Consider the following 98,184-nt stretch of genomic DNA (forward strand, 5'->3'; position numbering starts at 1 on the left):
GAATTCCCGGAGGAACCCTGCCAACCCGGCGGCCTGTAAGCCGTTGTTCCGTGTCAGTGGAGGCGCATTATAGGGAGTTTCTCCGGGCTGACAAGTATAAAATTCAAAAAACTTATTGTTCGCTCAATTTCCAGCCATTACGCCTGATTTAACGCCGAATCGCGGGTTAAGTGAGCAATATCACGGGCAAAACTGGAGACTTGTGCCCAGTCTGTATAAACCACTTCTTTACTTGTATCCGTTTCACCGTTCGTCATTTTCATAATCAGGCGGATCATAATGCGATCCAACCAGCGGTAGCGCGGATAACGCAGCGCCCCGGCAAACACCGCGCACAGGTCGGGCTGCCAGGGAGAGTTCAGCAGAAACTTACGGGTATAGCTGTTCGTTTGAGGCGAACGCTTCTCCGGTTTACGCGCCACCAGGTTTACCGAGAAGAATGCACCCGGTCGCGCCGCCAGTTCCTGCAAATGCTTTTTCACAAAACGATCGAGTGCCGGATGGAAGTGCCCATAGCGAATCGATGCGCCAATCACCACGCGGTCATAGCTCGCCCAGTTAATCTCTTCCGCGCGATTCAGGTTCACCACATCGGTACCCACAGCCAGCTCGCTGAGTTCGGATGCTATATAAGAGGCGATTTCGCGCGTTTGCCCATCCCGGGTAGAAAATAGAATCAACGTTTTCACAATTTGCTTCCTTAATCACGCCAGAACGTTGGTGTAAACAGCACCAGCAGCGTGAAGACTTCAAGACGACCAAACAACATATTGGCGATGAGGATCCATTTTGCCACCGGATTCATGCTGGCGAAGTTATCGGCCACCACGCCCAGGCCCGGCCCGAGGTTATTCAGCGTAGCGACAACAGACGCGAATGCCGAGAAGTCATCGACCCCGGTGGCGATAATCGCCAGCATACTGACGATGAACACCAGCGCGTAGGCCGAGAAGAATCCCCACACCGCTTCAAGAATACGTTCCGGCAGCGCGCGGTTGCCGAGCTTAATGCTATAAACCGCGTTCGGGTGCACCAGTCGTTTCAGCTCGCGGTTCCCCTGCTTAAACAGCAGCAGGATACGGATCACCTTCAGCCCACCGCCCGTCGACCCCGCACAGCCGCCAATAAAAGCAGAGCACAACAGGAGCACCGGTAAGAACAGCGGCCAGCGCGCAATACTGTCGGTAGTGAATCCGGCCGTGGTTGCCATCGACACCACCTGGAAGAAAGCCTGATTAAGTGTCGTCACTGCTGAGGCGTAAACATTGTGGAACCACAGCACCAGCGTACAAATAACCACCAGCGTTAACTGCACGCCGATAAACATTCTGAATTCCGGATCGCGCCAGTACACCTTCAGATTACGCCCACTCAATAAAGAGAAGTGCAGACCGTAGTTACACCCCGAGATCAGCAGGAAGATAGCGATGATGGTATTAATGGTCGGGCTGTCAAAATACCCGACGCTGGCATCATGGGTAGAAAAGCCCCCGATAGCGATAGTCGAAAAGCTGTGCCCGATGGCATCAAACGCAGGCATACCGGCAAACCACAGCGCCAGCGCGCAGGCCACCGTCAACAGGACATAAATGAGCCACAGGGTTTTTGCGGTTTCGGCGATGCGCGGACGCATCTTATTGTCTTTCAGCGGCCCCGGCATTTCCGCGCGGTACAACTGCATCCCCCCGACGCCCAGAATAGGCAGAATCGCCACCGCTAACACGATGATCCCCATCCCGCCGAACCATTGCAGCATCTGACGATAAAAGAGGATGGCGTGAGGCAGTGAATCCAGCCCCACCAGCGTCGTTGCCCCGGTGGTCGTTAAGCCAGAAAAGGATTCAAAAAAAGCATCCGTCACCGTCAGATTGGGCCGTTCCGAGAAGATAAACGGCAGCGCACCGACGCTGCCCAGCACCGTCCAGAATAAGACGACGATCAGAAAGCCTTCCCGCGATTTCAGCTCGCCCTTCTCGCGGCGGTTGGGCCACCACAGGATTGAGCCAATGGCGAGAGCGACAAAGAAAGTCTGCGTAAATGCACGGCCCGCCCCGTCACGGTAAAGGAGAGCGACCAGTCCTGGGAGGATCATCGTCCCGGAGAAAAGAATGACCAGCAGTCCAACGATTCGGGTAATGGCACGAAAATGCATCTCTGCCGCTTCCTTTGGTATAGATAAATGAGGTGGGGATTATTCTTCAATCGCCAGCAATTGCAATGAACCACGACTAAAATCCGCCAGCTTTGCTGAAAATTCGGCCAGTCTGCTGTGGGGAAGCGCCACGCGCAGTTGCACGGAAGCCTGAAAGTCGCTGGTAATAATTTTGCCTTCGAATTGCGTCAGCAGTGCTTCAATGCCCGCAAGCTGCCCGTAGTCACAACACAAAGTATATTCGGTTAATGGCATTTTGCGGATTGTGGTGAGCTGATTCAGCGCGCGCTGTACGCCGCCGCCGTAGGCTTTCACCAGCCCACCCGTGCCTAATAAAATTCCGCCGTAGTAGCGCACCACCACGGCCGTAATTTCGCCGACGCCGCAGCCCATCAGTTGCGCCAGCATTGGCTTGCCAGCCGTGCCCGCCGGTTCACCGTCGTCTGAGAAACCGAGCTGTTGTGAATCATCCGGCGCGCCCGCTACCCAGGCGACACAATGGTGCCGCGCATCCGGGTGCTCCGCTCTGACCGATTCAACAAAAGCTTTGGCCGCTTCCACGCCGTCGGTATGTGCCAGCAGCGTAATGAAACGGCTCTTTTTGATCTCTTCCACAACGGTGACCGGCGCTGCCGGTATCGGCCAGCTTTCCATTACGCCAGCTTCAGATCCCGCGTCATGTTTTCAACGCCGTTTTCATGGATCACCACATTGTCCTCAATGCGGATGCCGCCAAACGGCTTAAGCGCGTCGATCTTCTGCCAGTTGAAGTGCTTGCTGAATTCGCCGTCACGCCACGGAGCCAGCAGTGACTCAATAAAATAGAGGCCCGGCTCAATCGTCAGCACCATGCGCGGTTGCAGCACGCGGGTACAGCGCAGATACGGGTATTTCGACGGCGCAGCCAGATGTGTCCCGGAATCATCCTGCATAAATCCGGCGACGTCATGCACCTGAAGTCCCAGCGGGTGCCCGATACCGTGCGGCATAAATGGCCCGGTCAGGTCATTTTCCACCATCGCCTCTTCGCTCATATCGGTAACGATCTGATGGCGACGCAGCAGTTTCGCGATGCGTTGATGGAACTGAACGTGATACTCCAGGTAGTTCACGCCCGCTTTCATGGTGCCGATCAGCGCCAGTTGCTCGTCATTCACATCTTTGATCAACTGAGCAAAATCATTGTCGCCGTTGGCAGACCAGGTACGGGTCAGGTCGGCGGCATAACCGTTGTACTCTGCCCCTGCGTCCAGCAGGAAGCTGCGCATTTCAGACGGCGGACGGTGATCGAGTTTGGTGTAATGGAGCACCGAAGCGTGTTCGTTGAGTGCCACAATATTGCTGTACGGCACATCCACATCGCGATGTCCGGTAGCGGTCAGGTAAGCAAGATTAATATCGAACTCGCTCATCCCGGACTGAAACGCCTCATGCGCCGCACGATGACCTATCACCGCCGTTTTCTGCGCTTCACGCATACACGCCAGTTCATAATCGGTCTTATACGCGCGGTAATAGTGCAGATAATCAATCACCCCTTTCGGGTTGATATTGTCCGAGGTGATATCCAGCGCACGGGCACGCTCGGCAACCGGCCCGATGTAGGCCACATTGCCGCGGGCCGCAGGCAGTTCGCTGCCAATGCCGTCCGCTTTCGGCAGCGCGATAATCTCAATTTCATCGGTCCAGAAGGAAGTCGGCAGCGGTTCCACGTTGTGCCAGTAATCCACCGGCAGGTAGAACCACAGTTTCGGCTTGTTCACGCCATCCACCAGCAACCAGCAGTTGGGAACCTGTGTAACGGGCACCCAGGCTTTAAACTGCGGATTAACTTTAAACGGGTACGCATGGTCGTCGAGAAAGACGTTCATCAGCTCACCGGAGTGGATGAGCAGCGCATCCAGCTTAAAGCGAGCCAGTACATCGCGGGTACGTTCCTGTAGCGTAACAATATGATTTTTATAAAGCGCGGCCAGTGATTCCATGTTGATCCCTTCTGTTTTTTGACCTCAATGTTTCGCATCTTAGCACAGGTCTGAAAGGCTGCGTGATTTCCGCTAAGCGTGATCGCCACTGCAACTTTTTAAAGACTTATTTGCATTTTTTTAACATAAAAACCACACTCCGTTTCATCTGGTAAGACCAGTAACTTTGCTGGATTCAGGAGACTGACATGCTTTACAAAGGCGATACCCTGTACCTCGACTGGCTGGAAGATGGCATAGCCGAACTGGTGTTCAGTGCCCCAGGCTCGGTCAACAAGCTCGATACCGCGACGGTCGCAAGCCTCGGCCAGGCGCTGGAAATCATAGAAAAACAAGCAGATTTAAAAGGGCTGCTGCTGCGTTCAGACAAAGCGGCCTTTATTGTCGGTGCCGACATCACCGAATTCCTCTCTCTTTTCGAAGTGCCGCAGGAGCAACTCAGCCAGTGGCTGCACTTCGCGAACAGCGTATTCAATCGCCTGGAAGATTTGCCGGTGCCGACGATTTCAGCGGTGAACGGCTATGCGCTTGGCGGTGGCTGCGAATGCGTGCTGGCAACAGATTATCGCCTCGCCACGCCGGATCTGCGCATTGGCCTGCCGGAAACCAAGCTCGGCATCATGCCGGGCTTTGGCGGCTCTGTGCGTCTGCCGCGCCTGCTGGGTGCCGACAGCGCGCTTGAGATCATCGCCGCCGGGAAAGACGTGAGTGCAGATCAGGCGCTGAAAATCGGCCTGGTTGACGGCATCGTGAGTGCAGAAAAACTCCGCGACGGGGCCATTGCCGTACTGCGTCAGGCCATTGCTGGTGATCTGGACTGGAAAGCCAAACGCCAGCCGAAGCTCGATCCGCTGAAGTTAAGCAAAATCGAAGCTGCCATGAGCTTTACCATCGCCAAAGGCATGGTGATGCAGACGGCAGGCAAGCATTATCCCGCGCCAATCACTGCCGTGAAAACCATTGAAGCCGCCGCCAGACTGGGCCGCGATGAAGCGTTGAAATTAGAAAACCAGAGTTTCGTCCCGCTGGCACACAGCAATGAAGCGCGTGCGCTGGTCGGCATCTTCCTTAACGATCAGTTCGTCAAAGGCAAAGCCAAAAAGCTGACCAAAGACACTGAAACGCCGAAACATGCCGCCGTGCTGGGCGCAGGCATCATGGGTGGCGGTATCGCTTACCAGTCGGCCTGGAAAGGCGTGCCGGTGATCATGAAGGATATCAACGACAAATCCCTGACGCTGGGCATGAACGAAGCCGCCAAACTGCTCAACAAACAGCTTGAGCGCGGCAAAATCGACGGCCTGAAACTGGCAGGCGTGATCGCCACTATCCAGCCGACGCTGGAGTATGCCGGTTTTGATCGCGTTGATGTGGTGGTCGAAGCCGTTGTTGAAAACCCGAAAGTGAAAAAAGCGGTACTGGCGGAAACGGAAGAGAAAGTGCGCCCGGACACCGTGCTGGCGTCCAATACGTCGACCATTCCGATCAGCGAGCTGGCAAGCGTACTCAAACGCCCGGAAAATTTCTGCGGGATGCACTTCTTTAATCCGGTACACCGGATGCCGCTGGTTGAAATCATTCGCGGTGAAAAAACCACAGACGACACCATCGCAAAAGTGGTCGCGTGGGCCAGCAAGATGGGCAAAACCCCGATTGTGGTCAACGACTGCCCTGGTTTCTTCGTCAACCGCGTACTGTTCCCCTACTTCGCCGGATTTAGCCAGTTGCTGCGCGACGGCGCGGACTTCCGCAAAATCGACAAAGTGATGGAAAAACAGTTCGGCTGGCCGATGGGCCCGGCATACCTGCTGGACGTGGTCGGCATCGACACGGCGCACCATGCGCAGGCGGTCATGGCGGCGGGCTTCCCGCAGCGGATGCAAAAAGATTACCGCGACGCCATCGACGCGCTGTTTGACGCCAGCCGCTTCGGACAGAAAAACGGCCTCGGCTTCTGGCGTTATAAAGAAGACAGCAAGGGCAAGCCGAAGAAAGAGGAAGATCCGGCGGTTGATAGCCTGCTGGCAGAGGTTAGCGCGCAAAAACGCGAGTTCAGCGACGACGAGATTATCGCCCGTATGATGATCCCGATGGTCAACGAAGTGGTGCGCTGTCTGGAAGAAGGCATCATCGCCAGCCCGGCAGAAGCGGATATGGCGCTGGTCTACGGCCTCGGCTTCCCGCCGTTCCATGGCGGCGCGTTCCGCTGGCTCGATACGCTGGGCAGCGCCAAATATCTCGACATGGCGCAGCAATTCGCTGCCCTCGGCCCGCTGTATGAGGTGCCGGACGGCCTGCGTGAGAAAGCCCGTCATAACGAAACTTACTATCCGCCGGTTGAGCCTGCTCGTCCGGTCAGCGATCTCAAGACGGCTTAAGGAGTGACGATGGAACAGGTAGTCATTGTTGATGCAATTCGTACCCCGATGGGCCGTTCGAAAGGCGGCGCGTTTCGCCATGTTCGCGCGGAAGATCTCTCCGCCCATTTAATGCGCAGCCTGCTGATGCGCAACCCGGCGCTGGAAGCGACCGCGATTGACGATATTTACTGGGGTTGCGTGCAGCAAACGCTGGAGCAGGGTTTTAACATTGCCCGCAACGCAGCGCTACTGGCGGAAATCCCGCATTCAGTACCGGCCAGTACCGTTAACCGTCTGTGTGGTTCGTCGATGCAGGCGCTGCACGATGCGGCGCGCATGATCATGACCGGCGATGCGCAGGCGTGTCTGATTGGCGGCGTCGAGCACATGGGCCACGTGCCTATGAGTCACGGCGTTGATTTCCACCCCGGTCTTAGCCGCAACGTCGCTAAAGCGGCGGGCATGATGGGGCTGACGGCGGAAATGCTCGCCCGACTGCACGGTATCAGCCGCGAGATGCAGGATCAGTTTGCCGCCCGCTCTCACGCCCGTGCCTGGGCTGCCACGCAATCCGGCGCGTTTAAAAACGAAATTATCCCGACCGGCGGGCACGACGCCAACGGCGTTCTCAAACAGTTTAATTATGATGAAGTGATCCGCCCGGAAACCACGGTTGAGGCGCTGGCAGCGCTGCGCCCGGCTTTCGATCCGGTGAATGGCACGGTGACAGCAGGCACCTCCTCGGCGCTGTCCGATGGTGCGGCGGCGATGCTGGTGATGAGTGAATCCCGCGCCCGCGAATTAGGCTTAACACCTCGCGCGCGTATCCGCTCAATGGCGGTGGTCGGCTGCGATCCGTCGATTATGGGTTACGGCCCGGTGCCCGCCTCACAACTGGCGCTGAAAAAAGCCGGCCTGTCGGCAAGCGACATCGACCTGTTTGAAATGAACGAAGCCTTCGCTGCGCAGATCCTGCCGTGCATTAAAGATCTGGGACTGATGGAGCAGATCGACGAGAAGATTAACCTCAACGGCGGCGCGATCGCCCTGGGACACCCGCTCGGCTGTTCCGGTGCACGTATCAGCACCACGCTGTTAAATCTGATGGAGCGCAAAGATGCCCAGTTTGGTCTGGCAACGATGTGCATTGGATTGGGTCAGGGGATCGCCACGGTGTTTGAGCGTGTCTGACTGAGTAAAAGAGTTTAGTTGCCGTTCTTCCCGCCTGTCAGGGGCGGGTTTTTTTTATGTTTTACCCCTCACCCCGGCCCTCTCCCCTGGGGAGAGGGGGAAGGTCAGTCCGTGCTCGATCTGTCCCCCTGTCCCCAGGGAGAGGGAGAGGGGCAAATCCGTGCTCGATCTGTCCCCTCTCCCTTAGGGAGAGGGTTAGGGTGAGGGGTAAAAAAATCAAATAAACGCGAACGCATCCCCAAACAAACGATCTTCCCGCGCGCCGCGCTCGTTACAGAACAGGTCGCGGGCGATTTTCGCCATCTCAAAACGTCCGGCGATATAAATATCGTGCCCGGCCAGCGTACCGTGATCCTGCAGCACCGCTGTCAGCACTGTGCCGCTGCGACCGCGCCAGTTCTCTTCCGGCTGCTCCACCACCGCTTCAATACGCAGATTAGGATGGTTCACCGACAACGCTTCCAGCTCAGCCAGATCGTAAAGATGCTTCTCTTCGCGACCGCCCCAGTACAGCGTAATGTCGCGGTTCGGGTTACGCGCAAGCGAGGTCAACAGAATGGAACGCACATAAGAGAATCCGGTGCCACCCGCAATCAGGATCATCGGACGCTCTTCATCGTCGCGCAGCCAGGCGTCGCCGTGAGGGATATCGACGAGAATTTCACGCTCTTTAAGGATGCGATCCATCACCGCCATGGCGTACAGATTCAGCTCTGACGCCCCGATATGCAGCTCAATAAAATCCCGATCGTTCGGTGTGGACGCCATCGAAAACGGACGCTTATCGCGCTCGTCCATCACTACCATCAAATATTGACCAGCCCGGAAAGAAAACGCCGCTTCCGGGACTAAACGGACGCGATATACAGTATCGGTGATGGCATCTACCGAGGTCACTTTACAGCTTAAGGTTGTCATGCGCTCTCTCTGTCGGGTCGTTGTCTTACATCAAGTTTTTAAGGCAAACGGCGGTGCGTCAGGCACCTTTACCGTCTTTCATAATGGCCAGTTCATCCCAGATGGCGTCGATACGCGCCGTTACCTCAGGATCTTTCTTGATCGGTCGGCCCCATTCACGTTGGGTCTCGCCGGGCCATTTATTGGTGGCATCCAGTCCCATTTTTGACCCCAGCCCGGAAACAGGCGAGGCAAAATCCAGATAATCAATCGGCGTGTTTTCTACCAGCACCGTATCACGCGCCGGATCCATACGGGTAGTAATCGCCCAGATGACATCATTCCAGTCGCGCGCGTTGACGTCGTCGTCACAGACGATCACAAATTTAGTGTACATAAACTGCCGCAAAAACGACCACACGCCCATCATCACGCGTTTGGCGTGTCCGGCGTACTGCTTCTTCATGGTCACGACGGCCAGGCGATATGAACACCCTTCCGGCGGCAGATAGAAATCCACAATTTCCGGGAACTGCTTTTGCAAAATCGGCACGAAGACTTCATTTAACGCCACGCCAAGTACTGCCGGTTCATCGGGTGGACGACCGGTATAGGTGGAATGGTAAATCGCGTCTTTGCGCTGGGTGATGTGCGTCACCGTGAACACCGGGAAATTATCTATCTCGTTATAGTAACCAGTATGGTCGCCATACGGCCCTTCCGGTGCCATTTCGCCCGGTTCGATATACCCTTCCAGCACAATTTCAGCGCTGGCCGGGACCTCGAGATCGTTTGAAATGCATTTGACCACTTCCGTTTTCGTCCCGCGCAAAAGCCCGGCAAACGCATATTCGGAGAGGGTATCCGGCACGGGCGTGACCGCCCCAAGAATGGTCGCCGGATCGGCACCTAACGCGACGGCCACCGGGAAACGCTCACCGGGATGCGCCGCGCACCATTCCTGAAAATCAAGCGCGCCGCCGCGATGCGACAGCCAGCGCATGATCAATTTGTTCTTTGCAATTAACTGCTGGCGATAAATGCCGAGATTCTGCCGCTCTTTGTGCGGTCCGCGCGTCACCGTCAGGCCCCAGGTGATCAGCGGGGCGGCGTCTTCCGGCCAGCATTGCATGATCGGGATTTGCGTCAGATCGACGGCCTCCCCTTCCACGATCTGCTGCTGACAAGGTGCGCCGCGCAGACGTTTGGTCGGCATGTTGAGCACCTGCTTAAACTGCGGCAGCTTATCGAACAGATCGCGAAAGCCTTTCGGCGGCTCCGGCTCTTTTAAAAAGGCGAGCAATTTACCGACTTCGCGCAGCGCAGCCACATCCTCCTGCCCCATCCCCAACGCCACGCGTTTAGGTGTGCCAAAAAGGTTGCACAGCACGGGCATGGAATAACCTTTAGGATTTTCGAACAGCAACGCAGGCCCGCCCGCGCGCAGCGTGCGGTCGGCAATTTCTGTTATTTCCAGATGGGGGTCTACAGGCAGAGTGATGCGCTTGAGTTCGCCCCGCTGTTCAAGCAGCGTCAGAAAATCGCGTAGGTCGTGGTATTTCATGCTGTTAATCATGGCCTCTTTGTAAGCCCTTCATTATACGGCGATCGCCTGCCTGATGCTGTAATTTTGTTAAATAAGCGTGAAACTCGCCGCCATTGTGCGTTCAGGTTGCGCATAATCACCTTAGCGATCGTAAGACGATTTTGGTATGCTTTCGCCCGAACCTAAGGGATGAGTGATTATGCAAGCCTGGTATTTATTGTATTGCAAACGTGGACAACTTCAGCGCGCGCAGGAGCATCTGCAACGTCAGTCGGTTAACTGCCTGACACCTATGATCACGCTGGAAAAAATAGTGCGCGGTAAGCGCACGACAGTAGAGGAACCTCTTTTTCCTAACTACTTATTTGTTGAGTTTGACCCGGAAGTCATTCATACAACAACCATCAATGCCACACGCGGCGTCAGCCATTTTGTTCGCTTCGGTACCAGCCCGGCCACGGTGCCTGCTACCGTTATTGAACAACTGGCGACCTGGCAGCCGGAAGACATTACCGATCCCGATACGCCTTACGCAGGTGATAACGTGGTGATCACCGAAGGCGCATTCGAAGGAATCCAGGCGATTTTTACCGAGCCAGACGGCGAAGCGCGTTCAATGCTGCTGCTGAATTTCCTTAATAAGCAGGTACTGCAAAGCGTCAAGAACACCGATTTTCGCAAAGTCTGACGCAATCAGAACGTCACGCCAAACAGCCGCTTAACGTTGTTATCTGTCGTTTCGCTTATTTCGTTCGCATCCACATGGCGAAGTTGTGCGATGCGTTCGACGATATGCCCCAGATAAGCCGGTTCGTTGCGGCGTGACGCAGGCTTTGGCGAGAGATCGCGCGGCAGCAGATACGGCGCATCGGTTTCTACCAACAGGCGATCCGCCGGAATACGCGGCACCACTTCGCACAGTTCCTGGCCGCGGCGTTCATCGCATACCCAGCCGGTAATCCCTAAATAAAGCCCGTGCGCAAGGCAGTCGTCGGCTTCAGCCTGCGATCCCGTAAAGCAGTGCAGCACCGCGCCGGGAAGCTTATCAAGCCACGGCGTAAGCAGCGCCAGAAAACGCGAGTGAGCATCACGACAGTGTAAAAACACCGGCATTGATAGCTCTGCGGCAATCGCCAGTTGCGCACTGAATGCCGCTTCCTGCTCCGCAGGCGTCGAAAAATTACGATTGAAATCCAGTCCGCATTCGCCAATCGCTACAACCTCAGGCTGCGCAGCCAGCGTATAAATCGCTTCGGCAGTATCCGCGTGCCAGTGGCTGCTGTCATGGGGATGCACGCCCGCTGTCGCCCAACAGCGATCAAGCCGCTGCGCCAGACGCTGCACCTGCTCGCTTTCATGCAGATTAGTGCCGGTCAACAACATGCCGTTGACGCCAGCGGCCAGCGCTCGCGTTACCACCTCATCCGTGTCTTTCGCAAACTGCGAGCTGGTCAGATTGACCCCGATATCAAACATACGATCTCCCATATGATAACCGCCCTTTCGGGCGGTTATCGTTTACTCTTCGGTGTTCTCTGTCTCGTCTTCGTCACTGCGAAAACGTCGCTTGCCGACGTAGAACCGCGAGAAGAAGACGCCGATTTCAAACAGGCAGTACATCGGAATTGCCAGCAACGTCTGCGAGAAGACATCCGGCGGCGTCAGCAACATGCCTACGACAAACGCGCCGACCAGCACATACGGGCGTTTCTTACGCAGATCGTCCGGTGTTGTCACGCCCATCCAGCAGAGCAGTACAATCGCCACGGGCACTTCAAACGACACGCCGAAGGCCATAAACAGCGCCATCACGAAATCCAGATAGCTGGCGATATCGGTCGAAACCTGCACCCCCACCGGGGCCGTATGCGTCAGGAAGCCAAACGCCAGCGGGAAGACCACGAAATACGCAAACGCCATGCCGATATAAAACAGCAGTGAACTGGATACCAGCAGCGGGATCACCAGCCGACGCTCGTGTTTATACAGTGCTGGTGCGACAAACGCCCAGACCTGATACAGGATGACGGGTGCGGAGAGGATCAGCGACACCATAAAGGTCAGCTTGATCGGCGTGAAGAACGGCGATGCCACATCGGTGGCGATCATCGTCGCGCCTTCCGGCATCTGTTTAATCAGCGGGGCGGACACCAGCTGATAAATATCATTGGCGAAATACACCAGTGCCAGAAAGATAATCAAAACGGCAACAATGCTGTTTAACAGACGCTTGCGCAGCTCAATCAGGTGCGTGATCAGCGGTTGGGTATCTTCTACAGCCATGTTTAAGATTTACCCTGTGTTGAAGGTGAGGAGTCAGAAGCCGGAGAGGCGCTTTCTGCTTTTGATGCACCCGCTGGTGATACAGGTTTCGGCTCAGCAGGGGTTTGCTCCGGTGCGCTGGCCTGATGTTCTGCCGTCGCAGGCGTCACGCCCTGATGCTGCTCTTCGTTACCCTTCACTAACGGGTTATGGATGGTGTGCGCAACGTCGCTCTCTTTTTCAGGATCGTTGGCACTGTAAGTGCGCTTCATCGATTCTGCCGCTTCGCGCAGCTCATCCATCGACGCTTTTAGTTCAGGCGTCAGGCTGTCGAGGCTCGCTTTTTCAACCTTTTTCAGGCTGTCCTGAAACTCCTGAAGTTTGAGTTCCTGCGTCAGTTCATTTTGTACCGTAGTGGCAAGCGATCGCAGCGCCCGAACCCAGCCTGCAATCGTTCTTACCGCCACAGGTAAACGTTGCGGCCCCAAAACAATGAGGCCGACGACGAAAACCACCAGTAACTCGCCAAAACCAATATCGAACACGAATTACACCTGCTCTTTATCGTGACGCTTTGCGTCTTCTTTCTTCACATCGTCCTGCTTGTCAGCAATGGATTTCGCCGTAAAATCCGCGTCTTCCGGGGATTTGTCGTGCTTATCGTCATCGCCCATCGCTTTTTTAAAACCTTTGATCGATGCACCTAAATCAGAACCGATTGAACCGAGTTTTTTGGTGCCAAACAACAGCACCACGATGACTGCAATAATGAGCAACTGCCAGATACTGATACCACCCATACAAAAAACCTCATGACAGATGATGAATAAAATGGGCCACAGTATACGTTACGCAGCCCCTCGGGAGCGACGCTAAATTGCGCGCGTTTTACGCCAGCCGATCAACCAGATCACCAGCCCGCCTGCCATCAGCCATGCCGGAGCCGTTTCCCACTCCGGTCGATTAATCAGGATGAGGGTGCCACTGAGTATCAGCGTAGCCCCAATGCCAAACAGATAACGGGACTGCCCCTGACGGGTATGATTGATATGCAGGTCGCGGGAAATTTGCTCAACGCTGTGCTGTAACTGCTTGTGCTGGCGCAAATTGTTGTACACCAGCTCCGGCAGTTCCGGCATTTTCTCGACCCAGAAAGGCGCTTTCTCTTTCAGTGAGCGGATCAGCGCTGGCAGACCGACCTGATCTTTGATCCAGGATTCAAGGAACGGTTTGGCGGTTTTCCACAAATCGAGCTGCGGATAGAGCTGACGGCCTACGCCTTCGATATAAAGCAGCGTTTTTTGCAGTAAAACGAGCTGCGGCTGCACTTCCATATTGAAACGGCGCGCGGTGTTAAACAGGTTGAGCAGTACATGGCCAAACGAAATTTCCGCCAGCGGCTTTTCAAAGATCGGCTCGCAGACGGTACGAATGGCAAACTCAAACTCTTCAACGTTGGTGTCCGGCGGTACCCAGCCTGAATCCACATGCAGTTCAGCAACTTTGCGGTAATCGCGATTAAAGAAGGCGATAAAGTTCTCCGCCAGATAGCGCTTATCTTCTTTATTCAGCGAACCGACAATGCCGCAGTCGATACCGATGTATTGCGGATCTTCCGGATGCTCATAGCTGACAAAAATGTTGCCGGGATGCATATCGGCATGGAAGAAGCTGTCACGGAAGACCTGGGTGAAAAAGACCTGTACACCGCGCTCAGCCAGCAGTTTCATGTTGGTGCCGTTTTTCTCCAGCGCCACCACGTCATTCACCGGAATACCGTAAATGCGCTCCATGACCAGCATATTCTGGCTACAGTAGTCGGAGTAAATCTCCGGCACGTAGAGCATCGGGCTGTTTTCGAAATTCCGCCGTAACTGGATGGCATTCGCCGCTTCGCGCAGCAAATTCAACTCGTCGATCAGCGTTTTTTCGTACTCGTGAACCACTTCCAGCGGGCGCAGGCGGCGTCCGTCCGGCAGCAGGCGAGGCACCCAGCGAGCCAGGCGATAGATCAGACGCATATCGGCTCTGATGACCGGCAGAATATCAGGGCGGATCACTTTAATGACCACATCTTTGCCGTTCTCTTTCAGCTTCGCCGTGTGCACCTGAGCGATGGACGCCGACGCCAGCGGCTGAATATCGAAGTCGTCAAACCAGGTTTCAACAGGAATATTTCCCATCGCCTTTTCGATCTGTTGTTTAGCCAGCGCACCTTCAAAGGGAGCAACCCGATCCTGAAGCATGGCGAGCTGATCGGCGATCTGTGGCGGGAAGAGATCGCGACGGGTAGAGAGCATCTGCCCGAACTTGATCCACACCGGCCCCAGTTCCTGTAAGGCCAGCCGCAGCCGGTGCCCCAATTCTTTGTCTTTATGGCGATTTGGCATCCAGAAAAGCGTACTGCGCCAGAGCCTGAGCGGCAGGGTAATACGCATTCTGGGGATGAGCTCATCAAGCCCGTAACTCAAAAAAGTCTGGATGATGAAATAAAGGCGTCGAATTTCACCTGGCGTCATTTGCCCTCCAGTTTTTCCAACCTTTTGGTTAACGCATCAACCGACCGCTCAACGGCGGCGGTCTCTTCCGCAAACCACGCAACTTCCAATGCTCCGGGGGCCATACGCCACTCCTCGGTCAGCGCTTGCGCTGCATACTGCTGCTGACGCTGAAAGCCCTGACGCAAAAACGTGGTGCCACCGCGTAAAATCCGGCTTACGCCTTCTGCTGCGATATCGCCGGTATAGGGTGCCAGCAATTCAGCGGCGTCAAACTCGGCAAGATCCATGAGCGCAACAAAGTTCTGCACAACCTGAAGATCGCCCTGCACTTCCAGTTCGCCACTACGGATAAGGGTAGTCAGTTGATTACGATCCCGCAGTTTTGGCAGTACGCGCATTCCGGTGATCACCGAGCAGTCCGCTTCGCCTTCCCAGGCACCGAGCACATCAATCTGTCGCTCGCTGAATGCCAGGATTAACGGGGTTGAAAGCTCTTTTAAGACAACGCGTAAAACTTTGCCCTGTAAGCGCTGGCGTGCAGGTTTGAGGGCCTGAGCGCGATATAAAAACGTGTTCAGCACCCGCTCTATGCTCGCATTCATTAAGGGCTTAAAAGGCATCAGCACACTCCCGTCAGAACTTGTAACCCCGATGCAGCGCAACGATGCCCGCCGTCAGGTTGTAGTAATCCACGTTTTCAAATCCAGCGTCCTGCATCATCGCCTTCAGGGTGTCCTGATCGGGATGCATACGGATGGATTCTGCCAGGTAGCGATAGCTTTCAGCGTCGTTCGCGACCAGCTCGCCAATGCGCGGCAGCACGTGGAAGGAGTAAGCGTCGTAGGCTTTGCTCAGCGGCTCAATAATCGGTTTGGAGAATTCCAGCACCAGCAGGCGACCACCCGGCTTTAACACGCGGTACATGGAGCGCAGCGCTTTTTCTTTATCGGTGACGTTACGCAGGCCAAACGAGATGGTGATGCAGTCAAAGGTGTTGTCCGGGAACGGTAGCGCCTCGGCATTCGCCTGCACATATTCAACGTTGCCAATCACACCAATGTTGCGCAGTTTTTCGCGGCCCATTTTGAGCATTGATTCATTGATATCTGCCAGCACGACTTTGCCGGTTTCGCCGACCAGACGCGAGAATTTCGCCGTCAGATCGCCCGTACCGCCTGCCAGATCCAGTACCGTCTGGCCGCGACGCACGCCGCTGCAATCAATGGTAAAACGCTTCCATAAACGGTGGATGCCCATCGACATCAGATCGTTCATCACATCGTATTTCGCTGCCACAGAATGAAAAACGTGGGCGACCATGTCAGCCTTCTGCGTTTTGGCGACGGTCTGAAAACCAAAGTGCGTCGTGTCCTGTGAAGTTTCTTGTGGATCTTCCGCCATCTCAGTGCCTGCTTATCAAGAAATTGTTCGTGAAGTGTAACAGATTGGGCGCAATTGCCCTATGTTTCAACCACCTTGTGAATAGCGCGACGCGCCTTCATTTGCCGCCGTTTGCGGGCTTAATGCATTGTCTTCACTGGATTCTTCCCTCTCCCTTTCCCCGGCGCGCAAACGAAACTCTTCATCCTGGGCTTTGGCCTGTTCCGCCAAATCCGGATTAATCTCGCGCTTTACTTCGACACCCAGGCCGCGAAACGCCTCAGCCTGAGCGAGCAGGTTCCCGCGTCCCGACGTGAGCTTTTTCATCGCCTGGCGGTAGTTATCCTGGGCTTTATCGAGGCCCTGCCCGACCGACGACATATCATCAACAAACAGGCGCATTTTATCGTACAGGCGACTGGCGCGATCGGCGATGTGCTGGGCGTTGCGGCTCTGGTGCTCATATCGCCAGAGGTTAGCGATCGTACGCAGCGCCACCAGAAGCGTGGTCGGACTTACCAGCATAATGTTATTTTTTAGCGCTTCGGTTATCAGTTCCGGCTGTCGGTCCAGCGCCAGTAAAAAGGCGGGTTCGACCGGGATAAACATCAGCACATAGTCCAGCGATCGCAGGCCTGGTAACTGCTGGTAGTCTTTGCGCCCAAGCAGGCGGATGTGGTTGCGTACCGAAGCGATGTGCTCCTGCAACGCGCTCTCGCGGGTGTATTCGTCTTCCGCATTGAAATAGCGCTCATAGGCAACCAGAGTCATTTTGGCGTCGATGACCACATCTTTACCCTGCGGCAGACGGACGATGACATCAGGCTGCATTCGCGCACGTGTTTCCGTTTCGATGCTCACCTGAGTTTCGTATTCATAACCCTGACGCAACCCGGACGCCTCCAGCACGCGGGTCAGCACCACTTCCCCCCAGTTACCCTGAGCTTTATTGTCGCCTTTCAGCGCGCGGGTCAGGTTAATCGCTTCCTGCGCCATTTGCGCATTCAGTTGCTGAAGATTGCGGATCTCGTGCGCCAGCGTGTGACGTTCACGCGCTTCCTGACCGAAGCTCTCCTGCACCTGGCGGCGAAACCCATCCAGTTGTTCACGCAGCGGCGTAAGCAACCCGCCAAGGCTCTGGCGGTTTTGTTCATCGACCCGGCGATTGCTGTGCTCAAAAATACGGTTGGCGAGGTTTTCAAACTGTTCGCTCAGGCGCTGTTCGCTGTTGAGCATCTGGCGAATTTTGTCTTCAGCATGGTGCTGGCTGGATTCGAGGCGCGTGGTGACTTCGCGCAGATCGGCTTCCAGCGAGCTGTTAATTTCCCGCAGGTTACGCAGTTCGTTATTAAGCTGTTCGCATTCATCCCGCCAGTGCTGATGCTGCACAAGCTGCTGTCTGGCGGCGCTTAATGCGATATCCAGTTCACGGCGATCTTCCAGCAGATCGGCCCGTATCTGGTCCGCCCGTGATTTCATCGCCAACCACCCGATCAGCACCCCAAGCAGCGCTGCCGCCACGCTTATCATCACTGAAATATCCACCACGCCCCCTGCATGAACTTCTGACTCGTGCAAAGTAAGATTGTGCTGTACAGATGTCCAGTTGGAAAGGATTTTCCTGCGAGGCGCTACGCAAATATGAACGTAAAACGCCAGACGGCAGCGCCTGTTGCTGGATATCAGAAAGGGATATGTGCCGCTAATTTAATAATTCTGAAATATACAAACTGAATTTATTATTTATAAAATAAATACAATCATCCTGCTAAATATAAAAAACTTCACACCCTGAGCAGAAATCAATAATTATTTTAATAAAAGGTTGAGATCGCCAATATAGATCGGCACTGTATAACACCGGGTGCTTTTTCTATTTTTATATTTAGAAAAACTCATCAATAAAAAAGAATAGCTTATTTACAGGTGTCGATATCTCTGGCTGAAATGCCAGAGAACCGGTTATCTATCAACGCTATTAGCAGGTATTGCATTCATAAACGACATCATCCAATAAACGGAGAATATTATGGAAATCAGATCCTGGATAAAAAGAAGAATTGAAGGCGAAAACGTTGCGTTAGGTGTCCCCGCAGAACGCCAGAACCTGAACGGGCTTATTTTTGAAGAAGCCATTGCGTTCCATATCGCGTGGCGCGAACGGTGGCTCACCGCTTTACGTGAGCATCGGGGTAATGAATTTGACGTCGCGCAAGTCTCAAGCGATGCCGTTTGTAAGGTCGGCAACTGGATTTATAACGAAGGGGCTGCTCTGTCCCGCCATCCTGAATATGAACATTTTCGTCTCCTTCATGCCAAATTCCATACGTGCGCGGGAAAGATTGTGGATCTGCATCAAAAGGGACGTTTTCTTGATGCCTTTGCGGCAGTTAGTGACGAGCTGATGCCGTTATCCGAAGAGGTCGGGCTGTCACTTGGCGCGTTACTGGAAGCCACTCAACGTTAATTTGAGCGCAAAAAAACGGGGCCTGAATAATAAAGGCCCCGTTTCAGAACGCCCGGTAGCGCGATGCTTGTCCGGGCTTACGCAAATTTGATTACAGCAGGCGGCGCGCCGCTTCAACGACGATTTTCACCGCGTGACTTTCGGTCTGCTTCATGGTTTCCGCGTTAGGAATTTCCTGCTGGGTGCGGTTAACGATGACGCCCGCTACCATCCCGGCGCGCAGGCCCTGGCTTGAACACATGGTCAGCAGCGTGGCGGATTCCATCTCGTAGTTCATCACGCCCATTGACTGCCACTCTTCCATTGAACCTTTATAACGGCTCACCACGCGGCCAGAGAAGGTGTCATAACGCTCCTGGCCTGGGTAGAAGGTGTCGGACGAGGCGGTGACGCCAATGTGGGTGGTCGCGCCAACGGCTTTTGCCGCTTCCACCAGCGCAGTGGTACAGGTGAAATCAGCGACCGCCGGGTATTCCATCGGGGCAAAGTGCAGGCTCGCGCCATCAAGACGCACGGAGGCGGTGGTCACCAGCACGTCACCGACATTGATGTGCGGCTGAATAGCACCGGTGGTGCCAACGCGTAAAAAGGTGCGGATACCCAACTGGGCCAGTTCTTCTACGGCAATAGAGGTAGACGGGCCGCCGATGCCGGTGGAGCACACGATAACCGGTTTACCATCCAGTTCAGCACGCCATGAGGTGAATTCGCGGTGCGATGCCAGCTTAACCGGCTTATCCATCAGCGCGGCGATTTTCTCAACTCGCTCCGGATCGCCCGGGACGATGGCAATCGTAGCCCCTTGTAAATCGTTTTGGGTGAGGCCGAGGTGAAAAACATCAGACTTGGACATAAGTGACTCCTCTGTGGGTCGGTTTGTCGAGAGCAGCAAAACGGTACTTTACAGAAGCCGCACGCTCTGTTTCGTGACAGCCATCACCACACATAAAAATCATTGCAGTGATTTTCCATAAAATAGTGATACACATCACATTAACATATTCACTATCGCGAGCTTTCTCAAAAGATAGCCCTTTTCTCTGACGCTGGAATTTTCACGTCTGACTATAGTTATTTATTGCGCTAATTCTAAAAGGGTACGGAGATTGCCATGACCACTGACAAACAGCCCGGCTTTGCCCCCGCTGCTTCACCTCACGCTTCCACTGCCATCACGACGCCTGAAGACGCCATTATCGCCAGCATTACCTCGATCCCGTCGCAGGGCGAGAATATGCCCGCTTATTTCGCCCGTCCTGAAGGGGTGAGCGACGCGCTGCCTGTGGTGATTGTGATCCAGGAGATTTTTGGGGTGCATGAGCATATTCGCGATCTCTGCCGCCGGCTGGCGCGGGAGGGGTATCTTGCCGTCGCGCCTGAGCTTTATTTCCGTCAGGGCGATCCGAATGAATTTACTGACATTTCCACGCTGTTTAGCGAACTGGTGTCGAAAGTGCCGGACGCGCAGGTGCTCGCCGATCTCGATCATGTCGCAAACTGGGCGGCCCGCAACGGCGGAGACCCGCACCGGCTTCTGGCAACAGGATTCTGCTGGGGCGGGCGCATCGCCTGGCTGTACGCCGCGCATAACCCGCAGCTCAAGGCCGCCGTGGCCTGGTACGGTAAGCTGGTGGGTGATAAGACGCTGAATTCGCCAAAGCACCCGGTGGATATCGCCTCCGAGCTGAACGCCCCGGTTCTGGGACTCTATGGCGCGCAGGATGGCAGCATTCCGCAGGATACCGTCGAAACCATGCGCCAGGCGCTACGGGCGGGTAATGCTCACGCTGAAATCGTGGTTTACCCGGATGCCGGTCATGCATTTAATGCCGATTACCGTCCGAGCTACCATGAGGAATCCGCCAAAGATGGCTGGCAGCGGATGCTGAAGTGGTTTGCGGACAATAGTTCGAAAAAGAGTTAACACCAACGCCCACGCTGCCGTGGGCGAAGGATTAATGGCTTCCGCAACATTTCTTATATTTTTTGCCGCTGCCGCACGGGCAGGGATCGTTGCGTCCCACGGTTTCAACCGCAGCCGGGCGAGGCTGCGGCTGGGCCAGCGCCTGCATGATGCTTCCCGCCGGGTAACCGCGTTCCAGTATGTTCTGCCACAGATTCATCGTCGGCGTAATATGGCGGAAAAAGTGCTTATAGCCTGCGCATAAATAGTTATGCCCCGGATGACCGGTAGGCGAAACGGCAAAGCGGTGTTTCGGGCAGCCGCCGTGGCATACCGGGCGGAATTCACAGCGTCGGCAGTCGGGCGTCAGGGTATCGTTCTTGGCCTGACCGAAAGCAATCGCCTGCTCGCTATTATTTAACTCGCTGATGCTGTGCTGATGAATATTGCCCAGTAAATGCTCCGGGTAGACATAGTGATCGCAGTTATAGAGATCGCCGTTGGCTTCCAGCGCAAAAGCGTGGCCGCAGGTCTGGGAATGGACGCACAGCACCGGCGGTTGGCCCGTCCAGGCAGCCAGCGCCACATCAAACATCTGCACGCTGACAAGTTCGACATCCCGACGCACCCAGATATCAAAAATCTGGTTGAGGAATTCGCCGTACTGCCAGGCCGGCACCGTCCACGGGGCCAGCGTTGCCGCGCTTTCACCGGGCATCACCAGGTTCAGCACCGTGGAGTCTTCCGTACTCATCCGCTCCACCAGCGGGATAAACTGGATATGGCGGGAGCCTGCCGCCAGCAGAAACTCATACACCTCACGCGCGTGCCCGACATTGTGTTTGCCGACCACGGTGAGGGTATTAAAGGCCACGTTATGCGCTTTCAGCAGCGCCATCGCCGCCACGACCTTTTCGTGCGTCCCTTTCCCGGCGCGGTTCACGCGGTACTGATTATGCAACTCAGCCGGGCCATCAATCGACAGCCCGATCAGAAAATGGTTTTCAGCGAAAAAGCGCGCCCACTCATCGTTTAACAGGATGCCGTTGGTTTGCAGGGCATGATCGATCTGCTTGCCGCCCGCGTGTTTTTCACACAGCTCCACCACCCGGCGGAAAAAGGACAGCCCCATCATGGTGGGTTCGCCGCCCTGCCAGGCGAAAGTCACCTGTGAACCCTGTTGCGCCGCGATATGCTGTTTGACGAAGGCTTCAAGCGTTTCATCCGTCATGCGCCAGTTGGTATTACGCTCGGGGTACAGCGCCTCTTTTTCGAGGTAAAAACAGTAGGTGCAATCGATATTGCACACCGACCCGGTCGGTTTAGCCATCACATGGCAGCCCATTACGGCCATATTTATAATTCCTGTGTCATCGGCTGTTCTCAACGATGTACTGGTAACAACTGGCCAGATGTTTGGCCACGCCGAACTCCGTCAGTTCGCCGCGATCGTTATAGCCTTTGCGGGTTTTTACCAGCAGCGGTTCAGCGGGTGAGATATTCAGAATGTCGCAATCATCCGGGCCAGGCAGCTCTGAGGTGATCACATCCTGATAGCGTTCGATATTTTCATTACGCTGCTCAAGCATGGCGTACAGCCCGTTCTCCAGCGCGTCCAGGGTGAGATCGCCCAGCCGGGCCGTAAGCCAGATGTAGTTGACCTGCGCCGGGGATTCGTTCTGACGGAAAATCGTGCGGGTGAGCAGGAAAAGCGGCGTCGCATCATCCACGCCAAAGGCCGTGGCAATCGCCGCCGGAGGAAGAAGGCACTCCAGCTTAAGGTTATTACGCCGGATAGGTTGCTGCTGTTGACCATCGATCAGACAGACTTTGGTTTTCACGCCCTGTTTTTCAGAGGTGCTGATAACCATCGTGCCGATGCCCGCCTGACGCTTCACCAGTCCTTTCGCCGCCAGTTCTGCCAGCGCACGCCGCGCGGTGATCCGGCTTACGCCAAACAGCTCTTCAAATTCCGCTTCGGTCGGCAGGACATCATTTTTCTTCCACGCGCCGTTTTTCAGCCGGGTGAGCAGGATGTCGTAAAGCTGGGCATAGAGGGGCTTTGCGCCGCGAGAAAAATCCAGTTCTTCTTTCATTAACGTTAACTTCACACTCCTTTACCCCCGGCAGGCGGTTTGCCGTGCCGGGGATACCATACAACCTAATCAAGCCGCATTTCTAATGCCATCTTATAATACACGCTCTGCTGTTGCTCCTCTGGTAAAGCGTTCTGGACGAAAGCCCACAAATTTTCTTCATTCCAGCCCGGATGGCAGGCACTGGTGAGGTGTTCTGCTAACGCCGCTTGTTCGGTGGTTTCCAGGTGCTGAAGTAAAGCCGCCAGCCCATAACGGACGCGCGGCGCGTAATCTGCCAGTTCCGGTAACAGATGCGGATCGTGTCCGAGCAGCGGCGATTGCGCCTCATCCAGCCCGTAACGGGGATAAAGTTCCTCCGGGGCGTCGGAATCCAGCATTAAGCCGACTATCCCCTGACACAAGCGCCGTGCGGCCTGCTCGTCACGACTCTGGGTACGCTGCCGGGGATCGCACTCCAGGTCATACAGCCGATGCCCAAACCGATCCGCATGGCGCGTCATCACCGATTCCGCCGGCACTTTCAGCACCGGGCACCCTTTGGTGAAGGTAAATGCCGGACGAAGCGTCGCGTTCTGCAACTCCGCAGGGGTAAAGCGCCGGTTGATGCGGGTGGGCATCAGGGTGTATTCGTACAGGCCCTCGATCTCCTGCACGATGGGCGAGCGCATATACACGTAGCGGCCATCGGTAATATTGATGTGGCAACCGTGGTAGCCAAACAGCGCGTACTCGCGCACCGGGGTGTCATCGCGCAGCGCCGGAAGGAGCGAAACGCCCTGCATATCCGCCGGTTTTTGCAGGCCGAAACTGTCAAGCAGGGTCGCCGGGATGTCGATCGTCTGCGCCAGCGCCTGCCGTGATTCCCCTGCGCCACCGTACGCCGGGTGCCACATAAAGAAGGGAATATTGGCCACTTCGTTATACAGCGGCATGATGTTTTTCCCCCACCACTCATGCTCGCCGAGTAAAAAACCGTGGTCGGTATTCACAATCAGCATCGTGTCTTTCCACAGATCGTAACGATCCATATGATCGAGCACGCGCCCGACTGCCGCGTCCACCATCGTCAGCAGCGCCATGTAGTATTTCTGGATAAGACTTTTACGCTCATCGCTTTCGGTGACGAAGTAGTACGGTGGCCAGCCGTCGAACTGCGACGGATCTTCAATGCCGTACATTTTCAGGTACTTCTCCGGCACGAAGAACGGCTCATGCGGATCAAAACATTCCAGTTGCAGGAACCAGTTATCGCTGGCGTGGTTGGTATCAATAAAATCCAGGCCATGATTGATGGTGCGAACAAGATGGTGGTCTTCTTCATCCTGCATAAACTGCACGTTGATCTGGTGCTGCACGCGGCTGGTGATGCGGCGCTGTTTGATCTCCTCCGGCTCGCCGGATTCATAATCATAATGCGGCTTCTCCACCACCCCTTTCCACGCGTCCCCTTCCTGCCCGCGCACAAATTCATGCGTGCTATAGCGTGAGTGGTAGGTTGCCCCGCCGTCGCGCCAGTAATGCTTATGGTCGGTGACCAGATGCGTGTGCACACCGTGCTTTTTTAAGATTTCCGGCATCGAGTCATCAAACGGCTCCAGCGGCGACCAGCCCCGATGGAGAAAATTGTACCGGCCGGTATGCAGTTCACGGCGGGCGGGCATGCACGGCATACTGCCGACGTAGAAATTATCAAAGCGTACCGTGCGTTCTTTCAGGCGTTGAAAATTCGGCGTAATCGCCCGGTCGCTGCCATAGGCAGACAACAGGTGTTTATTCAGCGAATCAAACATCAACATAATGGCTTTCATTTTTAACTCCTTGTTTTCTTTCCGTCACGCCGTCTCTTTGTCGTAACCGCGTAACTTGCCGACCACCCAGGTCAGCGTAAACGCAGCGGCGCATCCCACCAGCCACGAAATGATGTATTGCAGATATTTGCCGTCGGCAATCAACGGCAGCGCCGATAACCCCGCCGCGCCCACGCCATTGGTGGAAACGCCGAGCAAGACCACCATCACGCCACCAAATCCGGCCCCAATCGACCCGGTGATAAAGGCAAAACCAGCGGGAATGTTGACGCCAAAAATCGTCGGTTCGCCAACGGCGAGAATGGAAGTCGGGATCGCGCCACGAGCGATTTTTTTCATCACCGGGTCGCGGGTGAGCAGCAGAACGGCGGTTGCCGCCCCGACCATCCCGGCGTTCGACATGATTTGAATAGCAAATAGCGGCGCATGGCCGGTGGCGTTAATCATCTCAAGGTGAATGGGGAACAGGCCGTGGTGCAAACCTAATGAAATCAAAAACGGGAACAGCGCGGATAACACAAAGCCTGCCGCAATCCCGCCGTTGGAGAGCAGTCCGTTCAGCCCGTGCAGAATGCCGTTCGACACGACCCCGGCGGCAGGCATAATCACCAGCAGCAAGGCGCAGGCCATTACCAGCAGCACGATGGTCGGCGTCAGTACAACGTCCAGCACATCGGGGATAATTCTGCGCACCTGTTTTTCCAGCAGGCACATCAGCCAGACGCACAGGATCACGCCAATCAACCCGCCCTGACCGGGCGTCAGGCCCAGCAGAGGTAGCTGCGGAGCGATGGTTACCGCGCCCAGCAAACCGCCGAGGATCATATTGCCTTCAAACTCTTTCGCGGCCGTAACGCCGGTGTAGATCGCCAGGAAGCTAAACAGCGCTTTCGAAATAATATCCAGGAACTGACTGACGCCGAGCAGGTGCCGCTGATCGAGCACGACCTGGGTGGGCGATAAATCTCCGGCGGCGGCAATCTGGTGCGTCAGCGCCCAGGACGCCGCCGAATTGACCAGCACATTGTTCAGCCCCATCAGGATGCCCGCGGCGATCAGCGCAGGCAGGATCGGCACAAAAATATTGGCGATATGTTTGAGGACAATTTTGGTGCGGGTCTGCTTTTTGGCTTTTTCCCGTGCGAGCCGCGCCTTCTCTTCAACGTTACTCGTTGCACCCTGGCCTTTGAGCATCGCGTTAATGACATCCGCGACTTTTGAGGATTTCCCCGGCCCGACGATCACCTGAAGGGTGTCATCTTCCACTACGCCAAGCACCCCGTCGATGGCTTTCAGCGCCGGGATATCGACCTGCGAACCGTCAGCAATCGTCGCCCGTACCCGGGTCATGCAGTTGGTGACATGAATAAAATTGTCCAGGCCGCCGCAGTGTTCAACAATGGCACGTCCCACGTTTTCGTAGTTCATACAGAGATCCTTTATTATGATGTGCAATTGTTATAACAATATAATGATAATACTTTTGCGGTGAGAGTCACAGAAGTGGTGAAAGGTGGGTAATTTTAAGGTGGACAGGAAATAGACCCTCACCCCGGCCCTCCCCCTAAGGGAGAGGGGGAAAGGCAAGTCCGCGCTCGGGCGATCCCCTCTCCCTGAGGGAGAGGGGGAAAGGCAAGTCCGCGCTCGGGCGATCCCCTCTCCCTGAGGGAGAGGGAGGTTTTAGTCCCCTCTCCCTCAGGGAGAGGGTTAGGGTGAGGGTGAACAATCAGGAAGGGCAGACAATCGCACAGCCTAATTCCTGCTGCCAGCGGGCCACGTCGTCTATCGGCGTAAACAGCGGAGTCAGCGCCTTACATCCCAGCATCAATACCAGGCGTTGCAGGCACTGGCGCGTCGGGTGCACATTCCAGCGGCAAAAATCGACTTCTCCGGCCTGCCACTGCTGGCGTGCGAGCTGGTTCATATGGCCGGTAAACAGCGTGCGATGGTGAAAATCAGACCGTGCCCGCAACGCACCCGCCACCCCACTTTGCCCGTCTGGATCGGCGGCCAGTACCAGTAAGGCATCCGGCGTAAACGGCGGCAATTGCTGGCACAGACTGCGTAATGCGGGTTGAATAGCGGCATGCAGGCTGCCGTCATTTGCTTCCGCCATCGCCTCCAGCACCACCCGACAGTCATCGTCCATTGCCATCCGCACATTGCCCGCCAGCATCTGACATAAAGCGATCTCTACCGCACGACCCGACGGTGGCACCGGACAGAGCGTCGGCTGGCGCAGGTGTGCGGAGAAAGCAGCCCACTGCTGGCGCTGTGACACCTCATATAATCCATAGGAAGCATCGATCAGCGCAATGTCCGCGCGCGGCGGTGGATCGAAGCGAAACAGTGCCGACTCAAGACTAATATCCCCGCTATAAAACAGGCCGCCGGGCACATCAAGATGGAACCAGACGCCGCCCCAGGCGTGACCGCAACTGCCGGTGGTGACGGTGATATCACCAAGGCGGAACTGGTCGCGCACGGCGATAATCTGCACATTGCGCCCGGCGGGTAAGGCGCGGGCGGTAACGGCGCTACAGTAAACCGGGATGTGCCGCGGCAAACGGGAAAGCCCGGCGATGTGATCGACATGATCGTGACTGAGCAGCACCGCATCAATATTGTCCGGCACGGGCCACTCTTCGCTTTCCGGTTCGAGCGCGCCTCCGGCGTCGAGCAAAATACGCTGCGTCGGCGTGGTCAATAAAATGGCGGCAGGCGCTTTATGATGCAGGCCGCTTAAAATCTCAATGCGAAAGCTCACGCGGCCTCCAGACGCCAGCCCTGATGCAGGCGTACCGCCACCGATGCCTGCTCATGAAAAGGCGCATGATGAAATGCAGTCAGTTGCTGCCCGTCGGCCAGCCGCAGCGCCAGAAGATAGCGTTCGCCCTGATAAATACAGCTCTCCACCTGCGCACGCAGGCCATCATTGCCCACTTCCACATGTTCCGGGCGCACCAGAACCTGCTGACGTGGCCCCCCGGTCGCCACACCTAATCCCCGGTGCAGTTCGCCGCCGTTCAGGTGCCGCTCCCCGGCGTGGCCCGCCAGTTCCAGCACGCTACCTTTGCCGATAAATCTCGCCACCCACGCGCTTTGCGGATGCTGATACAGCGCCTGCGGTGAACCCCATTGCATCAGTTCACCCTTGTGCATTACCGCGATGTGGCTTGCCAGTGCCATCGCTTCGGCCTGATCGTGAGTGACGTAAACAAAGGTCGCTCCGGTGCGGCGGTGAAACTCACGGAAGGTCTGCTCCATGGTGGCGCGCAGATGTCGGTCGAGGTTTGCCAGCGGCTCATCAAGCAACACCACCTGCGGCTCCGACACCAGACAGCGCGCCAGCGCCACCCGCTGACGCTGCCCGCCGCTGAGTTCCTGCGGCGATCGATCGGCATACGCGCCCAGCTCGACGACCTCCAGCGCATCCATCACCTGCTTCTGCCGCGCCGCGCCGTTGACCTTTTTCAGCTTCAGCGGATAGCCCACGTTTTCAGCGACCGTCATGTGCGGCCAGAGGGCGTAGGACTGAAAAACCATCCCCATATTGCGCACTTCCGGCGGCAGATGGGTTTTCTCATCCGCCAGCAGACGGTCGCCCAGCCAAAGCTTGCCGTGGCTTAAATGCTCCAGTCCGGCCAGAATGCGCAGCGTAGTGGTCTTGCCGCAGCCGCTCGGCCCAAGCAACGCGGTGAACGCGCCTTGCGGAATGGTCAGCGTTAAATCGCGTACGACGGCGTGATCGCCAAAGGCTTTATTCAGCCGCTCCAGTTTCAGTTCTGCCACGGAATCACTCCCTTCGGAAGAAAACGGCCCAGGCCGCTTAACAGCAGCATTACCACCGCCACCAGTGCCACCACCAGTACGGATACCGCCGAGGCCAGCACTTTGTTACCGCTTTCGTCGAGATTGAAAATCACCACGCCAATGGTTTCTTTACCCGCGCTCCATAACAGCGCCGAGACGGTCAGTTCGTTCACCGCCGTCAGAAATACCAGCAGCGCACCGGCAAAGGCGGCAGGTGCAAGCAGGGGCAGCACGATGTGACGCAAGCGCTGGGAAAAGTTCGCCCCCGCCAGGCTCGCGGCCTCCTCCATCGCCGGGTCAAGCTGCAACATGCTGTTATGCACTGGCTTTAAACACACGGTCAAAAACCGCGCCAGATAGGCGATAAAAATGATGGTCAGCGTCCCGCTGAGGCTGACTTCAAGCAGCGGCAGCGGACGCGAGAACAGCAAAATAATAGCAATCGCCAGCACCACGCCCGGCAGGGTGTAGGGAATATCAATGGCGTTTTGCAGCCAGCGCAGCGGACGGCTGGCATAGCGCACCAGCAACCATGCCAGCGGCAGAGAAAGCAGCATCAGCACCAGCGCGGCAGAGACCGACAGCACCATGCTATTGGTGAGCGCCCGCCAGGTGGCGCTTTCGCTGTCGAACATCGACTGCCAGGCGGCGAAAGTCAGCGTTTTTGCATTCAGCGGCACGCCCAGCGTGGGGACTAATGAAGTGGCGATCAGCGCCAGCAACGGCAGCACGAGGATGGCGAACAGCACCCCGCCGAGCAGCACTTCTGTCGCCAGTCGCCATTTGCCGAGCTGAAAATCAAGCGCCCGTCCCGCCATGCCGATCAGCGGCAGGGCATGACGCCGCTGCATCACGCCCTGCAATGAGACGATGCCAATCGCCAGCACACCCATCAGCACCGAGAGGGCTGCGACATCACTGAGCATCGACGGACCGAAGCTGGAGAGCGTCTGGTAAATCTGAATGGGCAAGACGAAGTAAGAGACGGGAATGCCGAGCATCGCCGGGATGCCAAAGTTCCCCAGCGCCGAGACAAATGCGATGGCGGCCCCTGCCCACAATGCAGTGCGGCACAGCGGCAGCACGATGTCGAAAAACACCCGCCACAGTGAGGCCCCGTTCAGGCGCGCCGCTTCAATTTGCTCTTTCGGTAAACAGTGCAACTGCGTGCGCAGCGCCAGGAACACCAGCGGCGCGTGTTGAACGCCGAGCAATAGCGCGATGCCCTCGGCGGAATAGAGCGGATTAGGGCTACCGAACGACGGGGCCAGCCCGATACTGTTAAGCAGAATGCTGCCCGGCCCGAAAAGCTGAAGCCAGCTCAGCGCCGTTACCTGCGGCGGGATCATCATCGGCAGCATAAACAGAAATACCCACATCTGTTTCATGCGGATGTTGGTCAAACCCAGGCAAAAGGCGAACACGCTGCCCAGGATCAGGGAGAGGAGGGTCCCAAGTCCGCTGGTATAGAAGCTATGGTACAGCGCGGTCCAGGTGGAGGAACTGCTGAGCACTCGCCATAAACTGCTACTCCCGCCCTCTCGCCAGTCCAGCAATGCGGTGACCAGCAGGCGCAGGCTGGGGAGCAGGGAAAGGAGCGCCACAATACACAACAACACCCACAGCAACCCTTTCGGCGGGCCGCTGCTGGTGGCGTGACGAAGCGTCATGATGCTCATCGGTTATTTGTTTCCGAACAGATCGCTAAAGCGCTTTTTATTCGGTTCGGCGTCGGTCAGGGCTTTCGCGGCATCAAACGGCATCAGTTTGATACTGTCGCGCGGCGGGAAGCCTTCCGGTACCGGCAGGCTGGCGTCAGCGGGCAGATAACCCTGCTTCAGCACCAGTCGCTGCCCGGCATCGGAGAGCACATAATCAATAAAGGCTTTGGCCCCGTCCGGGTTTTTGGCGTTTTTCATCATCGCTACCGGCTCAGTGACGATGCTCACACCCTCTTTCGGGAACACGAAATCAATCGGTGCGCCTTTGGCTTTTTCACGGATCGCCATGTAATCCACCAGCACGCCATAGGCTTTATTGCCGGAAGTGATGGCACTCATTACCGCACCATTCCCGCTCTGCGGCATCGCGCCGTTGGCTTTCAATTTCTCGTAATAGCCCCAGCCAAGCTGCGGATTGTTCATCAGCGTCGCCATGTGAATTTGCGCCGCGCCGGAGTAAAGCGGGCTGGGCAGCGTGGTCATGTTTTTAAGCTCTGGCTTGAGCAGATCCTGCCAGGACGCGGGCTTCACCGGCGCTTTGGTGTGATAAGCAATACCGGTGGTGATGAGCTTGGTACCGTAGTAATAGCCCGCCGCGTCGTACAGCTGCGCGTCATAGCGTTTGGCTTCCGGGGAAACATAGGCTGCCAGCAGATCCTGTTTTTTGAGGGATTCCATGGTGACGCTGTCAGCGATCAGCAGCACGTCCGGCGCGGCCCCGCCAGCCGCCAGTTCGGCCTGCAAGCGCGCGGTCAGTTTGGTGGTTCCGTCGCGGATCCATTTCACTTCAATGTCCGGGTGCGCTTGTTCAAATGCGCTCACCGTCATCTGGGCATCTTCGCCCGGCTGGCTGGTGTAAAGCGTGAGTGTCGTTTTGGCGAAAGCCGGAACGCTCAGGGTAGCCAGTAACACGGCAGTCAACGTGACTTTCTTGCTCATTTCAGTTTTCCCTCTGTTTTCAATGTGATGATTAAAACAGGGGAATCTGACAAAAATATGACCAGTTTTCCGTTGTGAAGATTGATTCACCCTCACCCCGGCCCTCTCCCTCAGGGAGAGGGGGAAAAGCAAGTCCGCGCCCGGGCGGTTCGCACTCCCTCAGGGAGAGGGGGAAAGGCAAGTCCGCACTCGGGCGGTTCGCACTCCCTCAGGGAGAGGGGGAAAGGCAAGTCCGCACTCGGGCGGTCCCCTCTCACTCAGGGAGAGGGGGAAAGGCAAGTCCGCGCTCGGGCGGTTCCCTCTCCCTCAGGGAGAGGGTTAGGGTGAGGGTGGTTTGAGTCCCCTCTCCCCTTGGGAGAGGGCCAGGGTGAGGGGAAAAACTACGCCGTCCGCAAATTCTGCGCCGCCTGCACCATGTTCGCCAGGGCGCTGCGGGTTTCCGGCCAGCCGCGGGTTTTCAGGCCGCAGTCCGGGTTCACCCACAGGCGTTCAGCCGGAACGCGCTGCGCAGCTTTTTTCAGCAGCGCCTCAATCCATTCCACGCTCGGTACGTTCGGGGAGTGAATGTCATACACACCCGGCCCGATTTCGTTCGGGTAGTCGAACTCCTCGAACGACTCCAGCAATTCCATATCTGAACGCGAGGTTTCAATGGTGATCACATCCGCATCCAGCGCGGCGATGGAATCCATGATGTCGTTGAACTCGCAGTAACACATGTGGGTGTGGATCTGCGTGTCGTCGCGCACCACGGCGGCGTTAATGCGGAAAGCCTCCACGCCCCATTGCAGGTAGGCGTCCCAGTCGCTGCGACGCAGCGGCAGACCTTCGCGCAACGCGGGTTCATCAATCTGAATAATGCCAATCCCGGCGGCTTCCAGATCGGCGACTTCGTCGCGCAGTGCCAGGGCGATCTGTTTGGCGATGGTTTCGCGTGAGACGTCCTCGCGCGGGAATGACCAGCAGAGGATCGTCACCGGCCCGGTCAACATACCTTTTACCGGTTTTTCGGTCAGAGACTGAGCGTATTTCGCCCACTCCACGGTGATCGGCTCCGGGCGGCTGACATCGCCAATCACCACCGGCGGCTTCACGCAGCGGGAGCCGTAGCTCTGCACCCAGCCGTTCTGGGTGAACACAAAGCCGTCGAGGTGCTCGCCGAAGTATTCCACCATGTCATTACGCTCGGCTTCGCCGTGCACCAGCACGTCCAGCCCTAAGCGCTCCTGCTCGGCAATCGCCTGTTTGATGTGTCCGGCAATGCCGGTGCGGTAGTTGCCCGCGTCCAGACGTCCCTGTCTGAAATCCAGACGCAGGCCGCGGATCTCGGTGGTCTGCGGGAAAGAGCCAATCGTGGTGGTCGGCCATGCCGGAAGGTTAAAGCGTGCGCGCTGCGCCACGGCGCGGTCAGCGTAGGCGCTCTGGCGCTCGCTGTCCCGCGCGGTGATGGCGGCAAGACGCAGTTCAACCGCCGCGTTATGCACCCGCGTTGAGCTGCGACGCGCCTGGATCGGGGCGCTCCATTCATTCAGTTTTGCCGTGTCGCCGCTGTTGAGCGCATCGCGCAGCAACGCCAGTTCTTCGCATTTTTGCAGAGCGAAGGCGAACCAGCTTTTGACTTCGGCGTCGAGGCGGGTTTCAACGCTCAGATCGATTGGGCTGTGCAGCAGCGAGCAGGATGACGCCACCCACAGCGCACGAAGGCCTGCGATCGCGCTAATCTGCGCATATTTTTCGGTCAGATCGGCGCGCCAGACGTTACGACCGTTAATCAGCCCCGCCGAGAGCAGCCAGTCGGACGGCAGGCGACGATGCAGTTCATTGACGTCATCACGACCGTGCACCAGATCGACGTGCAGCCCCTGCACCGGCAGCGCGGTGATGGTGTCGAGGTTTGGCGTAACGCCTTCAAAATAGGTGGTCAGCAGCAGCCTGACCTGGCCTGCGAGCGCGTCATAAGCGGGTTTGAAGGCGGCGAGCCATTCCTGCGGTAACTCCAGTACCAGCGCCGGTTCGTCGATTTGCACCCACTCAACGCCGCGTTTCGCCAGCTCCGCCAGCACCTGCTGGTAGACCGGCAGGATGTCGTTGAGTAAGGAGAGGCGGTCAAACTGCTCGCCCTTCACTTTGCCAAGCCACAGGTAAGTCACCGGGCCGAGCAGCACAGGTTTCACGGTGTGGCCCAGCGCCTGCGCCTCGTCCACTTCATCCAACAGTTGCGTCCAGGTCAGTTTGAACGACTGACCCTGAGTGAATTCCGGCACCATGTAGTGATAATTGGTGTTAAACCATTTGGTCATTTCGGCGGCGGCAGCCGGTTCACCGGTCGGTGCACGCCCGCGCCCCATACGGAACAGGGTGTCGATGTCGACCGATCCATCGCTGTTCTGATGACGAGCCGGGACGTTGCCGAGCAGCAGGCTGGTGGTCAGAACATGGTCGTACCAGGCGAAATCACCCACCGGCAGCAGGTCTATGCCGGCCTGTTTTTGCTGATCCCAGTGGCGGGCGCGCAGTTCACGCCCCACCGCCAGTAATTCTTCACGGGAGGTGTTGCCCGCCCAGTAGCTTTCTTGCGCTTTTTTCAGCTCACGGCGCAGGCCGACACGAGGGAAACCAAGAGTGTGATTTTTAATCGTCATTTTTCTTCCTCTAATTAGTTGTAAATCCAAAGGATTTTGAATTTAGGGAAGGCGGCAAGTTTGCTCATCCCCGGGAGCTTACATAAGTAAGTGACCGGGGTGAGTAAACGCAGCCAACGCGCCATAAATTTAAAAGACGAAGGATTTTAGCCATCCAGATGTTTACACTTCTATATTCGACAGGTACTGTATATTCCTCAAGCGCAAATTGTTCATGCCGGAGTGAAGGACTTTCATGATCGAGATTAAACACCTGAAAACGCTACAGGCGTTGCGGAACAGCGGTTCGCTGGCAGCGGCGGCGGCCACGCTGCACCAGACGCAATCCGCCCTTTCCCACCAGTTCAGCGATCTGGAACAGCGCCTCGGCTTTCGTCTGTTTGTGCGTAAGAGCCAGCCGCTGCGGTTCACGCCGCAGGGGGAAATTTTGCTGCAACTGGCCAATCAGGTGCTGCCGCAGATGGCGCGTGCACTTGCGGCCTGTAATGAACCGCAGCAAACCACGCTTCGCATCGCGATTGAGTGCCACAGTTGCATTCAGTGGCTGACGCCCGCGCTTGAGATTTTCCGGGCGAAGTGGCCGCAGGTGGAGATGGATTTCAAATCCGGCGTGACGTTTGATCCACAGCCCGCGCTGCAACAGGGCGAGCTGGACGTGGTGCTGACCTCCGACATCCTGCCGCGCAGCGGTCTGCACTATTCCCCGATGTTTGATTTTGAAGTGCGGCTGGTGCTGGCCCCGGATCATCCGCTGGCAACGAAAGCGCGTATTACGCCGGAAGATATCGCCAGCGAAACGCTGCTGATTTACCCGGTGCAGCGCAGCCGCCTCGATATCTGGCGACATTTTCTGCAACCGGCTGGCGTCAGCCCGTCGCTAAAAAGCGTGGATAACACGCTGCTGTTGATTCAGATGGTGGCAGCGAACATGGGCATTGCCGCACTGCCGCACTGGGTAGTGGAGAGTTTTGAGCGCCAGGGTCTGGTGATCACTAAAACCCTGGGCGAGGGATTATGGAGCCGGCTGTACGCTGCCGTGCGCGATGGCGAGCAGCGCCAGCCGGTGACGGAGGCGTTTATTCGTGGAGCGCGGAATCATGCCTGCGATCATCTGCCTTTTGTGCGGAGCGCGGAGCGACCCAGCGGCGATGCACCCACAGTGACGCCACTATCACCGCACCACCAATGATAAAACTCGGCCAGTGCGGTTGCTGGTGCCAGATCGCCAGATTGACCAGCAACCCGGCGGGCACATGCATATTGTTCATGATGCCGAGCGTGCCCGCGTCCACCTGCGTCGCGCCGTAGTTCCACATAAAGTAACCAATCCCGGATGCCGCCACGCCCAGGAACACCAGAATGCCCCATTGCAGCGATGTCTCCGGCATTTTTTGCGCGTTCCCCATCATAAACCACGCGATGACCGCCACCAGAAATGCGCCCATATAGAACCAGGCGAAGGCGTTATGCTGCGGCATCGGGCGGGTTTCCATCAGGCGTTTGTAACCGACCATGCCAATGGCGAAGCTGATGTTGGAAAGCTGCACCAGCAGCAGGCCCGTCCAGAAATGGTTGGTGACCTGATCGTAACGGATTATCCCCGCGCCAATCACCGCCAGCAACGCGCTGAAGGCATAGCCCCAGCGCAGGCGGCGCTTGCTCATCAGGTCGTAAATCAGGGTGATATACAGCGGCGTGAGCACGGTGAACAGCAGCAGTTCGGACACCGTAAGATAAAGATAAGCGTGGAAACTCAGCATATACATGATGCCAAGCTGCATCGCGCCCACCAGCATATACAGACCGATGGTTTTTGCGCTGTTGCCCCGCGTGCGCAGGAAAGGTAAGAACACCAGCGCTGCCAGGCCTACGCGCACCAGCACCGCAAAGTAGCTGTCGACATGCCCGGCGAGGTATTCGCCAAACAGACTAAAGGAAAAGGCCCACAGGATAGTGGTAATGATCAGTAACGCCACAATGGATGTCTCTCTGGTTAATGAGCATCCATTGTAGCGGAGTTCACAGTTGACAACTGATTAAATATTGCTCAATCAAGAAACAACTGGCGCAGGTAGTTTGGCACGGCGTTTTCTGCGTTGGTGCCGATCACTTCCAGATCCGGGTGCAGATCTTTCAGGCGCTGATGCGCATTGGCCATGATGCAGCCTTTACCGGCCATGGAGAGCATTTCGGCGTCGTTCATGCCATCGCCAAAGGCGATGCAATCCTTCAGGCTGTAGCCCATGGCTTTGGATACCGCTTCCAGCGCGTGACCTTTCGATACGCCGCCCGCCATCACTTCCAGACAGGTGAGCGTGGAGAAGCTGACGTTGACGCGATCGCCCCAGCGGGCATTGATCGCCTGCTCCAGCGGCAGCAGCTTTTCGTGGTTCTCGCAGCTAAAGAAGATTTTGCTAACCCCTTCGGCATCCAGCAGGCCCGGCTCAAACAGGGAGTAGTTGAAGACCGCTTCTTTGAAAAAGCGCATCTCATCCGGGCGATGACGGTTGATAAACCATTCGTCGTCACGGTACACGTTGGTGAGGATATCCGGGTTCGCATGCACCACGCCAAACAGGTCGGTGGCGATGTCGTGATCCAGATTATGGGTAAAGACCAGATTGCCGTCGGTATCGTGCACACGCGCACCGTTTGAGGTGATCATGTAGGCTTTGATGCCCAGGTTATCGCGGATTTGTCCCACGTCAACATGGTGGCGGCCAGTGGCGAAAACGAAGTTCACGCCGCGCGCGGTCAGAAGTTTTAAGGTCTCTTTCGCGTAGGGTGAAAGGGTATGGTCGGGGGAAAGCAGCGTGCCATCTAAATCAGACGCAACAACCTGGTACATAAGAAAATAAACCTCTGGGCAAAGCGGAAATCCGCCGGATTAGTTATGCCTGTCGAAAAACCCGACAATGGCGTTAAGCGCGACTGAGCGCATGGCGTCCTTTTCGAAAAGGATCTCATGGTACGCGCCGCTGATGACAAGCGGTTTGCCTCCCTCGCAAGGGTGGCCCGCTGCGGCGCGGATTTCACAAAAACGATCGTGCATGCGGTTATCAACCACACGTTCTTCTTCCGCCTGGATGAGCAGCATAGGCGTGGCGTCATGACTGGCACCGTCAAGAACCTGCTCACCTGCGCGGATACCTTCGCGCACCCAGTGATTCGTCGGCCCGCCCACGCGCAACTGTGGATCGTCGGCGTAAAAGCGCAGGTTGCGGCGATACCGTTCGCGGCTGTGCGTCAGCACGTTGAGACTAAACGGCAGCGGCTGCCAGCGCCCGGTGCCGATGGCGTACCCTTCCCGCATCCGCTGATGGCCCTCAGCCCAGTCGAGAATGTGGCGTACCATCCAGTCCGGCAGGCGAATAACGATGCCGAACATGGGTGCCGTGAGCGCTATGGCGTCGCATACCTGCGGGTTTCGCTGGAGGAAAAGCGTCGAAATCGCCCCGCCCATGGAGTGCGCCAGAATGTAGCGCTTGCGCCATGGCCCCGGTGCCACTTCCTGCTGCCAGAAGGCGGCGAGATCCTCGACATAATCATCGAAATTATCCACATGACCGCGGTGGGGATCGGAAAGCATTCGCCCGGAACGCCCCTGCCCGCGATGGTCGATAATCAACACGTCAAACCCAAGGTGGAAGAGATCGTAAGCCAGCTCGGCGTATTTCACATAGCTTTCGATGCGCCCAGGGCAGACGACGATCACCCGGTCGTTGCTGGCGGCGCGGAAGCGCACAAAGCGCACCGGAATATCACCCACACCGAGTATTTCGGCTTCTTCACGTTGCCGCCAGAATTCAGTCAGTGGCCCGTGAGCAAAAGCCGCAAACGCATTCTCTCTTGTTTCCCAGTCCATTTTCTGCCGAAACATTGAGTTTAAGCCCCCGACTGCCATGTAATATCGTTTTTTCAGGACTCGTCACACACGACTCAAACAATAGGGTATTGTGGCATAAAAAAAGACATCACGGGAGTTTCCATGACCTTCGAATGGTGGTTCGCCTACCTGCTGACATCCATTATCCTGAGCCTGTCACCCGGTTCCGGCGCGATTAATACTATGTCCACCGCCATGAGCCACGGCTATCGTGGCGCGGCCGCATCCATCGCCGGACTGCAAACCGGACTGGGCATTCATATTGTGCTGGTGGGTGTCGGCCTCGGCACGCTGTTTTCCCGCTCGGTGATGGCCTTTGAAGTGCTGAAATGGGCAGGCGCGGCATATCTGGTGTGGCTCGGGATTCAGCAGTGGCGTGCAGCCGGTGCGCTGGATCTCAATGCGCTGGCAAAATCTCAGTCGCGCGGGCATCTGTTCAAGCGGGCGGTGTTTGTGAATCTTACGAACCCGAAAAGTATCGTGTTTCTGGCGGCCCTGTTCCCGCAGTTTATCGTGCCTCATCAGCCGCAAATCATGCAGTACGTGGTGCTGGGAACGACCACCATTGTGGTCGATATCATCGTCATGATTGGCTACGCCACGCTGGCCACGCGCATTGCTTTATGGATCAAAGGACCGCGCCAGATGAAGACGCTAAACCGGATATTCGGTTCGCTGTTTATGCTGGTGGGCGCGCTGCTCGCCTCAACGCGTCATGCCTGACGGGAATGGCGCTCGCATATTTTCGTCAATGCTCCCGTACGCATACATTCCCCTGCGGGACGGGACGCAATCCGGAAAGATAAATATTCTACGCGCTGTTGACCCGGCGCTGATGCTGCCAGAATGCCGCCAGACCTTCTCACTCATGGATGATGAACGATGGCGGACGCAGCAACTCCTCATGATGCCGTATTTAAAACCTTTCTCTCGCGCACCGAAACCGCGCGGGATTTTTTAGAAATCCATCTCCCGCCTTCGCTTATGCGCCTGTGTAACCTGGAGACGTTGCATCTGGAATCGGGCAATTTCATCGAAGACGATCTGCGCCCCTATTACAGCGATATTCTCTATTCGCTGGAGACCACGGGCGGACGTGGCTATGTCTATGTGCTTATTGAGCATCAAAGCTCGCCCGACAAGCATATGGCATTCCGGCTGATGCGCTATGCGGTGGCGGCCATGCAGCAGCACCTGGACGCCGGGCATAAAAAACTGCCTCTGGTGATCCCGATGCTTTTTTATCAGGGCCGACGCAGCCCCTATCCATGGTCTTTGAACTGGCTGGAGGGCTTTAGCGATCCCGACATCGCCCGTGAGCTGTACGGTAATGCCTTCCCGCTGGTGGACATCACCGTCATTCCTGACGACGACATTATGCAGCATCGCAGTATGGCGGCGCTGACGCTGATCCAGAAACATATTCGCCAGCGCGATATGGCGCAACTGCTGGATAAACTCGCCCATTTGCTGTTGCGGGATCACCTGAGCAGACAACAAATTACTGTGCTGGTAAAGTACATGGTGCAGGCGGGGGAAACACAGGATGTTCAGACGTTGTTATCTACGCTGGCACAGCGGGTGCCGAAACATGGAGAGAAAATGATGACGATGGCAGAAGCGTTAAAGCTAATAGGCCGCAATGAAGGCTTACAACAGGGAATTCAGCAGGGGATTCAGGAAGGCCAGCGTGCCGCCCGACTGGAGATCGCCCGCCAGATGGTGCTCAGAGGCCTCGACACGCATGCCATCCTGGAGATGACCGGCCTGTCAAAAGACGAGTTGCAACAACTCCAGCACTGAAAGCGACCCACCCGGCGAAGCCGGATGGGTAAAACTTAGCGTGAAATAATCAGGTGGATGCCGAAGCCTGCAAACAGCGCGCCCGCAACCCCGTCAATCCACTTCGCCATCCGCTGGTAGCCACGGCGCATGGACGGGAGCGCAAACAGGCTCGCCACCACCGTAAACCACGCGAAGGTTTCCAGCGCGATGAGCACGAAAATGCCCCAGCGTTCAGCCGATCCGACGTTATCACCAACGAACAGTGAGAACACGGAACCAAAATAGATAATCGCTTTTGGATTGGCCAGGTTGGTCAGCAGCCCTTTCAGGAAACTGCGCCCGCTGGTCGCCAGTTCAATCTGCGGCTCTGATGCGCTGGGTTCGTCTTTTTTCAGCGCCCCGCGCAGCATCTGGTAGCCCATCCAGCAGAGATATAACCCGCCGCCGACCATAATGATATTGTGCAGCCAGGCCATTTTTTCGAGGATCAGATGCAGGCCGAGCAGCGCCACGCCCGCCCAGACCATCACGCCTGCGGTAATACCCAGCACACCCATCATCGCTTCTTTACGGGAACGGCTCACGGCCGTCTGGGAAACAAAGAAAAAGTCCGGGCCAGGGCTCATCAGCGCCACGATATGCACCAGCGCCACGGTCAAAAATAACATCAGCATAAATAACTCGCGGGGGAATAATTCACAGGGTCACTATACTGGCACTTTTTTAGCGGCCTGACTACTCGTCATCACCATCGACATGCGAGCGGATGAGCGACATAAACTCTTTGCCGAAGCGCTCCAGTTTGCGCATCCCCACGCCGTTGACGCTGAGCATTTCACTGGCCGTAATCGGCATCTGCTCGGCCATTTCGATAAGCGTCGCATCGTTAAATACCACGTACGGCGGGATGTTTTCTTCATCGGCAATCGCTTTACGCAGCTTGCGCAGTTTGGCGAACAGCTTGCGGTCGTAATTGCCGCCAAACACCTTCGGATTGGCGCGCGCTTTGATTGCCACCACGCGCGGTACCGCCAGTTGCAGCGGCACTTCAGCGCGCAAAAACGGACGCGCCGCTTCGGTGAGCTGTAAGGCAGAGTGCTGGGCGATATTTTGCGTCACCACACCCAGATGGATGAGCTGACGGATCACGCTGACCCAGTGCTCGGTGGTGTGATCGCGCCCTTCGCCGTAGACTTTCAGTTTGTCATGACCGAAATCGCGGATGCGCTGATTGTTCGATCCGCGCAGAACTTCCACCACATAGCCCATCCCGAAGCGCTGGCCGACGCGATAGATTGCCGAGAGCGCTTTTTGCGCGTCCATCAGCCCGTCATACTGACGTGGCGGATCGAGGCAAATATCGCAGTTGCCGCACGGCTCCTGTCGCCCCTCGCCGAAATAGTTCAGCAGCACCAGACGACGGCAGGTTTGCGCTTCGGCAAATGCGCCCATCGCATTGAGCTTATGACGCTCAATGTCCTGGAGCTGTCCGGGCGGTTTTTCTTCCAGGCATTTACGCAGCCATCCCATGTCTGCCGGATCGTAAAACAGCATCGCTTCCGCAGGCAGACCGTCACGCCCGGCGCGGCCCGTCTCCTGGTAGTAAGATTCGATGTTACGCGGGATATCAAAGTGCACCACAAAGCGTACGTTTGGCTTGTTGATGCCCATGCCGAACGCCACCGTCGCCACCACAATTTGCAGGTCGTCGCGCTGGAATTTTTCCTGCACGTCGGCACGCACGGCATGTTCCAGCCCGGCATGGTAAGCACCCGCGCTGAAGCCCCGGCTTTGCAGACGCGCGGCGGTGTCTTCCACTTTCGAGCGGCTATTGCAGTAAATGATGCCGGATTTGCCTTTCTGATCGTGCACGTAGCGCAGAAGCTGATCGAGCGGCTTGAACTTCTCCATCAGCATGTAGCGGATGTTCGGGCGGTCGAAGCTGCTGATTTGAATCAGCGGATCGTTAAGGCCGAGCAGATGAACGATGTCATTACGGGTGGTGTCGTCTGCCGTGGCGGTCAGCGCCACGAACGGCACCGTCGGGAAGCGCGCGCGCAACTGGCCGAGCGCGGCATATTCCGGGCGGAAATCATGCCCCCACTGGGAAATACAGTGCGCTTCGTCAACAGCCACCAGGCGTGGGTTCCAGTGCGCGAGATGCTCAAGGAAATTGTCCAGCATCAGGCGCTCAGGGGCGATGTACAGCAGGCGGATCTGCCCGTTGCGACAGCCCGCCATGACCTCCTGCTGCTGCTCACGGCTCTGCGTGGAGTTAAGACAGGCGGCGGCCACACCGTTCGCCATCAGCTGATCCACCTGGTCTTTCATCAGTGAGATCAATGGCGAAACAACGATGGTCAGTCCATCAAGCATCAGCGCCGGAATTTGATAGCACAGGGATTTACCGCCGCCGGTTGGCATGACCACCAGGCAGTCGCGGCCTTCCAGCACAGTATTGATAATTTCCTGCTGGCCAGGGCGGAACTGGTGATAGCCAAAGGTTTCCTGCAAAACCTGTTTAGCCAGCAATTCCTGATTCATCACTTCCGCCTGCGCCACATTAACCCCATCCGCCTGAAATAAAACAGGCGCTATTTTCAGCGCCTGCGAGTAAAACTGCAATGCTTTAGAAGAGATCGTTGAGCATCACGCCGACACCAACACGCGTCTGGTTGTAGTTGTAATCGATCAGCGATTCACCGTAGCCGCTATAAACCTGAGTATAAAGACGGACATGGCGGGTAATCGGGTAGCTCAGGCCCACTTCAGCGCCGCCGTAACCGGTGTTCCAGTTGTACTGGCCTTTAGCACTGAGGATCGCCTCGCCAAGCTGATAACCCACTTTCAACTGGTAGTAACCCATATATTTGGTGATATCCGGGTTGTCATCGGTATCACCCACCACATACCAGGGTTTTACTTCCACCAGCCAGTCGCCGCTTTGCGCCATCAGACGGGTGTAAACACGGTTCCAGCTACGGGAGGTGGGATCGGAGCGGCCATTGGAGTCATGATTGAAGCCAAACTCCACATCGCGCAGCGTCCAGCCTGCCAGTTCATAATCCGTGGCAAAGCCCAGGAACAACTGAGGCTCGTAGTTCGTTTCACGGAACGGCGATGACTCGCCGCTGTTAGAGAGCTGCCACCAGGATTTCTGCGTGTAAGACGCGCCCAGCACTGAATTCGGGCCAATAATGCCGCGCCAGAACGGGAAAGCCAGACTGAGCTGGAATTTCACTTCGTCTTTACGGGAATTTTTCGCCCAGTTGTAAGTTTCAATAGCTTCTTTATTGAGGTCGCTGGTCGCCGTGTAAATGGCGTAATTTGACTCATACGGATAGAGCGTGAACGGGTTGTCATGCTCCTGTAAGAGATTCGCAATGATACTGCCCCGTACCGCTGGCGCATCGTGCACTTTTTTAACTGTCGCTTCCTGCGCGAATGCTGTGAAAGGCAGTGCTATGGCTGCCAGAAACCAACCCAGAAACGTCCGCATCGGTCTTGTTCTCCTGAACAAATAATAGAGGTGAATAAATTCCAGGCGTCCATTCTACATATTTATTAATTAACTGCGCAGTTATCGTTTCTTAAAGTGGAAATGAACAAAAGCGAAGCATAAAATCAACATCTCATTAACTAATGAACAAGGTCATTATGTCATCCGTTCTTACAGCCGATGCCGCATTGCAGCTGGTCGGTGAGATTTTTGTTTATCACATGCCGTTTAACCGCGCGCTGGGGCTGGAGCTTGAGCGCTACGAAAAAGAGTATGCCCAGCTTAGCTTTAACAACCAGCCGATGATGGTCGGCAACTGGGCACAAAGTATTTTGCACGGCGGCGTGATCGCCTCATCGCTGGACGTCGCCGCAGGACTGGTGTGCGTCGGCAGCACCCTGACCCGCCATGACACCATCACTGAAGAAGAGCTTCGCCAGCGCCTGTCGCGCATGGGCACCATCGATTTACGCGTTGATTATCTGCGTCCCGGTCGGGGAAACCGCTTCACCGCCAGCAGCACTTTACTGCGCGCCGGGAATAAAGTGGCCGTTGCCCGCGTCGAGTTACACAACGAGGACCAACTGCATATCGCCACTGCCACCGCGACGTATATGGTAGGTTGAGCGCGCAATATCGGGTAAAGTACATTTACTTTTTAGTAACAGGTTCTGGATGTACCAATGGATGCAAAGCAAACGCGGCATGGAGTATTGCTCGCCCTCGCCGCTTATTTTATCTGGGGGATCGCGCCCGCCTATTTCAAACTGATCGACTATGTTCCCGCCAATGAAATTCTGACTCACCGTATAATCTGGTCGTTCTTTTTCATGGTGGCACTGATTAGCGTCAGCCGTCAGTGGTCACAATTAAAAAAGCTGCTCAGTACACCAAAGAAGATTTTCCTGCTCGCCCTGTCGGCGGTGTTAATCGGCGGGAACTGGATGCTGTTTATCTGGGCGGTGAATAATCACCACATGCTCGAAGCGAGCCTCGGCTACTTTATCAACCCGCTGGTCAATATTCTGTTGGGGATGATTTTCCTCGGCGAGCGCTTCCGCCGGATGCAATGGCTGGCGGTGATCCTCGCGGGCTGCGGCGTGCTGGTCCAGCTATGGACGTTTGGTTCGCTGCCGGTTATCGCCCTGGCGCTGGCCTTTAGCTTCGCCTTCTACGGGTTGATTCGTAAGAAAATCGCCGTTGATGCACAAACCGGCATGCTGATTGAAACGCTGTGGCTGCTCCCGGTCGCCGCCATCTGGCTGTTTGGCCTTGCCGATACCGCCACCAGTCACCTGGGGCAAAATCCATGGTCGCTTAATCTGTTGCTGATGGCGGCAGGCGTGGTAACCACAATCCCATTGCTGTGCTTTACCGGTGCGGCAACGCGTTTACGCCTCTCCACGCTGGGCTTTTTCCAGTACATCGGACCGACGTTGATGTTCCTGCTGGCAGTGGTCTTTTATGGCGAAGTGCCGGGCGCGGACAAAATGGTAACCTTTGCGTTTATCTGGGTGGCGCTGGCGGTTTTTGTGATGGATGCGATTTATACGCAGCGCAGGACGCTCAGGGGGTTGTGAGTTTCCCCCTCACCCCGGCCCTCTCCCCATGGGAGAGGGAGAAAAGCGGGTCCGTGCTCGGGCTGTTCCCTCCTCCTCAGGGAGAGGGAGAAAGGCGAGTCCGTGCTCGGGCTGTTCCCTCTCCCTCAGGGAGAGGGTTAGGGTGAGGGTGGTTTTACATCAAAGCCAGTTACGACGCTTAAAGTACAAATACGGTGCCAGACCGGCGAGCATCATCAGGATAATCGCGCCAGGATACCCAAAGCTCCATTTCAACTCCGGCATAAACTCAAAGTTCATCCCGTAGCTTGAGGCTACCAGCGTCGGCGGCAGGAACACGACGGATACCACCGAGAAGATTTTGATAATCCGGTTCTGTTCGATATTGATAAAGCCCATCGCCGCCTGCATCAGGAAGTTCACCTTCTGAAACAGCGATTCGTTGTGCGGCAGCAGGGATTCGATATCGCGCAGGATCTCACGCGCCTGTTCAAGCTGACCGCCCGGTAAACGCGCTTTGCGTACCAGAAAGTTCAGCGCGCGCTGGGTATCCATCAGACACAAACGCACTTTCCAGCCCACGTCTTCCAGCTCCGCCAGCGTTGAGAGCGCTTCGTCGTATTCGTCGCCCTGATGCCCTTCCATGATCACGCGGCTCAGCTTTTCCAGATCGCTGTAAATGTTTTCGATTTCGTCCGCAAGCTGTTCGATTTTGGTTTCGAACAGATCCAGCAGCAGTTCATAGGCGTTGCCGTCAATCATCGCCTGGCTGCGGGCGCGCATACGGTAAAGACGGAAAGCGGGTAATTCGCGCTCGCGCAGGGTGAACAGGCGGCCATCACGGATGGTAAACGCCACGGTGGAGTTACCGGCGTGATCTTCCGCATCCTCGAAAAAGAAGAAGGAGTGGATATGCAGGCCGTCTTCATCTTCAAAGAAACGCGCGGAGGCTTCGATATCTTCCAGTTCCGGGCGCGTGGCCAGGCTTTGACCCAGTTCTGACTGTACGCGGTGTCGCTCATCGTCATCCGGCTCGACCAGATCCACCCATACGGCGTCAATAAGGGGTTGTGACTCTTCTGCTTCCAGACGAGACAGGCGATTATTTTCCAGTTGAAATGCGCTCAGCATGACCGGGACTCCCAATGCAAAAATTATCGGACAGTTCGGTGGGCACACAGAAACAAATTGGGTTTCAGACCATTAAACAGCCTGACTCAGAGCGACGGGAAAAAGAGGTCGCTGACAACCACTAAGGCCATCAGCACAAGAGGATAGCCTTAGGAGTTGTTCCTGGATGACAGGGAATTGAGCCAGTATCTACTGGGTGTGTCCAAGGCGAATGTCCTCTTAGCGTAATCGTGCGCGCATGTTACGCCAGCAAAAAAATGGCGTCAACACGCAACGGAACGCTGAAGAACATTAATTAACCTTACCGGTATAAGGCTAGCAGAGTATTACAAAATAATGATATTTTTCTGAAAGTTACACAGTTTCCAGCTTCGCATAGGCGGCCACCAGCCATTTGATCCCCTGCCCCGCAAAGGCAACCTGTAAGCGACTGTGCTCGCCGCTGCCTTCCAGATTGACGATAGTACCCTCGCCAAATTTGGCATGGCGCACCCGCTGGCCGAGCTTATAACCGGAGTCATTCTGCGTAATTGGCGTACCCAGTTGCTTGTGGCTGACCGGGCGACTGATGCTGGCGCGCAGACGCACTTCTTCCACGCAGTTTTCTGGCAGTTCGCCAATGAAGCGGGACGGACGGTGATACACCTCTTTACCGTACAGGCGGCGGGTTTCGGCATAGGTCAGCGTCAGTTTCTGCATCGCGCGCGTAACGCCCACGTAGGCCAGGCGGCGCTCTTCTTCCAGACGCCCGCCCTCATCCAGCGACATCTGACTTGGGAACATGCCTTCTTCCATGCCCACAATAAACACCTGCGGGAACTCCAGACCCTTCGCGGAGTGCAGCGTCATCAGTTGCACCGCATCCTGCCAGGTGTCGGCCTGCCCTTCGCCCGCTTCCAGCGCCGCGTGGGACAAAAACGCCTGCAACGGCATCAGATCTTCTTCTTCGTCGTTGTAACTGAACTGGCGCGTTGCGGTGACCAGTTCCTCTAAGTTCTCAATACGCGCCTGGCCCTTCTCGCCTTTTTCCTGCTCGTACATGATGAACAGGCCGGAATCTTTGATCACCCGGTCAGCCTGCACGTGCAGCGGCATGTCGGAGGTTTCCTGCGCCAGAGCGTCAATAAGCTCCATAAAACGTTGCAGCGCGCTGGCGGCACGTCCGGCGAGCGCTTTTTCCTGCAAGAGTTCACGGCACGCCTGCCATAGCGTGAGCTGGCGATCGCGTGACGCCTGACGCACCACGTCGAGGGTACGGTCGCCAATGCCGCGCGTCGGCGTGTTCACCACGCGCTCAAAAGCGGCATCATCGTTGCGGTTGGCAATCAGGCGCAAATAGGAGAGTGCGTCTTTGATTTCCTGACGTTCGAAGAAGCGCATCCCGCCATAAATGCGGTACGGCATGCTGACCTGCAACAGCGCTTCTTCCAGCACGCGCGACTGGGCGTTGCTGCGGTACAAAATGGCGCACTGCTCAAGCGCACCGCCATTGTCCTGCCAGGTTTTGATGCGGTTCACCACGAAGCGGGCTTCGTCGAGTTCGTTGAACGCGCAATAGAGTGAAATGGGTTCGCCGTCGGTACCGTCGGTCCACAGTTTTTTACCCAGGCGGCCATTGTTGTTTTCAATCAGGGCGTTGGCCGCGCTCAGGATATTGCTGGTCGAGCGGTAGTTCTGCTCAAGGCGAATGGTGTCGGCACCAGGGAAATCGTTCAGGAAGCGTTGAATGTTTTCCACCTGCGCGCCGCGCCAGCCGTAGATCGACTGGTCATCGTCACCGACGATCATCACTTTGCCGCTGTCACCCGCCAGCAGGCGGATCCACGCGTACTGAATGTTGTTGGTATCCTGGAATTCGTCCACCAGGATATTGGTAAAGCGTTCACGGTAGTGGTTAAGAATGTGCGGCTTGTTGAGCCACAGCTCGTGCGCGCGCAGCAGCAGTTCGGCGAAATCCACCAGTCCGGCGCGATCGCAGGCTTCCTGATAGGCCTGATAGACCTTCTGCCAGGTCTGTTCCACCGGGTTGCCAAAACTTTGAATGTGATGCGGTCGAATGCCTTCGTCTTTCTGACCGTTGATGTACCACATCGCCTGACGCGGCGGCCACTGCTTCTCATCGAGATTCATGGCTTTAATCAGGCGGCGTAACAGACGGAGCTGATCTTCGCTATCGAGGATCTGGAAATCCTGCGGCAGATTAGCGTCCATGTGGTGCGCACGCAGCAGGCGGTGCGCCAGTCCGTGAAACGTGCCCACCCACATCCCGCCCTGACTGGTGCCCATCAACTGGCCGATACGGTGACGCATCTCCGCCGCCGCTTTGTTGGTAAAGGTCACCGCCATGATGGAGTACGGCGAGCAATTCTCTACCGTCAGTAGCCAGGCGATGCGATGCACCAGCACGCGTGTCTTACCACTGCCCGCTCCGGCCAGCACCAGCATATTGCTGCGCGTGGCGGCGACGGCGTCACGCTGTTTGTCATTAAGGCTGTCGAGCAGGTAAGAAACGTCCATTGGCACCGCCGGATAAAGATCGAAGAGTGTAACGCCCGGCAAGCGGGCTTACAGGAACACTGTTAATTTATACAGATTAGCTGGTGATTATATCAGCGAGGTCAGAGATGCCAACTGCGAAATTTCAATGTGCGGTAATAAACGGCTGTCGCGCGTGGTCATCAGATCCGCCCCGTCCGGTTTGATCCAGCAGGCCTGCATACCGCTGCGGATTGCGCCCGCGACATCGGTGGTGAGGTCATCGCCCACGTGGAGGATCTCGCCTAACGGCAGATTGAGTTTTTCCGCCGCCAGATGATACATGTCGCTGAACGGCTTTGAGCGTCCGTCCGGGCCTGCACGCAGCACGAATTTAAAATAATCGCCGAGGCCAAACAACTCCGGCTGGGCATTGCCATTGGTGATCGCCACCAGCGGCCATTTTTCGGCCAGTTTGACCAGCGCGTCGTGCGTGGTCTGCGGCACGTCGATACGACTACGCCACTCGGCAAAATGCGCCATCGCCGCATTCGCGCCCGATGCCGCCTCTTCCGCGCTTAACCCCGCGTTGAGCATCGCCTGCTCGACGGCGCGATGCCGCCAGACCGTCACATCGTGGTAGATGTCCGGCTCCGTTTCACGCAGAGCCTGGCGCAATTGCTGAAGGTCGCTGTTTTGCAGCGCGTTCAGCGCCGGATGGTAATTTTGCACGAAGGTCAGTGATTCCTGCTCGGTGCGCAGAATCACCTGACGGTTATCATACAGCGTGTCGTCGAGATCGAACGTCAGGGCTGAGATGTGGCCCAATGGGCGGTAAAAACGCATTATTTCCCCCGTTTGGCGCGTGGGTGCGCCGCATCGTACACTGAGGCAAGATGTTGAAAATCAAGATGAGTATAGATCTGGGTTGTCGACAGATTGGCGTGGCCGAGCAGTTCCTGAACGCCGCGCAAATCCCCGCTGGATTCCAGCATATGGGTGGCGAATGAATGGCGCAGTTTATGCGGGTGAACGTGGCTGTTGAGCCCCTGCTTAATGCCCCATTCAGCAAAGCGTTTCTGCACGTTGCGCGCGGAGATACGCTTGCCGAGTTTGGATAGAAACAGGGCGTCGTCGTCCGTGCCAAATAAACCGCGTAAATCCAGCCAGTGCTCAATCCACACCACTGCGTTACGGCCAACTGGCAAACGGCGCTCTTTGCTGCCTTTGCCCATCACCCACACTTCGCCGGATTCTAAATCCAGATGTTTGATATCCAGATTCACCAGCTCCGATAAACGCAGGCCCGCGCCGTACATCACTTCCAGCATCGCGCGATCGCGCACCGCCAGCGGATCGTTAAGATCGATATCCAGCAGGCGGTTGACGTCATCAACTTCGATGTTTTTTGGCAGATGGCGCGGCGCTTTCGGCGCGGAGATGCCTTTTGCCGGATTCGCCGCAAGCTCGCCCTGCGAAACCAGCCAGTCGAAAAAGCTGCGCAACGCGGAGAGACGCAGGGCCAGGCTTGCCGCACCGAGACCCTGGCGACGGCTGCGCACGGCGAACGTGCGCACCATTGCCGCATCGCACTGCGACCAGTTCTTGAGACCTGATTCACCGGCAATCACCATAATGGCGTCGAGCTGGCGCTGATAATTAAGCAGGGTTATCGGGCTGAGCTGGCGCTCAACGCCGAGGTAGCGCAGGAAACGGTCGGCGGACTCACGCAGTGCGGCGTCGCTCATACGCGCTCAATCCAGCGCTCCAGCAACTCCGGCATCATCAGCGCGATCTCCTGGAGCAGATGGGTGCCCTGATCCTGCTGATAGTGATGCACGTCGCGGCTGCTAAACAGGATCACACCCAGGTCACCGTCGCGGCCCATCATTGACATCGCCACGGACCCCACCGCCTTCGCCTCTGGCAGGACAACCAGCAGTTCCGGACCGTTGAGCGGGCCAAGATAGTGGTTTTCCTGGCCGAGGCGCTGGATGCGCAACGGTTCGAACGCCTGGCGACTCAGCGCCAGATGGGTGAAGCCAGAAGGTGCGCCAATGCGCCAGCGATCGGGGAATAAACGGATGCTCGCGCCCGCCAGCCCCATCTCCCGCGCCCAGCGGTTAAAGCGCGTGAGCAGATCGTCAAGACTGGTTGCCAGCGCCAGGCGGCTCTGCAAGCGCAGCAAACGATAGAACAACGCTTCGTTACTGCTGGCCTGTTCCATCAACAGCGTCATGTTCTCTTCGAGCACATTGATGTGATGGCGCGCGCGTACCATGTGCCACTCGACCAGCGACACGGCACCCTGCACCGGATGGGGCACCTGCATCTGTTCGACTGAACGGGCATTACGGATAAAAAACCCAGGATTACGCAGCAGATACTCCACCACTTCACGATCGGTGAGCGTGGCAGGAGCCTCCTGCTGTTCTTCCTCAATTTGCTTCATAGATGAATAAATCCGTCATAGACGTGTGTTGCCGGGCCAGTCATATATAACGGAGAACCCGGTCCCTTCCAGGCGATATCAAGGCGACCGCCAGGTAAATCCACGCGAACCTCTTCCGCCAGCAATCCCTGTTGGATACCGACTGCGACCGCTGCACAAGCGCCGCTGCCGCAGGCCTGCGTTTCACCCGCGCCGCGTTCAAAGACGCGCAGGCGGATCTGTTCACGTTTGAGTACTTGCATAAAACCGATGTTGGCCCGCTCCGGGAAGCGCTCATGGCTTTCCATCACCGGACCCAGCGTTTCTACGGGCGCGGTATCCACATCATCAACCTGAATGACGCAGTGTGGATTGCCCATGGAAACGACGCCGCAGAGAATAGTTTGTTCAGCGGCGCGCATAATATAAGTCTTTTCTGCTTTGTTGGCGCGGAACGGCACGGCACCGGGTTCAAAGTTTGGCTCGCCCATATTGACCCGCACCAGCTCGTCTTCCGTTACGCTTAATACCATACGTCCGTTGGCCGTACTGACGCGAATGTCGCGTTTATTGGTCAAACCTTTCAGACGCACAAAACGGGCAAAACAGCGCGCACCGTTGCCACACTGCGACACTTCGCTGCCGTCAGCGTTGAAAATGCGGTAATGAAAGTCGAGATCGGGATCGTAAGGCGGTTCGACGATCAACAGTTGATCGAATCCCACGCCCAGATGCCGGTCTGCCAGGCGGCGGATCAGCTCTGGCGAGAAAAAGACGTTCTGCGTTACCGCGTCGACGACCATAAAATCGTTGCCAAGGCCATGCATTTTAGAGAACTGCATCATCTACTCCATTTACGCGGATACAGAACGTGAGTCTTAATAATTCACTTGCGTCGGGCCATTGTCGATGCCGCGATCGTTACGTTCAGGCGACAGGTCCTGCTCGAGACTTTCAACTTTTTTCGTCGGCGGCGGTGCAGATTTGTCGGCTGGCGGGAAGTAGAGAGGTCCTTTCAGACCGCAGCCCGCAAGGCTGAATAATGCCGTTAAAACACAAAGCGCGCGGAACACATTCTTCATTATGGTTTGCCTGTAAGTTCATGCTTTCTGTTTTCTATCATCGCAGGAGAAGGCACAAAAGCAAGAGTTAGCGCACTTCCTGCATTGGGATTTGTTTCGCGTTATACTCGCGGCATCACGAAAAAAAGGAAAAAAAATGAACGACTCAGAATTTCATCGCCTTGCCGATAACCTGTGGCAAACCATTGAAGAGCGCCTGGATGACCATGACGGCGACAGCGATATCGACTGCGAAATCAACGGCGGCGTACTGACGCTCACCTTTGAAAACGGCAGCAAAATCATCGTCAATCGCCAGGAGCCGCTGCATCAGGTCTGGCTGGCGACCAAACAGGGCGGCTACCATTTCGATCTGAAAGATGAGGAATGGATTTGCGATCGCAGCGGTGAAAACTTCTGGGATGTGCTGGAAAACGCGGCCACGCAGCAAGCGGGCGAAAACGTCAGTTTTCGTTGATCATAAGCCCGGCGATGTGCGAACCGGGCCTATGAAAAATATTGCTGCAACAGCGGCGTGTCGTCGTCCTGATTCGCCGGGACGATAGGGCTGATGGTCTGATTACGGAACGGGATCACCTGGGCACGCCCGTCCGTTTTCACAATCTGGTAGAACTGCGGCAGGTTGAAGTTGATAAAACTTGAGCCGTAGGTAAAGCGGTCATGCGAAGAGGAGTAGAAGCGGCTGACGTCGCGCACCAGTTCCTCGGTGCTGCCTTCGCAATGGTGGTAAACCTCTGCGCGGTTGCTCTCATCCAGGATGTAAATATTAAAGCCCTGATCTTCGCCCGACTCTTCAAAGAAGAACTGAATAATCCCTTCGCTGGCAAAACCGTCGACGACCGGCGGCAGTTTGACGTGATTGGTTTCAACCTGCACCGACAGGCCATGCAGCTTGTTATGGGAAATCGCGCCATAAAACTCAATGGCATTTTCCAGTTTCTGTACCGAGACGTTAAGACGCTCGAAGAACAGCCCCCAGGTTTGCCCGGCCACGCGTAGCGCTTTGAAACGCCCGGTTTCCTGACGGGTACTGGAAAGGCGTAACTCAATACATTCAGAAACAAGCTGCTGCACGCGCGTGCGGATAAGACCACGTAAGTGCTGGCTGTAGCAGAAGACTTCTACGCTGTCCGGCGGCGCGGCATCCTGATGCATTTTTCCAAGGATGGTTTTCAGCGCTTCGATCATCGCCTGCTCGCCGTTGAAATGCAGGGTACGCACTTCATTCCACGAGTTGCGGTAAAGCAGATCGACGCTGCCAATCAGGCAATTTTGCTGCTCGCCAAAGCTAAAGACGTCCAGCTTGCGGAAATCAAAATGTACTACCTGATTGCGAAATGCCGCCGTCGGGTCGTATTCAAGGTTGACGATAATCGCCAGATGGCGAATTTCACACGGGCTGTAGAGCGCTTTTGGCGACGGTGCTGGCAGGCGCAGCGGGAAGTGGTGCGAAACGTCCGCGACCATCTCCTGAAGTTTAGCCAGATCGACAATGCCGTTGCCCTTAATAAACAGGCGAGTGCGGGAGGTCAGCAGGCCATTAAACCAGGCCCATGCCACCAGCTTATTAAGGTAACGGTTATATTCCAGCGGTTGATGGCTGATGATCGCGTCCATGTTTGGCGCGCGGTTGTAAAGATACCAGCCCGCACGATTTGCCCGGCCCGGCGGCACATGGATAAACGTCAGATTCGGCTCTGAAAGATCGGGCGAAATCTGCGGGTTCACCAGCGTCACTTTACCCGGCAGCGCTTCAAACGCGGCGTACAGTTTACGCGTCAGCACGCCAATATCCTGCGGGCTGGCGGAAACGCTAAGATTATTGCGGCGGGCAAAGCGGATCAGGTTGCGATAGCTTTGCATCATCGCATCCAGCAGTTCGTTATGCGCCTCGCGCACCTGGCCAATCTTCCAGTTAGCGCGGTTATCGAGCATGGCAAGACGTTCATCGTCCCAGCCCCACTCTTTTACCAGGGAACTCACCACTTCACGACGCCAGCCCACGCAGGCGCGCTCGCGGCTCAGCTTTTCGCAGACTTTTAAATAGAAGCAGCGGCGCACAAGATCGAGGCGGGTAAAATCTTCGATGGCGGTCAGGTATGCGGTGACGCGCTCAAGCATCATGCAGTAGTGATCGAGGCCAAACGAGACGATTTCGCCATCATGCAGGCGCTGTTTGATGTCTTTTGCCAGCAGGCGGGTGTTTGGATATTCCCAGGAATAGGCTTCCAGCAGCAGCGTTTTCAGCACTGCTTTATAAGGGGAATCAATGCTTTTATAGAGCTGCCACAGGCTCGCGCCGAAGTACTCTTCCGCAGAGAGGGAGCTTAAGCCGCCCAAATCCAGCCACTCGTTAGGGGTCAGCACACCCTGCGCGTAGAGCGACATCACGTAATCGTCGTAATGGGCTTCTTCGTCGCCCGGCACCATATTCCACAGAATACGCTTCCCGGCGAGACGCACTGCCGTGCGATAGAATTCGTCGAGTAATAAAATGTGCTGGGTGGAACCGCAGTCTTCACCGCCCAGGCTGCCGCTTTCATTATGGCGGAAACGGTTTTCGTCGATCAGGAAGAAGCTGACTTCAACGCCAAGGGAGGCGGCCCAGCTTTCAAGCAGGCTACATTTGCGCTGCAAAAGCTGGCGCTCTTCATTATCAAGCCAGGACTGGTGGCAGACCCAGATGTCCAGATCGGAAGAACAGCTTTGCCCGACCGATGAGGTACTACCCATGGAGTAAACGCCGGTAATCGGCAGTTCACCCTGCGGTGAGTCCTGCGGCGGCAAACCGCGGTTCATTTCCAGTTCGTTGAGGTAATGGCGTTGTGTTTCATCAGGCGTGTAGAGGCAGATGCCTCGTGGAACGTTACCATCAAGGTAACCCGGCATCAGCGGATGGTGATAATGCAACAATGTCGGCAGCAGACTGTAAACCTGCTGGAAAGCAGGGCCCATAGCAGCCAGTGCGCGATCGACACGCAGTTGGTTTATGGCATCCAGTCTCTGTTTCAGAGTCTCAATATAGAGGTACAAGACGTATCGCCTGAGTTTAAACCTTCCCGGTTGGATAGCAGGTGCGCTGGCCTTCCTGTCACCGAACTGTTCAGATTTCAGTATTTCAAAAAAACCCGTCGCCTTTTTTTCGCCCTTGTATTTTTGGTAGTACAGCCGAAAAAATGGTCTAAAACGTGATCAATTTAACACCTTGCCGATTGACCGTAAAGAAAGATGCACTACTTACAAGTGTAGCATCGTTCGTAACGTGTAAATTCCCGAATACGGTCTTGTCCCTCTTTTCCGCAACCGTCCTTGAAACCTGACACTCTATGACAACAATGTTAGGATGGTCAACGGACGATAACGACGGTAACAAGCATGTTAGACAATGTTTTAAGAATTGCCACACGCCAAAGCCCCCTCGCGCTCTGGCAGGCACATTATGTGAAGCAGCGCCTGCTGGCGTGCCATCCCGGTCTGACCGTGGAACTGGTACCCATGGTGACGCGCGGCGATGTGATCCTCGATACGCCGCTGGCAAAAGTGGGCGGGAAAGGGTTATTCGTCAAAGAGCTTGAGCTGGCACTGATCGAAAACCGTGCTGACCTGGCCGTCCATTCAATGAAAGATGTCCCGGTCGACTTTCCGAAAGGTTTAGGCCTGGTCACCATCTGTGAGCGCGAAGATCCGCGCGACGCATTCGTCTCCAATCACTATGACAGCCTTGACGCGCTACCGGCAGGCAGCGTGGTCGGCACATCAAGTTTACGCCGCCAGTGTCAGCTTGCGGCACGCCGCCCGGATCTGGTGATCCGCTCCTTGCGCGGCAACGTCGGCACACGCCTGGGCAAACTTGATAACGGTGATTATGACGCCATTATTCTGGCCGTTGCAGGCCTGAAACGCCTCGATCTTGAAGCGCGTATTCGCATGGCGCTGCCGCCCGAACTGTCGCTGCCTGCCGTTGGCCAGGGCGCGGTGGGGATTGAATGCCGCCTTGATGACGAACGCACCCTGGCACTGTTAGCACCGCTAAATCACGCTGACACCGCACTGCGGGTGAAAGCCGAGCGTGCGATGAATACCCGTCTGGAAGGTGGCTGCCAGGTGCCGATTGGCAGTTATGCTGAACTGATCGACGGTGAAATCTGGCTACGGGCGCTGGTTGGCGCACCGGATGGCTCGGTGATGGTGCGTGGCGAGCGTCGCGGCCCACCGGCTCAAGCGGAACAACTGGGGATTTCGCTGGCGGAAGAACTTCTGGCGAACGGCGCGCGTGAGATCCTCACCGAGGTTTATAACGGAGAAGCGCCCGCATGAGTATCCTGGTCACCCGCCCGTCGCCCTCCGGGGAAGAGTTAGTGAGCCGTTTGCGCGCACAGGGTCTGGTGGCCTGGAGCTTTCCGCTCATCGAATTTACTCCAGGCCTTGAGCTGGCAACGCTGCCTGCGCAGCTTTCCGCTCTGACAGAAAACGATCTGGTTTTTGTTCTTTCACAACACGCGGTCACCTTTGCCAACGCACATTTACAGCAGCAGGGTTATCGCTGGCCCACTATTCCGCACTATTTTGCTATTGGAAGAACCACCGCGCTGGCGTTACATACCGTCAGTGGTCTTCACGTGCGCTATCCTCTGGATCGGGAAATTAGCGAAGTGTTGCTACAATTACCTGAATTACAAAATATTGCGGGAAAACGCGCGCTCATTTTGCGCGGCAACGGCGGGCGTGAGCTATTAGGTGAAACGCTCGCAGCACGCGGTGCCGACGTGACTTTTGTAGAATGTTATCAACGTAGTGAAAAATTTTACGACGGGGCGGAAGAAGCGATGCGCTGGCACACTCGCGGCGTGACAACGATTGTTGCCACCAGCGGCGAGATGATCCAGCAGCTTTTCTCGCTGATCCCCGCCTGGTATCGTGAAAACTGGTTACTTCGCTGCCGCCTGGTCGTGGTCAGCGAACGTCTGGCGCACCTCGCCCGGGATCTGGGCTGGCAAGACATTTTGGTCGCAGACAACGCGGACAACGATGCGCTTCTGCGCGCATTACAATAACTCTCATAATGGGAAGCCATAATGACGGAACAAGAAAACAACCCTGCCGTGGTTGAAGAAACCAGGGAGGCCGTGGACACCCGGCCACAGCCAGAGAAAACTGAGAAAAACAGTCGCGCCGTAAAAGCCAGCCTTGCGCTCAGCGCTATTGCCATCGCCATTGCGCTCGCCGCGGGCGTCGGGCTTTACGGTTGGGTAAAACAACAGACTTCCACGCAATCGGCTACCAGCGACGCGCTGGTAAATCAGGTTACCGCCCTGCAAAAAGCGCAGGAAACGCAAAAATCCCAGTACGACGAGCAAATTAAACAGCAGGCAGCACTGCTTGATGAGTCGCAGCGCCAGCAGGCCGCACTGACTAAACAGCTCGACGAAATGCAGCAAAAAGTGGCGATGATCTCCGGTACCGACGCTAAAACCTGGCTGCTGGCGCAGGCAGATTTCCTGGTCAAACTGGCCGGGCGCAAGCTGTGGAGCGATCAGGATGTCACCACCGCTGCAGCGCTGCTGAAAAGCGCCGATGCCAGCCTCGCCGACATGAACGATCCAAGTCTGATTAACGCTCGCCAGGCGATTACCACTGATATTGCCGCGCTGTCCGGCGTGGCGCAGGTCGATTACGACGGCATTATTCTCAAGGTGAATCAGCTCTCGAACCAGATCGATAACCTGCGCCTTGATGACAATAACGACGATGATTCCCCGATGGACTCTGACAGCAGCGAGCTCTCCAGTTCCATCAGCGAGTGGCGCGTTAACCTGCAAAAAAGCTGGCAGAACTTTATGGACAGCTTTATTACCGTTCGCCGTCGTGATGAAACTGCCGTTCCGCTGCTTGCGCCGAATCAGGACATCTATCTGCGTGAGAATATCCGCTCGCGTCTGCTGGTCGCCGCGCAGGCAGTGCCGCGCCATCAGGAAGAGACCTACAAACAGGCGCTGGATAACGTTTCCAGTTGGGTGCGCGCGTACTATGACACTGACGATGCCAATACCAAAGCCTTCCTCGAGGATTTGGATAAGCTCAGCCAGCAAAGCATCATCATGAACGTGCCCGAAACCCTGCAAAGCCAGCCGCTGCTGGAAAAACTGATGCAGACCCGCGTGCGCAATCTGCTGGCACAGCCTGCCGCCACACCTGAGCAGGCCGCGCAAAATGACGCGCCAGCCGCTGCGCCGCAGGGAGAATAATCATGTTGAAAGTCTTACTACTCTTTGCATTGCTGTTAGCCGGGATCGTTCTGGGACCGATGGTTGCCGGGCATCAGGGCTATGTGCTGATTCAGACCGACAACTATAACGTCGAAACCAGCGTCACCGGGCTGGTCATCATCCTGATTCTGGCGATGGTCGTGCTGTTCGTACTCGAATGGATTTTGCGCCGTATTATGCGTACCGGCGCACATACCCGTGGCTGGTTCGCCGGACGCAAGCGCCGTCGTGCACGTAAGCAAACTGAGCAGGCGCTGCTCAAACTTGCTGAAGGCGATTATCAGCAGGTTGAAAAGCTGATGTCGAAAAACGCCGATCACGCTGAACAGCCGGTCGTGAACTATTTACTGGCCGCCGAAGCCGCGCAGCAGCGTGGCGATGAAGCGCGGGCCAATCAGCATCTGGAACGCGCATCGGATCTGGCAGATAACGATCAGATCCCGGTCGAGATCACCCGCGTACGTTTACAACTGGCGCGTAATGAAAATCATGCGGCGCGTCACGGCGTGGATAAACTGCTTGAAATCACACCGCGTCACCCGGAAGTGCTGCGTCTGGCTGAACAGGCCTATATCCGCACCGGCGCATGGAGTTCGCTGCTGGACGCTATTCCGTCAATGGCCAAAGCGGGCGTGGGTGATGAAGAACACCGCGATGCACTTGCACAACTGGCATGGATTGGGTTGATGGATCAGGCGCGGGCAGATCAGGGCAGCGATGGCCTGAAAGCCTGGTGGAAAAACCAGAGCCGTAAAACACGTCATCACGTGGCATTGCAGGTGGCGATGGCAGAGCATCTTATTGAGTGCGACGATCACGATACCGCTCAGCAAATTCTGCTCGAGGGCCTGAAGCGCCAGTATGATGACCGGCTGGTCATGGTTATTCCTCGTCTGAAGACCAATAACCCGGAACAAGTTGAGAAAGCGCTGCGTCAGCATATTAAAACGCAGGGCGACCGCCCGATTCTGTGGAGCACGCTCGGTCAGTCGCTGGTTAAGCACGGCGAGTGGAAAGAGGCCAGCCTGGCCTTCCGCGCGGCGTTAAAACAGCGCCCGGATGCGTTTGATTACGCCTGGCTTGCCGATACGCTGGATCGTTTGCATCAGCCAGAAGAAGCGGCAGCGATGCGCCGTGACGGGCTGTTGCTGACTCTGCAAAATAACCCTTCGCAGTAAATTCCCCTCACCCTAACCCTCTCCCATTGGGAGAGGGGACAAATGATACGCAGACTCTCGCTCTTCCCCCTCTCCCTCAGGGAGAGGGCCGGGGTGAGGGTATAAAAAAATGCCCGTTCTGAAACCAGAACGGGCATTAACAGGTCTGTTTGACAACAAATTGGTGCTTCACTCAACGTTGTGTCCATGGTGTTTGATGAGGCGTAAGCGACATCTCTCTGTGGACGATAAGCACCATTAAACGGCTCTGCGTCATTCCTGAGTTTATGAAGCCCTGAGGCGAGCATAAGAGATGGAATGAGCATCTACACGTATAGTATTGCACATGTCGTGCCAAAATTTCATCCCCATATCTAATAGTCCGGATTCATTTAGGATTTGTCGCGATCCGTCACAGTGGCGCGCTAAAAAGTCGCAGAAATGTGATTTCAAACGTGAATATTGTCGCTAATGAGAGACAGAATTCACCCTTCTTAAAAAAAGATAATGAAAACAGGTAATTATATGTCTCTTATTTACGACAGCAGAATTAGGGGTTGTCCTGAAAAGGCTACAGGACGGGAAACTGAATCGCAGAAAACAAAAAACCCCGCCGAAGCGGGGTTCAAAATTGGTCGGCGAGAGAGGATTCGAACCTCCGACCCACTGGTCCCAAACCAGTTGCGCTACCAAGCTGCGCTACTCGCCGAAATACTGCTTTTTGACTTTTAGTTCAATCTACGTTGTGGTGCGAGGGGGGGGACTCGAACCCCCACATCCTAAGGACACTAACACCTGAAGCTAGCGCGTCTACCAATTCCGCCACCTTCGCATTCCACGATACTCTTTGTAACTAATGGGGTGGCTAATGGGACTCGAACCCACGACAACTGGAATCACAATCCAGGGCTCTACCAACTGAGCTATAGCCACCACTGATATTCTTTCACGCGGCCCTGCGAAACTTCACAGACCACCGCAGCTCCAGCACCGGGTTAATGGTGCGCCCGACAGGATTCGAACCTGAGACCTCTGCCTCCGGAGGGCAGCGCTCTATCCAGCTGAGCTACGGGCGCTTAGCGCCGTTGCGGGGGTGGATAGTACGGACTTCGGGCGCACCTGTCTAGTGCTTTTTCAAAAGAAAATGAATAAAATGCGCGTTTGGTTATGCTTTGCGCATTTTGATGTTTATTCACCCACCTTGTGCGTCGCTACGTGGCGATTCAGGCGTAAAACTTTATAAGCCAGCGTAACAAGGGCAAGGAACAGAATGCCTACAAACAGCGACATACGCGTATCCTCGTTAAAGCCCATCCCAATCAGCACACAAATCAGGAACCCCATCGTAGCGTAGTTTGCCCACGGGAAAAGCACCGAGCGGAACGGATGGCTGGCAATAGCGGCTTTATGCGCCTGACGGAAGCGCAACTGGCTAATCAGGATCACAAACCACGGCACCATGCCCGGCAATACGCTGGCACTATAGACGTAAACAAATACGCGCTGCGGATTAGGGATGATGTAGTTCAGGCACGAACCTATCAGCAGAATCACAATTGAAAGCGCCACGCCCGCCACCGGTACACCGTGACGGGAGACTTTCGCCATCACCGCCGGTAGCTGGCGGTTTTTCGCCAGCGCGTAAAGCATACGTCCGCAGCTATACATGCCGCTGTTACAGCCGGAGAGCGCCGCCGTCAGCACCACAAAGTTAATAATCCCCGCCGCAGCAGTAATGCCGATTTTGGCGAAGGTCAGGACAAACGGGCTGCCGTTGGTACCAATCTCATTCCACGGGAAGATGGTGACGATAACGAAAATCGCGCCCACGTAGAAAATCAGGATACGCCACAGCACTTTACCCACCGCGCTACGCAGCGTGACCTGCGGGTTTTTCGCTTCACCGGCGGTGATGCCGATCAGCTCCACGCCCTGATAGGATGCCACCACGATACACAGCGCGGTCAAAAAGCCTTTCCAGCCGCCCGCAAAGAAGCCGCCATGCTCAGTGAGGTTGCCAAAGCCGATCGACTGCCCATCGTTGCCAAAGCCAAAGAAAATCACCCCGAGGCCCACCACGATCATCACAATGATGGTGGTGACTTTGATCATCGCAAACCAGAACTCAATCTCACCGTACAAACGCACGGCGGCGAGGTTTGCCAGCGCCACCAGCCCGACGGCAATCAGCGCGGGTATCCACTGCGCCATTTCCGGGAACCAGAACTGAACGTAGACGCCGATGGCGGTGATCTCCGAGATGCCCACCGCCATCCACATAAACCAGTATGACCAGGCGGTGAGATAGCCGAAGAACGGACTCATGTAGCGGTGCGCATAGACTGCGAACGAACCGGCTACTGGCTCCAGAAAGAGCATTTCGCCCATTGAGCGCATGATGAAGAAAACAAAAATCCCGGCAATGATGTAGGCCAATAAGACCGACGGGCCGGCCCATTTCAGGGTGCTTGCCGCGCCCATAAACAGGCCCACGCCAATCGTGCCGCCCAGGGCGATCAGTTCAATGTGACGAGCTTCCAGCCCACGCTGTAGCTCAGGTTTGTTGTCTGCCATAAATCCTCTGTTGTGTCTGCTACTGTTCCCGCCTTGCGGGTTATCGTTATCGGTTTCAAAACATGCTACGCAGCACCAGCCATTAAAATGGCTGGCGTAAAAAACACCACGGCACTGCGTTGAGTGAGCGAATGGTTTCTTAATTTCGCTGAAATGGCAAACGATGGTTAATAAAAAGGGAGATGTTGCGCAATAAAACAGCAAAGTGGAGGGAGAAGATAGCGCAATATCGCGATTGCGCTATCTGAGGATCAGAGCTGACCGCGATGATGCCAGGCGAGGTAACGCAACAGGCGGAGCTGACGGGTCAGGCGGCTCGGCTGCGACAGCAAGCGATACAGCCACTCCAGCCCCAGACGCTGCCACACTTTCGGCGCGCGCTTCACATGACCGGTAAAGACATCATAGGTGCCGCCGACACCCATATATAACGCATCCGGATGGACCACGCGGCAGTCGCGCATCAGCAGTTCCTGGCGCGGCGATCCCATGGCGACTGTGACAATCTTCGCCCCGCTGTCGCGGATCCGCTCAAACAGCGCCTGACGCTGTTCCGGCTTAAAATACCCGTCCTGGCTGCCAACGATATTCACCTGCCAGCGATCACGCAGTTTTTGTTGCGTCTGCGCCAGCACCTCCGGTTTACCGCCCACCAGAAAAACAGGCGTCCCCTCTTTTCCGGCGCGCGCCATCAGTTCTTCCCACAGGTCGGCCCCGGCGACGCGCTCGACAACTGCCTGTGGATACTTTTTGCGAATCGAGCGCACCACGCTGATGCCATCCGCATATTTGAACTCTGCCGCTTCGATTAGCGCCCGAACCTGCGCATCGTCTTCAACCGTCAGCATTTTCTCGGCGTTAATCGCCACCAGCGTACCCTGCTTCATCACCCCGCCAGCGTAGAGGTAATCCAGCGCGTGTTGCATATCGCGCCAGCCGATGAGATTCAGGCCGCGCAGCGTGTAAACGGGCGCTTCGGTGTTATCCGTCATTGTGATTATCCTTATCAGGCCTGAGATAGCGGGCGTTGCGCGCTTATCACGCGTTTATGAATCAGCCCGGCGCTATCAAATAACCAGTACAGTAATTTTGCCATCATCAGGCAGGCCCCGAAGATGATGAGGAAAAAGACCACCCGCGAGACAAACGAATCCAGCCCTTCCCTCGCCAGCACGATCATATTAAAGATGGCTCCGAAGCAAAAACTATGCAAAACAGCGGCCTTGTAGCGATTGGTTTCCCGATTGCCCAGCAGATACAGCCAGTCAAACCACTTGATGATAAGCCCGACCACCACCGCGCCAAGCGGGATAAACCACACGCCGCCCATCACCACCAGCGAGCCGATCAGCGTCGGGGAAATTGCCAGCCCGGAGTGGTTATTCAGCACTTCCCAGGTAAAGTAGTTGGCGGTGTTCAGCACAATGCCGGGGCGCGAAGGCCACAGCCAGGTCGGGATGAATACATAGAAATCGCGCACGATCGGCGCAAGGCCCTGGAACTCGATTTTGTCGTAGTTTTGCAGCAGCAGGGAGAGGTTTTCCCACGGCGAGAAGGTATCCCGGGTGAGATACAGAAACGTGTAAAACGCCTCGTCGCCGCTGACGTTAAGCCCGTAGCGCTTAAGTGCCAGCCAGAACATCCCCACAATGCCGAACGCCCCTGCCGCCGCCAGCATCCACAGGGAAATCCAGCCGCGAATAATGCCGATAAACAGGAAAATGGCGAAAGCGATAATGATGTTCGCGCGCGTTCCGCCAACGATCATGTAAGTCAGCAGGCCGAACGCCACCGTGCTAACCAGAAAGAACAGCCATGCCCGTCCGTCCTGACGCAGGAAATAGACCACCAGCATCGCCGGAATAAAGAAGTAAAAGAAGCGCTTAAGCGCCACGCCGGAAACTTCGCTGCCAAAAATCTGGCTGTAAGATTGCAGCCGGAACAGCAGAAAACCGTTATGCATAAAGAAGATGCCGACGCTTACCAGCGCAATCAGCATCAGCATTACCCAAGTCAGATGCGTTTCCACCCGGTTCATGGTGAACAGCGGGCGACGCGGCTGCACCTCAGATGGCTTGCGCAGTCGGGTTTTATACGTGACGTAGTAAATTGCATAAAAGCAGGCCGCCGCCAGCAGGGTTTGCATCATGATCCCCGGCGGCGCGACGCCGACGTCAAAGCGGAACACCAGCACGCTGGTGAGCGGGAAGCCGAAGAAGAAGGTCAGCAAAAACAGCAGCGAGAAAAAGACGTTGAAGTTAAAGCGCACGCGGCGAAATTCAAACCAGGTCAGGGTGGCGATAAACATCGTCGCCAGCAGCCAGATGACCAGTAATCCGCAAAATTCAAGCTGGCTCATTGGGCTTCTCCCGCCGCAAGTCGCAACGCCTGATGCCAGGGTTCAAGATAGTTTGGACTAAAGAAAGCGATCGTGCTTTTGTCGAGCGTCGCCAGTTGTCGCTGTGCTTCGCGGACCACGGCCTCATTGAGCGTGTCACCGGTAAAGAGCACCGGAATGTGCTGCTCCGCCATGTCCTGCCAGAACGGATTTTTACGGTTTAATACGCACGGAATACCCGCCTGGATCAGCAGGCAAAGCGTGCCGATACCCTGCTGGCGGGCAAAAATGAAGTAGCCCAAATCACACTGGCGCAGGAGGTCGAGATAGTCGGCAAATTCCAGCTTTTCGCTCAGAATACGCAGGTTTTCCGGGCTGAACAGCGCCGCGCCCACCTGCCGCACCTGGGCGATATAGGTCTCGTTATTCGCCGGGTAGCCCATCGGGACAATCACATTGACGGTATCGCCAAACTGACGGTGGATCGCCTCCAGCGCCGCGATGTGTTCATTGCTGCGGTCGCCGGAGTTACCCACCAGCAGCGTCAGCTTACCGTCGCGTGAGGTGTTGGCGGCCAGACTATTGAGCGACGGGTCCATACGCGTTGGGAAATAAAGCAGCTCACCGCGCACGCGAGGATGCCGGTTGGCAAAAAACTGCAAATCGCCGCGCGTGGCAAAGATACAGCCGACGCGCGCCTGCGCCATACGACGCAGCGGGTAAAACAGACGGAATTTCAGGCTTTGCGAGACTTCATACAAGTCCGCGCCCCACGCATGCCAGTTGAACTGCGCAGGCTTAATCGCCCCGCGCAGCAGCGCCAGCCACAGGTCGGTGTTGAACTGGCCGTGAAAAAAGAAACGCTGCCCGCGATCCGCTTTGGCCAGCGCCACTACCGCCTTCGCCAGCGCGGATTTTGAGGCAAAGAAATGCAGTCTGAGCGCCGGAAAAGTGGTGCTCAGGCCATCGTCGCGCCCGACGATCATAAATTCGCGGCCATGCTCAGAACCGGCAAGGCTCTCGTTAAAAAACCGCAGCACGGTCTGATTATGGTGGGGAATATCCGATCCCAGTACGTGGATTAGTGCTGTCATGCTCGTCTACGCCAGAGTAAAAACACGCCACAACAAAGGGCGAAATAAACAATATAGGTCGCCATGTAAGCCTGCGCCGCGCCTGCGGCACCGTGCGCCGGTATCAGGGCGTGGGAGAATCCGGTCAGCAGGGCAAACTGGCTGATTTCCGCGAGGATATAAAATCGCAGTGAAGCGCGGGCAATCACCAGATAACCGAAGACGTAAGCACCCACTTTCAGTACATCCCCGACCAGTTGCCAGGCAAAGAGATCGCGCATGGCGATAAATTTGTCGGAGAACAGCAGCCAGATGGCAAAATCACGCAGCAGCCAGACGGTGAAACTCGCCGCCGCAACCGCCGGCAAAACAAACTTCAGCGATTTCACAATCTCGCGGGTGACATCCTCTTTGGTGATGAGCCGCGAGAGGGTCGGCAGCAGATATACGCTAAATGACGCGGTGATAAATTGCAGGTACGCGTCAGAAATACTGCTCACCCCCTGCCAGAGGCCGACTTCATCCCAGCTGTAGTGCGCGGCAAGCTGATTTCGCATCATCACGTACGCCACAGGCAGCGTGACGGACGTAATCAGCGCCATCAGGGTGAATTTACCCAGTTGCCCGGCAAAGGGTTTATCCCAGCGCGGTTTGAGAAAGCCTGCCGGGATCGTCTTGCGACGCCAGAGCATAATGCCCGCCGGGATCACCACCAGCGCAGGTACCAGCGCCAGGCCCAGCAGTGCGCCCTGATACCCGCCGAGGCGAAAGCAGGCGTAATACGCGATCACCCCCACAATGCTGCCGCAAATCAGCGACAGCGCGTTTCCCGCCGCATCACGGAAGCCTTTCATCACCGCCAGCAGGAAGTTCGCCCAGGCGATGCCCATCTGCACCAGCGCCACCAGTCGCACCAGTCCCTGAAAATGGGTGTGTCCGAACAGTCCCTGACTGATGGGGGCTGCCGCCAGCAGAAAGACCAGCGCCAGCAGCGTGGAGAAACCGAGCACCATCGCCGACGAGGTGCCGACAACGTTGCGCAGTTGCGCCGGGTCATCATGATATTGCGCCACCAGTTTGGTAACGCCGTTGAAGATACCCGCCCCGGCCAGCACGCCGAGTACGGTCACTAATTGACGGAAGTTCCCGGCCTGCCCGACCCCCGCCGGGCCAAAAGCCACGGCGAGCAGCTTAACCACCAGCAGCCCCGCGCCGATCTTGACCAGCGTGGAGGCCGCCGTCCATACAGAAGCTTTAGCCAGCGACATCTCAGTTGAAATAGCTCAGAAGGGTATTAATCACCGTGCGCTGATTAACAGGCGCGAGGTTGTAGAACAGCGGCAGGCGAAGCAAACGCTCACTTTCCTGCGTGGTGTAGCGGTCTTCACCATGGAAGTCGCCAAACTGTTCCCCTGCCGGACTACTGTGCAGCGGGATGTAGTGGAACACCGCCATAATTTCCGCTTCTTTCAAAAAGGCGATCAGCTTGCCGCGATCCGCTTCGTCGCGCAGCTTGATGTAAAACATGTGCGCGTTATGGCTGCATTCTGCCGGGATGGTCGGCAGCTCAATACGCCCGGCGCGGGCCAGCGGCGTAAGCGCGTCAAAGTAGGTCTGCCACAGCGATAAACGCTGCTGGTTGATGCGATCGGCGGCTTCCAGTTGTGCCCAGAGATACGCGGCCTGCAAATCGGCCATCAGGTAGCTGGAGCCGATATCGCGCCAGGTATATTTGTCCACCTGACCACGGAAGAACTGGCTGCGGTTAGTGCCTTTTTCGCGGATCACTTCCGCACGCTCAATCAGGGCACGATCGTTAATCAGCGTCGCACCGCCTTCGCCGCCCGCGGTGTAGTTTTTGGTTTCGTGGAAGCTAAAGCAGCCGATATGGCCGATCGTCCCCAGCGCCCGTCCTTTGTAGGTGGACATCACGCCCTGAGCGGCGTCTTCCACCACGAACAGGTCATATTTTTTCGCCAGCGCCATAATGGTATCCATTTCACAGGCGACGCCCGCGTAATGGACTGGGACGATGGCGCGGGTTTTCCCGGTGATCGCCGCTTCAATGCGCGTTTCATCGATGTTCATGGTGTCCGCGCGCACATCGACAAAAATGATTTTTGCACCGCGCAGCACAAAGGCGTTAGCGGTGGACACAAAGGTGTAGCTCGGCATGATGACTTCATCGCCGGGCTGGATATCCAGCAGCAGCGCGGCCATTTCCAGCGAAGCGGTACACGACGGCGTGAGCAGCACTTTGGCGCTGCCGAAGCGTTGTTCCATCCATTGCTGACAGCGGCGGGTAAAGCCACCGTCCCCACACAGCTTGCCGCTGCTCATGGCAGACTGCATGTAATCCAGTTCGGTTCCCACAACGGGAGGCGCATTAAAAGGGATCATCGTGTCACCTGTATAGCCAGTAAGCGGTGCTTTCAACGTTGCCACCGCTTTGAATGTAACGTTTAAGCGCGGCGGTGTTCCCGGACTGGGTCGCCACGCGTAAGGTGCTGAGGCTGCGTGCTTTTGCCCAGCCCATCGCCGCCTGCATCAGCGCTTTGCCCGCGCCGCGCCCGGCCAGCAGACCGATACGTGCTTCGTGTGCGTTAAGCTGGCGGAGCGAGACAAACGCCCGGATGTGGCCGTCGGCGCGAAACACCAGGCATTCGTGGTCGTATTCACCTTTAACAGCGTTTTCAATCCACTGCGCGTAGAAACGACCGCTGGCTTCCGGCGGATACCAGGGCGCACGAAAACGGCTTTGGGTAAATATCTGCGAGGCCAGCGTCCGCAGCACGGGAATATCATCAAGCGTCGCGATTTCTGCCTGCGGATCGTCAACGGCAGGCGGCAGGGCCAGCGCGAAATCCACTTCCCCTTCCACCAGCTTAAAACCCAGCTGTTGCAGGGCATCAAGCCGGGCCGTATCAGCGGCGGGCACTTTGACCTGCACCCGCGCCCACGGCGCGAGGTCTGAGGCGGTGATCAGCGGGCCGGATTCATTCAGCCGGATAATCGCGCTGTTGAGGCCAAAAAACTGGCTCTCCCAGGCGAGCGGTTCCACCGTGCCGTTTACCATCAGCGCCATACGCCTTTGGTATCGACGATGTACGGCTGCGCGATAGTCTCGCTATCAATGGCTTTAAATTCGTTGTGATCGACCAGCATCACCAGCACATCGGCATTCGCCAGCGCCTGCTCAAGACTTGCCAGTTGGCTGATACCTTCAAGACTTTTGGGAAGCTGATGAATGTTAGGCTCGACCACCAGCGTCGTGCCGCTGTGCCAGTCGGCAACCTGATGGGCGATTTCCATCGCCGGGCTTTCGCGCAGGTCGTCAATATTGGGCTTAAACGCGAGGCCAAAGCAGGCGATGGTCAGCTCGCTGGCGCGTTTACCGCTCGCCGTCAGGCAATCCGCCACGGTCGCTTTCACCTGGCTTAACACCCAGTGCGGCTTGCTGTCGTTGACTTCGCGCGCGGTGCGGATAAGACGCGCCTGCTGCGGGTTCTGCGCGACGATAAACCAGGGGTCGACGGCGATACAGTGCCCGCCCACGCCCGGTCCCGGCTGCAAAATGTTGACGCGCGGATGGCGATTGGCGAGGCGAATAAGTTCCCAGACGTTAATCCCCTGGTCGGCGCAAATCAGCGATAACTCATTGGCGAAAGCGATGTTCACGTCACGGAAGCTGTTTTCGGTCAGCTTGCACATTTCGGCGGTACGGGCGTTAGTGACCACACACTCGCCTTCAAGGAAGATGTTGTAGAGTTCGCTGGCGCGTGCGGAACACACCGGGGTCATGCCGCCGATCACGCGGTCGTTTTTAATCAGTTCGACCATGACCTGGCCAGGCAGCACGCGCTCCGGGCAGTAGGCAATATTGATATCAGCCTGCTCGCCCGCCTGCTGAGGAAAACTCAGATCCGGGCGCATCTCTGCCAGCCACTGCGCCATTTGCTCGGTTGCACCGACCGGCGAGGTGGACTCCAGAATAACCAGCGCGCCTTTCTGCAACACCGGCGCAATGGATTTTGCCGCCGCTTCCACGTAAACCATGTCCGGCTCGTGATCCCCTTTAAACGGCGTCGGTACGGCAATCAGGTAGGCGTCTGCGGCAACCGGTGTGGTGCTTGCTTTGAGATAGCCCCCGTCCACCGCCGCTTTAACGACCTTATCCAGTTCCGGCTCAACGATATGAATTTGCCCGCGATTGATGGTCTCCACCGCGTGCTGGTTAATGTCGATCCCCACAACCTGCTTTTGACGAGACGCGAAAGCCGCTGCGGTTGGCAGTCCGATGTAGCCAAGGCCAATGACAGAAATGGTTGAAAAACTCATAGCGTTACCCGATTGTGTTTAAGTGCGTGCAAAATGCGACCGCAGGCTTGTCCATCACCGTAAGGATTGTGCGCATGGCTCATGGCTTGCCAGGCGGCGTTGCTCGACAGCAGGCGGGTGACTTCTTCAACAATACGCTGCTTGTCGGTGCCGACCAGTCTGACCGTGCCCGCTTCTACTGCTTCCGGGCGCTCTGTGGTGTCACGCATGACCAGCACAGGTTTACCGAAAGAAGGCGCTTCTTCCTGGATGCCGCCGGAGTCCGTGAGGATCAACCAGGCGCGATTCATCAGCCACAGGAATGGTAAATAGTCCTGCGGCTCAATCAGGATCACATTGTCGACATGGCCCAGGATGCGATTGACCGGCTCGCTGACGTTGGGATTCAGGTGCACCGGGTAGACAATCTGCACGTCGTCATGCTCTGCGGCAATCTCCGCCAGCGCATGACAGATCTCTTCAAAGCCGCGACCAAAGCTCTCGCGACGGTGGCCCGTCACCAGAATCAGCTTTTTGCTGTTATCAAGGAAAGGGTATCGGCCTGCCAGTTCACACTGTAACGCTTCGTTGTTCAGCACGCTGTCGCGCACCCAGAACAGCGCATCAATGACCGTATTGCCGGTGACGAAAATCTTTTTATCGCCCACGTTTTCACGCAGCAGGTTATGCCGGGAATTTTCGGTGGGGGCGAAGTGGTACATCGCCAGATGACCGGTCAGTGTGCGGTTAGCTTCTTCAGGCCACGGCGAGGAGAGATCGCCCGTGCGCAGGCCTGCTTCCACATGCCCGACCGGAATACGCTGGTAAAACGCCGCAAGGCTGGCGGCAATGGTGGTCGTGGTGTCGCCATGGACGAGCACCACATCAGGCTTGAAGGCTTCAAGAATAGGCTTCAGCCCTTCCAGAATACGGCAGGTGATTTCCGTCAGCCCCTGGCCTGGCTGCATAATATTCAGGTCGTAATCCGGGACAATCGAAAAGAGATGTAACACCTGATCGAGCATCTCACGATGCTGCGCGGTGACGCACACTTTCGCCTCAAAATAAGGATCCCTTGCCAGTGCATGAACCAGAGGAGCCATTTTGATGGCTTCTGGTCGTGTGCCAAATACGGTAAGTACTTTCACAACGATTCTCTTCGATTAGATGATGAAGGCCCGCAGGCCTTCATATCAGACGGCGTATCAGAACGAGCGGCGGCGTGTTAACGCGATGCCTGCTCCCACTAACGCCCCCACAATACCCCACATGATCATCAGGAAAGCACGACGCGGGCTATCGCGTTTTACCGGTTCTTCCGGTGTACGCAAATAACGATACGTCTGAAAACGGGGATCGAGTGTGGGGCCAACGTTGAGCGTATTGAGCATGGCCCGGTTTTGATCATAGTCCAGATCAAATTCCGGCCCCACCGCCTGAAGATTTTCGAGACGGGCCTGTAACATCGGGCGGCCCAGGAGGAACAATTCAGAGTCTGGTAATTCGTCTGCCGGGACTTCCGTTTCGCTGCGTGAAATGTTGTGCTGCTCGGCGACTTTCAGCGCCTGCTCAACGTTATGCACACGGCGGGAGAAGATCGCTTTCGCCACCTCTTCCTGACGTTTGACCTGCGCTTTCATTTGAATGGTGCGCGCAGCCCATGCGCCTTTCAGCTCATCGTTTAAATGGCTGGCGGCACGCTGGCTGGCAAACGCCACGTACTGACGCAGCAGATTATTGGCGTCGGGCGCAGTTTCTGCCGTCAGCTTTACGCTGTCGTTCAGGTTGCGCACTACGTCGCCCGGCATGTACTGAATATAATTAATTAAATCATCCAGCATCGCGGCGTCGGCTTTGCTGTTGCCGACCATACGCTGCTTGTAATAATCCGTTTGTAACCAGAAATCGCGGCGGGTATCCCAGGATGCCAGCTGCATGACGAACTCTTTGTAGGCCTCATCCATTACCGAAGGCTGATCCGCCGGGGCCAGACTGGCTTTCACATCCAGATTACGCAGGAACTGCTGTTGCGAATAAAAACCACCCAGCATGTTGACGGTGGGCCGGTCGGTCATTGCCGTCGCGCCCCACTCCTGTCTGGCGAAAAAGGTATAGGGTAATACGATCAAGGCAAAAACCAGCGCTACACCTACAATCCATAATTTCCCTGCCCATAAAGTACGAAATAAACCACGAATATCGAGTTCGTTCTCCGTACCCACTGACTGTGCTCCCGGTAATGGTTGAGTCATCGCTATCCCAGAGTTACTTGGTTAATGTTTGATTATGTTTACTGTTTCTACGGATCCTGCGTTTAACACGTTTAATAAAGCGCGCCACTTTCCACGCACGCTTAATACAATAGCCGTACATGAAAAATGCAAGCAAGAACAATGCCAGCATTACCCATTCCGGGACAATTCTTACATATTCCATCGTCACGCCGATGGCCGCCAGCAGCGCAGCGGCAAGCGTGATCAGCACAAAGGCCTGACGGGAAGTAAACCCGGCGCGCATGATCAAATGATGAATATGCTGACGGTCCGGGGAGAACGGACTCATGCCTTTACGCAGGCGGCGATACATAATGGCGACCATATCCATCAGCGGAATGGCAATAATCCACAGTGCCGTGACCGGGCTAATCGGATGGGTTTGCCCCTGGGTGGTTTCAAGCAGGATCCAGATGACGGTAAAGCCAATCAGCGTACTGCCCGCATCGCCCATAAAGACCTTATAGCGACGCCCAAGCACACCTAAATTCAGCAGGATATAAGGAAGGATTGCGGCGATCATGGCGAAGCACCACATCGCGAGGCTTGTTTGACCATCGAACCACAGGATGATGCCGATCGCGCCAAAAGAGACGCAGGACAACCCGCCCAGCAGCCCGTCGATGCCATCCACCATGTTAAAGGCGTTGATGGCAGCCCAGACCGCAAACAGCGTCAGGAAGAAGCCGAACGGCCCGAGAACCAGCTCCCACGAACCAAAAATATGGCCGAGGCTTAGCAGGTAGAGCTTACCCACCGCCATCATCACCACGGCGATGAGCGCCTGAATGGTCGCGCGGATTTTTACGCTGATGTCAAAACGGTCATCCAGTGCGCCAACAAATACCAGCACGCCCGCACAGGCCAGGTAGAGAGCAGCATGAGGAATATAGTAATCCGCAATGTAGAAGGTGAAACAAATCCCGGCGTAAACGGAAATGCCGCCAACTAAAGGGATCAGCCCCTGATGGCGTTTACGGAAATTAGGTTTGTCCACAAGACCAATTTTTTTCGCCACTTTGCGCGCGAAAAAAAGAAAGATAAATGTGAGTAAAAAAATACTGAATAACTCAGTAACCGCAGTGAGTAAATTCACAATGCATGCTCTCAGCGAATGTTGATCCTGGAAGTATAACGACGAAGGCCCTGCTCAAGAAGCGATAAAGCAGGACAATCACAGGCTCAGCTGTATGTTTTTCAATCGATTAAGACATTCTTATAATGAATGTTGCGTAATAGCGCTTTCTGAACGCAGCAGTCCGAAGCCCCATGGGTATAGCGTATATTCCATGAATGAAAAACGCCACGTAAAAACGTGGCGTTTCGGGGCTTTATTTGGATTACGAGCGTTTCATCATATCGAAGAACTCGTCATTGGTTTTCGTCATCGCCAGCTTATTGATGAGGAATTCCATTGCGTCGATCTCACCCATCGGGTGGATAATTTTGCGCAATATCCACATTTTTTGCAGTTCTTCCTGCGTGGTGAGCAGCTCTTCTTTACGCGTACCAGAACGGTTGTAATCGATCGCCGGGAACACACGTTTTTCAGCGATTTTACGCGCCAGGTGCAGTTCCATGTTGCCGGTACCTTTAAATTCTTCGTAGATAACTTCATCCATTTTAGAACCGGTATCAACCAGCGCGGTCGCGATGATGGTCAGGCTGCCGCCCTCTTCCACGTTACGTGCAGCGCCGAAGAAACGCTTCGGACGATGCAGGGCGTTCGCATCCACACCACCGGTCAACACTTTACCGGAAGCCGGTACTACGGTGTTGTAGGCGCGCGCCAGACGGGTGATGGAGTCGAGCAGAATGATAACGTCTTTTTTGTGCTCAACCAGACGCTTCGCCTTCTCGATGACCATTTCAGCAACCTGAACGTGGCGGGAAGCCGGTTCGTCAAACGTTGACGCAACCACTTCACCTTTAACCAGACGCTGCATCTCGGTCACTTCTTCCGGACGTTCATCGATGAGCAGTACCATCAGGACGCAGTCCGGGTGGTTGTAAGCGATGCTCTGCGCAATGTTTTGCAGCAGCATGGTTTTACCGGCTTTCGGCGGTGCAACAATCAGACCACGCTGACCGCGACCAATCGGCGAAGCCAGATCGAGAACGCGAGCGGTTAAATCTTCGGTCGAACCATTACCACGTTCCATGCGCAGACGTGAGTTTGCGTGCAGCGGCGTCAGGTTTTCGAACAGGATTTTATTGCGCGAGTTTTCAGGTTTGTCGTAGTTAACTTCATTAACTTTCAACAGCGCAAAGTAACGTTCACCCTCTTTGGGCGGGCGAATCTTACCTGAAATGGTGTCACCAGTTCGGAGGTTGAAGCGTCGGATTTGGCTGGGGGAAACGTAGATGTCATCAGGACCGGCGAGGTAGGAGCTGTCTGCAGAGCGGAGGAAACCAAATCCATCCTGCAAAATCTCCAACACACCGTCGCCAAAGATATCTTCGCCACTCTTAGCATGCTGCTTCAGGATGGCAAAAATAATGTCCTGCTTGCGCATACGAGCCTGGTTTTCCAGACCCATGTTTTCGCCGAGAGTGATCAGCTCAGAAACCGGCGTATTCTTTAATTCGGTAAGATTCATAATGGTGTGGGTTCTTAAACTCGGGGTAATACTCGAACTTAATTTGTGAATGGTATGGCAGGGTCATCCATGCCTGTTTTAGCGGCTTTCAACTCATGTCTGTTCGCTGCCTGCTTACAGGAAGAACACAGAACTGAAACGACAAGACGGATTGAGTGACAAGCCCGGAATCTATCCACTTCTCTCGCGGCGGTAGTGCTCAGCGGGAAGTATCGGGTAACACAAGATTCAACTGCAAAGATATGTTTAAAACGAAGTCAAAACTAACTTAGCACGACTAAAGCCGGGCGTCCAGCAATCCCAGGAAATTAGGAATGCCAGACGCCAGACGGAGAGACACATGGATTATGCGAGGTTCGCGTCCAGGAACTCTTTCAGTTGACCTTTGGACAGTGCGCCCACTTTGGTCGCCGCCACTTCGCCGTTTTTAAACAGCAGCAGGGTCGGAATACCACGGATACCGTACTTCGGTGCAGTACCCGGGTTCTGGTCGATATTCAGCTTGGCAATGGTCAGTTTGCCCTGATATTCGTCAGCGATTTCATCCAGAATCGGAGCGATCATTTTGCACGGCCCGCACCATTCTGCCCAGAAATCTACAAGGGTCAGCCCTTCCGCTTTAAGTACATCCGTGTCAAAACTGTCGTCAGTCAGGTGAATAATTTTATCGCTCATATTTAACTCCACAGGAATAAGCCTGGCGTGTTGGTGTAGCATGAAACTACAACGCATTGATGCCACATTAACCAACTAAAGGTTGACTTTATTTCACCGGATACGCTTTCGTAAAGCAATAGTAAGCTGATATTCTACCACACTATGAGCAAAACACATTTAACAGAACAGAAGTTTACCGACTTCGCCCTGCACCCTAAGGTGATTGAAGCCCTTGAAAATAAAGGCTTTCATAATTGCACGCCCATACAGGCACTGGCTCTTCCGCTGACGCTGGCGGGCCGTGACGTTGCAGGGCAGGCGCAAACCGGTACCGGCAAAACGATGGCGTTCCTGACGTCAACGTTTCATTATCTCCTTTCTCACCCGGCGGCTGAAGACCGTAAAGTGAACCAACCGCGCGCGCTGATCATGGCTCCAACCCGTGAACTGGCGGTGCAAATTCATGCTGATGCTGAGCCCCTGGCGCAGACAACCGGCCTGAAACTGGGACTCGCTTACGGCGGCGACGGTTACGACAAACAGCTTAAAGTGCTGGAAAGCGGCGTCGATATCCTGATCGGCACCACGGGTCGTCTGATCGATTACGCCAAACAGAACCACATCAACCTCGCTGCAATCCAGGTTGTCGTGCTGGATGAAGCGGATCGCATGTACGATCTGGGCTTTATCAAAGATATTCGCTGGCTGTTCCGCCGTATGCCAGCGGCGAATGAACGCCTGAACATGCTGTTCTCCGCTACGCTCTCTTACCGCGTGCGTGAACTGGCCTTCGAGCAGATGAACAACGCAGAATATGTGGAAGTCGAACCGGAACAGAAAACCGGCCACCGCATAAAAGAAGAACTTTTCTACCCGTCTAACGAAGAAAAAATGCGCCTGCTGCAAACGTTGATCGAGGAAGAGTGGCCGGATCGCGCCATCATTTTCGCCAACACCAAGCACCGCTGTGAAGATATCTGGGGCAGCCTTGCCGCCGATGGTCATCGCGTAGGTCTGTTGACCGGCGATGTGGCGCAGAAAAAACGTCTGCGTATCCTCGACGAGTTTACCCGTGGCGATCTGGATATTCTGGTCGCGACGGACGTTGCGGCTCGCGGCCTGCACATTCCGGCAGTAACGCATGTCTTTAACTACGATCTCCCGGACGATTGCGAAGATTACGTTCACCGCATTGGTCGTACCGGTCGTGCTGGTGCCAGCGGTCATTCCATCAGCCTCGCCTGTGAAGAATACGCGCTGAATCTGCCTGCTATCGAAACGTACATCAGCCACTCGATTCCGGTGAGCAAATATAATCCGGATGCGCTGATGACCGATTTGCCGAAACCGTTGCGCCTGACCCGCGCCCGCCCAGGCAATGGACCGCGCCGCTCCGGTGGTGCCCCACGTAACCGTCGCCGCTCAGGTTAAAAAAGAAAGCTATGCTCAACGCCACTTCGCTTTATGCAGCAATCGATCTCGGTTCCAATAGTTTTCATATGCTGGTAGTTCGCGAGGTGGCAGGCAGTATACAAACGCTGACCCGTATCAAACGTAAAGTGCGTCTGGCTGCGGGTCTGAGCAATGATTTTGTGCTCTCCCCTGAAGCGATGGATCGCGGCTGGCAATGCCTGCGTTTATTTGCCGAACGTTTGCAGGACATCCCACAGGTGCAGATCCAGGTGGTGGCCACCGCGACACTGCGCCTCGCCGTTAACGCCCACGTCTTCATCACTAAAGCGCAGGAAATCCTTGGCTGCCCGGTGCAGGTCATCAGCGGTCAGGAAGAAGCACGTCTGATTTATCAGGGCGTGGCGCACACGACCGGCGGTGACGATCGGCGTCTGGTGGTGGATATCGGTGGTGCCAGTACCGAACTGGTCACCGGCATCGGTGCGCAAACCACATCGCTGTTTAGCCTGTCGATGGGCTGTGTCACCTGGCTTGAGCGTTTTTTTACCGATCGTAATCTGGCGAAAGAGAATTTCGACGCAGCGGAAAAAGCGGCGCGCGATGTGCTCTCTCCCGTTGCCGATGAACTGCGCTTAAACGGCTGGAAAGTCTGCGTAGGCGCGTCCGGTACAGTCCAGGCGCTGCAAGAAATCATGATGGCGCAGGGGATGGACGAGCACATTACGCTCGCCAAACTTCAGCAACTTAAGCAGCGCGCGATTCAGTGCGGTCGTCTGGAAGAGCTGGAAATCGAAGGGCTGACGCTTGAACGCGCGCTGGTTTTCCCGAGCGGGCTGGCGATCCTGATCGCGATTTTCAGTGAACTAAATATTGAATATATGACCCTGGCGGGCGGTGCTCTGCGTGAGGGACTGGTCTACGGCATGCTGCATCTGTCGGTGGATCAGGATATCCGCAGCCGCACGCTGCGCAATATTCAGCGTCGTTTTATGGTGGATACCGAGCAGTCGCAGCGTGTCGCGCAACTGGCGTCACGCTTCGCCGAACAGGCAGGATCAGAGTGGGATTTGTCGCCATTGAGCCGCGAACTGCTGGTAAGTGCCTGTCAGTTGCATGAAATCGGCCTGAGCGTAGATTTCAAATATGCGCCGCAACATGCCGCCTATCTGGTGCGCAATCTCGACCTGCCTGGCTTTACCCCCGCGCAGAAAAAACTGCTCGCCACGCTGCTGTTAAACCAGACTAACCCGGTGGATTTGTCGTCGTTGCATCAGCAAAACGCCGTACCGCCGCGCGTGGCAGAGCATCTTTGCCGTTTACTTCGTCTGGCGATTATTTTCGCCAGCCGTCGCCGCGACGATCGGTTACCGCCGATTAGCCTGACGGTAAAGGATGAACAACTGACGTTAGCTTTGCCGCAGAACTGGCTTGCGCATCACCCGCTGGGAGCAGAGCTGATTGAACAGGAATGCCAGTGGCAGAGCTATGTTCACTGGCCGTTGACGATTCAGTAGGCCCCTCACCCTAACCCTCTCCCGCAGGGAGAGGGAACAGATTGTGCACAGACGGGTTTTCCCCCTCTCTCTGTGGGAGAGGGCCGGGGTGAGGGGAAAAATTATTTCGCCTTCGCTTTCGCCAGCATCGCCCTGATATTCGCCACGTTCGCCTGGCCTTTATGCATCCGTTCTTCCGCGCTCACCACTTTGCGCTCCTGCTCCCAGATCACATCATCCTGCGGCAGTTCCAGCAGAAAACGGCTCGGTTCCGGGCGCACCAGTTCACCGTACTGCCGGCGCTCTTTGCACAGGGTAAAAATCAGCTCTTTTTGCGCACGGGTGATCCCCACGTACGCCAGGCGGCGCTCTTCATCAATATTGTCTTCATCAATACTACTCTGGTGAGGAAGAAATCCCTCTTCCATGCCCACCATAAAGACATACGGGAACTCCAGCCCTTTTGAGGCGTGCAGCGTCATCAGCTGAACCTGATCGGTTTCCTCATCACTCTCGCCGCGCTCCATCATGTCGCGCAGGGTAAAGCGCGTCACCACCTGGGTCAGCGTCATCGGCTCATCAATATCGCTGCCTTCCAGCATCTCGGTCATCCAGCTAAACAGCGTGTTGACGTTTTTCATGCGCATTTCTGCCGCTTTCTGGCTGGGAGACGTTTCATACAGCCAGGATTCGTAATCAATGCCGTGGATCAAATCACGCACCGCCGCAATCGGCTCACGCTCGGACAGCCGCTGTACTTCGCCGAGCCAGTGGGTAAAGCGGGTAAGAGATTCATAGCCACGCCCGCTGAGCGTCTGGGTCAGCCCCATATCAAAGCTGGCGGCAAACAGGCTTTTGTTACGCGTGGTCGCCCATTCGCCCAGCTTTTGCAGCGTCGCCGGGCCAATCTCGCGCTTGGGTGTGTTGACGATACGCAGAAACGCGCTGTCGTCTTCGGTATTGGTCAGCACGCGCAGATAGGCCAGCAGGTCTTTAATTTCTGGCCGTGAGAAAAATGACGTGCCGCCCGAAATCCGGTAAGGAATGCGGTTCTGCATCAGAAACTTTTCAAACACCCGCGACTGATGGTTCCCGCGATAGAGGATCGCATAATCCTTGTACTGCGTTTTCTGGATAAAGTGATGAGCGATAAGCTCCCCGGTCACCCGCTCGGCTTCGTGCTCTTCATGATTTGCGCTCAGCACTTTCAGTTCCGGCCCATAGCCGAGTTCAGAAAAGAGGCGCTTTTCAAACACGTGCGGGTTATTGGCGATAAGAATGTTCGCCGCCTTCAGAATGCGCCCGGACGAGCGGTAGTTTTGCTCAAGTTTAATCACCTGCAGGGCCGGGAAATCCTGGCTTAACAGCACCAGGTTTTGCGGACGTGCACCACGCCAGGAGTAAATCGACTGATCGTCGTCGCCCACCACCGTAAAGCGCGCCCGCGCGCCCACCAGCAGCTTCACCAGTTCATACTGGCTGGTGTTGGTGTCCTGATATTCATCCACCAGCAGATAGCGGATCTTATTCTGCCAGCGCTCGCGAACCTCTTCATTACGCTGCAACAGCAGCGTCGGAAGCAGGATCAGATCGTCAAAATCGAGCACGTTGCAGGACTTCATGTGCGCGTCATACAGCCCATAGCAGTGAGCGAAAATGCGATCGCGCTCTCCCTTTGCCTGCGCTGCCGCCTGAGAAGGCGTCATCAGATCGTTTTTCCAGTTAGAGATCGTCGAGATCAACTGCTGGAGCACCACTTTATCGTCGTCGATCAGCCCTTCCGCCAGCTCTTTAAGCAGCGCCACCTGGTCGGTATCGTCAAACAGGGAGAAGTTCGATTTCATGCCCAGCGCGGCATATTCCCGTTTGATGATATCCAGCCCCAGGGTGTGGAAGGTGGAGATCATCAGGCCACGCGCTTCTTTACGCCCCAGGGTTTGCCCGACGCGCTCTTTCATCTCGCGCGCCGCCTTGTTGGTAAAGGTCACTGCCGCGATATGTCGCGCCTGATAGCCGCATTCACGGATCAGATGGGCGATTTTGTTGGTGATCACGCGGGTTTTGCCGGAACCGGCACCGGCCAGAACCAGACACGGCCCGGTAACAAATTCGACGGCCTGCTGTTGGCCTGGGTTTAGACGCATAAGAAGATCACCACTGAAAGTCGGGAGGGGATAAAAAACGCATGGTAGTATAGCCAGCGTCATCCATAGCACTCAAGGCACGATCATGGCAAAAACAGCGGCAGCAATGCACATCCTTGTAAAAGAAGAGAAACTGGCACTGGATCTTCTGGAGCAGATTAAAAACGGCGGCGATTTCGAGAAGCTGGCGAAGAAGCACTCTACCTGTCCGTCAGGTAAGAAAGGCGGGCATTTAGGTGAATTCCGTCAGGGCCAGATGGTTCCGGCGTTCGACAAAGTGGTGTTCTCCTGCCCGGTGCTGGAACCCACTGGCCCACTGCATACCCAGTTCGGTTACCACATCATTAAAGTGCTGTACCGGAACTAATAAAAAGGCCTTCTCTGAGAGAAGGCCTTTTGTTTGCCCCCTCTCCCCGTGGGAGAGGGCCGGGGTGAGGGGCTTTGTACGCATATCCCCCTCACCCTAACCCTCTCCCTCAAGGGAGAGGGAACGAATCGGTGTCGTAATTAACCCGCTACCGCAATACGTTTCATATCGGTCATATAACCGCGCAGTTTCTTACCAACAGCTTCGATCGCGTGGCTGCGGATCGCTTCGTTCACGTCACGCAACTGGGCGTTATCCACCGCAGTGCCTTCAACCGCTTTACCCAGATCGCCCGCCTGCAGCGTGGTCATAAACTCTTTCAGCAGCGGTACACACGCATAGGAGAACAGGTAGTTGCCGTACTCGGCGGTGTCAGAAATAACCACGTTCATTTCATACAGACGCTTACGCGCGATGGTGTTCGCGATCAGCGGCAGTTCATGCAGGGATTCGTAGTAAGCGGATTCTTCGATGATGCCAGAATCCACCATGGTTTCGAACGCCAGCTCAACGCCTGCTTTCACCATCGCAATCATCAGCACGCCTTTATCGAAGTACTCCTGCTCGCTGATTTTGCCTTCGAACTGCGGCGCGGTTTCGAACGCGGTTTTGCCGGTCTCTTCACGCCAGGTCAGCAGGTTTTTATCGTCGTTAGCCCAGTCTGCCATCATGCCGGAGGAGAATTCGCCGGAGATGATGTCGTCCATATGTTTCTGGAACAGCGGTGCCATGATCTCTTTCAGTTGCTCAGAGAGCGCATAAGCGCGGACTTTTGCCGGGTTGGACAGGCGATCCATCATCAGGGTGATACCGCCCTGCTTCAGCGCTTCGGTGATGGTTTCCCAGCCGAACTGGATCAGTTTTTCTGCGTAAGCCGGGTCGGTGCCTTCTTCCACCAGCTTGTCGAAGCAGAGCAGAGAACCCGCCTGCAACATACCGCACAGAATGGTCTGCTCGCCCATCAGGTCAGATTTCACTTCTGCAACGAAGGAAGATTCCAGCACGCCCGCACGGTGACCGCCGGTGGCCGCAGCCCAGGCTTTAGCAATCGCCATGCCTTCGCCTTTCGGATCGTTTTCCGGGTGCACAGCAATCAGCGTCGGTACGCCGAAACCACGTTTGTACTCTTCGCGCACTTCGGTACCCGGACATTTCGGCGCAACCATCACGACGGTGATGTCTTTACGGATCTGCTCGCCCACTTCCACGATGTTAAAGCCGTGGGAGTAACCCAGCGCCGCGCCATCTTTCATCAGCGGCTGTACGGAACGCACAACGTCAGAGTGCTGTTTGTCCGGCGTCAGGTTAACCACCAGGTCCGCCTGCGGGATCAGCTCTTCGTAAGTGCCTACTTTAAAACCGTTTTCGGTCGCTTTACGCCAGGAAGCGCGTTTTTCTGCAATCGCTTCTTTACGCAGGGCGTAGGAGATATCCAGACCGGAATCACGCATGTTCAGGCCCTGGTTCAGACCCTGAGCGCCACAGCCGACGATGACCACTTTTTTACCCTGAAGGTAGCTCGCGCCATCGGCGAATTCGTCGCGGCCCATAAAGCGACATTTACCCAGCTGTGCCAGCTGCTGGCGCAGGTTCAGTGTATTAAAGTAGTTAGCCATGATGGTGTACTCCGTGATGTTGTGTTGTCGTGCTTATTATTCGGTTCGCATATGCGAGATTGAACTTACTATATGACAGGAAAATTATTGCGGAAATTGATATATTCACAACGTCACGTTGCAATTTCTGCAATGTAAATCGTGGAGCGTTGCCCGTGGATTTACGCGATCTCAAAATCTTCCTGCATCTGGCGGAAAGCCGTCACTTTGGCCGCAGCGCGCGCGCCATGCATGTCAGTCCTTCCACGCTCTCCCGGCAGATTCAGCGCCTGGAAGAAGATCTGGGTCAGCCGCTGTTTGTGCGCGATAACCGCACCGTCACGCTAACCGAAGCCGGGGAAGAACTGCGTACCTTTGCCCAGCAAACCCTGTTGCAGTACCAGCAACTGCGTCACACCATTGATCAGAAAGGCCCGTCGCTCTCCGGCGAACTGCGCCTGTTTTGCTCGGTTACCGCCGCGTACAGCCATTTGCCACCGATTCTCGATCGCTTTCGGGCGGAGCATCCTTCGGTAGAGATTAAGCTCACTACCGGCGATGCCGCCGACGCGATGGATAAAGTGGTGACGGGCGAAGCGGATCTGGCGATTGCCGGTAAGCCCGAAACCCTGCCGGGTGCGGTGGCCTTCTCCATGCTGGAAAATCTGGCGGTCGTGCTGATCGCCCCGGCGCTGCCCTGCCCGGTGCGTAATCAGGTATCGGTGGAAAAGCCCGACTGGTCAACGGTGCCGTTTATCATGGCGGATCAAGGGCCGGTGCGAAAACGCATTGAGCTGTGGTTTCGCCGTCAGAAAATCAGTAATCCGTCGATTTATGCCACCGTCGGTGGGCACGAGGCGATGGTGTCGATGGTCGCGCTGGGCTGCGGCGTGGCGCTGTTGCCGGAAGTGGTGCTGGAAAACAGCCCCGAACCGGTGCGTAATCGCGTGATGATTTTAGAACGCAGCAGTGAGGAAACGCCGTTTGAACTGGGCGTATGCGCGCAAAAAAAACGGCTCAATGAGCCGCTGATTGACGCCTTCTGGCAGATTGTGCTGATGCGGAATATGGCCTGAATTATGCGCCGTGCGGCGGGAAGCCAGGCGCTTCCCGGTTATCACCGGTTTCATGCCAGCGGGTGTTATTTTCCCAGCCTAAAACAAGTAGACGCAATAATCCCCAATCCTGTACGATGCCATCCGGTTTTATATATTTAGCCTTAATTAAATATTGAATAAAACCCACAAATATCATTCACGCAAAATATATTAATTCTTCACTTAAATGACTTACAGCGTTAATTAAAAGACGTTTATTAAATAGTTAAAGCCTGATGGAAAAGGCTTTTAATTCTGCTCATGGACTGGAGTTGACTATTATGCACTCTATGGACTTACGCCGACTCGATCATTCAGAGAATGTATCGAATCCGGCCCATTATATTACCCGTAAGACTGAATACGCCCCCCTTGTTTCGGCAATCATTCCATGCCTGAACGAAGAACTGACGCTTTTTATCTGTATTAATAAAATAATGAAAGCCTTTACCCGTATGGGTATTCAGGGTGAAGTGATCGTGGGTGATAATGGTTCAACGGATAAATCCGTTGAAATTGCAACATCGCTGGGCGCGCGGGTTATTCACCAGCCCGTCAGAGGGTATGGCGCAGCAATAAGCGCGGCGGCCGGAGCCGCAAAAGGCAAATATCTCATCATGGCCGATGCCGATGACTCCTATGACTGGAGCCAGATTGATATTTTTGTTAATGCTCTGGAAAGCGGCGCAGACTTTGTCATGGGCAATCGATTTGCCGGGGGAATAGAACCGGGGGCGATGCCGCCTCTGCATCGCTATCTGGGTAATCCGCTGCTTTCCGGTATTGCCCGTGTGCTTTACCATTCGCCCATTCATGATTTTCACTGTGGGATGCGGGCCTTTACCCGCGAAGCATTCCAGAAAATGTCCACCCGCTCGACAGGGATGGAATTTGCCTCCGAAATGATTATTAACGCCCATCGCGCGGGGTTAATCATTCAGGAAGTGCCGATCAAGCTCTATCCGGACAAACGCAATCGCCCTCCTCATTTACGTTCATTTCGTGATGGCTGGCGGCATCTGCGTCTTCTCATCGCCCACGCCCCGGATCGCATGTATTTGATCCCCGGCATTACGCTCCTACTTCCCGGCGTTATCGGCCTTGCGCTACTTGCCGCAGGCCCTATAGAAATCAACGGGTACTACTTTGGCATCCATTTCGTTGCCCTGGCCACAATGTCGACGCTCATTGGCCTTATCGCTCTCCTGTTAGGCGTGTTAGCTAAGGTCGCCATTGCCATTTACCACCCGGTGGCGCAAAGCCGGGTTATCCCCTGGCTGACGCGCTCGCACCCGCTGGAGTGGCTGGTATTCTGCGGCTCTTTTCTTGCCATATCAGGTTTTTGCGCCGACCTCCTCCTTGCCTTTCAATGGATATCGACCAGCGGCTCAATGGAACACTCGGTACACGCTGTTTTTGTCATCAGCACGGCCTGCATCGCAGGCGTCCTGATGGTATTGACCGGATTCGTACTACAGCTCCTGCTGGACAGCCTGCACCGGAATGCGCAGCGATGAAAATCCGTACCTCCTGTGCTTATCTCTGCATTTCTGGCAGTTGTTTCCTCGGACATAATGCCATCATGATTGTGGCGGAAAGTGCAGGCGCAGCGCTCTGGTTAGCGATCCTGTTATCTTTCGTTACCACCGTTACCGCTGGCTATCTATCGCACAGCGTATTCACGTTTAAACAGCCGCTATCACTTCGTGCCTTTGGGCGTTATACCGCCAGCATGTCGCTGAATATCCCGCTGGTATTTGCCTGCACCGGGTTCTGGTATCACTGGCTGGAATTTCCGATGCTTGTTGCCGCGCCGCTTGCGTCGCTGTGCATGCTGGTGCTGAATTTTTTCCTGAGCCGCTGGGCTATTAGCGCCTCAGGCCGCAATAAGGCTGTACCGATATGATTAAGCCCCGGAAACGCTTACCAGGAGAATGTCGCCGTTGAATATCCTGACGATAAGCCATTTTTACGAGGCGCACGGCGGCGGTATTGAACGCGTTGCCGGGCATTTGTGCCGCCAGTTCGCCCGCCTGGGGGCGACTCCGCAATGGGCAGCCAGCGCCAGCGATGCGTTACCGGACGATGATCTCAACCCAATCGCGCTACGTTGCGCCGACCCGCTGGAAAAACTCACCGGTCTGCCTATGCCGTTGCCGGGCCCGCGAGCTATTTGCGCGCTTAAAAACGCAGTCCGAAATAGCGACGCGGTGGTGATCCACGATGCGCTCTATGTCACCTCGATCCTGGGCGTGATAATGGCAAAACGATACGGGAAGCCCGCCATTCTGATTCAACACATTGCCGCGATTCCTTTCAGGAATCCTGTACTGCGTCTGCTTATGCAACTGGCTAATCGGGTCGTTACGCGTCCCATGCTAAGGGCCGCCGATGTTCGGGTATTTATCAGCGATACTGTCCGTCATGACCTGCTTGGGACCCCTGCGCGCTATCCGTATAAATTGCTGTTTAACGGCGTTGATAGCGCCATTTTTTATCCACCAGCCCCCTCTGAGACCAGACAAAACCCGCAGGCAAAATATGACCTTCCTCCCTGTGCCCGGCGCATACTTTTCGTGGGTCGTTACGTTGAAAAGAAAGGATTATCGATACTACGCACTCTCGCGGCGGCAAGGCCGGAATACCAGTTTTTACTGGCCGGAAACGGCCCGCTTCGTCCCGCAGAATGGGGATTGAGCAACGTTTACGATCTGGGCGTGCTGGCCCCCGAAGCACTGGCAGAACTCTATCGCTGTGCGGATCTACTGCTGTTGCCTGCCGTCGGCGAAGGCTATCCCCTTGTTATCCAGGAAGCCATGGCCTGCGGATTACCGGTCATTTGCGGTGCTCCGGCTCACAGAGCCGATCCCGATGCGGCAAGCTGGCTACGTGGCGTGGACATTGACCTCAACGATCCCCAACGTTCAGCGCAGCTCTGCTCTGACGCAATAGACAATTACGTGCTGACCCCCTGCGAACGTGAAGCGATGATGCGTTACGCCAGAGAGCGCTATAGCTGGCAAACCATGGCGCAGGAAATAGTGATGCTGGCGAGAAATGCAGGGAAGAGACAGGGTGAAGCGGGAAGACAATAAAATGGATACTTTCAATAAGCCTTTTTTACGCGTCGGTTCGGGCAAATTAACGCTTCTCTTCAGCGTGAGTATTGCCATTAAAGTGGCGCTTATTTTCGTTTTTGCCTGGCATATCCTGCTGGTCATGGATGAATTTGCCCAGCTTGGCTACGCCAAGTATTTTGCTAACGGCCTGTTCGACACTATTCAACCGCCAAAGGCCGTGGGCTTTGCGTTGTTTTATAAACTGGCGCATTTGACTGGCTGGGATGCGACGTCGATTATTCTTGCCGGGCGAATGCAGACGGCGCTGCTCGCCTGCGGAACGTTGCTGCTGGTCTACGCCTGTGCGCGTGCGCTGGGCGAGCAGCGTTTACGCGCACTTTTTATTGTTCTGGTTTTACTCTGTTTTACGAATTTTATGGAGCGCATTTTCCGCACCCGCTCAGAGCCCCTGGCGCTGTTTTTCGCCCTCGCCGCCGTTCTGGTGATACTGCGCGGCCATACCCTCATCGCCAGACGTATTTTCATCGCCGGGATCCTGAGCGGACTGGCGTTTCTGGTCACCCAAAAATCAGCATTCTTCAATCTGGCCCTTGGGCTTGGATTAGTGATTGATGCGACGCTGCGCAGAGATTTCCGCGCGGCTATCCTTCGCGGCGTTTACTTAACCGCCGGATGGTTACTTCCCGCGATGGCCTATTGCGTTATATTCGGCGGCAGCGACCCGCTGCGTATCGCCGAAGGTTTGATCCTGGGTCCGGTAGAAGTGGCAGTAAACGGCAGCGAAGCCTATAGCGGGCTTCGTGTGTATGTCTTACTCACCCTGATAGACAATCCGTTACTCTACCTGCTCTGTTTTAGCGGCATGGTCATCACGTTAAAAAACGTGAGAACCCTGAATGAAAAAACGCGTATTGCCCTGATCTTTTCACTCGTCATTACCACGCTGGTTTTCACACATGACCAGCCGTGGCCTTATGTATTCATTATGGCGCTGCCGTTTATCTCGCTCTGGTCTCTCGTCCCGCTGGATGGTCTCTTCGCTCAAAACCGCAAGCCGGGACTGCGATTATTTTTCCTGACGGTGGCGATATTAGTCCTGCTTTCAAGCTACGTTAACAATCTCAGCTACCTGAAAATTAGCAATGTGCGACAGCTTGAACTGGTTACCAGAGCAGAAGCGCTGCTCGGGCCTGATGAAAAGTACTTTGATGGTATCGGGATGTTGCCTAACAGACTGGAGCCGACCACCCTCTGGCTTGATGCCTGGTATGTGTTAAAAACGCAGCGGGAAGGTAAAGCCTCCGAAGCCTGGCGCGTGCTGACCCGGTCCCCGCCGAAAATCATTTTATGGTCCTACCGGTTGAGCAATATTTATCCGGTGATCGCAGAAGCCATTGATAACAGCTATGTCCGGGTGGCACCGAATATCAGGATGGCGGGGCGACGGCTGCACATTGGCCGTCAGAAAGAGTTCAGAGTACCGCTGGCCGGAAGATATCAGCTGTACAGCGAAACCGGCGCACCCGTATCAGCACAACTGAAAGTGGACGGGATCACGCTCGTTCCGCCTATCACCCTGGCGGCTGGCCGCAAAACCATCACCTTACTTAATGGCCCGGAGAAAGCGCTGTTGTTGCCAGAAGGGAATTATGACGGTCTTTTCAAAGACGGGGATGATAACAACTACCTGTTTGCCAACACCTATTACCACTGAGATGACGGAAAACAGGAGATAACCGGGCCAGGTTATCTCCTGCTAAGCGGCAGTTAGCCCGCGAGGAAAAAGCGGAACGCCGGATTGTGGGTTTCGTCGTGACAGTCGTAGCCCAGTTCGTTTAAGCGCGTTTCGAAATCCGGTTCGTGCTCGCCCAGTTCAAACGCTGCCAGCACGCGACCATAATCGGTGCCGTGGCTGCGGTAGTGGAACAACGAAATATTCCAGTGGGTGCCGAGCGTGTGCAGGAATTTGAGCAGCGCGCCGGGGGATTCCGGGAATTCGAAGCTGTAGAGACGCTCCTGTAGCGGCTTCGACGGACGCCCGCCAACCATGTAGCGCACGTGCAGCTTCGCCATCTCATCGTCGGAGAGATCCACCACGCTGTAACCGCCCTCGTTAAGCAGCGCCAGAATCTCTTTACGCTCTTCCAGACCGCGGCTTAAACGCACGCCGACAAAAATGCAGGCATCTTTGGCATCGGCAAAGCGGTAGTTAAATTCCGTTACCGAGCGCCCGCCCAGTAGCTGGCAGAACTTCAGGAAGCTGCCTTTCTCCTCCGGGATGGTGACCGCCAGCAGCGCTTCGCGCTGTTCGCCCAGCTCGCAGCGTTCAGAGACGTAGCGCAGGCCGTGGAAATTAACGTTCGCACCGGAAAGCACATGCGCCAGACGTTCGCCGCGAATGTTGTGCTGAGCGATGTATTTTTTCATCCCCGCCAGCGCCAGCGCACCGGACGGCTCCGCCACCGCGCGTACATCTTCGAACAGATCTTTCATGGCCGCGCAAATCGCATCGCTGTCTACCGTCACGATATCGTCAAGGTATTCCCGACAGACGCGGAAAGTTTCATCGCCAATGCGCTTGACCGCCACGCCTTCGGCAAACAGCCCCACGCGCGGCAGATCTACCGGGTGCCCGGCATCCAGCGCGGCCTTCAGGCAGGCAGAATCTACAGCTTCTACCGCAATCACTTTGATTTGCGGCATCAGTTGTTTAATCAGTACTGCCACCCCCGCCGCCAGTCCGCCGCCGCCGACCGGCACAAAAATGCGGTCGATGTGCGCGTCCTGTTGCAGTAGCTCCAGCGCCAGCGTGCCCTGCCCGGCGATAACCATCGGGTGATCGAACGGCGGCACCCAGGTAAAACCCTGCTGTTGCGCCAGTTCAATCGCTTTGGCTTTTGCTTCGTCGAAATTCGCGCCATGCAGCAGCACTTCACCGCCGAAGCCGCGCACCGCGTCAACTTTGATATCTGCGGTGGCTTTCGGCATCACGATCAGGGCTTTTACGCCCAGCCGTGCGGCGGAAAACGCCACGCCCTGCGCGTGGTTACCCGCTGAAGCGGTGATCACGCCCTGCGCTTTCTGCGCTTCCGTCAGGCCCGCCATCATCGCGTAGGCACCGCGCAGCTTGAAGCTGTGTACCGGCTGGCGATCTTCGCGCTTCACCAGGATCACGTTATCGAGCCGCGAAGAGAGCTTGTCCATCTCTTGCAGCGGCGTTACCTGCACCGCCTCGTAGACCGGCGCGCGCAGCACCGCCCGGAGATATTCCGCCCCGTCGGGGGCGGCGGACAGCGGTTGGGATTCGGCCATCATTAGCCTCCCAGTTTGGATTTATCGCGTACTGCGCCCTTGTCTGCGCTGGTCGCGAGGCTGGCGTAGGCACGCAGCGCGAAGGAAACCTGGCGCTCACGCGCTTTCGGCGTCCACGCCTGTGCACCGCGTGCGTCCTGCGCTTCACGACGGGCGGCCAGTTCCTGATCGCTCACTTGCAACTGAATACCACGTTCAGGAATGTCGATGGCGATCATGTCACCGTCTTCAATCAGGGCGATGTTGCCGCCGCTGGCCGCTTCCGGGGAAACGTGTCCGATGGAAAGACCAGAAGTACCGCCGGAGAAACGTCCGTCAGTGACCAGTGCGCAGGCTTTGCCGAGGCCCATTGATTTCAGGAAGGTGGTCGGATAGAGCATTTCCTGCATACCCGGTCCGCCTTTCGGCCCTTCGTAGCGGATCACGACCACGTCGCCCGCCACAACTTTACCGCCGAGGATCGCTTCAACCGCGTCGTCCTGGCTTTCGTAGACTTTCGCCGGGCCAGTGAATTTCAGGATGCTGTCGTCTACGCCTGCGGTTTTTACGATACAGCCGTTTTCCGCAAAGTTACCGTACAGTACCGCCAGACCGCCATCCTGACTGTAGGCGTGTTCCAGCGAGCGGATACAGCCTTCGGCGCGGTCGGTGTCCAGCGAATCCCAGCGGCAATCCTGCGAGAAGGCTTTGGTGGTACGAATACCCGCCGGGCCTGCGGAGAACATCGATTTCACCGACTCGTCCTGGGTAACCATCACGTCATACTGGTCGATAGTTTGCGGCAGCGTCAGACCGAGCACGTTTTTCACGTCGCGGTTGAGCAGCCCGGCGCGATCCAGCTCGCCGAGAATACCGATTACGCCACCCGCACGGTGCACGTCTTCCATATGATATTTCTGGGTGCTGGGCGCAACCTTGCACAACTGCGGCACTTTGCGCGACAGCTGGTCGATATCGGTCATGGTGAAGTCGATTTCCGCTTCCTGCGCGGCAGCCAGCAGGTGCAGTACAGTGTTAGTGGAACCGCCCATGGCGATATCCAGCGTCATGGCGTTTTCGAATGCAGCTTTGCTGGCGATATTGCGCGGCAGCGCGCTCTCATCATCCTGCTCGTAGTAGCGTTTGGTCAGCTCAACAATGCGCGTACCAGCGTTGAGGAACAGCTGTTTGCGGTCGGCGTGGGTCGCCAGCAGCGAACCGTTGCCCGGCTGCGACAGCCCAAGCGCTTCGGTCAGACAGTTCATCGAGTTGGCGGTGAACATGCCGGAACAGGAGCCACAGGTCGGACACGCGGAGCGTTCAACCTGATCGCTTTGATCGTCGGAGACTTTCGGGTCTGCACCCTGGATCATCGCATCCACCAGATCCAGTTTGATGATCTGATTGGAGAGTTTGGTTTTCCCGGCTTCCATCGGGCCGCCAGAAACAAAAATGACCGGGATGTTCAGGCGCAGTGAGGCCATCAGCATGCCGGGGGTAATTTTGTCGCAGTTAGAGATGCAGACCATGGCGTCGGCGCAGTGGGCGTTGACCATGTATTCCACCGAGTCGGCGATCAGCTCACGCGACGGCAGTGAATAAAGCATACCGCCGTGACCCATGGCGATACCGTCATCCACCGCGATGGTGTTGAACTCTTTCGCCACGCCGCCTGCGGCTTCAATCTGCTCAGCGACCAGCTTCCCGAGATCGCGCAGGTGAACGTGGCCCGGCACGAACTGAGTGAAGGAGTTAACGACTGCGATAATTGGTTTACCGAAATCGTCATCGGTCATCCCGGTTGCGCGCCACAGCGCGCGGGCACCAGCCATATTACGGCCATGGGTCGTGGTAGCGGAACGGTACTTAGGCATGCTTTATTTACTCCCGTCTTTTCCCTCATACTTCGCGCCACAGGTGCGTTAGCTGCCTCGCTCACCCCAGTCACTTACTACAGTAAGCTCCTGGAGGATTCGCTGCGTTGCCGCCTTCCTGTGACGCGAATTATTTTGGGAAATTAATATTTGTTATGAATTAACTTGATCCAACCAGCCCCATTTATCTTCCGTTTCACCGGTGAAGAGGCCAAAGAATGCTTGCTGAATACGTTTGGTCACCGGACCACAGCGGCCTTCGCCAACCTGGATGCGGTCAACGCTGCGTACCGGGGTGATTTCTGCGGCGGTGCCGGACATGAACACTTCGTCGGCCAGGTACAGAGATTCGCGGGACAGCACCTGCTCGCGCACTTCGATACCCAGATCTTTTGCCAGCGTGATGATCGCATCGCGGGTAATGCCTGGCAGCGCGGAAGAGGTGAACGGCGGGGTGAACAGGATGCCGTCTTTCACTTCAAACAGGTTTTCGCCCGCACCTTCAGAGAGGTAACCGTTAACATCCAGCGCGATCCCTTCCTGATAACCGTGGCGGCGCGCTTCGCTGCCCACCAGCAGGGAGGAGAGATAGTTACCACCAGCTTTTGCAGCCGTCGGGATAGTGTTCGGCGCAACGCGGTTCCAGGAGGACACCATCGCATCAATGCCCTGATCCAGCGCTTCTGCGCCCAGGTACGCGCCCCACGGGAACGCGGCGATGATCACGTCAGTGCCGTAACCTTCCGGCGGGTTAACGCCCATGCCCACATCGCCAACAAACACCAGCGGACGGATATACGCGCTGGTCAGGTTGTTTTTGCGGATCACTGCGCGGCAGGCTTCCATCAGGTCATCAACGCTCTGAGAAACCGGGAAACGATAAATTTTGGCTGAGTCACGCAGACGTTGCATGTGTTCGCGATGGCGGAACACCACTGGCCCTTTGTGAGAATCGTAGCAACGGATGCCTTCAAACACAGACGTACCGTAGTGCAGCGCGTGGGACATCACGTGAACTTTCGCGTCCTCCCAACGAACCATCTCACCATTGAACCAAATGTAATCAGCTTTTTTCGTCGTCATTTTTCTTCCTATTGCGCTCAGGCGCGTATTTGTTGTGATGTGGTTGTACGTTGCTGGATCTCGACACGAGCCACGTCGACCAGTTTGCTTAACTGGCTAAACAGTAATTCGACGGGCCTCGGGCTGGCAACGGTCAATTCAATATTTATATTTTGTGCATCGGTAGCGGTTTCCATATTCATGGCGCAAATCTGAAAGCCACGGTGGCGCACTACGCGCAAAACGCGCTCTAATGTTTCCGGGTTGAAGCGGGCTTCTACAGCGACCTGATGGTGCATCATGATAATTTCTCCAGCATTTGTGAGTTACTGGCACCGGGCGGTACCAGCGGCCAGACGTTCTCAAGTTCGTCGATTGAGACATGAAGCAGGTAAGGCCCCTCGCTTGAGAGCATGGCGTCGAGTGCCGCTTCAACCTGGTCTTTACGGGTGATGTGCTGGCCGGGAATACCAAACGCCTGGGCCAGCATGAGGAAATCAGGGTTATCAGTGAGGGTGGTTTCGCTATAACGTTCCTGGAAAAACAACTGCTGCCACTGGCGAACCATCCCTAAGCGCTGGTTATCCAGTAAAACGATTTTTACCGGCAGCTGTTTTCGCTTCACGGTGCCCAGCTCCTGCACATTCATCATGAAAGAGCCGTCACCGGAGATACAGATTACCGTGTCGTCCGGTCGCGCCACCTGCGCGCCCACGGCGGCTGGCAGGCCAAAGCCCATGGTGCCTAACCCGCTGGAGGTGATGAAATTTTCCGGGCGGCTGTAGGTCATGTGCTGCGCCGACCACATCTGATGCTGGCCTACGTCTGTCGTGACCACGCACTCTTTCGGTTTACGATCGGAAAGTTGTTTTAACAACAGCGGGGCGTAGATCGCCTCGCCGGGATGGTCGTAGCGCCAGGCGTGTTCCTGACGCATAGCTGCGGTGTACTGGCACCACTCTTCAATCGCCAGCGGTTGCTGTAAGGCGGGTAACAGGGCGTTTAAATCACCCTGTAACGCGACGTGCGCCTGACGCAGCTTGTTCATTTCCGCCGGGTCGATATCCATGTGGATCACGCTCGCATGCGGTGCGAAGGTGTTCAGTTTGCCGGTAACACGGTCGTCAAAGCGCGCACCGACAGCAATCAGCAGATCGCATTCCTGCACGGCGAGGTTCGCCGCTTTGGTGCCGTGCATCCCCAACATGCCGAGATAATACGGGTAGTCTGCCTCCACCGCGCCCAGGCCTTTCAGGGTGCAGGCAACCGGTACCTGCGTCACTTCGGCAAAGGCACGCAGCGCGGGAACGGCCTGTGCCAGGCCTACGCCGCCGCCCACGTAAAGCATCGGCTTTTTCGCCTGCGCCAGCATCTGCCGGGCCTGCTCCATTTCCGCATGGGGGAAGGTTTCGCTGACGTCTACGGTGGAAAAATGCGGCTCCAGATCGCCACAAGCTAACTGGATGTCTTTTGGGATATCAACCAGCACCGGCCCCGGACGGCCTGAACTTGCGACCTCGAAGGCTTCAGCCATCACGCGCGGCAACTCTTCCAGCGACTGCACCAGGAAACTGTGCTTCGTACAGGCCAGCGATAAACCCAGCACATCCACTTCCTGAAACGCGTCGGTGCCGATAAACGGGGCTGCCACCTGACCGGTGATGGCGACAACGGGTACAGAATCTAACAGGGCATCAGCAAGACCGGTGATGAGGTTAGTGGCACCCGGCCCGGAGGTAGCGATGCAAACGCCTGTTTTACCAGTAGAACGGGCATAGCCGATGGCGGCCATTGCAGCCCCCTGCTCGTGCCGGCACAGAAGATGTTCCACGCCGCCGTCATACAACGCATCGTAAACCGGCATAATTGCGCCACCCGGATAACCGAAAACTGTTTCGACACCCTGTGCCCGCAAAGCATGTACCACCCACTGCGCCCCATTCATAGTCAGTTCCCCGCCGTAAATCTTGAGAAACAGAATTTTATGCTACTACTCATTCTTTGCTCCTCGCTGATATTTTAAAGTCATAAAAAAACCCCCGGACCTTTCGGTGCGGGGGTCTTAGTTCGTTAAGGATTGATTTTTAAGCCTTTCCTCGTCCAAGTGCAGCCCCGCACGGTGGGATAATAATCACCACCACGCTAATCACGACCAGGCTAATCACTCGTAGAAGGGCTGTCATTTTCTGTACTTTCTGGCTTCTTGTTCGAAGGAATACCTAAAGAGTTACCACAGACATGCGGCGTAACACAAGATTTTTTTATGGCTACGATTTTGAGCAGGCTAATAATTTCGCCAAAAATCGTTGTTTTTTATAAGAAAAACCTTAAGTGAAAATAATTCAATAAATGACCTCCTTATTTCTACATTTACCTCCCACCGGAAAATGCGAGCCCGGCAGTGAGACACAATGGTAACGGCTGCAACAGGATAATTTTCTCTGAAAGCATTACGCAGACTTCGCATCTGACACATCGAGCCAGCCGGTCACCAGGGCATAATTCCGGCGTAAGGAGGAGTTATGTCGCTTTCGGTTATCTATACGCGCGCCGCCCTGGGGGTCGCAGCACCTTTGATTACGGTCGAGGTACATATCAGTAATGGCCTTCCCGGTCTGACAATGGTTGGACTGCCGGAAACGACCGTTAAGGAGGCCCGGGATCGGGTACGCAGCGCAATCATTAACAGCGGTTATCAATTTCCGGCGAAGAAAATCACCATTAACCTCGCGCCTGCTGACTTACCCAAAGAAGGGGGGCGCTATGATTTACCTATCGCTATTGCGCTCCTGGCAGCCTCAGAGCAGCTTACGACGACAAGACTCAGTCAGTATGAGTTTGTGGGTGAACTGGCGCTTACAGGCGCTCTGCGTGGCGTTCCCGGTGCAATTTCTGCCGCGATGGAGGCGATCAATGCCGGAAGGAAGGTGATTGTGTCGCAGGATAACGAAGCCGAAGTGAGCTTGCTGGATTCATCAGATTGCCTGGTCGCCGGACATTTGCTGGAGGTTTGCGCCTTTCTCGAAGGAAAAAATACGCTTCACGAGCCTGCACAGGTGTGGCAGGAAGAGATCCAGACAGAAAATGATCTGAGCGATGTCATCGGTCAGGAGCAGGGTAAACGGGCGCTGGAGGTGACGGCGGCAGGCGGACATAACCTGTTATTGATTGGTCCGCCCGGCACGGGTAAGACCATGCTGGCAAGCCGTCTGAATGGACTGCTGCCTGCGCTGAGCAATCAGGAGGCGCTGGAAAGTGCGGCAATCATTAGCCTTGTGAATTCATCAATGCTGAAAAAGCACTGGCGACGCAGGCCGTTTCGCTCTCCGCATCATAGTGCGTCACTCACTGCGATGGTCGGCGGCGGAAGTATTCCTGCGCCAGGTGAAATTTCTCTCGCTCATAACGGCATACTTTTTCTTGATGAGTTACCGGAATTTGAACGACGCGTACTTGATGCGCTGCGTGAGCCGATTGAATCCGGGCAAATACATATTTCCCGTACCCGAGCGAAAGTGACCTATCCCGCCAGCTTCCAGCTTATCGCAGCGATGAACCCCAGCCCGACCGGGCATTACCAGGGGAACCATAATCGCTCGACGCCGGAGCAAACGTTGCGCTACCTCGGCAAGCTTTCCGGCCCCTTTCTGGACCGCTTTGATCTCTCGCTGGAGATCCCGCTTCCACCGCCTGGGCTATTAAGCCAGGACAGTACTCAGGGGGACAGGAGCGAGACGGTGCGTGCAAGGGTTGTGGCAGCGCATCAAAGGCAATATGCACGGCAACAGAAGCTTAACAGCCGCCTGACGAGCAGTGAGATGAGAGAGGTTTGTGAACTCAGCGCGGAAGATGCGCGCTGGCTTGAAGAAACGCTGACGCGACTGGGACTATCTATTCGCGCCTGGCAACGACTGCTTAAGGTAGCACGTACTATTGCTGATTTGGCTCAACAGGAGACGATCTGCCGCGCGCATTTACAGGAAGCACTCAGCTATCGGGCTATTGATCGGTTGCTCATCCACCTGCAAAAAATGATGGCATAAAAAAAGGGGCCGAAGCCCCTGTTTTTTAATCGTCGGAATCCGTGTAGTCTTCCGTGCCTTCCATCTGCGGTTTACCGCCGGACAGCGTATGGAAACGCTTCGGACGTTTAACACGCCCCATGTATTTGATCCAGACACGTTCCGCCTCGGTTACCGGCTCACGTTCACCACGACAGACGGCAACAAACAGCGTTTCTTCTTCCGTTACTGGCTCACGTTTACCGAGATCAAGTTCATTGAAGGCGTAACCGTGACGCTCCAGCAATTGCGCCTCTTTAATGGTGAAATCACCATGACGAGAGAACCCACGTGGATAGTATTTATTGTCGAAAAAACGATTCGTCGTCGTAAAGCTTTCCGCCATCCTGCACGCTCCTAATTCTTTGGCCGAGCTATTTATGGCGCGGAGTATTAGTTACGCTTGACAGAGTGTAAAACAAAACATTTAAATCATAACGACAAATAATTTTGTGGAGAAAGCTGTGGATACGGAATTGTTAAAAACTTTCCTGGAAGTCAGCAGGACTCGCCACTTTGGTCGCGCTGCAGAAGCGCTCTACCTGACGCAATCAGCGGTCAGTTTTCGTATTCGCCAGCTTGAAAATCAACTTGGCGTAAACCTTTTTACCCGTCATCGCAATAACATCCGTCTTACGGCGGCAGGCGAAAAACTGTTGCCTTATGCAGAAACGCTAATGAATACCTGGCAGGCTGCGCGAAAAGATGTGGCGCATACGACGCGTCACAATGAGTTTTCGATTGGGGCAAGCGCATCATTATGGGAGTGCATGCTCAACAAGTGGTTAGGCCGCTTGTATCAGGCCCAAAAAAGTCTGCAATTTGAAGCGCGGATCGCTCAGCGTCAATCACTGGTAAAACAATTACATGAAAGACAGCTGGATCTTCTGATCACGACAGAAGCCCCCAAGATGGATGAATTTAGCAGCCAGTTATTGGGTCAATTCACGCTCGCGCTGTATTGCGCCGAGACAGGCAGGACGAAATCCAGTCTCAACTACTTACGCCTGGAGTGGGGCCCGGATTTTCAACAGCATGAGAATGGATTGATTTCCAGCGATGATGTTCCACCGTTAACCACCAGTTCAGCGGAAATTGCTCGTCAACAGTTGGCTCCACTTGAAGGATGTACCTGGTTACCCGTGTCCTGGGCCAAAAATAAAGCGGATTTGCATACGGTGACCGACAGCATAACGCTGTCCCGACCGTTATACGCGATCTGGCTGCAAAACAGCGATAAACAAACCCAGATTAAAGATCTATTAAAGATCAACGTGATGGATTAAGAAAACAGTGCAGGGACGCAGTGTTTTATCAGACGGGAATGAGTGGAAATGCTAAAGGCAGGTAAATAACAGGCAAAAAAAATCCTTTGCCGAAGCAAAGGATAATTTTCTGGCAGGGGCGGAGAGACTCGAACTCCCAACACCCGGTTTTGGAGACCGGTGCTCTACCAATTGAACTACGCCCCTAATTAGGGTGGCGGAACGGACGGGACTCGAACCCGCGACCCCCTGCGTGACAGGCAGGTATTCTAACCGACTGAACTACCGCTCCACCGAATTTCTTTGTCACGACCGGATTAGTGCCTCCGGTTTACTGCAATTTGATGCCTGGCAGTTCCCTACTCTCGCATGGGGAGACCCCACACTACCATCGGCGCTACGGCGTTTCACTTCTGAGTTCGGCATGGGGTCAGGTGGGACCGCCGCGCTAGTGCCGCCAGGCAAATTCTGTTATCAACACGTCCTGTGACCTGTTGATGGTATCTGTATCAGAGCTGAAAATTGTCTCAAATCACGCCAAAACAGCTTCGGCGTTGTAAGGTTAAGCCTCACGGTTCATTAGTACCGGTTAGCTCAACGCATCGCTGCGCTTACACACCCGGCCTATCAACGTCGTCGTCTTCAACGTTCCTTCAGGACCCTTAAAGGGTCA

General features: G+C 55.7%; 86 protein-coding genes, 6 tRNA genes, 2 rRNA genes and 1 pseudogene. 25 read left to right on the plus strand and 70 right to left on the minus strand.

Going from position 1 to position 98,184, the window contains the following annotated elements:
• Positions 1 to 137: 137 nt before the first annotated feature.
• From hemG to pepQ, 4 genes are read right to left on the minus strand one after another with little or no spacing between them, the layout of a single operon-like run.
• Positions 138 to 689 (minus strand): menaquinone-dependent protoporphyrinogen IX dehydrogenase, encoded by a 552-nt coding sequence (hemG, locus tag BM373_RS19670; protein ID WP_090465401.1) that lies wholly within the window; start codon positions 687 to 689, stop codon positions 138 to 140.
• An 11-nt stretch (positions 690 to 700) separates the two neighbouring features.
• Complete coding sequence (gene trkH, locus BM373_RS19675) at positions 701 to 2,152, minus strand: Trk system potassium transporter TrkH (RefSeq protein ID WP_090465404.1); 1,452 nt, start codon at positions 2,150 to 2,152, stop codon at positions 701 to 703.
• Positions 2,153 to 2,191: 39 nt separating this feature from the next.
• The gene (locus BM373_RS19680) at positions 2,192 to 2,806 is read right to left on the minus strand and encodes an IMPACT family protein (RefSeq protein WP_090465406.1); all 615 of its coding nucleotides are present in this window, start codon (positions 2,804 to 2,806) and stop codon (positions 2,192 to 2,194) included.
• The gene (gene pepQ / locus BM373_RS19685; protein WP_090465409.1) at positions 2,806 to 4,137 is read right to left on the minus strand and encodes a Xaa-Pro dipeptidase; all 1,332 of its coding nucleotides are present in this window, start codon (positions 4,135 to 4,137) and stop codon (positions 2,806 to 2,808) included. Before pepQ ends, BM373_RS19680 begins: the two co-directional genes overlap by 1 nt.
• A gap of 188 nt (positions 4,138 to 4,325) precedes the next feature.
• On the opposite strand from pepQ, the gene fadB reads away from it, so the two are divergent.
• Both fadB and fadA read left to right on the plus strand, forming a co-directional pair.
• Positions 4,326 to 6,515, plus strand: coding sequence for a fatty acid oxidation complex subunit alpha FadB (fadB, locus tag BM373_RS19690; RefSeq protein ID WP_090465412.1), 2,190 nt, complete (start codon positions 4,326 to 4,328; stop codon positions 6,513 to 6,515).
• A gap of 9 nt (positions 6,516 to 6,524) precedes the next feature.
• Positions 6,525 to 7,688: an acetyl-CoA C-acyltransferase FadA gene (gene fadA / locus BM373_RS19695; protein WP_090465413.1), complete on the plus strand. Its 1,164-nt coding sequence runs from the start codon at positions 6,525 to 6,527 to the stop codon at positions 7,686 to 7,688.
• A gap of 216 nt (positions 7,689 to 7,904) precedes the next feature.
• Here fadA and fre read toward each other — a convergent pair whose 3' ends face one another.
• Both fre and ubiD read right to left on the minus strand, forming a co-directional pair.
• Positions 7,905 to 8,606 (minus strand): NAD(P)H-flavin reductase, encoded by a 702-nt coding sequence (fre, locus tag BM373_RS19700; RefSeq protein WP_090465416.1) that lies wholly within the window; start codon positions 8,604 to 8,606, stop codon positions 7,905 to 7,907.
• 58 nt (positions 8,607 to 8,664) lie between these two features.
• Positions 8,665 to 10,161 carry a 4-hydroxy-3-polyprenylbenzoate decarboxylase gene (gene ubiD / locus BM373_RS19705; protein WP_177220170.1) on the minus strand — a complete coding sequence of 499 codons (1,497 nt, stop codon included), beginning with the start codon at positions 10,159 to 10,161 and terminating at the stop codon, positions 8,665 to 8,667.
• Positions 10,162 to 10,330: 169 nt separating this feature from the next.
• On the opposite strand from ubiD, the gene rfaH reads away from it, so the two are divergent.
• Positions 10,331 to 10,819: a transcription/translation regulatory transformer protein RfaH gene (gene rfaH / locus BM373_RS19710; RefSeq protein WP_090465418.1), complete on the plus strand. Its 489-nt coding sequence runs from the start codon at positions 10,331 to 10,333 to the stop codon at positions 10,817 to 10,819.
• 5 nt (positions 10,820 to 10,824) lie between these two features.
• On the opposite strand, the gene tatD is transcribed toward rfaH, so the two are convergent.
• The 8 genes from tatD to rmuC form a co-directional block, all read right to left on the minus strand.
• A complete protein-coding gene (tatD, locus tag BM373_RS19715) occupies positions 10,825 to 11,607 on the minus strand; it encodes a 3'-5' ssDNA/RNA exonuclease TatD (protein ID WP_177220171.1) in 783 nt (260 codons plus the stop codon).
• A 42-nt stretch (positions 11,608 to 11,649) separates the two neighbouring features.
• The gene (tatC, locus tag BM373_RS19720) at positions 11,650 to 12,414 is read right to left on the minus strand and encodes a Sec-independent protein translocase subunit TatC (RefSeq protein WP_090465422.1); all 765 of its coding nucleotides are present in this window, start codon (positions 12,412 to 12,414) and stop codon (positions 11,650 to 11,652) included.
• A 2-nt stretch (positions 12,415 to 12,416) separates the two neighbouring features.
• The gene (gene tatB / locus BM373_RS19725; protein ID WP_090465424.1) at positions 12,417 to 12,938 is read right to left on the minus strand and encodes a Sec-independent protein translocase protein TatB; all 522 of its coding nucleotides are present in this window, start codon (positions 12,936 to 12,938) and stop codon (positions 12,417 to 12,419) included.
• Between the two features lie 3 nt (positions 12,939 to 12,941).
• Positions 12,942 to 13,193, minus strand: coding sequence for a Sec-independent protein translocase subunit TatA (gene tatA, locus BM373_RS19730; protein ID WP_090465427.1), 252 nt, complete (start codon positions 13,191 to 13,193; stop codon positions 12,942 to 12,944).
• A gap of 72 nt (positions 13,194 to 13,265) precedes the next feature.
• Positions 13,266 to 14,912 (minus strand): ubiquinone biosynthesis regulatory protein kinase UbiB, encoded by a 1,647-nt coding sequence (gene ubiB / locus BM373_RS19735; RefSeq protein WP_090465429.1) that lies wholly within the window; start codon positions 14,910 to 14,912, stop codon positions 13,266 to 13,268.
• The gene (locus BM373_RS19740) at positions 14,909 to 15,514 is read right to left on the minus strand and encodes a ubiquinone biosynthesis protein UbiJ (RefSeq protein WP_090465432.1); all 606 of its coding nucleotides are present in this window, start codon (positions 15,512 to 15,514) and stop codon (positions 14,909 to 14,911) included. Before BM373_RS19740 ends, ubiB begins: the two co-directional genes overlap by 4 nt.
• Before the next feature lie 13 nt (positions 15,515 to 15,527).
• Positions 15,528 to 16,295, minus strand: coding sequence for a bifunctional demethylmenaquinone methyltransferase/2-methoxy-6-polyprenyl-1,4-benzoquinol methylase UbiE (gene ubiE / locus BM373_RS19745; RefSeq protein ID WP_090465435.1), 768 nt, complete (start codon positions 16,293 to 16,295; stop codon positions 15,528 to 15,530).
• A 66-nt stretch (positions 16,296 to 16,361) separates the two neighbouring features.
• Positions 16,362 to 17,819, minus strand: coding sequence for a DNA recombination protein RmuC (rmuC, locus tag BM373_RS19750; RefSeq protein WP_090465438.1), 1,458 nt, complete (start codon positions 17,817 to 17,819; stop codon positions 16,362 to 16,364).
• 484 nt (positions 17,820 to 18,303) lie between these two features.
• On the opposite strand from rmuC, the gene BM373_RS19755 reads away from it, so the two are divergent.
• Positions 18,304 to 18,741 carry a CZB domain-containing protein gene (locus BM373_RS19755; RefSeq protein WP_090465441.1) on the plus strand — a complete coding sequence of 146 codons (438 nt, stop codon included), beginning with the start codon at positions 18,304 to 18,306 and terminating at the stop codon, positions 18,739 to 18,741.
• 91 nt (positions 18,742 to 18,832) lie between these two features.
• Here BM373_RS19755 and udp read toward each other — a convergent pair whose 3' ends face one another.
• Positions 18,833 to 19,594: a uridine phosphorylase gene (gene udp, locus BM373_RS19760; RefSeq protein ID WP_090465443.1), complete on the minus strand. Its 762-nt coding sequence runs from the start codon at positions 19,592 to 19,594 to the stop codon at positions 18,833 to 18,835.
• Between the two features lie 258 nt (positions 19,595 to 19,852).
• Here udp and BM373_RS19765 point away from each other — a divergent pair, with 258 nt between their 5' ends.
• The gene (locus BM373_RS19765) at positions 19,853 to 20,665 is read left to right on the plus strand and encodes a dienelactone hydrolase family protein (RefSeq protein ID WP_090465446.1); all 813 of its coding nucleotides are present in this window, start codon (positions 19,853 to 19,855) and stop codon (positions 20,663 to 20,665) included.
• A 31-nt stretch (positions 20,666 to 20,696) separates the two neighbouring features.
• Here BM373_RS19765 and BM373_RS19770 read toward each other — a convergent pair whose 3' ends face one another.
• The 9 genes from BM373_RS19770 to metE form a co-directional block, all read right to left on the minus strand.
• Positions 20,697 to 21,998 (minus strand): anaerobic sulfatase maturase, encoded by a 1,302-nt coding sequence (locus BM373_RS19770; RefSeq protein WP_090465449.1) that lies wholly within the window; start codon positions 21,996 to 21,998, stop codon positions 20,697 to 20,699.
• A gap of 16 nt (positions 21,999 to 22,014) precedes the next feature.
• Entirely contained in the window at positions 22,015 to 22,740 is a 726-nt protein-coding gene (locus BM373_RS19775; RefSeq protein WP_090465452.1) for a GntR family transcriptional regulator, read from the minus strand.
• 65 nt (positions 22,741 to 22,805) lie between these two features.
• Positions 22,806 to 24,551 (minus strand): sulfatase, encoded by a 1,746-nt coding sequence (locus tag BM373_RS19780; RefSeq protein WP_090465455.1) that lies wholly within the window; start codon positions 24,549 to 24,551, stop codon positions 22,806 to 22,808.
• Between the two features lie 24 nt (positions 24,552 to 24,575).
• Positions 24,576 to 25,979, minus strand: coding sequence for a PTS transporter subunit EIIC (locus BM373_RS19785; RefSeq protein WP_090465458.1), 1,404 nt, complete (start codon positions 25,977 to 25,979; stop codon positions 24,576 to 24,578).
• Between the two features lie 298 nt (positions 25,980 to 26,277).
• Entirely contained in the window at positions 26,278 to 27,318 is a 1,041-nt protein-coding gene (locus tag BM373_RS19790; protein WP_177220172.1) for an MBL fold metallo-hydrolase, read from the minus strand.
• Positions 27,315 to 28,343, minus strand: coding sequence for an ABC transporter ATP-binding protein (locus tag BM373_RS19795; RefSeq protein ID WP_090465463.1), 1,029 nt, complete (start codon positions 28,341 to 28,343; stop codon positions 27,315 to 27,317). The genes BM373_RS19790 and BM373_RS19795 overlap by 4 nt, the downstream gene beginning before the upstream one ends.
• Positions 28,331 to 30,034, minus strand: a complete 1,704-nt coding sequence (locus BM373_RS19800; protein WP_090465466.1) for an ABC transporter permease — start codon at positions 30,032 to 30,034, stop codon at positions 28,331 to 28,333. Before BM373_RS19800 ends, BM373_RS19795 begins: the two co-directional genes overlap by 13 nt.
• Before the next feature lie 12 nt (positions 30,035 to 30,046).
• A complete protein-coding gene (locus BM373_RS19805) occupies positions 30,047 to 31,024 on the minus strand; it encodes an ABC transporter substrate-binding protein (protein WP_090465469.1) in 978 nt (325 codons plus the stop codon).
• A gap of 380 nt (positions 31,025 to 31,404) precedes the next feature.
• Positions 31,405 to 33,666 carry a 5-methyltetrahydropteroyltriglutamate--homocysteine S-methyltransferase gene (gene metE / locus BM373_RS19810; RefSeq protein ID WP_090465472.1) on the minus strand — a complete coding sequence of 754 codons (2,262 nt, stop codon included), beginning with the start codon at positions 33,664 to 33,666 and terminating at the stop codon, positions 31,405 to 31,407.
• 235 nt (positions 33,667 to 33,901) lie between these two features.
• On the opposite strand from metE, the gene metR reads away from it, so the two are divergent.
• Positions 33,902 to 34,855: an HTH-type transcriptional regulator MetR gene (metR, locus tag BM373_RS19820; protein WP_090465478.1), complete on the plus strand. Its 954-nt coding sequence runs from the start codon at positions 33,902 to 33,904 to the stop codon at positions 34,853 to 34,855.
• Here the strand turns inward: metR and BM373_RS19825 are convergent.
• The 3 genes from BM373_RS19825 to pldB all read right to left on the minus strand — a co-directional run bounded on the left by BM373_RS19825 (position 34,743) and on the right by pldB (position 37,546).
• Positions 34,743 to 35,642 carry a carboxylate/amino acid/amine transporter gene (locus tag BM373_RS19825; protein ID WP_090465479.1) on the minus strand — a complete coding sequence of 300 codons (900 nt, stop codon included), beginning with the start codon at positions 35,640 to 35,642 and terminating at the stop codon, positions 34,743 to 34,745. The genes metR and BM373_RS19825 overlap by 113 nt on opposite strands.
• Before the next feature lie 71 nt (positions 35,643 to 35,713).
• A complete protein-coding gene (yigL, locus tag BM373_RS19830; RefSeq protein WP_090465483.1) occupies positions 35,714 to 36,514 on the minus strand; it encodes a sugar/pyridoxal phosphate phosphatase YigL in 801 nt (266 codons plus the stop codon).
• 39 nt (positions 36,515 to 36,553) lie between these two features.
• Entirely contained in the window at positions 36,554 to 37,546 is a 993-nt protein-coding gene (gene pldB, locus BM373_RS19835) for a lysophospholipase L2 (RefSeq protein ID WP_090465615.1), read from the minus strand.
• A gap of 108 nt (positions 37,547 to 37,654) precedes the next feature.
• Here pldB and rhtB point away from each other — a divergent pair, with 108 nt between their 5' ends.
• Together rhtB and BM373_RS19845 are read left to right on the plus strand one after the other, a co-directional pair.
• Complete coding sequence (rhtB, locus tag BM373_RS19840) at positions 37,655 to 38,275, plus strand: homoserine/homoserine lactone efflux protein (RefSeq protein ID WP_090465486.1); 621 nt, start codon at positions 37,655 to 37,657, stop codon at positions 38,273 to 38,275.
• A gap of 159 nt (positions 38,276 to 38,434) precedes the next feature.
• Positions 38,435 to 39,355 (plus strand): Rpn family recombination-promoting nuclease/putative transposase, encoded by a 921-nt coding sequence (locus BM373_RS19845; protein ID WP_090465489.1) that lies wholly within the window; start codon positions 38,435 to 38,437, stop codon positions 39,353 to 39,355.
• A 35-nt stretch (positions 39,356 to 39,390) separates the two neighbouring features.
• On the opposite strand, the gene rhtC is transcribed toward BM373_RS19845, so the two are convergent.
• The 3 genes from rhtC to pldA all read right to left on the minus strand — a co-directional run bounded on the left by rhtC (position 39,391) and on the right by pldA (position 42,836).
• Positions 39,391 to 40,011: a threonine export protein RhtC gene (gene rhtC / locus BM373_RS19850; protein WP_090465491.1), complete on the minus strand. Its 621-nt coding sequence runs from the start codon at positions 40,009 to 40,011 to the stop codon at positions 39,391 to 39,393.
• Between the two features lie 61 nt (positions 40,012 to 40,072).
• Complete coding sequence (recQ, locus tag BM373_RS19855; protein ID WP_090465618.1) at positions 40,073 to 41,899, minus strand: ATP-dependent DNA helicase RecQ; 1,827 nt, start codon at positions 41,897 to 41,899, stop codon at positions 40,073 to 40,075.
• A gap of 67 nt (positions 41,900 to 41,966) precedes the next feature.
• Positions 41,967 to 42,836, minus strand: coding sequence for a phospholipase A (pldA, locus tag BM373_RS19860; RefSeq protein WP_090465494.1), 870 nt, complete (start codon positions 42,834 to 42,836; stop codon positions 41,967 to 41,969).
• Between the two features lie 158 nt (positions 42,837 to 42,994).
• Between pldA and yigI the strand changes: the two genes are divergently transcribed.
• Positions 42,995 to 43,462, plus strand: a complete 468-nt coding sequence (gene yigI, locus BM373_RS19865) for an acyl-CoA thioesterase YigI (protein ID WP_090465495.1) — start codon at positions 42,995 to 42,997, stop codon at positions 43,460 to 43,462.
• A 57-nt stretch (positions 43,463 to 43,519) separates the two neighbouring features.
• The gene (rarD, locus tag BM373_RS19870; RefSeq protein ID WP_090465499.1) at positions 43,520 to 44,416 is read left to right on the plus strand and encodes an EamA family transporter RarD; all 897 of its coding nucleotides are present in this window, start codon (positions 43,520 to 43,522) and stop codon (positions 44,414 to 44,416) included.
• A 159-nt stretch (positions 44,417 to 44,575) separates the two neighbouring features.
• Here the strand turns inward: rarD and corA are convergent, their stop codons facing one another.
• From corA to BM373_RS19905, 8 genes are all read right to left on the minus strand, one after another.
• Positions 44,576 to 45,526: a magnesium/cobalt transporter CorA gene (gene corA / locus BM373_RS19875; protein WP_090465502.1), complete on the minus strand. Its 951-nt coding sequence runs from the start codon at positions 45,524 to 45,526 to the stop codon at positions 44,576 to 44,578.
• Between the two features lie 149 nt (positions 45,527 to 45,675).
• Entirely contained in the window at positions 45,676 to 45,732 is a 57-nt protein-coding gene (ysgD, locus tag BM373_RS21760) for a YsgD/CorL family protein (RefSeq protein WP_212743980.1), read from the minus strand.
• A 148-nt stretch (positions 45,733 to 45,880) separates the two neighbouring features.
• A complete protein-coding gene (gene uvrD / locus BM373_RS19880) occupies positions 45,881 to 48,043 on the minus strand; it encodes a DNA helicase II (protein ID WP_090465505.1) in 2,163 nt (720 codons plus the stop codon).
• 87 nt (positions 48,044 to 48,130) lie between these two features.
• On the minus strand, positions 48,131 to 48,847 hold the full coding sequence (gene yigB / locus BM373_RS19885) for a 5-amino-6-(5-phospho-D-ribitylamino)uracil phosphatase YigB (RefSeq protein WP_090465508.1): 717 nt from the start codon (positions 48,845 to 48,847) through the stop codon (positions 48,131 to 48,133).
• Entirely contained in the window at positions 48,847 to 49,749 is a 903-nt protein-coding gene (xerC, locus tag BM373_RS19890) for a tyrosine recombinase XerC (RefSeq protein ID WP_090465511.1), read from the minus strand. The genes yigB and xerC overlap by 1 nt, the downstream gene beginning before the upstream one ends.
• Entirely contained in the window at positions 49,746 to 50,453 is a 708-nt protein-coding gene (locus tag BM373_RS19895; RefSeq protein WP_090465514.1) for a DUF484 domain-containing protein, read from the minus strand. The genes xerC and BM373_RS19895 overlap by 4 nt, the downstream gene beginning before the upstream one ends.
• Complete coding sequence (gene dapF / locus BM373_RS19900) at positions 50,450 to 51,274, minus strand: diaminopimelate epimerase (RefSeq protein WP_090465516.1); 825 nt, start codon at positions 51,272 to 51,274, stop codon at positions 50,450 to 50,452. Before dapF ends, BM373_RS19895 begins: the two co-directional genes overlap by 4 nt.
• 36 nt (positions 51,275 to 51,310) lie before the next feature.
• A complete protein-coding gene (locus BM373_RS19905) occupies positions 51,311 to 51,514 on the minus strand; it encodes an LPS translocon maturation chaperone LptM (protein WP_090465519.1) in 204 nt (67 codons plus the stop codon).
• Positions 51,515 to 51,650: 136 nt separating this feature from the next.
• Here BM373_RS19905 and cyaY point away from each other — a divergent pair, with 136 nt between their 5' ends.
• The gene (gene cyaY / locus BM373_RS19910; protein WP_090465522.1) at positions 51,651 to 51,971 is read left to right on the plus strand and encodes an iron donor protein CyaY; all 321 of its coding nucleotides are present in this window, start codon (positions 51,651 to 51,653) and stop codon (positions 51,969 to 51,971) included.
• 29 nt (positions 51,972 to 52,000) lie between these two features.
• On the opposite strand, the gene cyaA is transcribed toward cyaY, so the two are convergent.
• Complete coding sequence (gene cyaA, locus BM373_RS19915; protein WP_090465524.1) at positions 52,001 to 54,547, minus strand: class I adenylate cyclase; 2,547 nt, start codon at positions 54,545 to 54,547, stop codon at positions 52,001 to 52,003.
• A 342-nt stretch (positions 54,548 to 54,889) separates the two neighbouring features.
• Here cyaA and hemC point away from each other — a divergent pair, with 342 nt between their 5' ends.
• Genes hemC through hemY form a run of 4 tightly spaced genes read left to right on the plus strand, consistent with a single transcriptional unit; the run spans position 54,890 to position 58,958 of the window.
• Positions 54,890 to 55,831 (plus strand): hydroxymethylbilane synthase, encoded by a 942-nt coding sequence (hemC, locus tag BM373_RS19920; protein ID WP_090465527.1) that lies wholly within the window; start codon positions 54,890 to 54,892, stop codon positions 55,829 to 55,831.
• On the plus strand, positions 55,828 to 56,568 hold the full coding sequence (gene hemD, locus BM373_RS19925; protein ID WP_090465529.1) for a uroporphyrinogen-III synthase: 741 nt from the start codon (positions 55,828 to 55,830) through the stop codon (positions 56,566 to 56,568). Before hemC ends, hemD begins: the two co-directional genes overlap by 4 nt.
• A gap of 21 nt (positions 56,569 to 56,589) precedes the next feature.
• A complete protein-coding gene (gene hemX, locus BM373_RS19930; RefSeq protein WP_090465533.1) occupies positions 56,590 to 57,759 on the plus strand; it encodes a uroporphyrinogen-III C-methyltransferase in 1,170 nt (389 codons plus the stop codon).
• Positions 57,760 to 57,761: 2 nt separating this feature from the next.
• On the plus strand, positions 57,762 to 58,958 hold the full coding sequence (gene hemY / locus BM373_RS19935) for a protoheme IX biogenesis protein HemY (RefSeq protein ID WP_090465536.1): 1,197 nt from the start codon (positions 57,762 to 57,764) through the stop codon (positions 58,956 to 58,958).
• Between the two features lie 611 nt (positions 58,959 to 59,569).
• Here hemY and BM373_RS19940 read toward each other — a convergent pair.
• The 17 genes from BM373_RS19940 to trxA form a co-directional block, all read right to left on the minus strand.
• Positions 59,570 to 59,646, minus strand: a tRNA-Pro gene (locus BM373_RS19940).
• A gap of 37 nt (positions 59,647 to 59,683) precedes the next feature.
• Positions 59,684 to 59,769 (minus strand) — tRNA-Leu (locus BM373_RS19945).
• A 25-nt stretch (positions 59,770 to 59,794) separates the two neighbouring features.
• Positions 59,795 to 59,870 (minus strand) — tRNA-His (locus BM373_RS19950).
• A 66-nt stretch (positions 59,871 to 59,936) separates the two neighbouring features.
• Positions 59,937 to 60,013 (minus strand) — tRNA-Arg (locus BM373_RS19955).
• A gap of 112 nt (positions 60,014 to 60,125) precedes the next feature.
• A complete protein-coding gene (locus BM373_RS19960) occupies positions 60,126 to 61,511 on the minus strand; it encodes a bifunctional threonine/serine APC transporter ThrP (protein ID WP_090465538.1) in 1,386 nt (461 codons plus the stop codon).
• 251 nt (positions 61,512 to 61,762) lie between these two features.
• Complete coding sequence (wecG, locus tag BM373_RS19965; RefSeq protein ID WP_090465541.1) at positions 61,763 to 62,503, minus strand: lipopolysaccharide N-acetylmannosaminouronosyltransferase; 741 nt, start codon at positions 62,501 to 62,503, stop codon at positions 61,763 to 61,765.
• A 14-nt stretch (positions 62,504 to 62,517) separates the two neighbouring features.
• The gene (gene wzyE, locus BM373_RS19970; protein ID WP_090465544.1) at positions 62,518 to 63,870 is read right to left on the minus strand and encodes an ECA oligosaccharide polymerase; all 1,353 of its coding nucleotides are present in this window, start codon (positions 63,868 to 63,870) and stop codon (positions 62,518 to 62,520) included.
• Positions 63,867 to 64,943 carry a TDP-N-acetylfucosamine:lipid II N-acetylfucosaminyltransferase gene (locus BM373_RS19975; RefSeq protein ID WP_090465547.1) on the minus strand — a complete coding sequence of 359 codons (1,077 nt, stop codon included), beginning with the start codon at positions 64,941 to 64,943 and terminating at the stop codon, positions 63,867 to 63,869. Before BM373_RS19975 ends, wzyE begins: the two co-directional genes overlap by 4 nt.
• Positions 64,940 to 66,190 (minus strand): lipid III flippase WzxE, encoded by a 1,251-nt coding sequence (wzxE, locus tag BM373_RS19980; RefSeq protein ID WP_090465550.1) that lies wholly within the window; start codon positions 66,188 to 66,190, stop codon positions 64,940 to 64,942. The genes BM373_RS19975 and wzxE overlap by 4 nt, the downstream gene beginning before the upstream one ends.
• Before the next feature lies 1 nt (position 66,191).
• The gene (gene rffA, locus BM373_RS19985; protein WP_090465553.1) at positions 66,192 to 67,322 is read right to left on the minus strand and encodes a dTDP-4-amino-4,6-dideoxygalactose transaminase; all 1,131 of its coding nucleotides are present in this window, start codon (positions 67,320 to 67,322) and stop codon (positions 66,192 to 66,194) included.
• A 4-nt stretch (positions 67,323 to 67,326) separates the two neighbouring features.
• Positions 67,327 to 68,001 (minus strand): dTDP-4-amino-4,6-dideoxy-D-galactose acyltransferase, encoded by a 675-nt coding sequence (rffC, locus tag BM373_RS19990; RefSeq protein WP_090465621.1) that lies wholly within the window; start codon positions 67,999 to 68,001, stop codon positions 67,327 to 67,329.
• Positions 67,998 to 69,260, minus strand: coding sequence for a UDP-N-acetyl-D-mannosamine dehydrogenase (wecC, locus tag BM373_RS19995; RefSeq protein ID WP_090465556.1), 1,263 nt, complete (start codon positions 69,258 to 69,260; stop codon positions 67,998 to 68,000). Before wecC ends, rffC begins: the two co-directional genes overlap by 4 nt.
• Positions 69,257 to 70,387, minus strand: coding sequence for a non-hydrolyzing UDP-N-acetylglucosamine 2-epimerase (gene wecB / locus BM373_RS20000; protein ID WP_090465559.1), 1,131 nt, complete (start codon positions 70,385 to 70,387; stop codon positions 69,257 to 69,259). The genes wecC and wecB overlap by 4 nt, the downstream gene beginning before the upstream one ends.
• Positions 70,388 to 70,444: 57 nt before the next feature.
• Positions 70,445 to 71,491 carry an ECA polysaccharide chain length modulation protein gene (wzzE, locus tag BM373_RS20005; protein ID WP_090465562.1) on the minus strand — a complete coding sequence of 349 codons (1,047 nt, stop codon included), beginning with the start codon at positions 71,489 to 71,491 and terminating at the stop codon, positions 70,445 to 70,447.
• A gap of 13 nt (positions 71,492 to 71,504) precedes the next feature.
• A complete protein-coding gene (gene wecA, locus BM373_RS20010; RefSeq protein ID WP_090465564.1) occupies positions 71,505 to 72,608 on the minus strand; it encodes a UDP-N-acetylglucosamine--undecaprenyl-phosphate N-acetylglucosaminephosphotransferase in 1,104 nt (367 codons plus the stop codon).
• 244 nt (positions 72,609 to 72,852) lie between these two features.
• On the minus strand, positions 72,853 to 74,112 hold the full coding sequence (gene rho / locus BM373_RS20015) for a transcription termination factor Rho (protein ID WP_064327923.1): 1,260 nt from the start codon (positions 74,110 to 74,112) through the stop codon (positions 72,853 to 72,855).
• Positions 74,113 to 74,457: 345 nt separating this feature from the next.
• Positions 74,458 to 74,787 carry a thioredoxin TrxA gene (gene trxA, locus BM373_RS20020; RefSeq protein ID WP_088221138.1) on the minus strand — a complete coding sequence of 110 codons (330 nt, stop codon included), beginning with the start codon at positions 74,785 to 74,787 and terminating at the stop codon, positions 74,458 to 74,460.
• Between the two features lie 144 nt (positions 74,788 to 74,931).
• Here trxA and rhlB point away from each other — a divergent pair, with 144 nt between their 5' ends.
• Positions 74,932 to 76,200, plus strand: a complete 1,269-nt coding sequence (gene rhlB, locus BM373_RS20025) for an ATP-dependent RNA helicase RhlB (RefSeq protein WP_090465569.1) — start codon at positions 74,932 to 74,934, stop codon at positions 76,198 to 76,200.
• Positions 76,201 to 76,211: 11 nt separating this feature from the next.
• Entirely contained in the window at positions 76,212 to 77,696 is a 1,485-nt protein-coding gene (gene gppA / locus BM373_RS20030; RefSeq protein ID WP_090465572.1) for a guanosine-5'-triphosphate,3'-diphosphate diphosphatase, read from the plus strand.
• Between the two features lie 101 nt (positions 77,697 to 77,797).
• Here the strand turns inward: gppA and rep are convergent, their stop codons facing one another.
• Positions 77,798 to 79,819 carry a DNA helicase Rep gene (gene rep / locus BM373_RS20035; protein WP_090465576.1) on the minus strand — a complete coding sequence of 674 codons (2,022 nt, stop codon included), beginning with the start codon at positions 79,817 to 79,819 and terminating at the stop codon, positions 77,798 to 77,800.
• 85 nt (positions 79,820 to 79,904) lie between these two features.
• Between rep and ppiC the strand changes: the two genes are divergently transcribed.
• Entirely contained in the window at positions 79,905 to 80,186 is a 282-nt protein-coding gene (ppiC, locus tag BM373_RS20040; RefSeq protein ID WP_024555327.1) for a peptidylprolyl isomerase PpiC, read from the plus strand.
• A gap of 140 nt (positions 80,187 to 80,326) precedes the next feature.
• Here the strand turns inward: ppiC and ilvC are convergent, their stop codons facing one another.
• A complete protein-coding gene (ilvC, locus tag BM373_RS20045) occupies positions 80,327 to 81,802 on the minus strand; it encodes a ketol-acid reductoisomerase (RefSeq protein WP_090465579.1) in 1,476 nt (491 codons plus the stop codon).
• A 72-nt stretch (positions 81,803 to 81,874) separates the two neighbouring features.
• On the opposite strand from ilvC, the pseudogene ilvY reads away from it, so the two are divergent.
• The 5 genes and pseudogenes from ilvY (at position 81,875) to BM373_RS20070 (ending at position 87,672) form a co-directional block, all read left to right on the plus strand.
• Positions 81,875 to 82,857 (plus strand): annotated as a pseudogene (gene ilvY / locus BM373_RS20050) (HTH-type transcriptional activator IlvY).
• Positions 82,858 to 83,159: 302 nt separating this feature from the next.
• On the plus strand, positions 83,160 to 84,395 hold the full coding sequence (locus BM373_RS20055; protein WP_218159481.1) for a glycosyltransferase family 2 protein: 1,236 nt from the start codon (positions 83,160 to 83,162) through the stop codon (positions 84,393 to 84,395).
• Positions 84,392 to 84,784 carry a GtrA family protein gene (locus BM373_RS20060; RefSeq protein ID WP_090465584.1) on the plus strand — a complete coding sequence of 131 codons (393 nt, stop codon included), beginning with the start codon at positions 84,392 to 84,394 and terminating at the stop codon, positions 84,782 to 84,784. The genes BM373_RS20055 and BM373_RS20060 overlap by 4 nt, the downstream gene beginning before the upstream one ends.
• Positions 84,785 to 84,812: 28 nt before the next feature.
• Complete coding sequence (locus tag BM373_RS20065; protein ID WP_090465586.1) at positions 84,813 to 85,973, plus strand: glycosyltransferase family 4 protein; 1,161 nt, start codon at positions 84,813 to 84,815, stop codon at positions 85,971 to 85,973.
• 1 nt (position 85,974) lies between these two features.
• Entirely contained in the window at positions 85,975 to 87,672 is a 1,698-nt protein-coding gene (locus tag BM373_RS20070; protein WP_090465589.1) for a DUF7056 domain-containing protein, read from the plus strand.
• Between the two features lie 53 nt (positions 87,673 to 87,725).
• On the opposite strand, the gene ilvA is transcribed toward BM373_RS20070, so the two are convergent.
• The 7 genes from ilvA to ilvL form a co-directional block, all read right to left on the minus strand.
• Positions 87,726 to 89,270: a threonine ammonia-lyase, biosynthetic gene (gene ilvA / locus BM373_RS20075; RefSeq protein ID WP_090465628.1), complete on the minus strand. Its 1,545-nt coding sequence runs from the start codon at positions 89,268 to 89,270 to the stop codon at positions 87,726 to 87,728.
• Between the two features lie 2 nt (positions 89,271 to 89,272).
• Positions 89,273 to 91,123 carry a dihydroxy-acid dehydratase gene (ilvD, locus tag BM373_RS20080; protein ID WP_090465592.1) on the minus strand — a complete coding sequence of 617 codons (1,851 nt, stop codon included), beginning with the start codon at positions 91,121 to 91,123 and terminating at the stop codon, positions 89,273 to 89,275.
• A 153-nt stretch (positions 91,124 to 91,276) separates the two neighbouring features.
• The gene (locus BM373_RS20085) at positions 91,277 to 92,206 is read right to left on the minus strand and encodes a branched-chain amino acid transaminase (RefSeq protein ID WP_090465595.1); all 930 of its coding nucleotides are present in this window, start codon (positions 92,204 to 92,206) and stop codon (positions 91,277 to 91,279) included.
• Positions 92,207 to 92,223: 17 nt separating this feature from the next.
• The gene (gene ilvM, locus BM373_RS20090) at positions 92,224 to 92,487 is read right to left on the minus strand and encodes an acetolactate synthase 2 small subunit (RefSeq protein ID WP_090465597.1); all 264 of its coding nucleotides are present in this window, start codon (positions 92,485 to 92,487) and stop codon (positions 92,224 to 92,226) included.
• Positions 92,484 to 94,130 carry an acetolactate synthase 2 catalytic subunit gene (gene ilvG, locus BM373_RS20095; RefSeq protein ID WP_090465599.1) on the minus strand — a complete coding sequence of 549 codons (1,647 nt, stop codon included), beginning with the start codon at positions 94,128 to 94,130 and terminating at the stop codon, positions 92,484 to 92,486. Before ilvG ends, ilvM begins: the two co-directional genes overlap by 4 nt.
• Positions 94,131 to 94,132: 2 nt before the next feature.
• Positions 94,133 to 94,183, minus strand: a complete 51-nt coding sequence (ilvX, locus tag BM373_RS22015; protein ID WP_218159482.1) for a peptide IlvX — start codon at positions 94,181 to 94,183, stop codon at positions 94,133 to 94,135.
• 86 nt (positions 94,184 to 94,269) lie between these two features.
• Positions 94,270 to 94,368: an ilv operon leader peptide gene (gene ilvL, locus BM373_RS20100; protein ID WP_001311244.1), complete on the minus strand. Its 99-nt coding sequence runs from the start codon at positions 94,366 to 94,368 to the stop codon at positions 94,270 to 94,272.
• Between the two features lie 339 nt (positions 94,369 to 94,707).
• Between ilvL and BM373_RS20105 the strand changes: the two genes are divergently transcribed.
• Positions 94,708 to 96,228 (plus strand): YifB family Mg chelatase-like AAA ATPase, encoded by a 1,521-nt coding sequence (locus tag BM373_RS20105; RefSeq protein WP_090465602.1) that lies wholly within the window; start codon positions 94,708 to 94,710, stop codon positions 96,226 to 96,228.
• Between the two features lie 25 nt (positions 96,229 to 96,253).
• On the opposite strand, the gene BM373_RS20110 is transcribed toward BM373_RS20105, so the two are convergent.
• Positions 96,254 to 96,592: a MaoP family protein gene (locus BM373_RS20110; RefSeq protein WP_090465605.1), complete on the minus strand. Its 339-nt coding sequence runs from the start codon at positions 96,590 to 96,592 to the stop codon at positions 96,254 to 96,256.
• 106 nt (positions 96,593 to 96,698) lie between these two features.
• Here BM373_RS20110 and hdfR point away from each other — a divergent pair, with 106 nt between their 5' ends.
• Positions 96,699 to 97,532, plus strand: coding sequence for an HTH-type transcriptional regulator HdfR (hdfR, locus tag BM373_RS20115; protein ID WP_090465608.1), 834 nt, complete (start codon positions 96,699 to 96,701; stop codon positions 97,530 to 97,532).
• Positions 97,533 to 97,642: 110 nt separating this feature from the next.
• Here hdfR and BM373_RS20120 read toward each other — a convergent pair.
• The 4 genes from BM373_RS20120 to BM373_RS20135 all read right to left on the minus strand — a co-directional run.
• Positions 97,643 to 97,718: transfer RNA gene (locus BM373_RS20120), tRNA-Trp, on the minus strand.
• A gap of 8 nt (positions 97,719 to 97,726) precedes the next feature.
• Positions 97,727 to 97,803 (minus strand) — tRNA-Asp (locus BM373_RS20125).
• A 54-nt stretch (positions 97,804 to 97,857) separates the two neighbouring features.
• Positions 97,858 to 97,973, minus strand: a 5S ribosomal RNA gene (gene rrf, locus BM373_RS20130).
• Positions 97,974 to 98,069: 96 nt separating this feature from the next.
• Positions 98,070 to 98,184: ribosomal RNA gene (locus BM373_RS20135) — 23S ribosomal RNA — on the minus strand; the annotation flags it as partial.

Origin of the sequence: Enterobacter sp. kpr-6 (assembly GCF_900116015.1) — a bacterium.
Taxonomy (GTDB): Bacteria; Pseudomonadota; Gammaproteobacteria; order Enterobacterales; family Enterobacteriaceae; genus Enterobacter_D.

What these genes read in the sequence shown, in the direction of transcription:
- BM373_RS19975 (WP_090465547.1), bottom strand. Translation starts at nt 64,943, where the DNA reads ATGACAGCACTAATCCACGTACTGGGATCGGATATTCCCCACCATAAT.
- rffA (WP_090465553.1), bottom strand. Translation starts at nt 67,322, where the DNA reads ATGATCCCTTTTAATGCGCCTCCCGTTGTGGGAACCGAACTGGATTAC.
- pldA (WP_090465494.1), bottom strand. Translation starts at nt 42,836, where the DNA reads ATGCGGACGTTTCTGGGTTGGTTTCTGGCAGCCATAGCACTGCCTTTC.
- cyaY (WP_090465522.1), top strand. Translation starts at nt 51,651, where the DNA reads ATGAACGACTCAGAATTTCATCGCCTTGCCGATAACCTGTGGCAAACC.
- wecG (WP_090465541.1), bottom strand. Translation starts at nt 62,503, where the DNA reads ATGACGGATAACACCGAAGCGCCCGTTTACACGCTGCGCGGCCTGAAT.
- fre (WP_090465416.1), bottom strand. Translation starts at nt 8,606, where the DNA reads ATGACAACCTTAAGCTGTAAAGTGACCTCGGTAGATGCCATCACCGAT.
- rep (WP_090465576.1), bottom strand. Translation starts at nt 79,819, where the DNA reads ATGCGTCTAAACCCAGGCCAACAGCAGGCCGTCGAATTTGTTACCGGG.
- hemC (WP_090465527.1), top strand. Translation starts at nt 54,890, where the DNA reads ATGTTAGACAATGTTTTAAGAATTGCCACACGCCAAAGCCCCCTCGCG.
- ilvM (WP_090465597.1), bottom strand. Translation starts at nt 92,487, where the DNA reads ATGATGCACCATCAGGTCGCTGTAGAAGCCCGCTTCAACCCGGAAACA.
- BM373_RS19770 (WP_090465449.1), bottom strand. Translation starts at nt 21,998, where the DNA reads ATGGCCGTAATGGGCTGCCATGTGATGGCTAAACCGACCGGGTCGGTG.
- dapF (WP_090465516.1), bottom strand. Translation starts at nt 51,274, where the DNA reads ATGCAGTTCTCTAAAATGCATGGCCTTGGCAACGATTTTATGGTCGTC.
- rfaH (WP_090465418.1), top strand. Translation starts at nt 10,331, where the DNA reads ATGCAAGCCTGGTATTTATTGTATTGCAAACGTGGACAACTTCAGCGC.
- BM373_RS19845 (WP_090465489.1), top strand. Translation starts at nt 38,435, where the DNA reads ATGGCGGACGCAGCAACTCCTCATGATGCCGTATTTAAAACCTTTCTC.
- ilvA (WP_090465628.1), bottom strand. Translation starts at nt 89,270, where the DNA reads ATGGCCGAATCCCAACCGCTGTCCGCCGCCCCCGACGGGGCGGAATAT.
- BM373_RS20105 (WP_090465602.1), top strand. Translation starts at nt 94,708, where the DNA reads ATGTCGCTTTCGGTTATCTATACGCGCGCCGCCCTGGGGGTCGCAGCA.
- fadA (WP_090465413.1), top strand. Translation starts at nt 6,525, where the DNA reads ATGGAACAGGTAGTCATTGTTGATGCAATTCGTACCCCGATGGGCCGT.
- xerC (WP_090465511.1), bottom strand. Translation starts at nt 49,749, where the DNA reads ATGAGCGACGCCGCACTGCGTGAGTCCGCCGACCGTTTCCTGCGCTAC.
- ilvC (WP_090465579.1), bottom strand. Translation starts at nt 81,802, where the DNA reads ATGGCTAACTACTTTAATACACTGAACCTGCGCCAGCAGCTGGCACAG.
- metR (WP_090465478.1), top strand. Translation starts at nt 33,902, where the DNA reads ATGATCGAGATTAAACACCTGAAAACGCTACAGGCGTTGCGGAACAGC.
- rarD (WP_090465499.1), top strand. Translation starts at nt 43,520, where the DNA reads ATGGATGCAAAGCAAACGCGGCATGGAGTATTGCTCGCCCTCGCCGCT.
- hemX (WP_090465533.1), top strand. Translation starts at nt 56,590, where the DNA reads ATGACGGAACAAGAAAACAACCCTGCCGTGGTTGAAGAAACCAGGGAG.
- tatD (WP_177220171.1), bottom strand. Translation starts at nt 11,607, where the DNA reads ATGTTTGATATCGGGGTCAATCTGACCAGCTCGCAGTTTGCGAAAGAC.
- hemY (WP_090465536.1), top strand. Translation starts at nt 57,762, where the DNA reads ATGTTGAAAGTCTTACTACTCTTTGCATTGCTGTTAGCCGGGATCGTT.
- BM373_RS19800 (WP_090465466.1), bottom strand. Translation starts at nt 30,034, where the DNA reads ATGACGCTTCGTCACGCCACCAGCAGCGGCCCGCCGAAAGGGTTGCTG.
- BM373_RS20110 (WP_090465605.1), bottom strand. Translation starts at nt 96,592, where the DNA reads ATGGCGGAAAGCTTTACGACGACGAATCGTTTTTTCGACAATAAATAC.
- udp (WP_090465443.1), bottom strand. Translation starts at nt 19,594, where the DNA reads ATGTCCAAGTCTGATGTTTTTCACCTCGGCCTCACCCAAAACGATTTA.
- trkH (WP_090465404.1), bottom strand. Translation starts at nt 2,152, where the DNA reads ATGCATTTTCGTGCCATTACCCGAATCGTTGGACTGCTGGTCATTCTT.
- hemD (WP_090465529.1), top strand. Translation starts at nt 55,828, where the DNA reads ATGAGTATCCTGGTCACCCGCCCGTCGCCCTCCGGGGAAGAGTTAGTG.
- BM373_RS19775 (WP_090465452.1), bottom strand. Translation starts at nt 22,740, where the DNA reads ATGAAAGAAGAACTGGATTTTTCTCGCGGCGCAAAGCCCCTCTATGCC.
- pldB (WP_090465615.1), bottom strand. Translation starts at nt 37,546, where the DNA reads ATGTTTCGGCAGAAAATGGACTGGGAAACAAGAGAGAATGCGTTTGCG.
- ppiC (WP_024555327.1), top strand. Translation starts at nt 79,905, where the DNA reads ATGGCAAAAACAGCGGCAGCAATGCACATCCTTGTAAAAGAAGAGAAA.
- ubiB (WP_090465429.1), bottom strand. Translation starts at nt 14,912, where the DNA reads ATGACGCCAGGTGAAATTCGACGCCTTTATTTCATCATCCAGACTTTT.
- BM373_RS20060 (WP_090465584.1), top strand. Translation starts at nt 84,392, where the DNA reads ATGAAAATCCGTACCTCCTGTGCTTATCTCTGCATTTCTGGCAGTTGT.
- BM373_RS19755 (WP_090465441.1), top strand. Translation starts at nt 18,304, where the DNA reads ATGGAAATCAGATCCTGGATAAAAAGAAGAATTGAAGGCGAAAACGTT.
- BM373_RS20065 (WP_090465586.1), top strand. Translation starts at nt 84,813, where the DNA reads ATGTCGCCGTTGAATATCCTGACGATAAGCCATTTTTACGAGGCGCAC.
- BM373_RS20085 (WP_090465595.1), bottom strand. Translation starts at nt 92,206, where the DNA reads ATGACGACGAAAAAAGCTGATTACATTTGGTTCAATGGTGAGATGGTT.
- BM373_RS19680 (WP_090465406.1), bottom strand. Translation starts at nt 2,806, where the DNA reads ATGGAAAGCTGGCCGATACCGGCAGCGCCGGTCACCGTTGTGGAAGAG.
- tatC (WP_090465422.1), bottom strand. Translation starts at nt 12,414, where the DNA reads ATGGCTGTAGAAGATACCCAACCGCTGATCACGCACCTGATTGAGCTG.
- rhtB (WP_090465486.1), top strand. Translation starts at nt 37,655, where the DNA reads ATGACCTTCGAATGGTGGTTCGCCTACCTGCTGACATCCATTATCCTG.
- tatA (WP_090465427.1), bottom strand. Translation starts at nt 13,193, where the DNA reads ATGGGTGGTATCAGTATCTGGCAGTTGCTCATTATTGCAGTCATCGTG.
- BM373_RS19785 (WP_090465458.1), bottom strand. Translation starts at nt 25,979, where the DNA reads ATGAACTACGAAAACGTGGGACGTGCCATTGTTGAACACTGCGGCGGC.
- BM373_RS19765 (WP_090465446.1), top strand. Translation starts at nt 19,853, where the DNA reads ATGACCACTGACAAACAGCCCGGCTTTGCCCCCGCTGCTTCACCTCAC.
- metE (WP_090465472.1), bottom strand. Translation starts at nt 33,666, where the DNA reads ATGACGATTAAAAATCACACTCTTGGTTTCCCTCGTGTCGGCCTGCGC.
- fadB (WP_090465412.1), top strand. Translation starts at nt 4,326, where the DNA reads ATGCTTTACAAAGGCGATACCCTGTACCTCGACTGGCTGGAAGATGGC.
- ubiD (WP_177220170.1), bottom strand. Translation starts at nt 10,161, where the DNA reads ATGATTAACAGCATGAAATACCACGACCTACGCGATTTTCTGACGCTG.
- ilvD (WP_090465592.1), bottom strand. Translation starts at nt 91,123, where the DNA reads ATGCCTAAGTACCGTTCCGCTACCACGACCCATGGCCGTAATATGGCT.
- ubiE (WP_090465435.1), bottom strand. Translation starts at nt 16,295, where the DNA reads ATGGCGGAAGATCCACAAGAAACTTCACAGGACACGACGCACTTTGGT.
- rhtC (WP_090465491.1), bottom strand. Translation starts at nt 40,011, where the DNA reads ATGCTGATGTTATTTTTGACCGTGGCGCTGGTGCATATCGTGGCGCTG.
- yigI (WP_090465495.1), top strand. Translation starts at nt 42,995, where the DNA reads ATGTCATCCGTTCTTACAGCCGATGCCGCATTGCAGCTGGTCGGTGAG.
- yigL (WP_090465483.1), bottom strand. Translation starts at nt 36,514, where the DNA reads ATGTACCAGGTTGTTGCGTCTGATTTAGATGGCACGCTGCTTTCCCCC.
- BM373_RS19805 (WP_090465469.1), bottom strand. Translation starts at nt 31,024, where the DNA reads ATGAGCAAGAAAGTCACGTTGACTGCCGTGTTACTGGCTACCCTGAGC.
- yigB (WP_090465508.1), bottom strand. Translation starts at nt 48,847, where the DNA reads ATGCGTTTTTACCGCCCATTGGGCCACATCTCAGCCCTGACGTTCGAT.
- pepQ (WP_090465409.1), bottom strand. Translation starts at nt 4,137, where the DNA reads ATGGAATCACTGGCCGCGCTTTATAAAAATCATATTGTTACGCTACAG.
- corA (WP_090465502.1), bottom strand. Translation starts at nt 45,526, where the DNA reads ATGCTGAGCGCATTTCAACTGGAAAATAATCGCCTGTCTCGTCTGGAA.
- BM373_RS19905 (WP_090465519.1), bottom strand. Translation starts at nt 51,514, where the DNA reads ATGAAGAATGTGTTCCGCGCGCTTTGTGTTTTAACGGCATTATTCAGC.
- gppA (WP_090465572.1), top strand. Translation starts at nt 76,212, where the DNA reads ATGCTCAACGCCACTTCGCTTTATGCAGCAATCGATCTCGGTTCCAAT.
- rhlB (WP_090465569.1), top strand. Translation starts at nt 74,932, where the DNA reads ATGAGCAAAACACATTTAACAGAACAGAAGTTTACCGACTTCGCCCTG.
- BM373_RS19960 (WP_090465538.1), bottom strand. Translation starts at nt 61,511, where the DNA reads ATGGCAGACAACAAACCTGAGCTACAGCGTGGGCTGGAAGCTCGTCAC.
- BM373_RS19740 (WP_090465432.1), bottom strand. Translation starts at nt 15,514, where the DNA reads ATGCCTTTTAAGCCCTTAATGAATGCGAGCATAGAGCGGGTGCTGAAC.
- BM373_RS19895 (WP_090465514.1), bottom strand. Translation starts at nt 50,453, where the DNA reads ATGAAGCAAATTGAGGAAGAACAGCAGGAGGCTCCTGCCACGCTCACC.
- ilvG (WP_090465599.1), bottom strand. Translation starts at nt 94,130, where the DNA reads ATGAATGGGGCGCAGTGGGTGGTACATGCTTTGCGGGCACAGGGTGTC.
- wzyE (WP_090465544.1), bottom strand. Translation starts at nt 63,870, where the DNA reads ATGAGCCAGCTTGAATTTTGCGGATTACTGGTCATCTGGCTGCTGGCG.
- BM373_RS20055 (WP_218159481.1), top strand. Translation starts at nt 83,160, where the DNA reads ATGCACTCTATGGACTTACGCCGACTCGATCATTCAGAGAATGTATCG.
- uvrD (WP_090465505.1), bottom strand. Translation starts at nt 48,043, where the DNA reads ATGGACGTTTCTTACCTGCTCGACAGCCTTAATGACAAACAGCGTGAC.
- BM373_RS19780 (WP_090465455.1), bottom strand. Translation starts at nt 24,551, where the DNA reads ATGAAAGCCATTATGTTGATGTTTGATTCGCTGAATAAACACCTGTTG.
- trxA (WP_088221138.1), bottom strand. Translation starts at nt 74,787, where the DNA reads ATGAGCGATAAAATTATTCACCTGACTGACGACAGTTTTGACACGGAT.
- wzzE (WP_090465562.1), bottom strand. Translation starts at nt 71,491, where the DNA reads ATGACTCAACCATTACCGGGAGCACAGTCAGTGGGTACGGAGAACGAA.
- rho (WP_064327923.1), bottom strand. Translation starts at nt 74,112, where the DNA reads ATGAATCTTACCGAATTAAAGAATACGCCGGTTTCTGAGCTGATCACT.
- ilvL (WP_001311244.1), bottom strand. Translation starts at nt 94,368, where the DNA reads ATGACAGCCCTTCTACGAGTGATTAGCCTGGTCGTGATTAGCGTGGTG.
- BM373_RS20070 (WP_090465589.1), top strand. Translation starts at nt 85,975, where the DNA reads ATGGATACTTTCAATAAGCCTTTTTTACGCGTCGGTTCGGGCAAATTA.
- wecC (WP_090465556.1), bottom strand. Translation starts at nt 69,260, where the DNA reads ATGAGTTTTTCAACCATTTCTGTCATTGGCCTTGGCTACATCGGACTG.
- wzxE (WP_090465550.1), bottom strand. Translation starts at nt 66,190, where the DNA reads ATGTCGCTGGCTAAAGCTTCTGTATGGACGGCGGCCTCCACGCTGGTC.